Annotated in this window: 87 protein-coding genes and 1 tRNA gene (1 of these 88 only partly in view); 52 read left to right on the top strand and 36 right to left on the bottom strand. The window is 72.2% G+C overall.

Annotation, left to right across the window (positions count from 1 at the left end):
* Positions 1–213: 213 nt before the first annotated feature.
* Positions 214–819 carry a DnaJ family domain-containing protein gene (locus E9228_RS08515; protein ID WP_208385629.1) on the bottom strand — a complete coding sequence of 202 codons (606 nt, stop codon included), beginning with the start codon at positions 817–819 and terminating at the stop codon, positions 214–216.
* Between the two features lie 92 nt (positions 820–911).
* Between E9228_RS08515 and E9228_RS08510 the strand changes: the two genes are divergently transcribed.
* Positions 912–1973, top strand: coding sequence for a sodium:calcium antiporter (locus tag E9228_RS08510; RefSeq protein ID WP_166780103.1), 1062 nt, complete (start codon positions 912–914; stop codon positions 1971–1973).
* A 21-nt stretch (positions 1974–1994) separates the two neighbouring features.
* Here the strand turns inward: E9228_RS08510 and E9228_RS08505 are convergent, their stop codons facing one another.
* On the bottom strand, positions 1995–3815 hold the full coding sequence (locus E9228_RS08505) for a glycoside hydrolase family 15 protein (protein ID WP_166780102.1): 1821 nt from the start codon (positions 3813–3815) through the stop codon (positions 1995–1997).
* A 173-nt stretch (positions 3816–3988) separates the two neighbouring features.
* Here E9228_RS08505 and E9228_RS08500 point away from each other — a divergent pair, with 173 nt between their 5' ends.
* A complete protein-coding gene (locus tag E9228_RS08500; protein WP_166780101.1) occupies positions 3989–5155 on the top strand; it encodes an RtcB family protein in 1167 nt (388 codons plus the stop codon).
* A gap of 77 nt (positions 5156–5232) precedes the next feature.
* Here E9228_RS08500 and E9228_RS08495 read toward each other — a convergent pair whose 3' ends face one another.
* Together E9228_RS08495 and E9228_RS08490 are read right to left on the bottom strand one after the other, a co-directional pair.
* Positions 5233–5658 carry a hypothetical protein gene (locus E9228_RS08495; RefSeq protein WP_166780100.1) on the bottom strand — a complete coding sequence of 142 codons (426 nt, stop codon included), beginning with the start codon at positions 5656–5658 and terminating at the stop codon, positions 5233–5235.
* A gap of 43 nt (positions 5659–5701) precedes the next feature.
* A complete protein-coding gene (locus E9228_RS08490) occupies positions 5702–6181 on the bottom strand; it encodes a hypothetical protein (RefSeq protein WP_166780099.1) in 480 nt (159 codons plus the stop codon).
* 140 nt (positions 6182–6321) lie between these two features.
* Between E9228_RS08490 and E9228_RS08485 the strand changes: the two genes are divergently transcribed.
* The 5 genes from E9228_RS08485 to E9228_RS08465 all read left to right on the top strand — a co-directional run bounded on the left by E9228_RS08485 (position 6322) and on the right by E9228_RS08465 (position 13325).
* Complete coding sequence (locus E9228_RS08485; RefSeq protein ID WP_166780098.1) at positions 6322–7179, top strand: DUF1206 domain-containing protein; 858 nt, start codon at positions 6322–6324, stop codon at positions 7177–7179.
* 123 nt (positions 7180–7302) lie between these two features.
* Positions 7303–8847, top strand: coding sequence for a protein kinase domain-containing protein (locus E9228_RS08480; RefSeq protein WP_166780097.1), 1545 nt, complete (start codon positions 7303–7305; stop codon positions 8845–8847).
* 54 nt (positions 8848–8901) lie between these two features.
* Positions 8902–11250 (top strand): maltose alpha-D-glucosyltransferase, encoded by a 2349-nt coding sequence (gene treS, locus E9228_RS08475; protein WP_166780181.1) that lies wholly within the window; start codon positions 8902–8904, stop codon positions 11248–11250.
* A gap of 4 nt (positions 11251–11254) precedes the next feature.
* Positions 11255–12130 (top strand): SMP-30/gluconolactonase/LRE family protein, encoded by an 876-nt coding sequence (locus E9228_RS08470; protein ID WP_166780096.1) that lies wholly within the window; start codon positions 11255–11257, stop codon positions 12128–12130.
* An 88-nt stretch (positions 12131–12218) separates the two neighbouring features.
* Positions 12219–13325 carry an alpha/beta fold hydrolase gene (locus E9228_RS08465; RefSeq protein WP_166780095.1) on the top strand — a complete coding sequence of 369 codons (1107 nt, stop codon included), beginning with the start codon at positions 12219–12221 and terminating at the stop codon, positions 13323–13325.
* Positions 13326–13429: 104 nt separating this feature from the next.
* On the opposite strand, the gene E9228_RS08460 is transcribed toward E9228_RS08465, so the two are convergent.
* The 5 genes from E9228_RS08460 to E9228_RS08440 form a co-directional block, all read right to left on the bottom strand.
* On the bottom strand, positions 13430–14626 hold the full coding sequence (locus E9228_RS08460; protein ID WP_166780094.1) for an NAD(P)/FAD-dependent oxidoreductase: 1197 nt from the start codon (positions 14624–14626) through the stop codon (positions 13430–13432).
* Positions 14627–14636: 10 nt separating this feature from the next.
* Complete coding sequence (locus E9228_RS08455; protein WP_166780093.1) at positions 14637–15437, bottom strand: SDR family oxidoreductase; 801 nt, start codon at positions 15435–15437, stop codon at positions 14637–14639.
* Positions 15438–15450: 13 nt separating this feature from the next.
* A complete protein-coding gene (locus E9228_RS08450) occupies positions 15451–15957 on the bottom strand; it encodes a Dps family protein (RefSeq protein ID WP_166780092.1) in 507 nt (168 codons plus the stop codon).
* Between the two features lie 107 nt (positions 15958–16064).
* Entirely contained in the window at positions 16065–16580 is a 516-nt protein-coding gene (locus E9228_RS08445; protein WP_166780091.1) for a MarR family winged helix-turn-helix transcriptional regulator, read from the bottom strand.
* Between the two features lie 179 nt (positions 16581–16759).
* Entirely contained in the window at positions 16760–17320 is a 561-nt protein-coding gene (locus E9228_RS08440) for an NADPH-dependent FMN reductase (protein WP_166780090.1), read from the bottom strand.
* A 127-nt stretch (positions 17321–17447) separates the two neighbouring features.
* Between E9228_RS08440 and E9228_RS08435 the strand changes: the two genes are divergently transcribed.
* The 5 genes from E9228_RS08435 (at position 17448) to E9228_RS08415 (ending at position 23763) form a co-directional block, all read left to right on the top strand.
* Entirely contained in the window at positions 17448–19088 is a 1641-nt protein-coding gene (locus tag E9228_RS08435; protein ID WP_166780089.1) for an alpha-amylase family glycosyl hydrolase, read from the top strand.
* A gap of 102 nt (positions 19089–19190) precedes the next feature.
* Positions 19191–21263: a DUF11 domain-containing protein gene (locus E9228_RS08430; protein WP_166780088.1), complete on the top strand. Its 2073-nt coding sequence runs from the start codon at positions 19191–19193 to the stop codon at positions 21261–21263.
* Between the two features lie 127 nt (positions 21264–21390).
* Positions 21391–22032, top strand: coding sequence for a DUF308 domain-containing protein (locus E9228_RS08425; RefSeq protein ID WP_341849845.1), 642 nt, complete (start codon positions 21391–21393; stop codon positions 22030–22032).
* Positions 22029–22292 (top strand): hypothetical protein, encoded by a 264-nt coding sequence (locus E9228_RS08420; protein ID WP_166780087.1) that lies wholly within the window; start codon positions 22029–22031, stop codon positions 22290–22292. The genes E9228_RS08425 and E9228_RS08420 overlap by 4 nt, the downstream gene beginning before the upstream one ends.
* 85 nt (positions 22293–22377) lie before the next feature.
* Positions 22378–23763, top strand: coding sequence for a DHA2 family efflux MFS transporter permease subunit (locus E9228_RS08415; RefSeq protein WP_289845970.1), 1386 nt, complete (start codon positions 22378–22380; stop codon positions 23761–23763).
* 74 nt (positions 23764–23837) lie between these two features.
* Here E9228_RS08415 and E9228_RS08410 read toward each other — a convergent pair whose 3' ends face one another.
* On the bottom strand, positions 23838–24746 hold the full coding sequence (locus E9228_RS08410; protein ID WP_166780085.1) for a LysR family transcriptional regulator: 909 nt from the start codon (positions 24744–24746) through the stop codon (positions 23838–23840).
* A 48-nt stretch (positions 24747–24794) separates the two neighbouring features.
* Between E9228_RS08410 and E9228_RS08405 the strand changes: the two genes are divergently transcribed.
* The gene (locus E9228_RS08405) at positions 24795–26054 is read left to right on the top strand and encodes an MFS transporter (RefSeq protein WP_166780084.1); all 1260 of its coding nucleotides are present in this window, start codon (positions 24795–24797) and stop codon (positions 26052–26054) included.
* A gap of 240 nt (positions 26055–26294) precedes the next feature.
* Complete coding sequence (locus tag E9228_RS08400; RefSeq protein WP_166780083.1) at positions 26295–26942, top strand: hypothetical protein; 648 nt, start codon at positions 26295–26297, stop codon at positions 26940–26942.
* Positions 26943–26981: 39 nt separating this feature from the next.
* Here E9228_RS08400 and E9228_RS08395 read toward each other — a convergent pair whose 3' ends face one another.
* Positions 26982–27896, bottom strand: a complete 915-nt coding sequence (locus E9228_RS08395; RefSeq protein WP_166780082.1) for a cation diffusion facilitator family transporter — start codon at positions 27894–27896, stop codon at positions 26982–26984.
* Between the two features lie 48 nt (positions 27897–27944).
* Between E9228_RS08395 and E9228_RS08390 the strand changes: the two genes are divergently transcribed.
* Both E9228_RS08390 and E9228_RS08385 read left to right on the top strand, forming a co-directional pair.
* Positions 27945–28634, top strand: coding sequence for a DUF4166 domain-containing protein (locus E9228_RS08390; protein WP_166780081.1), 690 nt, complete (start codon positions 27945–27947; stop codon positions 28632–28634).
* Between the two features lie 19 nt (positions 28635–28653).
* Positions 28654–29637: an epimerase gene (locus E9228_RS08385; protein WP_166780080.1), complete on the top strand. Its 984-nt coding sequence runs from the start codon at positions 28654–28656 to the stop codon at positions 29635–29637.
* On the opposite strand, the gene E9228_RS08380 is transcribed toward E9228_RS08385, so the two are convergent.
* Entirely contained in the window at positions 29606–30577 is a 972-nt protein-coding gene (locus tag E9228_RS08380) for an EamA family transporter (RefSeq protein ID WP_166780079.1), read from the bottom strand. The genes E9228_RS08385 and E9228_RS08380 overlap by 32 nt on opposite strands.
* A gap of 71 nt (positions 30578–30648) precedes the next feature.
* On the opposite strand from E9228_RS08380, the gene E9228_RS08375 reads away from it, so the two are divergent.
* Together E9228_RS08375 and E9228_RS08370 are read left to right on the top strand one after the other, a co-directional pair.
* A complete protein-coding gene (locus E9228_RS08375; protein WP_166780078.1) occupies positions 30649–31563 on the top strand; it encodes a LysR family transcriptional regulator in 915 nt (304 codons plus the stop codon).
* A 34-nt stretch (positions 31564–31597) separates the two neighbouring features.
* Complete coding sequence (locus tag E9228_RS08370) at positions 31598–32761, top strand: geranylgeranyl reductase family protein (protein WP_166780077.1); 1164 nt, start codon at positions 31598–31600, stop codon at positions 32759–32761.
* A gap of 66 nt (positions 32762–32827) precedes the next feature.
* On the opposite strand, the gene E9228_RS08365 is transcribed toward E9228_RS08370, so the two are convergent.
* The 6 genes from E9228_RS08365 to E9228_RS08340 form a co-directional block, all read right to left on the bottom strand.
* Entirely contained in the window at positions 32828–33910 is a 1083-nt protein-coding gene (locus E9228_RS08365; protein ID WP_166780076.1) for a hypothetical protein, read from the bottom strand.
* A gap of 155 nt (positions 33911–34065) precedes the next feature.
* Complete coding sequence (locus E9228_RS08360; protein WP_166780075.1) at positions 34066–34875, bottom strand: L,D-transpeptidase family protein; 810 nt, start codon at positions 34873–34875, stop codon at positions 34066–34068.
* A 3-nt stretch (positions 34876–34878) separates the two neighbouring features.
* Complete coding sequence (locus E9228_RS16755; protein ID WP_208385628.1) at positions 34879–36141, bottom strand: hypothetical protein; 1263 nt, start codon at positions 36139–36141, stop codon at positions 34879–34881.
* Between the two features lie 116 nt (positions 36142–36257).
* Positions 36258–37643, bottom strand: a complete 1386-nt coding sequence (purB, locus tag E9228_RS08350; protein WP_166780074.1) for an adenylosuccinate lyase — start codon at positions 37641–37643, stop codon at positions 36258–36260.
* Positions 37640–38152, bottom strand: a complete 513-nt coding sequence (locus E9228_RS08345) for a low molecular weight protein-tyrosine-phosphatase (protein WP_166780179.1) — start codon at positions 38150–38152, stop codon at positions 37640–37642. The genes purB and E9228_RS08345 overlap by 4 nt, the downstream gene beginning before the upstream one ends.
* 109 nt (positions 38153–38261) lie before the next feature.
* Complete coding sequence (locus E9228_RS08340; protein WP_166780073.1) at positions 38262–38663, bottom strand: phage holin family protein; 402 nt, start codon at positions 38661–38663, stop codon at positions 38262–38264.
* A gap of 52 nt (positions 38664–38715) precedes the next feature.
* Here E9228_RS08340 and E9228_RS08335 point away from each other — a divergent pair, with 52 nt between their 5' ends.
* The 6 genes from E9228_RS08335 to E9228_RS08310 all read left to right on the top strand — a co-directional run bounded on the left by E9228_RS08335 (position 38716) and on the right by E9228_RS08310 (position 45154).
* Entirely contained in the window at positions 38716–39822 is a 1107-nt protein-coding gene (locus E9228_RS08335) for a histidinol-phosphate transaminase (protein WP_166780072.1), read from the top strand.
* 5 nt (positions 39823–39827) lie between these two features.
* A complete protein-coding gene (locus E9228_RS08330; RefSeq protein ID WP_166780071.1) occupies positions 39828–40964 on the top strand; it encodes a thiamine pyrophosphate-dependent dehydrogenase E1 component subunit alpha in 1137 nt (378 codons plus the stop codon).
* An 86-nt stretch (positions 40965–41050) separates the two neighbouring features.
* Positions 41051–42010 (top strand): alpha-ketoacid dehydrogenase subunit beta, encoded by a 960-nt coding sequence (locus tag E9228_RS08325; RefSeq protein ID WP_166780178.1) that lies wholly within the window; start codon positions 41051–41053, stop codon positions 42008–42010.
* Positions 42011–42052: 42 nt separating this feature from the next.
* Positions 42053–43654, top strand: a complete 1602-nt coding sequence (locus tag E9228_RS08320; protein WP_166780070.1) for a 2-oxo acid dehydrogenase subunit E2 — start codon at positions 42053–42055, stop codon at positions 43652–43654.
* A 76-nt stretch (positions 43655–43730) separates the two neighbouring features.
* Positions 43731–44306: a GNAT family N-acetyltransferase gene (locus tag E9228_RS08315; RefSeq protein WP_166780069.1), complete on the top strand. Its 576-nt coding sequence runs from the start codon at positions 43731–43733 to the stop codon at positions 44304–44306.
* 110 nt (positions 44307–44416) lie between these two features.
* A complete protein-coding gene (locus E9228_RS08310; protein ID WP_166780068.1) occupies positions 44417–45154 on the top strand; it encodes a GntR family transcriptional regulator in 738 nt (245 codons plus the stop codon).
* Between the two features lie 67 nt (positions 45155–45221).
* On the opposite strand, the gene E9228_RS08305 is transcribed toward E9228_RS08310, so the two are convergent.
* Positions 45222–45674 carry a glucose PTS transporter subunit IIA gene (locus E9228_RS08305; RefSeq protein ID WP_166780067.1) on the bottom strand — a complete coding sequence of 151 codons (453 nt, stop codon included), beginning with the start codon at positions 45672–45674 and terminating at the stop codon, positions 45222–45224.
* On the bottom strand, positions 45671–45907 hold the full coding sequence (locus E9228_RS08300; protein WP_110823137.1) for a PTS sugar transporter subunit IIB: 237 nt from the start codon (positions 45905–45907) through the stop codon (positions 45671–45673). Before E9228_RS08300 ends, E9228_RS08305 begins: the two co-directional genes overlap by 4 nt.
* Positions 45908–46085: 178 nt before the next feature.
* On the opposite strand from E9228_RS08300, the gene E9228_RS08295 reads away from it, so the two are divergent.
* The 13 genes from E9228_RS08295 to E9228_RS08235 all read left to right on the top strand — a co-directional run bounded on the left by E9228_RS08295 (position 46086) and on the right by E9228_RS08235 (position 58061).
* Complete coding sequence (locus E9228_RS08295) at positions 46086–47354, top strand: PTS transporter subunit EIIC (protein WP_166780066.1); 1269 nt, start codon at positions 46086–46088, stop codon at positions 47352–47354.
* Between the two features lie 115 nt (positions 47355–47469).
* Entirely contained in the window at positions 47470–48378 is a 909-nt protein-coding gene (locus E9228_RS08290; RefSeq protein WP_166780065.1) for a metal ABC transporter solute-binding protein, Zn/Mn family, read from the top strand.
* Between the two features lie 59 nt (positions 48379–48437).
* Positions 48438–49271, top strand: a complete 834-nt coding sequence (locus tag E9228_RS08285) for a metal ABC transporter ATP-binding protein (protein WP_341849846.1) — start codon at positions 48438–48440, stop codon at positions 49269–49271.
* A complete protein-coding gene (locus tag E9228_RS08280) occupies positions 49271–50191 on the top strand; it encodes a metal ABC transporter permease (RefSeq protein WP_166780064.1) in 921 nt (306 codons plus the stop codon). The genes E9228_RS08285 and E9228_RS08280 overlap by 1 nt, the downstream gene beginning before the upstream one ends.
* On the top strand, positions 50188–50610 hold the full coding sequence (locus E9228_RS08275) for a Fur family transcriptional regulator (RefSeq protein ID WP_166780063.1): 423 nt from the start codon (positions 50188–50190) through the stop codon (positions 50608–50610). The genes E9228_RS08280 and E9228_RS08275 overlap by 4 nt, the downstream gene beginning before the upstream one ends.
* A gap of 10 nt (positions 50611–50620) precedes the next feature.
* Positions 50621–51307: an alpha/beta fold hydrolase gene (locus tag E9228_RS08270; protein WP_166780062.1), complete on the top strand. Its 687-nt coding sequence runs from the start codon at positions 50621–50623 to the stop codon at positions 51305–51307.
* Between the two features lie 132 nt (positions 51308–51439).
* Positions 51440–52888 (top strand): lipase maturation factor family protein, encoded by a 1449-nt coding sequence (locus E9228_RS08265; RefSeq protein WP_166780061.1) that lies wholly within the window; start codon positions 51440–51442, stop codon positions 52886–52888.
* A gap of 370 nt (positions 52889–53258) precedes the next feature.
* Positions 53259–53495, top strand: a complete 237-nt coding sequence (rpmB, locus tag E9228_RS08260) for a 50S ribosomal protein L28 (RefSeq protein ID WP_110905118.1) — start codon at positions 53259–53261, stop codon at positions 53493–53495.
* A complete protein-coding gene (rpmG, locus tag E9228_RS08255) occupies positions 53495–53665 on the top strand; it encodes a 50S ribosomal protein L33 (protein WP_110905119.1) in 171 nt (56 codons plus the stop codon). Before rpmB ends, rpmG begins: the two co-directional genes overlap by 1 nt.
* Before the next feature lie 3 nt (positions 53666–53668).
* Positions 53669–53974, top strand: a complete 306-nt coding sequence (gene rpsN / locus E9228_RS08250; protein WP_110823155.1) for a 30S ribosomal protein S14 — start codon at positions 53669–53671, stop codon at positions 53972–53974.
* 307 nt (positions 53975–54281) lie between these two features.
* A complete protein-coding gene (locus E9228_RS08245; RefSeq protein WP_110823157.1) occupies positions 54282–54569 on the top strand; it encodes an HU family DNA-binding protein in 288 nt (95 codons plus the stop codon).
* A 130-nt stretch (positions 54570–54699) separates the two neighbouring features.
* The gene (locus E9228_RS08240; RefSeq protein WP_166780060.1) at positions 54700–56730 is read left to right on the top strand and encodes a cytochrome c oxidase assembly protein; all 2031 of its coding nucleotides are present in this window, start codon (positions 54700–54702) and stop codon (positions 56728–56730) included.
* Positions 56727–58061, top strand: coding sequence for an AAA family ATPase (locus tag E9228_RS08235; protein WP_166780059.1), 1335 nt, complete (start codon positions 56727–56729; stop codon positions 58059–58061). Before E9228_RS08240 ends, E9228_RS08235 begins: the two co-directional genes overlap by 4 nt.
* 137 nt (positions 58062–58198) lie before the next feature.
* On the opposite strand, the gene E9228_RS08230 is transcribed toward E9228_RS08235, so the two are convergent.
* Positions 58199–58840 (bottom strand): DUF4383 domain-containing protein, encoded by a 642-nt coding sequence (locus E9228_RS08230; RefSeq protein ID WP_166780058.1) that lies wholly within the window; start codon positions 58838–58840, stop codon positions 58199–58201.
* 88 nt (positions 58841–58928) lie between these two features.
* Here E9228_RS08230 and E9228_RS08225 point away from each other — a divergent pair, with 88 nt between their 5' ends.
* Positions 58929–59840: a phosphatase PAP2 family protein gene (locus E9228_RS08225; protein ID WP_166780057.1), complete on the top strand. Its 912-nt coding sequence runs from the start codon at positions 58929–58931 to the stop codon at positions 59838–59840.
* Between the two features lie 112 nt (positions 59841–59952).
* Positions 59953–61092 (top strand): CE1758 family FMN-dependent luciferase-like monooxygenase, encoded by a 1140-nt coding sequence (locus tag E9228_RS08220; RefSeq protein ID WP_166780056.1) that lies wholly within the window; start codon positions 59953–59955, stop codon positions 61090–61092.
* A gap of 104 nt (positions 61093–61196) precedes the next feature.
* Here the strand turns inward: E9228_RS08220 and E9228_RS08215 are convergent, their stop codons facing one another.
* Both E9228_RS08215 and E9228_RS08210 read right to left on the bottom strand, forming a co-directional pair.
* Complete coding sequence (locus E9228_RS08215; RefSeq protein WP_166780055.1) at positions 61197–61592, bottom strand: DMT family transporter; 396 nt, start codon at positions 61590–61592, stop codon at positions 61197–61199.
* Positions 61592–61906 carry a DMT family transporter gene (locus tag E9228_RS08210; RefSeq protein ID WP_111076030.1) on the bottom strand — a complete coding sequence of 105 codons (315 nt, stop codon included), beginning with the start codon at positions 61904–61906 and terminating at the stop codon, positions 61592–61594. The genes E9228_RS08215 and E9228_RS08210 overlap by 1 nt, the downstream gene beginning before the upstream one ends.
* Positions 61907–61996: 90 nt before the next feature.
* Between E9228_RS08210 and E9228_RS08205 the strand changes: the two genes are divergently transcribed.
* From E9228_RS08205 to E9228_RS08190, 4 genes are all read left to right on the top strand, one after another.
* Complete coding sequence (locus E9228_RS08205; protein WP_166780054.1) at positions 61997–62578, top strand: TetR/AcrR family transcriptional regulator; 582 nt, start codon at positions 61997–61999, stop codon at positions 62576–62578.
* A 237-nt stretch (positions 62579–62815) separates the two neighbouring features.
* Complete coding sequence (locus E9228_RS08200) at positions 62816–63835, top strand: permease (RefSeq protein WP_341849843.1); 1020 nt, start codon at positions 62816–62818, stop codon at positions 63833–63835.
* Complete coding sequence (locus E9228_RS08195) at positions 63822–64655, top strand: TIGR03943 family putative permease subunit (RefSeq protein WP_166780053.1); 834 nt, start codon at positions 63822–63824, stop codon at positions 64653–64655. Before E9228_RS08200 ends, E9228_RS08195 begins: the two co-directional genes overlap by 14 nt.
* Positions 64645–66069, top strand: a complete 1425-nt coding sequence (locus E9228_RS08190; RefSeq protein WP_166780052.1) for a hypothetical protein — start codon at positions 64645–64647, stop codon at positions 66067–66069. The genes E9228_RS08195 and E9228_RS08190 overlap by 11 nt, the downstream gene beginning before the upstream one ends.
* A 58-nt stretch (positions 66070–66127) precedes the next feature.
* Here the strand turns inward: E9228_RS08190 and E9228_RS08185 are convergent, their stop codons facing one another.
* The 3 genes from E9228_RS08185 to E9228_RS08175 all read right to left on the bottom strand — a co-directional run bounded on the left by E9228_RS08185 (position 66128) and on the right by E9228_RS08175 (position 69528).
* Positions 66128–67090: a helix-turn-helix transcriptional regulator gene (locus tag E9228_RS08185; RefSeq protein WP_166780051.1), complete on the bottom strand. Its 963-nt coding sequence runs from the start codon at positions 67088–67090 to the stop codon at positions 66128–66130.
* A 245-nt stretch (positions 67091–67335) separates the two neighbouring features.
* Complete coding sequence (locus E9228_RS08180) at positions 67336–68382, bottom strand: NAD(P)-dependent alcohol dehydrogenase (protein ID WP_166780050.1); 1047 nt, start codon at positions 68380–68382, stop codon at positions 67336–67338.
* A gap of 147 nt (positions 68383–68529) precedes the next feature.
* Positions 68530–69528: a substrate-binding domain-containing protein gene (locus E9228_RS08175; RefSeq protein WP_208385627.1), complete on the bottom strand. Its 999-nt coding sequence runs from the start codon at positions 69526–69528 to the stop codon at positions 68530–68532.
* A 135-nt stretch (positions 69529–69663) separates the two neighbouring features.
* On the opposite strand from E9228_RS08175, the gene E9228_RS08170 reads away from it, so the two are divergent.
* The gene (locus E9228_RS08170; protein ID WP_252727964.1) at positions 69664–75657 is read left to right on the top strand and encodes a GH92 family glycosyl hydrolase; all 5994 of its coding nucleotides are present in this window, start codon (positions 69664–69666) and stop codon (positions 75655–75657) included.
* A gap of 82 nt (positions 75658–75739) precedes the next feature.
* On the opposite strand, the gene E9228_RS08165 is transcribed toward E9228_RS08170, so the two are convergent.
* From E9228_RS08165 to E9228_RS08155, 3 genes are all read right to left on the bottom strand, one after another.
* Positions 75740–76432 carry a DUF6766 family protein gene (locus E9228_RS08165; protein ID WP_166780048.1) on the bottom strand — a complete coding sequence of 231 codons (693 nt, stop codon included), beginning with the start codon at positions 76430–76432 and terminating at the stop codon, positions 75740–75742.
* 90 nt (positions 76433–76522) lie between these two features.
* A complete protein-coding gene (locus E9228_RS08160; RefSeq protein WP_166780047.1) occupies positions 76523–76939 on the bottom strand; it encodes a hypothetical protein in 417 nt (138 codons plus the stop codon).
* 90 nt (positions 76940–77029) lie between these two features.
* Positions 77030–78127, bottom strand: coding sequence for a glycerate kinase (locus E9228_RS08155; protein WP_166780046.1), 1098 nt, complete (start codon positions 78125–78127; stop codon positions 77030–77032).
* 138 nt (positions 78128–78265) lie between these two features.
* On the opposite strand from E9228_RS08155, the gene E9228_RS08150 reads away from it, so the two are divergent.
* Entirely contained in the window at positions 78266–79108 is an 843-nt protein-coding gene (locus E9228_RS08150) for a formate/nitrite transporter family protein (RefSeq protein WP_166780045.1), read from the top strand.
* A 19-nt stretch (positions 79109–79127) separates the two neighbouring features.
* Here E9228_RS08150 and E9228_RS08145 read toward each other — a convergent pair whose 3' ends face one another.
* Positions 79128–80252, bottom strand: coding sequence for an FAD-dependent oxidoreductase (locus E9228_RS08145; protein WP_166780044.1), 1125 nt, complete (start codon positions 80250–80252; stop codon positions 79128–79130).
* A 118-nt stretch (positions 80253–80370) separates the two neighbouring features.
* On the opposite strand from E9228_RS08145, the gene E9228_RS08140 reads away from it, so the two are divergent.
* Both E9228_RS08140 and E9228_RS08135 read left to right on the top strand, forming a co-directional pair.
* Positions 80371–81879: an MFS transporter gene (locus E9228_RS08140; protein WP_341849841.1), complete on the top strand. Its 1509-nt coding sequence runs from the start codon at positions 80371–80373 to the stop codon at positions 81877–81879.
* The gene (locus E9228_RS08135) at positions 81872–82840 is read left to right on the top strand and encodes an alpha/beta hydrolase (protein ID WP_166780042.1); all 969 of its coding nucleotides are present in this window, start codon (positions 81872–81874) and stop codon (positions 82838–82840) included. The genes E9228_RS08140 and E9228_RS08135 overlap by 8 nt, the downstream gene beginning before the upstream one ends.
* A gap of 32 nt (positions 82841–82872) precedes the next feature.
* Here the strand turns inward: E9228_RS08135 and E9228_RS08130 are convergent.
* A tRNA-Gly gene (locus tag E9228_RS08130) sits at positions 82873–82943 on the bottom strand.
* A gap of 205 nt (positions 82944–83148) precedes the next feature.
* Between E9228_RS08130 and E9228_RS08125 the strand changes: the two genes are divergently transcribed.
* On the top strand, positions 83149–84222 hold the full coding sequence (locus E9228_RS08125; RefSeq protein ID WP_166780041.1) for a DUF6177 family protein: 1074 nt from the start codon (positions 83149–83151) through the stop codon (positions 84220–84222).
* Between the two features lies 1 nt (position 84223).
* Entirely contained in the window at positions 84224–84559 is a 336-nt protein-coding gene (locus E9228_RS08120; protein WP_166780040.1) for a hypothetical protein, read from the top strand.
* Positions 84560–84578: 19 nt separating this feature from the next.
* On the opposite strand, the gene E9228_RS08115 is transcribed toward E9228_RS08120, so the two are convergent.
* The 4 genes from E9228_RS08115 to E9228_RS08100 all read right to left on the bottom strand — a co-directional run bounded on the left by E9228_RS08115 (position 84579) and on the right by E9228_RS08100 (position 86349).
* On the bottom strand, positions 84579–84908 hold the full coding sequence (locus E9228_RS08115) for a HepT-like ribonuclease domain-containing protein (RefSeq protein WP_166780039.1): 330 nt from the start codon (positions 84906–84908) through the stop codon (positions 84579–84581).
* Positions 84905–85429: an XRE family transcriptional regulator gene (locus E9228_RS08110; protein WP_166780038.1), complete on the bottom strand. Its 525-nt coding sequence runs from the start codon at positions 85427–85429 to the stop codon at positions 84905–84907. Before E9228_RS08110 ends, E9228_RS08115 begins: the two co-directional genes overlap by 4 nt.
* 76 nt (positions 85430–85505) lie before the next feature.
* Positions 85506–86093, bottom strand: coding sequence for a dCTP deaminase (dcd, locus tag E9228_RS08105; protein ID WP_166780037.1), 588 nt, complete (start codon positions 86091–86093; stop codon positions 85506–85508).
* 31 nt (positions 86094–86124) lie between these two features.
* Positions 86125–86349 (bottom strand): hypothetical protein, encoded by a 225-nt coding sequence (locus E9228_RS08100; RefSeq protein WP_166780036.1) that lies wholly within the window; start codon positions 86347–86349, stop codon positions 86125–86127.
* 286 nt (positions 86350–86635) lie between these two features.
* Here E9228_RS08100 and E9228_RS08095 point away from each other — a divergent pair, with 286 nt between their 5' ends.
* Together E9228_RS08095 and E9228_RS08090 are read left to right on the top strand one after the other, a co-directional pair.
* Positions 86636–87397: a GAF and ANTAR domain-containing protein gene (locus E9228_RS08095; protein WP_166780035.1), complete on the top strand. Its 762-nt coding sequence runs from the start codon at positions 86636–86638 to the stop codon at positions 87395–87397.
* On the top strand, positions 87397–88107 hold the full coding sequence (locus E9228_RS08090) for a GAF and ANTAR domain-containing protein (protein WP_252727789.1): 711 nt from the start codon (positions 87397–87399) through the stop codon (positions 88105–88107). Before E9228_RS08095 ends, E9228_RS08090 begins: the two co-directional genes overlap by 1 nt.
* A gap of 38 nt (positions 88108–88145) precedes the next feature.
* Here the strand turns inward: E9228_RS08090 and E9228_RS08085 are convergent, their stop codons facing one another.
* Entirely contained in the window at positions 88146–88880 is a 735-nt protein-coding gene (locus E9228_RS08085; RefSeq protein WP_166780034.1) for a GAF domain-containing protein, read from the bottom strand.
* A gap of 332 nt (positions 88881–89212) precedes the next feature.
* On the opposite strand from E9228_RS08085, the gene E9228_RS08080 reads away from it, so the two are divergent.
* A protein-coding gene (locus E9228_RS08080; RefSeq protein ID WP_252727788.1) for a bifunctional copper resistance protein CopD/cytochrome c oxidase assembly protein crosses the window boundary here: on the top strand, positions 89213–90582 show its 5' portion. It continues 541 nt past the right edge of the window; 1370 of the gene's 1911 nt are visible here — the first part of the coding sequence; the start codon lies at positions 89213–89215; its stop codon lies off the right edge, out of view.

Here is a 90582-nt window from a genome sequence, read left to right as displayed (position 1 = left end):
CGCCGCGAAGCTGCTCGACGACACCTTCAAGACCGACGCCGTCAAGGGCGGCCTCCTGGTCGGCACCGCCACCATCACCGCCCAGATCAAGTAACACCCCCCGCGTCACCAGACGCACGCACCACCACGAGAACGCCGCCCCGGGAACACCCCGAGGCGGCGTTCTCACGTCCCCGGACGCGGCACGGCAGCGGACGGGAGGCCCGGGTCACCTCATCCGCGCCGGCGCCACCACCGGGACGGTCGGGTCTCGGCCGCGTGCGCGGCCGCAGCCGACGCGGCGGACGCGGCCCGGGCCTGGCGTCGGTCCCGCCAACGCGCGACCTCGGCGTCGACGTGACGCATCCGCGTGACCACCGGCGGTCCGCCGAGGAGCTGCCGTCGGGCCTCCTTCACACGGGCGTTGAAGTCGACGAGGACGTCCCGGACGTCGGACTCCACTGAGAGTGCGTCCAGGTGGTCGTCGAGTTCGGCGTCCTCGGTCCGCAGGGCGAGGGCCGGCGGGGCGATGCCGCGGATGTCCTCACGCTCGATCTTCGACTTGATCCACCAGTCCGGGTCGTGCTGGCCGTCGAGCCCCGGCAGCGGCTTGCCGTGGTACGGGTTGCCCTCGAACACCCCGCGGCGCTCGGCCTCCGCGATCCGTGCCCGGGCGTGGGCGGCGACGTCGGCGGCCTTCAGCAGCTGCCGTTCCTCGCGCTCTGCACGCACTTCGTCCGGGTCGAGCGATCCCCGCTCGACCTCGCTGTCCACGAGCTGCTGGTACCGGTACCGCGCGGCCTTCCGCAGGCGGTCCATCCGGGCGTCGACGTCGTTCATCGTCCGTCCATGATGCCCCGGGCACCCGACACCACCACCCAGCGTGCCCGGCCCGGAGGTGGACCCAGCCGTCGTGGTCCATCGTCACCCTCGTGGAATCCCTGCCTCTCTGGTTGCTCGTCCTCGTCTTCGTGGCCGGCGCCGCCGTGATCTGGATCGCCGGCATCCAGCTGTCCAAGACCACCGACGTCCTCGACGCCCGCCTGCACCTCGGCAGCGCCCTCGGCGGGCTCATCGTGCTGGCCGTCGCGACGAACCTGCCGGAGATCGCGATCACCGTCAGTGCGGGGATCTCCGGCTCGATCGAGGTCGCGGCCGGCAACATCCTCGGCGGCATCGCCCTGCAGACCGTCGTCATCGCCGTCCTCGACGCGTTCGGCAAGCGCGGGAAGGGCGTCAAGCCGATCACCTACCGCGCGGCGTCGCTGACCCTGGTGCTCGAGGCGGTCGTCGTCGTTGCCGTGCTCGCCGTCGTCATCGCCGGCAGTCAGCTGCCGCCGGACCTGGTCGTCGCCCGGCTGACCCCGGACGTCGTGCTCATCGCCGTGATCTGGCTCGTCGGCCTGTTCCTCGTGCAGCGCGCGAGCAAGGGCCTGCCCTGGCACGAGAGCGGCCACGCTCCGGACGCCAGCCCGCACGCCGCCGGGCACCGCACCCGCAAGCAGGACCCGAAGCCGATGAGCACGCGGAAGGCGGCGATCGTCTTCGCCGTGTCCGCCCTCGCGACCCTCGTCGCCGGTGTCGTGCTCGAACAGGCCGGCGATGCCGCGTCGGGTCAGATCGGGCTGTCCGGTGTGCTGTTCGGGGCGACCGTCCTGGCCCTCGCGACGAGCCTGCCGGAGATCTCCACGGGCCTCCAGGCCGTCAAGCAGGGCGACGACAACCTGGCGGTGTCCGACATCTTCGGCGGCAACGCCTTCCTGCCGGTGTTGTTCCTCGTCGCCACCGTGCTCTCCGGCAAGGCGGTCCTGCCGCAGGCGAACGCGAGTGACGTGTACCTGACGGCCCTTGCCGCGCTCCTGACCCTCGTCTACGCGGTGGGGCTCGTGTTCCGGCCGCAGCGCCGCATCGTCGGGATGGGCGTCGACTCGTTCGTCGTCGTCGTGATGTACCTGATCGGCGTCGCCGGCCTGGTCGCGATCACCCTGGCGTGAGCGGACGGGCCGGCGGGGGCGTCACGCGCCGTCGGCCGCCACCTCCTCGATGGTCAGCGCGGCCTGGATGAGGGCCAGGTGCGACAACCCCTGCGGGATGTTGCCCATGAACGCGCCATCCTCGCTGATCATCTCGCTGAAGATGCCGACGTCGTTCGCCTGATCGACCATCTCGTCCATGAGCGTGCGGGCGTCGTCCAACCGGCCGGTGCAGGCCATGGCAGCGGCGAGCCAGAACGAGCACGCGACGAACGGTGACTCCTCGTCCTCGATGCCGGAGTAGCGGTAGACGAGCGGGCCGCGCTGCAGCTGCTCCTCGATCGCCCGGATCGTCGACTGCATGCGCGGCCCACGGTCGAAGGCGCTCATCGCGTGCAGCAGGATCGACGTGTCGAGCGCGTCGCTGCCCGGGTACATCACGTAGTGCCCGCGTTCCTCGTCCCAACCGTTGTCGCTGACCCACTGCTCGATGAGTTCGCGGTTCTCGATCCACTTGTCGCGGGGGCCGTCGATCATGCCGGCGTCGTGCAGTTCGACGGCGGCGTCGAGTGCCTGCCAGCAGCCGATCTTGCTCGTCACGTAGTGCTGCGTGTCCTCGAGCTCCCACATGCCCGAGTCCGCCTCCTCCCAGCGGTGGCAGGCGTCGTCGGCGAGGCGTTGCAGCACCGCGGCGGTCTTCCGGTCGAGCACGTTCCCGGCCCGGACGTACTGCTGCAGGATCGCGAAGACGTCGCCCCAGACGCCGAGCTGCAGCTGGTCGCCGGCCCGGTTGCCGATGGTGACGGGACCGATGCCGTTCCAGCCGGGGACGTCGCGCTCCTCGACGCTGTCGGTCTTCGAGCCGTCGAGGCCGTAGAAGATCGGCATCCCCTCGTCGTGCTCGGCGATCGTGCGCATCACCCACGAGACCGCGGCGTGCGTCTCCTCGCGCAGGCCGAAGCGGGCGAGGGCGTGCACCGTGTACGACAGGTCGCGGACCCAGGCGAACCGGTAGTCCCAGTTCTTCCCGCCCGTGCGGTCCTCCGGGAGGCTCGTGGTCGGTGCGGCGGCGATCGCGCCGGTGGGTGCGTAGATGAGCAGCTTCAGGGCCAGGGCGCTCCGCTGCACGGCTTCGGACCACGGCCCGTCGTAGGAGAACTCCTCCGACCAGGCCTCCCAGTTCGCGATCGTCCGGTCCATCGCCGCGAGGGCGTTCTCCGGTTGCGGCATGAAGATCGGTTCGTCATGGGTGCCGACGATGGTGAGGATGTGCTTCGAGTCCTCCGCGGTGACGAACCGGCCGGAGAACCGGGGGCCGTCGTCGTGCACCGGGTCGAAGCCCTGCTCGACGATCGCGATCGTGACACCGTCGATGCCGATCACGGTTCCGTTGCCGGTGTCCAGGCGCTTCGGCTCTGCGGTGTTCAGCAGGGTCCCGGGCACCACGGCCCACTCCATCTCGACCGTGCCCTCGACGCCCTGCACGCATCGGGCGACCTCGGCCCACGGCAGGCGGCCCGCGACCCCCGTCACCATCGCGTCCGTCACGGTGACCTTCCCGGAGGGGGTCGTCCAGGTCGTGACCAGGACGTTCGTTCCGGGCATGTACGCGCGGGACACCTCGGAGTCGTCCTCGACGGGTCGCAGTGCCACGTGTCCGCCGTGTTCGGCGTCGACGATGCTCGCGAACACGGGCGGTGAGTCCATCGCGGGGATGGGGAGCCAGTCGATGCGGCCGTCGCGGGCGATGAGCGCCACGGTCCGACCGTCGCCGATCGCGCCGTAGGAGCGGAGCGGGACGTACCCGTCGGTGCGCTCCTCGTTCTCGGTGGCGTCGGGGGTGTCCCGTGTCCGTTCGGTCATGCCTCCATCGTGCCCGTAGCGGCTCGACGTGCGGCACACGGCACGTACCCCGGGCCGTGTGGCGCCGGCGCAGGCGGTGCGCGCTTGCGCCGGGTGTCGCGATCGCGCTATGGTGCTCGGTTCTGCCCGGACGGGCGGACCGTCATCACGACGTCGTCCGACAGGGACCCACCATGCAGAAGATCACCGCCCGACTCCTCTCCTGGGCGTCGATGCTCGAGGAGCAGACCGAACAGCAGGCCCGCACGACCTCGCGGATGCCCTTCGTGTTCCCACACCTCGCGCTGATGCCCGACGCACACCTCGGGCTCGGCGCCACCGTCGGCTCCGTCATCCCCACCCTCGGCGCGGTCATGCCCGCGGCCGTCGGCGTCGACATCGGCTGCGGGATGATCGCCGTCCGCACGCAGTTCTCGCGCTCGGACCTGCCGGAGGACCTGCGGCCGCTCCGCGAGGCGATCGAGCAGGCGATCCCGCTGTCCGCTGGCGCCACGAACCGGACCGTCGTCGCCACCGCGGCACCGCGAGTCGCGGAACTCGAGGCGCTGGCCGTCGACGCCGGCTTCGACCCGACGGAGGTGCTCGCCGGGTGGCGGAACCAGCTCGGCACGCTCGGGTCCGGCAACCACTTCATCGAGGTCTCCCTCGACGAGGCGGACCGCGTCTGGCTGTTCCTGCACTCCGGCTCCCGTGGTGTCGGCAACAAGATCGCGCAGCGGCACATCGCGGTCGCGAAGCAGGCCATGGAGCGGTGGTGGATCGAACTGCCGGACCCCGATCTCGCCTACCTCGTCGAGGGCACGTCGGAGTTCGACCGGTACATCGCGGAACTCGGGTGGGCGCAGCACTTCGCCCTGCTCAACCGCGAGGAGATGATGGACCGCGTCGTCCGACAGCTCGCCGAGGTGGTCGACACCGAGGTGCAGGAGCTCGAGCGCATCAACTGCCACCACAACTTCACGCAGCGTGAGACGCACTGGGGCAAGGCCGTGTGGGTGTCCCGGAAGGGCGCGATCCAGGCGAGGGCCGGACAGCCCGGGCTGATCCCGGGGTCGATGGGCACGGCGTCGTACGTCGTCGACGGGCGGGGGAACAAGCCGTCGCTCGAGTCGTCACCGCACGGTGCGGGGCGCTCGTACTCCCGGTCGGCGGCACGACGGACGTTCACGCACGAGCAGCTGCGCGAGGCGATGGCCGGCATCGAGTACCGGGACACCGACGCGTTCCTGGACGAGATCCCGGCGGCCTACAAGCCGATCGACCAGGTGATGGCGGACGCGGCCGACCTCGTCACGGTTCGGCACACGCTGCGGCAGATCGTGAACGTCAAGGGGGACTGACCCGCGTGGGCAGACGGACGGGAGGCCCGTGGCGGAGTCCGCCACGGGCCTCCCGTCCGTCAGCTGGAAGCGCGGGGTCAGGACACGGGGGTGCCGTACCAGAGCGCCTGGTACGCCTTCCCGAAGAGGGTCGGAGTGACCCGCTTGCCGAAGCGGATCTCGTACCCGCCGGAGTTCGCGACGTCCAGGCTGACGTCGAAGCGGCCGGTCTCGTCGGTCTTGCCCACGGCGACCCATCCGGCACCGGCGGCGATCTCGATGTCCTTGTCCGGGAACGCGGACTTGCCCGTGACGGTGATCACGCCGTCGTGGATGGTGCTCGAGGTGATCTCCAGCTTCCCGCCGGAGAACACGTGCGCGCCGATGCCGGTGGTGACCGCGCTGCTCGACGTGGTCGGCGACGGCTGGACGGCCGCGTTCGCCGGGATCGAGGCGACGAGCGGGGCACCGAGCGCGAGGGCGAGGCCGGCGGCGGCGATGAGGGTGGTGGACTGCTTCTCCACGTGCGTGCTTCCTTCAGTGGTGGGTCGGGGGAGGGGGTCGTGCTCAGTACTCGACGACGTAGAACGTGCGGGACCCCGAGCGGTTGCCCTGGTGGTCCGTCGCGAAGAGGCGGTACTCGACGTAGCCCTCGTCCTGCGGGACGGTCAGCTGCAGCTGACCGTGGTCGCCCTGTCCGGCGAGGTCGAACGTGGCCACCTCGCGCCATCCGCCGTCGACGCGCTGCTCGGCGTGCACGAGGCCACCGGCGCCGGGGATGAGCACCTCGGCGGTCCGCGACGCCGTGTGCCCCTCGAAGGTGAAGAGATCGGCTTCAGCGCCGTCCTCGTCGTTGGTGATCTCTCCCCACACGCCGTCGACGGACCGGACGAAGGGCGTGTAGAGGGTCTGGGTCTGGGTCTGCGAAGCGGAGGCCGACGTCTGTGCGGTCAGGGTCGCGGCGGTCGCAGGGACGGAGGCGATGAGCGGTGCGCCGAGGGCGAGAGCGAGGCCGGCCGCGGCCGCGAGGGTGGTGCGTTTCTGCATGATGCTCCTTGGAGAGGGGGCGAGTCCGTCGGGCTGACGGCGGTCCCGCAAGGATGAGCGACCCGACTGAACACATGTCGAATGTGATATCCAAAGCGGGTGCTCGGACAGGAGCGTCGGGACCGGGCAAGCTCGGAGCCGTGACCGACACCGCCCAGGACGCAGCCCGAGAGACCGGACGACAGGCGCGCCGTGTCGCCGACAGCCGCTGGTTCGAGACCACGGCCCGCGCGGGCTTCGTCGGGACGGGCATCGTGCACCTGCTCATCGGCTACCTCGCCGTGCTGCTCGGCATCGGCAACGCCTCGGCCGGCAGCGGTGCACAGGGGTCGCAGTCCGGCGACACCGACCAGTCCGGAGCGCTCGCGCAGATCGCGTCCGTCCCCGGTGGGGTGTTCCTCCTCTGGGTCGTCGCGATCGGCACCGCCGCGCTGACCATCCGCCTCGTCGTCGAGGCCGTCGTCGGCGGCCGGACCGACGACGCCCGCGCCTGGCTCGCCCGCGCGAAGAACGCCGGCAAGGCCGTCGTGTACGGCGCGATCGCGTACTCGTCCGCCAGCTACGCCCTCGGCGCCGGCAAGAGCTCCACCGGGTCGAGCCGCAGCGCCGCCGCCACCGCCCTGGCCACGCCCGGCGGTGTCGTGCTCCTGCTCCTCGTCGCGGCCGTCGCGATCGCCATCGGGGTCGGACTCGTCGTCATCGGCCTGCGCGGGTCGTGGAAGAAGAACCTCCGCCCGCAGCCGGAGTCCGTGCGCCGGACCGTGGCCGTCCTCGCCACGCTCGGGTACATCGCGAAGGGCGTCGCGGTCGTCATCGTCGGCGTGCTCATCGCCGTCGCCGGGTTCCGCAGCGACCCGGACCAGGCGACCGGCCTCGACGGGGCCTTCGACGCCGTCCGCTCGATGCCCGGCGGGTCCGTCGTGCTCGTCGTGGTCGGGCTCGGGTTCGCCGCGTTCGGGCTCTACAGCTTCGTGCGTGCCCGGTACGCGCGGATCTGATCGCGCACAGGGGATGGTGGCGATCCCCGAGGCCCCGTCGGTGCGATGATGCATCGTCGCGTCGGCGACACGCCCGATGAGTCGTCGCGCCACGCGCGTCGCCCCCACCGAAGACGAGGAAGCATGGCCCCGACGGACGAACCCAGGGAGCACCCTGAGGTCCTGGCCGGCCGCTACCGGCTGGAGAAGGTCATCGGCCGGGGTGGGATGTCCGTCGTGCACCACGCGTGGGACGAGTCCCTCGACCGACCGGTCGCCGTGAAGCTCTTCCACCCGGGCATCGTCGACATCGCCCGCCAGGAGGCCGAACAGGGTGTGCTGGCCGCGCTCGACCACCACAACCTCGTCAGCCTGCTCGACGCGGGCGTGGTCGAGGACCGGCACGGCACGCTGCAGCGCTTCATCGTGATGGCGCTCGTGCACGGCCAGGACCTCGAGGAACGGCTGGCCCTCGGCCCCCTCGCCTCGCGGCACATCGCCGAGATCGGCTACGACATGGCCGAGGCGCTCGACTACATCCACGCCCAGGGCGTCGTGCACCGCGACATCAAGCCGTCCAACATCCTGCTCGTCGACTACGGCAACGGCTCCGACCGGGCCCGCGCCCGGCTCACCGACTTCGGCATCGCCCTCGCCGCCGGCGTCGAGCGGCTGACCGCCGACGGTGTCACGACCGGCACCGCCGCCTACCTCAGCCCCGAGCAGGCCCGGGGCGCGGACGTCGGCCCGGCGAGCGACGTCTACTCGCTCGGCCTGGTGCTGCTGCAGTGCTTCACCCGGCGGCGCGAGTTCCCCGGCTCGCTGGTCGAGTCCGCGCTCGCCCGACTCTCCCGCGACCCCGTCGTGCCCGAACCGCTGCCCGACCACTGGAAGCACGCCCTCGCCGCGATGACCGCGCAGGACCCGCGCGAGCGGCCGGTGGGTGCCGAGCTGGTCGCGCTCCTCCGGCACGTCGTCATCACCGACACCGCGGAGGCCCCTGCCGCCGACGCGACGCCGGCCGGCGTCGCGCCCGGGTCCGGTGCGGTGGGCGCGACCACGTCGTCGACCGGGGGCGGTCCGGCCACCGGTGGGAGCGCCTCCCGGCCGGTGCCGGACCCGAGCACGACACGACCCGACACGTCGCGGCCCGCCACGCTCGACGTCCTCCCCGAGGAGGCACTGCAGCGGACCACGAAGATGGCCGCACGCCTGTTCGACGCCCCGATCGCCCTGATCGAGGTGCTCGACGAGGACCGCGAGTGGTCGCAGTCGTACGTCGCCGACGGTGTCGACAAGTCCGCGCGGAGCATCACCTTCCGGAACGGCTTCGCCCCCGTCCCGGTGCCGGTCGTGATCCCGGACGGTTCCACCCACCCGGAGATGCGGAACAGCCCGCTCGTCACCGGGCCGCTCGGCATCCGCTTCTACGTCAGCGTCCCCCTGGTCCGGCACGACGGCGTGACCGTCGGCACGCTGGCGGTGCTCGACTCCCGGCCGCGCACCGCCGACGAGGCCGACATGGCCAACCTGCGCGACCTGGCGGCGCTCGCCGTGACCCAGCTCGAACTGCGGCAGGAGTCGCTCCGCACCACCAGCGACTCGGTGCCGATCGTGCGCACCGGGCAGGGCGCGCACGCGGCTCCCGTCACCCACGACGCCGCTGCCCGGCCCGGACACGCCGTCTGAGCACAGACCCGGCACCGTCCCCGGGGACGCGTGACTAGCGTGTGGGGCGTGGACATGGACGACGACGCACCCCGGACCGACGAGCGCATCGCGGACGAGCAGCTGACCGGTGAACGGCTGCCCGTGGGCGGGATCCCGGAACGGGACGTCGACGTCCCGGACGGCACCGCCGGGGACGAGGACGACACGGCTCCGGTCGCGCCGGACATCACGTACGACGAGCAGCTGTACCCGGCCAGGCCCCGTCGACTGCGGCCCCGGGTGAACCTCCGCGGCGGCAGCCTGCAGCGCCGGTTCTCGGACCCCCGCGCCGCCAACGGCGAGAACCCGGCGTACATCGAGTGGCTCGTCCGGCAGTCGATGCTCAAGGACGCCGACGTCCTCAGCCGCACGCTCTCGGGCACACCCGCCATGTGGCGCAACCCGTACGCCCGACCCGACGCCCGCCGTGCGGTGTCGACCTCGGACGTGTGGTTCACGGCGTACCCGATCTCGCTCATCACCCGCGACGGCGAGTCCTTCCTGACGGCGCTCGCCGACCCGCAGCTGTGGACCGCGTTCGAGCGCATCGGCATCAACGGCGTGCACACCGGCCCGGTCAAGCGGGCCGGCGGCATCCGCGGCTGGCAGGAGACCCCGAGCGTCGACGGCCACTTCGACCGGATCGGGACCCAGATCGACCCGACGTTCGGCGACGAGGAGACCTTCCAGCGGATGACGGACGTCGCCGAGGAGCACGGCGGCAGCATCATCGACGACATCGTGCCGGGACACACCGGCAAGGGCGCCGACTTCCGCCTGGCCGAGATGGCGTTCAAGGACTACCCCGGGATCTACCACATGGTCGAGATCCCGCCGGAGGAGTGGCACCTGCTGCCCACCGTGCCCGAGCACCGTGACTCCGTGAACCTCGACGCGGCGACCGAGTCCGCGCTCGCCGAACGCGGCTACATCATCGGCGAGCTGCAGCGCGTGATCTTCCACCAGCCCGGCGTCAAGGAGACGAACTGGAGCGTCACCGCGCCGGTCGTCGGCGTCGACGGGACCACCCGCCGCTGGGTCTACCTGCACTACTTCAAGGAGGGGCAGCCGTCGGTCAACTGGCTCGACCCCACCTTCGCCGGCATGCGCCTGGTCATCGGCGACGCCCTGCACTCCCTCGGCGACCTCGGCACGAGCGCACTCCGGCTCGACGCGAACGGGTTCCTCGGTGTCGAGAAGAGCGCCGAGGGTGCTCCCGGCTGGTCCGAGGGCCACCCGCTCTCCCACGCGGCGAACCACGTCATCGCCGGCATGGTCCGGAAGGTCGGCGGCTTCACGTTCCAGGAGCTCAACCTGACGATCGAGGACATCCGCGACACCGGAGCCGTCGGTGCCGACCTGTCCTACGACTTCATCAACCGTCCGGCGTACCATCACGCCCTGGCCACCGGGGACACCGAGTTCCTCCGCCTGACGCTCCGCACCTCGCTCGAGCTCGGCGTCGAGCCGGTCAGCCTGGTGCACGGCATGCAGAACCACGACGAGCTCACCTACGAGCTCGTGCACTGGGCGACCCTGCACCAGGACGACCTCTACACGTTCCACGGCGAGGAGACCCGGGGTGGGGCACTCGCCGAACGGATCCGCGCCGACCTCACCGAGGCGCTGACCGGTGACGCCGCCGACTACAACCTGGTCTTCACCACGAACGGCATCGCCTGCACGACGGCGTCGCTCATCGCGGCCACCCAGGGGCACACCACGCTCGACGACATCGCCGACGAGCACGTGCCGCAGATCCGCGACGCCCACCTGCTGCTCGCGGCGTTCAACGCCTGGCAGCCCGGCGTCTTCGCGATGTCCGGCTGGGACCTGCTCGGGTCGCTGACCGTGCCGCAGGAACTCGTGACGGACCTCATCGCCGAGGGGGACACCCGGTGGATCGAGCGCGGCGCGCACGACCTGCTCGGCGTCGCCCCGGACACCGAGCGGTCGGCCTCCGGCATGCCGCGGGCCCGCTCGCTCTACGGTCCGCTGCCGGAACAGCTCGAGTCGCCCGACTCGTTCGCGTCGCGGCTGGGCGAACTGCTGCGTGTGCGGACCGAGTACGGCATCGCCTCAGCCCGCCAGGTCGACGTCCCCGAGGTCGCCCACCGCGGGATGCTCGTGATGGTGCACGAGCTCGAGACGACCGACGAGTCCGGGGAGCCCGTCGTGCAGATCACGGTGCTCAACATGACCGACACCGCGCTCGACGGCACCATCCGGTCGGAGTCGTTGCCACACGGTGCGACGGTCGTGGACGCCACGGACCACAGCGAGCTCGGCACCGTCGACGACCTGTGCAGCTTCCCGCTGCGCATCGACGCGTACGGCTCGCGCTTCCTGGTGCTCCGCCGGAACGTCGAGCAGGGAGCGTGACCCGGTGACCGAGGGCGCGACCGCCGGCCCGGCGCGGGTGTTCAGTGACGTCCGCGCCACCCTGGCGGAGAGCATCGTCTGGGATCCGGCGCAGGGGGTCGGCCGCTGGGTCGACATCCCGAACGGCACGCTCACCACGGCGGACGCCGACGGACGGGTGCTGCAGACCACCCAGCTCGACCCGCCGCTGCCGTCCTTCCAGCCGCGCGTGGGCGGGGGCTTCATCGCCACCCAGGACGACACGGTGGTGCTGACGGACGCCGACGGCCACGTCGAGCGTGAGCTGGCGAGTGTCGTGCACGCGAACGACGAGATGCGCTTCAACGAGGGCAAGTGCGATCCGTTCGGTCGCTTCCTGGTGGGCAGCATGGACCCGACGGACGGCCCACCGGCGGGGGCGCTGTACGCGTTCGCGGCGGACGGCTCGGTGTCGGTCCTCCGGAGTGGGTTCGGCACCACCAACGGCATGGAGTGGAACGACGACGGCTCCGAGATGTACGTGACGGACACCGACACGAACACGATCTACCGGGCCGTGTACGGTCCGGACGGGGTGCTCGGGGACCTCGAGCCGTTCATCGACGGTGCCGCGCACGACGGGCTCGTCCGCGACGACGAGGGCTGCTTCTGGGGTGCGATCTACGGCGAGAGCAAGGTCGAGCGGTACGGACCGGACGGCACGCACCTCGAGACGGTGGAGGTCCCGGCACCGAACGTGACCTCGGTGGCGTTCGGTGGGACGGACATGTCCCTGCTGCTCGTCGGGACGGCACGCGAGAACCTCACCGAGGAGCAGCTCGAGCGGTTCCCGCACTCGGGCTCGGTCTTCGCGGTCCCGACCCGCGTGCACGGTCGTCCGGCGTTCCCCTTCGCCGGCTGAGGACCGGGCCTGGCGGACGCGCGCCGTCCGCGGACGGTCGGATGCCCGCGGTAGCCTGGGCGACCGCCAGCCACCGCGAGGAGCGCCCATGCACGACGAGCACCACCCGGGTCGTCCCGTCCCGCCCGGCGCACCCGACCCGGCCGGCGAACTCGCCCGGGCCGACGACGCCGACGTCGAGGTGCAGGTCGACCGCATCGCCGTCGACCACACCTACGTCCGGGTCAGTTCCATCGGCGCACCCGGCGACCGTGCCTTCGTGCTGGTCGCGGGCCTCGGCATCGCGTCGACGTACTACGAGCGGCTGGCGCCGCACCTCAACGAGAACGGTCCGGTGCACGCACTCGACCTGCCCGGGTTCGCGGGGGTGCCGCGTTTCCGTGGCCGCGTGTCCATCGAGCGGTACGCGGACGCCGTCGAGAAGGTCATCGACGACCTGCGGCTGCAGGACCCGGTGCTCATCGGCCACTCGATGGGGACGCAGGTCGTGGTCGAGGTCGCGGCCCGGCGCCCCGACATCTCCGACCTGGTGCTGATCAGCCCGGTCCTCGACCCGGCGGCACGGTCCGTCCCGAAGGCCGCGCTCCGTTTCCTGCGGTCCGCCGTGCACGAACCCGCTGCCGTCCGCTGGCACGCGATCACCGCCTACGCACTGTGCGGGTGGCACTGGTTCGGCAAGGTCCTGCCGAAGATGATCGCGTACCCGATCGAGGACCGCGTGGCCGACGTCCGGGCGCACACCCTGGTCGTCCGTGGCGAGCACGACGCCCTCGTGCCGCGCTCCTGGGTCCGGCAGCTGGCCCGTGCCCTGCCGTACGGCGTCCTCCGCGAGGTCGTGGACGGCGCCCACTCGGTCATGCACGCCCAGGCGGACGCGGTCGCGCGACTCGCCGTCGCCCACGTCGACGGCCGGCTGTCCGGCCGCGGCGTCTCGTCGCTCCAACGCGTCCGGGACGACTCGACCGCGACCGACCTCGACCGGCTCGGTCCGACCGACCGGCTGCTCGTCGTCAAGTCACGCTTCATGGAGCTGATCGGCATGGCGAAGGGGGACGACGAGCAGCTCGAGGCCGCGAAGTCCGCGCACGCCGTGGCGATGGCCGACCACGACGGGATCCCGGTGGACCCGCGTGCGCGCGACGAGGTCGTCGAGACGGTCGCGCCGGAGCGCGGCGGTGACCGCCGCACGTTCTGACCACGCTCCACGGGTGGACCGACGGGAGGCCCGTGACCGGTTCCGGAGAACCGGGCACGGGCCTCCGGCCGTCCACGACCGCCGGATCCGGCGGACGACGTCGATCAGTCCGCGGTGATGAGGCCGGGCAGGGTGTCCGGCGTCAGCGCGTGCGCCTCGGCCAGGACCTTCCGGGCCTCGTCGGTCTTGCCGGGGACGTTCCAGAGCAGCACGCCGGCGACCAGGTCGTCGTCGTCCAAGTGGTAGACGACGCCGGTGACGTCCGGTTCGGCCCAGTCCTCGACGGTGCGGAGCGAGGACGACACGACGCCGACGGCTTCGTACCCGAGGTCGAAGACGTTCGAGTAGAACATGGGCGTGTGGTCGTACGTCTCGCCCGCACCCGCGAGGTTGCGACCCGCCTGACGCCCCTGCTGCTGGGCGTTGTCGACGTGTTCGACGCGGCGGGTGCCGAGCAGCCGGTCCGGGTAGGACGCGACGTCGCCCGCGGCGAAGACGACCGGGTCGTCGGTGGCGAGCGTCGCGGACACCGTGATGCCGTCGTCGACGGACAGGCCGGCGTCCTCGGCGAGCTGGGTCGCCGGGTCGATGCCGAGACCGGCCACGGCGGCGTCCGCCGTGACGGCGGATCCGTCGTCGAGCGTCAGCGTCACTCTGTCCACGGTCTCCTCGCCGGACTCGACGCGGCGGCCGGTCAGGACCTCCACACCGGCGTCGACGAAGCGCTGCTGGAACGCGGCGGCCAACCCGGCCGGGAACATGTGCCCGCCGAGGACGTCGTCCGGGGTGACGAGCGTGACACGCGCGCCGTTCTGGACGAGCCCGGCCGCGATCTCGGTCCCGATGTAGCTGCCGCCGACGACGACCACGTGCGCACCGGCGTCAGCGTGCCGGCGGAGCGTCCGGTAGTCGGCGGCGCTGCGGTAGCTGAGCACCCGGTCGGACGGTGCGAGGCCCGGCAGGGCACGGGGGTGCCCGCCGGTGGCCAACAGCAGCCGCTCGTACCCGACCACGGTGCCGTCGTCGGTCGTGACGGTGTGGGCGCCGCGGTCGATCGAGGTGACTCGGGTGCCGAGGACGAACGACGCCCCGGTCTCCTCGGTGTGCAGGTCGACCTTCTCGTCCCAGCTGAAGTCCGGGTCGGTCCAGAGCTTCTTCGACAGCGCCGGACGGGCGTACGGACGGTCGACGTCCTCGCTGATGACCCCGATCGAGCCGTCGGGGTCGAGCTCGCGGATGCCGCGGGCAGCGGAGTCGGCGACCATGCCGCCGCCGACGATGAGGTAGCGGTGGTCGGTCATGGTTCCTCCGTCAGATCGTGGCGACCGAGCCGGAGTCGACGCGGTAGTTCGAGCCGTTGACGAAGCTGGCGAGTTCGGAGCAGAGGAACGCGACGACGTTCGCGACCTCTTCCGGCTCCCCGCGACGCTTGAGCTCCATGTACGGGCGCTGCTCGTCGAGGAAGCTCGTGATCGCCTCGTCGAACGAGGTGCCCAGCTGCTTGGACCGCTTGTCCATCATGGCGTCGGTCATCGGCGTGTGGATGAACGCGGGGGAGACCGTGTTCACGAGCAACCCCTCCTTCGCGTAGGAGCGGGAGAGTCCCTTGGCGAACGAGAGCACCCCGGCCTTCGCGGCGCAGTAGGGCAGTTCGTCGTCGTACGGCTGCGTGGCGTCCTCGGACACCAGGTAGACGATCCGACCCCAGCCACCGTTCCGCAGGTCCGCGATGAACTCGCGGGTGATGCGGACCGGGCCCATCAGGTCGACGTCGAGCGTCTCCTGCCAGCCCGCTTCGTCGATCTCGTGGAACATGCCCTGGGCGCCGGTGACGCCGGAGGACTGCACGAGGATGTCGATCTCGCCGACGGCGTCACGGACCTTGCCGTGCAGCGCCGCGAGGCTCTCGGCGCTGCGGACGTCCGCGGCGAACGCGTGCAGTCTGCCGACGGGCGCCTCGAGCTGGTCGGCACTGGTGTCGAGCCGGCTCTGGTCGATGTCGGTGACGACCACGGTGGCACCCTCCGCCAGGAGGATGCGCGCCGTGTTCCAGCCGATGCCGGAGTCACCGCCGAAGACGAGTGCGGTCTTGCCCTGGATCCCGAGGTCCACGTGCGACCCGGACTTACTCGTGCTCGGAGGCTTCGGCCACCGCGGCGGTCGTCGCGCTCGCCAGCGGCGTCCGGGGGGCACGGTTCTCGGCGCTGACCATCCAGGCGAGCTGCTCGAGGCGCTCGATGAAGCCGTGCAGCAGGTCGGCGGTCGTCGGGTCCTCGTCGTCGACCTCGTCGTGCACGTCGCGCATGGTCGCGGTGGCCTGGTAGAGGCGCAGGGTGACCAGGTCGATGGCGTCGTGCGTGAGCACCTCGCCGTCGGGGAACGCGTCGAGGTGGGTGCCGGCAGCGACGGTCGCGGAACGGCCGTCCGGGACGGCGTAGAGCGCGCGCATGCGCTCCGCCATGTCGTCGGCGAACTCACGAGCGGCGTCGACGATCTCGTCGAGCTGCAGGTGGAGGTCACGGAAGTTCGTGCCGAGGATGTTCCAGTGGGCCTGCTTGCCCTGCAGGTGCAGGTCGATCAGGTCGACGAGGACCTTCTGGAGGTTGGCGGCGAGCTTGTCCGATGCGTGCATGTGACGACTCCTTCTTCGCGGGACTGACCCTTCTGGTCTACGCGCTCGGCGACGAGGAGTTCCCAGTGGGTGTCGAGGAACCGTCGTCCGTGCAGCCCGACCGGCCGTCAGTGCGTGACGACGGGCGGGTCGACCCGGTCGACGGCCACCCGCATCTCCTCGAGGAACATCGCGACGACCCGGGCGTCGGTCGCGGAGAGCCCCTCGGCGATCTGCATCATGCGGCGGTGCATGATGCCGAGCGTGGCGCGCACCTCGGCGTCGGTCTCGACGGTCGGCACGATGATGAGCCCACGACGGTCGGTGGGGTGCGGCTCACGACGGACGTGTCCGCTCTTCACCAGGCGGTCGACCAGGATCGTGGTCGAGGCGGACGAGATCCTGAGGTACGCGGACAGGTCCTTCGGGCTCACCGACCGGCCGGCCCGCTGCGCCTGCAGCAGGTGGCGGACGGCGAGCAGGTCGGTCTCGCCCATGCCCATCGAGTCGCGGGTCCGGCGGCGCATCGCGGTCTCGGAGGCCCGGTAGCGACGCAGGGCGTTCAGCACGGCGACACCGCGCTGGGTGGCGTCGTCGTCCGGGAACCAGTAGCCGGACGGCTCCGAGATCTCCTGCGTCGTCATCCGATGATGCTAATCCGTCTGGTGACCAGGCTGTCGAGCGATCCGGCGGACGCCCAGGGACGACGGACGGGAGGCTGCCCACCCGCTGGTGGGGCGCCTCCCGTCCGTCACCGGTGGCGCCGGTGTCGTGTCGGTTCGGGTCCGTCGCGACGGTCGGGTCGACTGCGCCGAGGGGCTGCCTACGCGGAGACGGGCTCGGCGGCGGCGGCGTCGGCGAGCGCGGTCAGCGCGCCGCGGACGAGGCCGGTGACCTCGTCGTCCTCACGCGGGTGCGTCTCGGCGAAGCGGACGACGGACTGCGGGATCGCGACCTTGACGTCCTCCAGGACCTTCGCGCCCGCGATGCCGGCGGCCTTGCGGGCGTCGTCGTGTGCCCACACGCCGCCGTACTGGCCGAAGGCCGAACCGATGACGGCGAGCGGCTTGCCGGAGATCGGCGAGGCGCCGAACGGACGCGAGGCCCAGTCGAGCGCGTTCTTCAGCACGGCCGGCATCGTGCCGTTGTACTCGGGGGTGACGAGCAGCAGGCCGTCCGCGTCCGCGATCGCCTGGCGGAACGCGACCGCTGCGGCGGGCGGGGTGTCGCCGTCGATGTCCTCGTTGTAGAAGGGCAGGTCGACGATGCCGTCGAACACCGAGAGCTCGATGCCCTCCGGAGCGTGCTGGACGGCGGCTTCGGTGAGCTGGCGGTTGATGGAGCCGGCGCGGAGGCTCCCCACGAGGGCGACGATCTGGGTCATGACGTTCCTTCTGGTCGTGATGGTCCGACCGACAACCGGTCCATCCCGCGCGGGATTCCCGTGCTGACGGGGCGGGCGTGTCCCGGGCCTCCCGGCACGCGGAGCAGCCGTCGGTAGTGTCGGCGAGGTGACCCCGAGACGCACGCCGAGCGACACGCCCCGCACCACCGACCCGAACTGGTGGCGGCAGGCCGTCGTCTACCAGGTCTACCCGCGCAGCTTCGCCGACTCGGACGCGGACGGCATCGGCGACATCGCCGGCGTGACGAGCCGCGTGCCCTACCTCTCGGAACTCGGCGTGGACGCGATCTGGTTGTCGCCGTTCTACCCGTCGCCCCTCGCCGACGGCGGGTACGACGTCGCCGACTACCGCGACGTCGACCCCAAGCTCGGCTCGCTCGAGCGGATCGACGAGCTCATCCACGCCGCACACGAGCACGACCTCCGCGTCATCGTCGACCTGGTGCCGAACCACACCTCCGACCAGCACGAGTGGTTCCGCGCCGCGCTCGCCGCGGCCCCCGGCTCGCCGGAGCGGGCGCGCTACGTGTTCCGCGAGGGCGCCGGCCCCGACGGCGAGCAGCCGCCGAGCGACTGGGTGTCGAACTTCGGCGGCAGCGCGTGGACCCGCGTGCCGGACGGCCAGTGGTACCTGCACCTGTTCGCACCCGAGCAGCCCGACCTGGACTGGACGAACCCGGAGGTCCACCAGGACTTCGAGCACACCCTGCGCTTCTGGTCGGACCGCGGCGTCGACGGTTTCCGCGTGGACGTCGCGCACGGGCTGGCGAAGGACCTGTCGGAGCCGTACCGGCCCTCGAACGAGCAGCAGCTGCCGCTCGACGGGTCGGACCCGCTGTACGACCGTGACGAGGTGCACGAGATCTTCGCCGCCTGGCGGAAGGTGCTCAACAGCTACTCGCCGCCCCGTGCCGCGATCGCCGAGGCGTGGGCACCCGCACCGCGACGGGTCCTCTACGCGCGGCCGACCGAACTCGGCCAGGCGTTCAACTTCGACCTGCTCGAGGCACCGTTCGACGCGACCGCGTTCCGCACCCTGATCGAGCAGAACCTGGACGCGGCGACGACGTCCGGCGGGTCGAGCACGTGGGTGCTCTCGAACCACGACGTCGTCCGGCACGCCACCCGGTACGGCCTGCCCGACGGCACCGACACCGACGAGTGGCTGATGTCCGACGGGCAGGTCCCGCCGCTCGACCGTGAGGGCGGACTCCGTCGCGCGCGGGCAGCGACCCTGCTCGTCCTCGCGCTGCCGGGCTCGTCGTACGTCTACCAGGGTGAGGAACTCGGACTGCACGAGGCGCCGGCCATCCCGCACGACCAGCTGCAGGACCCGAAGTGGCTCCGCACCGGACACACCGTCAAGGGCCGGGACGGCTGCCGCGTGCCGATCCCCTGGACCGAGACCGGACCGTCGTTCGGCTTCGGCGGGGCGGCGCCGCACCTGCCGCAGCCGGAGGACTTCGGCGCGTCCAGCGTCGAGGCCGAGGACCGGGTGCCCGGTTCGACGCTGTCCTTCTACCGGGAGGTGCTGTCCGCCCGCAGCCGCCTGCAGCAGGGCGAGGAACTGCAGTGGCTCGAGACCTCGTCGCCCGCGGTCGTCGCGTTCGCACGACACGACGGATGGCGGTCGTACACGAACTTCGGGCCGGAGCCGGTGCCCATGCCCGAGGGTGCGGTCGTCGTCACGTCGGCCCCGCTGACGGACGGCGACCTGCCCGGGTACACGACGGTGTGGGTGGCCTGACCCCGTCGGACTCGTCCTGCACAGTCGGGAGGCGCGGGGCTTCGTTCCACAGGTCCGCCCCGGTCCGCCGTCGCCCCGGTCCCACCCCGCGACGATCGTGGCATGACACATGACACGACGAGTTCCGGACCTCCTCCCACACCACGACGGACCTGCCGCGGTGGACCCCGCCGGTGGGCTGCGGCCGCCCTGATCGCCATCGGCATCGGGGCGGTCGTCCCGCTCGGAGCGGGTCAGACCGCGGCCGCCGACGACCTGCCGTTCCCCTGGACGACCGGCTTCGCCTCGGCTGACGGGGGCACGCTGAGCGGCGACGCGCGGATCGTCGGCGGACGACTCCGCCTGACCGATGCCGACGTCGACGCTGCCGGCGCCTGGGCGATGGACGACGCGTTCGCCTCGGACCGGGGGCTCGACATCGAGTTCGACTACGCGATGTACACGCCGTACGAGCAGGGGGCGGACGGGCTGCTGCTCTCCCTGTCCGACGGGGCCGTGGCGCCCGGTGTCGGTGCCTACGGAGCGGCGCTCGGCTACTCGTGCCGGTCCGCGACCAACCAGGGTGCCCACGAGTGCACGCTGCCGGGTCTTCCGGGGGCGTTCGCGGCCGTCGCCCTCGACCAGTACGGCAACTTCTCCCTGCCGTTCAACGAGAGCGGCCCCGGTCGGACGCCGGACACGGTGACCATCCGGGGCTCCGGGAACGGCACGACCGGGTACCGCTTCGTCCAGCACGCCCAGGTCTCGGGCGGCGTCGCGACCGGCAGCCCCACGACGCGGAGGGTGCGGGTGGTGCTCCAGCCCGACGACGGCGGCCTCACCCTCACGGTCCGGCTGACACTCCGCGGCGGTGGGACGCGAACGGTGCTCGACCACGTGCAGCTGCAGGGGCCGGGCCAGGCTCCGTTGCCGCCGACCCTCCGGCTCGGGTTCACCGCGGCGACGGGGTCGTACCGCAGCGTCCACGAGATCGACGCCCTCCGGGTGTCGCAGCCTGCCGACCTGCGGATCGAGCACGACATGCCACCGGTCGTCGCCGGGGACCGCGTGCACTACACGGTCACCGCGTCGAACGTCGGGACCAACGCGTCCGACCCGAGCGCGGTCAGCGTCGACGTCCCCGACGAACTGCACGACGTGACGTGGACGTGCAGCGTCCCGGGGCCGTCCAGCTGCCGTGATGCCGCGGGGACCGGGGACGTGGACACCGCGCTCGGCCTCGAACGGGGTGCCGCGGCGACGTTCACCGTCGAGGGGCAGCTCGACCCGGGCGCGGCCGGCCAGCTCGAGAGCCGGGCGACGGTCACCGCGGCGCCGGGCCTGTCCGACACGAACCCCGCCGACAACACGTCAGAAGCCGCCGCACCCGTGACGACCATCGCGCAGGTGTCGACGGACAAGAGCGTGGCCCCGGCGGTGGTCGCGCCGGGGGACGAGGTCGAGTACACGGTGACGGCGCGGAACGACGGCCCGTCGACCGCACGTGACGTCGGTGCCGTCGACGACCTCCCGGAGCAGCTGCTGTTCGTCGGCTCCGGGGATGCCTGCACGGCAGCGGGGCAGCGGGTCACCTGCACCGGTGCCGGCGAGCTCGCTCCCGGGCAGGAGCACGCCTTCCGGTTCCGGGCCCGGCTCGACGCCGGGTACTCCGGGGACGGCTCCGACGTCGTGAACATCGCGACGGCGACCTCACCGACCGACCCCGACGGCGGCGAGGAGTCGCCCGAGGTGCCGATCCGGGTCGTCGACCCGAACGAGCCCGGGGACCCCGACGAGCCCGGGGACCCCGACGAGCCCGGGGACCCCGACGAGCCCGGGGACCCGGACGAGCCCGGGGACACCGACGGACCGGGCGAGCCGGGCGGACCGGGCGGACCGGGCGGACCGGGCGAGCCTGACGGGCCGGACGCGACCGCGACGCCGGCACCCGGTGACCTGCCGGGTGCCGGATCCGGACCCGACGGCCCGAGTGCCGGACCGGCGGGGGACGGCGCCCCGGGGAACGGCGGCGACGCCCCGCCACGGGCCGGCGCTCTGGCCTACACCGGCGCGCAGGGCCTCGGGCTCGCAGGCCTCGCCGGCGTCCTGCTCGTCGGCACCGGGGCCACGGTGTGGGGACTGCGCCGCCGTCGCGTGCGCGACGAGGAGCCCGGCCGGTACGCCGAGCCGCGGTAGCACGACGGTGGGGTGGGCGGACCGTCCACCCCACTGTCGACCCCGCTGCTCCTGCCGCTCCCGGACGGCCCCCCACATCGACGGCGGTAGGATCGAGCGTACGAACCGACAGCCCGAGAGAGGTCCCGTGTCCCACTCCGTGGACGACGCCGCGCAGCGAGCACGGTACTGGCCGGTCCCGGTGCTCCGGGCGCTCCCGGCAGCCGTGATCGCGATGGTGATCACGTTCTCCCCGAACCACTCGGCCGGCTTCGGCCTGGTCCTCTTCGGCGTCTTCGCCGTGGTCGACGGTGCGGTCCTCGCCTGGGGCAGCGGCTCCCGACTGCCCGGGGACGACCGCTCGCGGCGCTCCGGCCTGGCCCAGGCGGCGCTCTCGATCGTCGCCGGGGTCGCCGCCCTCGCGTGCACCGGACTCGGACTGCCCGCGTTCATCACCATCGTCGTGGCGTTCGCGGTCCTGACCGGAGCACTCGAACTGTCTCAGGGTGTCCGCGCACGCCGCCGCTCGCCGTTCGCGCGCGACTGGATGACGATCGGCGGCCTCACACTGCTGCTCGCGATCGCCTTCCTGCTGACGCCGCCGGACTACTCGCAGCAGCTCGGCGGGGTGGAGCGGGTGACCGGCACCCTCGATGCGTCCATCGTCCTCGTCGGACTGCTGGGCGCCTACCTCGCCATCGCGGCGGTCTTCCACCTGATCGCCGGCCTCTCGCACAAGTGGGGAACGGCTGCTCCGGCGGCCGCCCCGGACGGAGCACCACACGCATGAGCACCCCCACCCGCCGCGACCGTCTGCGTCCGGCCGAGCTCCTCGGGATCTCCGCGGTGATCGCGGTCGTCGTCGGGCTCGTCGTGCTGATGTCGACGCGTGAACTGACGCTCTCCGTGATCTTCTTCGGCGTCAGCTTCGTCGTCGTGGTCGTCGTGATGGCGATGCTCCAGCTGACCTCCACCAGCGACCAGGACGACAACGACATGCTCGGCGGACACAACACCCCCGGACGAGGAGACGACGACGGCTTCCACTGAGTCCGCGACCCGACGAACCACGTCGGGGCCGCACCGACCCGAGCAGGGTGACCCGGGCCTCCCGGCTCGCTACCGCCACCGGTACCTGATCCTCGCCGTCTGCTGCATGAGCCTGTTCATCGTCTCGATGGACGCGACCGTGGTGAACGTCGCACTGCCGTCCATCGGCCGTGAACTCCACAGCACGATCTCCGGTCTGCAGTGGACTATCGACGCCTACACGCTCGTCCTCGCCAGCCTGCTCCTGCTCTCCGGGTCGACCGCGGACCGCATCGGCCGGCGCACGACGTTCCAGGTCGGGCTCGCGCTCTTCACGGCCGGCTCGCTGCTGTGTTCGCTCGCGCCGAGCGTCGGCTGGCTCGTCGTCTTCCGCATGGTGCAGGCGGTCGGCGGATCCATGATGAACCCGGTCGCGATGAGCATCATCACCGCCACCTTCGACGACGCGAAGGAGCGGGCCCGTGCGGTCGGCGTCTGGGGTGCCGTGGTCGGGGTGTCGATGGGCGTCGGCCCGCTGGTCGGCGGCGCGCTGACGGACACCGTGGGATGGCGTGCGATCTTCCTCATCAACGTCCCGATCGGCATCGCCGCGGTCGTCCTGACGTTCCTGTTCGTCCCGGAGTCCCGCTCCCCGAAGCCCCGGAAGCTCGACCCGCTCGGCCAGGGCATCGTGATCGTGCTGCTCGCCAGCCTGGTCGGTGGTCTCATCGAGGGGCCGCGCCTCGGCTGGACGTCTCCGGGGGCGCTCGGGCTGTTCGTCCTCGCCGTCGCTGCCCTCGTCGCCCTCGTGGTCGTCGAGGGGCGGACCGCCGAACCGCTCATCGACCTCCGGTTCTTCCGCAGCATCCCGTTCTCGTCCGCCGTCGGCACCGCTCTCGTCGCGTTCGGTGCCAACGGGGCCTTCCTGTTCCTCAGTGCGCTCTACCTGCAGGAGGTCCGGGGCATGACCCCGTTCGAGGCGGGTCTGTGGACCCTGCCGTCGGCGCTCATGACGATGCTCGTGTCGCCGATCTCCGGGCGGCTGATCGGCACCGTCGGCACACGGGTCCCACTCGTCCTCGCCGGCATCGGGATCGCCGGAGCGGGTGCCGTCCTGACGACCGTGCAGGCGTCGACGCCGATGTGGGTCCTCGTGACGGCGTTCGTCCTGTTCGGCTTCGGGTTCGGCATGGTGAACGCCCCGATCACGAACACCGCGGTCTCCGGCATGCCCCGCGCGCAGTCCGGGTCCGCGGCGGCCGTCGCCTCGACCAGCCGGCAGACCGGGGTGTCGCTCGGCGTCGCCCTCGCCGGCACGGTCACGGGCGCCAGTGCGGTCGCGACGGTCGGGTCCGGCTTCGCGGTCGCCACCCACCCGATGTGGTGGATCGTCGTCGGGATCGGAGCGGCGATCGTCCTGGTCGGTTTCCTGTCCACCACGGCGGCTGCTCGGCGGTCGGTCGAGAGCATCGCCCCGCTGCTGCGCGGCTGAGCGGTCCGCAGCGCTGGTCTCCGCTGGTCTCAACCAACGCCGATGTGCACGGCGCTGGTGTCCTCGGCTGCGCTTCAGCGCCGTGCGGCGACGATCGCGCGCGCGAGCGCCTGCGTCGCCCGGTTCGGCTCCGGGTCGCTCCGCATCGCGAGCCCGATCCGCAGTGGTTCGACCGCGTCCTCGAGCTCCAGCACGGCCCCGTCGTGCCGGACGCCCGAGTCCGGCACCACACCCACCCCGATGCCCGCCGACGCGAAACGCACGACCGCCGGCATGTCGTTCATCTCAGCGACCACCCGACGGCGGATCCCGAGCCGGTCGAGGACGCCGTCCAGGATCATCCGGTTGCCGAACCCGTGCGCCGTGTCCACGAAGGACTCGTCCGCCAGTTCCGCCAGGGACACCGAGGCCCGTCCGGCGAGCGGGTGGTCGGCGGCGACGAAGACGCGGAACGGCATCTCCCGCAGGGGTTCGACGACGACGCCGGCGGGGACCGTCGGCAGGCCGGTGTAGGCGAGGTCGAGGCGTCCGGCGACCAGGTCCTGCACGAGCCCGGTGGTGCCGCTCGGCGACGTCATCAGTTCCACGGCGACCAGGGGGTGGCGCTGCCGGAAGCCACGGAGGACCCCGGTCAGGTCGACGATGTCCATGCTCGTGAAGATCCCGAGCCGGACGCGCCCGCGGAGTTCGGCGTCGGACACCGCGGCCAGGTCACGCATCCGGTCGAGGGACTCGAGGACGGCGCGGGCGTGGGGGAGCAGGTCCTCGCCGGTGGCGGTGAGCACCAGACGGCGACCACCGCGCTCGAAGAGCCGGACCCCGAGCGTCCGTTCCAGGCTCGCGATGCCTGCCGACACCGTCGACTGAGCGGCCCAGAGCCGTTCGGCGGCACGGGTGACGCTGCCCTCCGCCGCAACGGTGACGAACTGTTCGAGCAGTCGGGTCTCCATGCGACCATCATCGACCAGATCGATGATCGCCATCAAGACGATCCGTTTGACCCGATGGTTCCGCCGGGGGACCATCGGAGCATGTCATCCGTCACCGCAACCCCCGCGACCGGCGCCCCGGCCACCGCTCCGGCCCCTCGCGGCCGTCGTGCGCACACCCGCCGGCGTCACGGCTTCGGCTTCTGGGCCGTCGCCTTCGCGTTCACCTCGGTGATGGCCTTCGCGACCGTCCCCGCGCCGCTCTACGTCATCTACCAGGCGCGTGACGGCTTCCCGACCTTCACGACGACGATCGTCTTCGCCGCCTACGGGCTCGGCGTCGTCGGGTCGCTGTGGCTCGCCGGACACCTCAGCGACGTCCACGGTCGCCGTCCGCTCATCCTCGTCTCGATCGCACTCGAGCTGGTCGCCGCCGTGCTGTTCCTCGTGTGGAACGACGTCTCCGGCCTCATCGTCGCGCGACTGGTCACCGGCCTCGGCGTCGGCACCTTGACGGCCACGGCGACCGCGCACCTCGGTGAGCTCAAGGTCCGGGCGACCGGTGACGAGTCGTCCGCGAAGGGTGCGAGTGTCGCGGCGGGCGTCGTCAACCTCGGCGGGCTGTCCCTCGGCGCCCTCGTCGGTGGGGCGCTGGCCGAGTTCGTCGGGCAGCCGCTGATGGTGCCGTACGTGGTGTTCGTGGTGGCGCTCGCGATCGCGTTCGTGGTCGTCCTCGCCGTCCCCGAGACCGTCGACCGCCCGACCGAGCCCGTGCGGTACCACCCGCAGCGGCTGCAGGCCCCGGAGGGTCACGGTGCCGCGTTCTGGGCCGCCGGCACCGGTGCCTTCGCCGCACTCGCCGTGCAGGGGCTCTTCACCTCGGTCGCGCCGACGTTCCTCGGCACCACCTTCCACGTGACCGACCGGCTGGCCGCGGGCGCGACGACCTTCGGCGTCTTCGCCGCGAGCGCGCTGTCCCAGGTGGTGTTCGCGAAGCTGCCGCAGCGCACCCAGATCCGCCTGGGCGTCGTGCTGCTCGTCGGCGGGCTCGCCGTCCTCGCGGTGTCCGCCGTGGTCCTGCAGGTCGCCGGCTTCATCGGCGGCGGTGTCGTCGCGGGCGCCGGCGTCGGGCTCCTCTTCCGCGCCTCGATCGGTAGTGCCGGTGCCCTCGTCGGGCCCGAGGAGCGCGGCGGGGTCCTCGCCGCCACCTTCCTCATCGCCTACGCCGGGCTCACCGTCCCGGTCGTCGCGGTCGGCGCGGCGCTGCTCGTGCTGCCCACCCTGCCGGTCCTCATCGGGTACGTGGTGCTCGTCGCGGCGCTCGCGGTGTTCGCCGGAGCACGGCTGGCCGCACGCGCCTGACGGCCACGCGCCTCCCGGCCGAGACGGGCCCGTCCGAGACGGGCCCGTCTGCGTGAGCCGCCGCGTTCTCCCCGCGACGCCACGGATCTCGCCGGCGTCCCGCGTGGCTGGCGGCGTCGCACCCGCTCGGCGGTGCCGCCGGTGTCCCGCGGTACCCGCCGGACCGGCAGCACCGCACGCGGCAGCCGCCCGTCACGCACCCCGCCGGGAGGCCCGCACCCCCTCCGGCATACTGGCCGCATGCCCCCGAAGCGCTCCCGCTCCACCCTGACCGGCGTCGCCGCAGCGGTCGCCGCCGTCGTCGTGATCGGCGGGTTCGCGCTGACGAACGCCCGGGAGGGTGACAACGCTGTCCTCTCCGCGGCCCCTTCCGCCACCGCGACCGACCCGGCCGACGGCACCGGCACCGGCACCGGCACCGGCACGGCTAGCGGCACGGACAGTGGCAGCAGCGTCGCGGTCATCGCCCGGAGCGGCCCGGACCTGCCCGGCTCCGCGGTCCTCGACCGGTGCGGGGCCGACGCCCGTGCCTCGGTCGCGGCGTACGACACCGCCGCGCTCGGCACGGTCGCGATGCAGTGCGGGACGTCTGCGCAGGGCTACGAACACATCCGTGTCCGGCACAGCCGCGACTGGCAGGGTGTGCTGGCGGGGCACACGACGCAGCGGGACTGGGACGACGCCATGCTCACGGCGGTGCGGACGGCGCTGACGAACCCGCAGAAGGGGCTGCCCGTCGACGCCGGGGACGGCAAGGTCTGTTACGCCGCTCCCGTGCGCTTCGACGACGGCAGCGCGCCCAGTCCGGACGGCTTCGTCAAGGTCATCGTCTCCGCGACCACCGACCGCGTGATCACGGCCTACCCGACGCGCGACTCCGACTGCTGACGAGCACCGCACCGGCACGAGCACCCGAACCGGCACCGGTCAGGCGTGCACCTCGTGCTCGTGCCGCTGGTGCGACGCGGGTTCGAGCTGGAACGTGGAGTGCTCGACCGGGACGTCGAAGTGTTCGGCGACGCACTGCTGCAGCTCGTCGAGGATCGCCGGGGCGTGTGCGGTCGTGAAGCAGTGGTCGTCCACCACGACGTGCGCCGTCAGGTTCGGGACGCCGGTCGACACCAGGGTCGCGTGCAGGTCGTGCACGGCGATGACGTGGTCGAGCTCCAGGATGTGCCCGCGGACGGCGTCCAGGTCGAGGCCACGTGGCGTCGCCTCGAGCAGGACGTCGGCGGTCTCGCGCAGGAGCTTCACGGCCCGGGGCAGGATGAGCACGCCGATCAGGAGCGCCGCCACCGAGTCCGCGCGCTGCCACCCGGTCAGGAACAGCACGACGGCCGCGGCGATGACGGCGACCGAGCCGAGGGTGTCGTTGAGGACCTCGAGCCGGGCGGCGCGTGAGGTGAAGCCCTCACCCGAGGCCCGGACCAGCACGGCGAACGCGACGAGGTTGCCGACGAGCCCGACGACGCCGAAGGCCAGGAGCGGCCCGGCGTCGATCTCCTCCGGCACGAACAGGCGCTGCACGGCGGAGATCACGACGTAGACGCCGACCGCCAGCAGGATCGCGGCCTGCGCGGTGGCGCCGAGGACCTCGGCCCGCTGGTAGCCCCAGGTCCGCCGGGCGGTCGGGATGCGGCGGGCCAGCCGGGTGGCCACCAGGCCGATGCCGAGTCCGCCGGTGTCGACGACCATGTGGCCGGCGTCGACGAGCAGTGCCAGCGATCCGGTGACGACCGCGCCGACGACCTCGGCCAGCAGGATGCCCGCCGAGATGCAGAACGCGATCAGCAGCGCGCGCTCGGACGCGCGTCCGTGCGTGTGGCCGTGGTCGTGTCCCATGCGGCCCATCGTAGGAGCCGCGTCCGACGACGTGCCAGGATCGGGAGCGTGACCCGGTCGCCGTACCAGCTGAGCGCGCCGGACGAGGTCCTCGCCGGCCTCCACCCGAGACTCCGCGCCTACTTCGGCCCGGTCCCGCCCGGACACGTCGGCCGTGGGACCGGGGTCTTCGCCGTCGTCGGCACCCCGCGGCGCTGGCTCTGGCCGCTGCTCCGCCTGTTCGCCGCCGACGCCGTCATGTTCCCGGTGTGGGAGCGCGACGTGCCGTTCTCGGTGGAGAACCGGGCGGTCCGCGTCGGACGCGGTCGGCCGGCACCGCCGGGCGGGTCCGGCACGCCGACCGGCCGGGAGGGACGCCCCGCGGTCCGCGCGCACCGCACCTTCCACTTCGCGAGCGGTGACCGGACGATGGTCGACGCGATCACCGCGGAGCCGGAGGGCCTCGTCGACCACCTCGGCCGACGCGGTCGCGTCAGCGCCCTGCTCGCCGTCACGGTCCCGACCACCGGACCCGACGCCGGAGCGCTCCGGCTGGTCTCCACGCGGGTGTCGGTGCACGCGCTGGGTCGGGAGTGGAGCCTCCCGGCCGTCCTCTCGCCCCGGGTGGTGCTCACGGAACGATTCGATGACGATGCCGACCTGCAGCGCGTGTCCCTGACGCTGTCGGCGCCGGTGATCGGCACGCTGTACCGGTACGAGGGGGCGTTCCGGTACGCCGTCGTGCCCGACGACGTCTGACCGGAGCCGAGAGGACAGCATGGACGAGCAGCAGCAGCAGCGGCGTGTGGTGGTGGCGGGGGCGAGCGGTTTCGTCGGTCGGTACCTGCAGGACGCGTTCCGCGCCGAGGGGTACCGGGTCGTCACGGTCGGTCGCACCGGGGACGCGGTGTGGGGCAACACCCTGCGGATCCGCGAGCTGGTGGACGGAGCCGACCTCGTCGTGAACATGGCGGGCAAGAGCGTCAATTGCCGGTACGGACGGCGGAACCGGGCGGAGATCGTCCGCTCGCGGGTCGACACCACGCTCGAGCTCGCCGAGGCCATCCGCACGGCCGAGCAGCCGCCGCCGCTGTGGCTCAACGCCTCGACCGCGACGATCTACCGGCACGCCGACGACCGCCCGCAGGACGAGGCGACCGGCGAACTCGGCGAGGGCTTCTCCGTCTCCGTCGCCCGCGCGTGGGAGGACGCCCTGTTCGCCGCGGACCTGCCCGGTACCCGGCGTGTGGCGCTGCGGATGGCGATCGTGTTCGGTGACGGCAGTGCGTTGCTGCCGCTCCTGCGGTTGGCGCAGGCCGGACTCGGCGGACCGCAGGTCGACGGTCCGTGGTTCCCGACCCGGGCCCGGCTGGCCGCCGGCACCTACCACCACGACCGACACACCCACGGACGGCAGCGCTTCAGCTGGGTGCACATCGACGACGTCCTCGGGGCGATCCGGTTCATCCGCGACCACGAGGACATCGACGGAGCGGTCAACGTCACCAGCCCGGAGCCCTCCGACAACCGGACCGTGATGGCGACCCTGCGCGAGGCCGTCGGACGCCGCTTCGGCCTGCCGACCTGGCGGTGGATGCTCGAACTCGGGTCCTTCGCCATCCGGACCGAGACCGAACTCGTGCTGAAGAGCCGGTGGGTCGTGCCGACCCGGCTGACCGAGGCCGGCTACGTGTTCCGGTACCCGCACCTGGGCGGGGCGCTCGCCGGCATCATCGCGGAACGGCGTCAGCGCCGGGACTGACCGCGGCGGGTGCGACGGGTGCGACGGGAGCAGGAGCAGCCGCAGCCGCAGTCGCAGCAGCCGGAGCGCCCGCACCCCGCGGTGGCCGCGACGACCACAGCACGGCCCCCACGACGACCGCGCCCGCGAGCACCTCGACCAGGTCCGGCACCTCGCCGAACGCCGCCCAGGACGCCAGCACCCCGACGACGGGCACGAGCATCGAGAACGGCGCGACGGTGCTCGACGGGTACCGGCCCATCAACCGTGACCAGATGCCGTACCCGACGACGCTCGCCGCCAGCACGATGTAGAGCACGGCCAGGTCCGCCGGGAGCGCCGCGGCGGTGAACGCGGTGCCGAGTGCCTGCCCGATGCGGTCGGGTCCCTCGACCAGGAACGACAGCACCGCCATCGGGATCGGCGGCACCACGGCCCACCACAGGGTGAGGTGCAGCGGGTTCACCGGCCCGGCCCTGCGGGTCGCGACGTTGCCGATCGCCCACCCGAGGGCGCCGCAGAGCACGAGCACGACCGGCAGCAGTGCGGCGGTCTGCGCACGGTGCAGGGCGATCACGGCGAGGGCGGCCACGGCGACGCTGACGCCGACCACCTGGCGAGCGGTGAGTCGTTCGCGGAGCAGGACCCCGGCGAGCAGGACCGTGAACGGCGCCGATGCCTGGACGACGAGCGACGCCAACCCCGAGGGCATGCCGGCCGCCATGCCCAAGTAGAGGAACGCGAACTGCAGCACGCCGAGCGTCGCACCGACCAGGACGATCCACCGGAACGGGATCGGCGGGCGCGGGACGAAGAGCAGGGTGGGGACGGCGAGCAGCGTGAACCGGAGCGCCGCCAGCAGGAACGGCGGGTAGTGCTCGAGGGCGATCGCCGTCGCGGGGAAGTTCAGTCCCCAGGCGACGGCGACGACGAGGGCCAGGATGCGGTCACGGAGCAGCACCGGATGATCGTCCCGCACCGGACGCGGTAGCACCAGCGAACGTTCCGACACCGTCGTTGTAGGGTCCCTGCATGGTCGGCTTCGACATCGCCCTGCTGCCCGTCCTCCGCGAACTCGCCGAGCGGGGGAGCGTCACGGCCGTCGCGACGGCCACCCACCGGACGCCGAGCGCCGTCTCCCAGCAGCTCCGGACCCTCCAACGGCAGGCCGGCGTGCCGCTCGTCGAGCGCGTCGGTCGCGGCGTGCGCCTCACCGAGCACGGCCGGGTCCTGGCGGGCATGGCCACCGGGGTCGCGACCGCGCTCGCGACCGTCGAGTCCGCGTGGACCGAGCACCTCGACGGCGTCACCGGCTCGGTCGACCTCGCGGTGTTCCCGTCGGCCGCCGAACTGCTGCTGCCGGGTCTGCTCACCCGGATGCGAGCGCACCCCGGCATCGTGCTCCGGCTGTCGGACGTCGACGTCAGCGAGGGCGAGTTCGCCCCGCTCACCGCCGACCACGACGTGGTAATCGGCCACCGCCCGGACGGCGCCCGCGGCGCGGACCGGCGGCGTGTGGAGACGGTCCCGTTGCTGCGGGAACCGCTGGACGTCGCCCTGCCGCTCGACCACCCCCTGGCCGACCAGCAGCGGGTGCGCATCGAGGACGTCGTCGGTGCCACCTGGATCGGGGTCCCCGAGGACTACCCGATCGACCGCGTGCTCACCGCGATGGCCGCCGCGACCGACGCCCCACCCGAGGTCGCGTTCCGGACGATCCACCTGCCGGTGATCGAGAACCTGGTGGCCGCCGGGCACGGCATCGCGCTCGTGCCGCGGTACACGTCCCGGACCAGGGCTCCCGGCCGGTTCCGTCTGGCCACCCTGGCGGACGTCCGCGCCGGACGGCGGATCGAGGCCCTCGTGCGCCCCGACCGCGCGGTCCGCCCCGCCGTCCGGACCGTCCTGGAGGCCCTGGTCGCCGAAGCGACGGCCGTCACCGCCTGAGGTGGTCGCCGGACCGCCGGTAGGCTCTGGCCCCATGCGGGACACGGACACGGACGCGGATCAGCACTGGGACGTCGTGGTCGTCGGAGCCGGTCCCGCCGGGGCGACGGCCGCCCGGTCCGCGGCACGCGGCGGCGCACGGGTCCTGCTGCTCGACAAGGCCGTCTTCCCCCGGTACAAGACCTGCGGCGGAGGCATCATCGGCCAGTCGCGGAGCCGCCTCACCGCGCAGGCCCTCGCGACGATCGAGGCGGACCTGCCCGAGGTCGGGTTCTCGCACCGGATGGGCCGCGTGACCCGGGTCCGGACCGAGTCGCCGTTCGTCGCCATGGTGGACCGGGAGCGGTTCGACCAGGCGAACGTCGACGCGGCGACGGAGGCCGGTGTCGTGTTCCGCGACGGTGCGAACGTCCGCGCGCTCGCCGACGAGGACGGTCGCACCCGTCTGACCCTGTCGGACGGCGAGGAGCTCGTCGCGCGGGTCGTCGTCGGTGCCGACGGTTCCGGCGGTCGCGTCGGTCGGTACGTCGGTGCCGTGATGGCGGCCACCGACCTCGGCCTCGAGGTCGAGGTACCCCGTCGCCCCGAGGACGCTGCCACCGGTCTGCTCCTGGACTGGGGACCGCACCCCGGCACCTACGCCTGGCTCTTCCCGAAGTCGGACACCCTGACGGTCGGCGTCATCGAGCGGAAGGGCCACGCCGACCAGACCCGCCGTTACCTGGACGACTGGATCGAGCGTCTCGGCCTGCACCCGAGCGACCAGGACCGGAGCAGCGGTCACCTGACCCAGTGGCGCACGAGCGGTTCGCCGCTGCGACGCGGCACGGTCGTCCTCGCCGGCGAGACCGCCGGGCTGCTCGAACCGTGGACGCGCGAGGGGATCTCGTTCGCCCTGCGCTCCGGCGAGTGGGCCGGGGAGGCGGCCGCCGCACACGCCGGTGGCGACCCCGCGGCGCTCGACCGCTACGCGTCGCGGGTGCAGGCCGAGCTCGTCCCCGAGATCGTCGCCGGCGAGCAGCTGCTGCGCGTGTTCACCCGGTTCCCGGGCGCCTTCCACTTCCTCATCGCGAAGACCGGGTTCGGCCGGCGGTACTTCATCCGCTTCTGTCGCGGTGAGACGACGCTCGCCCGGGCGTTCCGACGCCGCTGGGTGCGGACGGTCACCGGCCTGTTGGCGCGCACACCCGCCAGCTGAACGGACGACGCGGGGCGTCCCTCCCGGGTGGGAGGGACGCCCCGCGTCGTCGTGGGTGACGTCGGCTCAGCCGGTGAAGGCCGCCGTCCCGGCGACCGGGGTCGCGGCGGGGGCGGTGCCGGGCACGGCCGCGGGGGTCGGCGTCGCGACCGGCGGTACGACCCCGGTGGCGGGGTCCTCGGTGATGGTCAGCGCGACGCTGACGCTGACGCCGGACTCGAGCCCCTCGAAGACCAGTCGGTACTCGCTCGAGGGCGCGGACGCCTGGAAGGTGGCCTGCCCGGCGAACGCGCCGGTCCCGTCGGCCGTGAACACGTTCGAGTCGGGGACGATCTCCAGGTCCGGCAGGAGCAGGAAGACGGAGACCTGCTCACCCGGCAGGAACCCGGTGCCGTCGACGGCCAGCCCGTTCGCCCGGAGGACCGACGGCGTCAGGGGCGTCGGGACCGCCACCGTGCCGGTCGGCTCGGGGGTGAAGTACGAGTCCGTGCCGTTGCCGAGGATGCCGGCCACCGTGCCCGGGGCGGTGCGTGCGATCGCCCCGTACCCGTTGATGGTGGCGTCCGGGGTGGTGTCGGCGATCTGCGCCTGGAACTCGGCGAGCGTCGCCGCACTGCCCGCAGCGATCGTGCCGATGACGACCGAGGAGCGCCACCGGCCGTCGACGCCCTGCGTGCCGGCCTCGGCCGCGCTGAGCACGGCCGGCGTGGTGTTGTCGGTGGAGCCGGCGAGGTCGAGGAGCAGCGCGTAGCGCGTCCCACCGGTGGCCGCGCGGAGGTCGGCGGTCGGGAGGCCGAGGCCGAACTGGGTAGCGGCGGCGCGCGAGTGGACGGCGGTGAGGTCGGTCGCCGCGGAACCGGTCCGCGCGTGCCCGACGAGCGTGCCGGTCGGCAGCGCCAGTCCGTCGACGTCCGACGTGGTCGGGCCGGTGGTGAACCAGCCGCCGGGGAACGCGCCGGGCGTCACGGTGGTGAGGTCGTCCTGGGCGATCCACTCGGCGCCGGAGCGCGGTGCGCCCTGGGCGGGCGTGGTGGCCGCAGCGGCGGTGACGGACGCCGGTGCGTCCGCACTCGCGACGGCGGGCAGGCCGACGAGGGCGGCGCTGAGGACGGACACCGCGACTGCGGTGATGACGGTGGGACGGCGCATGGGCTCGCTTCCGGGGACGGGCACCCGAGCGGGGCGCGACGCAGACCACCGGTTCCCGCGGCGATGCGGCCCCCCTGAGTCCTCGCTCAGCATAGTGAGGATCGGTCGCGGACGGAAGCACTGCGGACCGCGCCGCAGGACCCGGCCGCCGCCGGTCAGCGCACCTGCAGCGGGGTGCCGAGCGGCAGCAGCTCGGCGAGTGCCGTGATGTCGTCGTTCCGCATCCGGATGCACCCGTGCGAGGCGTCCGTGCCGATGCTCGAGGCGTCGTCGGTGCCGTGCAGCCCGATCTGCCCCGGACCCCCGCCGAAGGAGTTGAGCACGTCGGAGAACGCCGTCGTGCCGTACGCGTACGGGCCGTACCCGCCGTTCGTCGGGGCGAGCAGCTCCGTCAACGCGAAGTGCCCGACGGGCGTCGGCGTCCCTCCCGTCCCGGTCGCGACCGGGTAGCTGTCGACGACCTCGCCGGCGCGGTACAGGTCGAGCGTGTTCGTCGCCTCGGTGACGACGATCGCGTACGGCGTGGTGGACAGGCGGACCGAGGACGACGGCACCCAACCGGTGCTGCCGTTCGGGCGCTGGGCGAGCTGCACCTGCACCCACCCGTCCTGTTGGTCGGTGACGCGGAGGACGAGCGGCGCGCCGGACGGCTGCGGGTTGGCGACGCTCGTCGTGGCGGCCGCCCCCGGGGACGGGCTGACCGGGACGGCGCTGCCGGTCGCCGCGGCGACCGTCGTCGTCGCAGGCGCGTCGACGGCGTTCGGGTCCTGCGGCGCGGCGGACGGTGTCGGTGTGGGTGTCCGTGTCGCCGGGGCGCTGGCGGCGACCGCGGACCGGGTCGGGGACGGGGCACCGGTGGACAGCGTGGTCGACACGGCGACGGCGACGACCCCGGCGCAGACGACGGCCACGGCGGCGGCGACGAGGGTCGCGCGCCGCCGTGGCTCGGTCGGGAGGAACGGCAAGGGTCAGCCGGTGAAGGTCGCCCGACCCGTGACCGGGGTCGCGGCCGGGGCCGTCGCGGGGCCGGCCGTCACGGTGATCGTCGCGGCCGCACGCTGGCCCGAGGAGGCGCCGAGCAGGACGAGTGACCAGTCGCCGACGGTGGCGGCGGCGGGCAGCACGACCGTGCCGGTGACGTCACCGTCGGCGTCCGCCAGGAGGGTGCCCGGCAGTTCGTCGCCGGACTCGCCCTGCACGAGACCGACCGTGATCGTCTCGCCGGGGGCGAAGCCGGAGCCGGTGACCGCGAACCCGGTCGTCGTGGCCTGGGCGAGCGTGAGCGTCGGCGCAGCGACGGACACGGCGGCGGTCGGCTCCGGCGTGAAGTACGTCGTGGTGTCACCGAGACGCAGGCTCGCGATGCCCGCGTCCGCTGCGTCCACCGTGGCGCGGAAGGCGCGTGCACCGTCGACGGACTGCGGCGGCAGGAAGCGCTGCAGTCCGGAGCTCAGCGGCGACGTCGGTGCGGTGGAGGGAGCCACGGTCGGGGCCGGCGTCGGCGCGGTGGTCGGGGCGACCGTCGGCGCAGCGGTCGGCGCGGCCGTCGGTGCAGCGGTCGGGTCGGTCGTGGGCTCCGGGGCCGGCGCCTCGGGAGCCGGGTCGGGCTCGACGGCCGTCAGCCCCTGGCCGACGAGGCCGACCATGTAGCCGAAGACCACGCGGTCGTCGTCGGCGAGGTCGGCCGCGAGGTCGGCGGTCGACTCGTCGCCGTCGTCCTCGTACGCCCACTCGGTGCCCGCCCCGTCCAGGTCGGTCACCGCGAACGCGGTGGTGACGACCGTGGTCGGGTCGTCCGCGTCGGCGACGAGCAGTGCGACGAGCGAGTTCGTCCCCGCTTCGGCGCGCGCGTCCGCGACGACCGCCGGCAGCGCGGCGGGCGTCACGGTCTCCGAGAACCCGTGCAGCAGGTAGACGGCGGCGTCGTCCTTCGCGGTGACGCCGTCGGCCCCGAAGGTGGCGACGTCGTCGATCGAGTCGGCGGGCCCGTCGCTGCTCTCGTCGAGGCCGAACCAGGACCAGCCGGCCGGGATCGCGGGCGACTCGGACTCGATGTCGAGCGCGGTGAAGTCGTCGGCGCCGTCCGCCCACGTCACGGTCGGGGTCGCGGCGACGGTGGAGTCGTCCGCGGCGTTCGAGACGGTGGGGACGAGCGCGGCGGTGACGCCGAGCACACAGACGCCGAGGGCGGCCGCGGCGGTGCGGGAACGAAACACGGTGATGGGGTCCATCCGGTCATGGTGAGCGGGATGCAGTCGACCACGACGCCCCCCGGCCTGAGCGTTGCTCAGTGCACTGAACGTAGCAGTCCCCTGTGTATCCGCAAAGGGCCGGACGTCCGCCGGGCTCAGACCTCGAGGTGGTCGACGAGTTCGTCCGCCAGCCCCGTGTAGGTCGCCGGGGTGAGGTTCGTCAGCCGGGCCTTGGCGGCGTCGGAAACGTCCAGCCCGTTCACGAACGCCACGAGCTCCTGCCGCCCGATCCGCTTGCCCCGGGTGAGCTCCTTGAGCATCGCGTACGGGTCCTCGATGTCGGACTGCCCGGCGGTGACCTCGGCGCGGATGACGGTCTGGATCGCCTCGGCCAGGACCTCCCAGTTGTGGTCGAGGTCCTCGGCCAGGCGGGTCTCGTTGACCGCGATCTCGCCCAGGCCGCGGCGCAGGTTGTCGAGCGCGAGCAGCGAGTGCCCGAACGCGACGCCGATGTTGCGCTGCGTCGTGGAGTCCGTCAGGTCGCGCTGCAGACGGCTCGTGACGAGCGTCTCGGACAGCGTGGAGAACAGCGCCGACGAGATCTCGAGGTTCGCCTCGGCGTTCTCGAACCGGATCGGGTTGATCTTGTGCGGCATCGTCGACGACCCCGTCGCACCCGCGACCGGGATCTGCGTGAAGTACCCCATCGAGATGTAGGTCCACACGTCGGTCGCCAGGTTGTGCAGGACGCGGTTCGCGTGCCGCACCCGGTCGTACAGCTCGGCCTGCCAGTCGTGCGACTCGATCTGCGTCGTCAGCGGGTTCCACGTCAGGCCGAGGCCCTCCACGAACTCCTTCGACAGCGCTGGCCAGTCGGCTTCCGGGTCGGCGGCGAGGTGTGCCGAGAACGTGCCGGTCGCGCCGGAGAACTTGCCGAGGTACTCGCCGCGCTCGACCTGCGACAGGATCCGCTCGACGCGGTAGACGACGACCGCGATCTCCTTGCCGAGGGTGGTCGGCGTCGCGGGCTGACCGTGCGTGTGCGAGAGCATCGGGACGGCCCGGAGGCTCGTGGCCATCTCCCGCAGGCGCTCCACGACCGCGCGTGCGGACGGCAACCAGACGTGCTCGACGGCGTCGCGGACGGTCAGCGCGTAGGAGAGGTTGTTGACGTCCTCGCTGGTGGCGGCGAAGTGCGTCAGCTCGGCGACGGCGTCGAGACCCAGGTCGCTGAGACGACGGCGGACGAAGTACTCGACCGCCTTGACGTCGTGGCGTGTGGTCGCCTCGATCTCGGCGAGCTCTGCGATCTGGTCCTGGCCGAAGTCGTCGACGAGGGCACGCAGCGCGGCCTTGTCGTCGACGGACAGCGGCGAGGTCGTGAACATCGCGTGGTCGGTGAGGAACACGAGCCACTCGACCTCGACCCGGATCCGGGCGCGGTTGAGCCCGGCCTCGGACAGGTGCTCGCCCACGGTGTGCACGATCGGGTAGTACCGCCCGTCGAGCGGGCTGATCGGCTGCGGGGGAAGGGGGGTCATGGGGCTCCCTGGCGGACTGCCGGCTCGAGCTGGTGGAAGAGCGCCCGGCAGGCCCGTTCGACCGTGCTGAGCACCCGGTCGAACTCGTGTCGGTCCGCGTAGTACGGGTCCGGCACGTCGGCCTGCTGAGGCCAGGCGTCGTCGTACCGCAACAGGAGCGTCACCTTCGCGGCGTCGTCCATGGTCGGGGCCCACGAGCGCAGGATGCGTTCGTGGGAGCGGTCGAGTGCGACCACCAGGTCGAGGTCCGGGAACCGGTCCGGGTCGAACTGACGGGCGCGATGCCTGCTGCCATCGTATCCGCGTGCCGCGAGCGCTGCGATCGTGCGCTCGTCGGCCGGCTCGCCGACGTGCCAGTCCCCAGTGCCCGCGGACTGCACCACGAACCGGTCCGCCATGCCGGCATCGGCGGCGACCTGCGCGAAGACGATCTCGGCCATCGGGGACCGGCAGATGTTGCCGCTGCAGACGAAGGAGACACGGAAGGGCGACGGGGCGCCGGCGTCCATGGTCATGTGCACATCATGGCCCAGCGGCGGGCCCGGCGCGATGCCGGTCCGTCAGGCGCCACGGTGCTGCCCGGCGGCCGGGCGCCCAGCCGGTCGGACGGACGTGCGGTCAGGCGCGACCGCGGCCACCGAGCACCGGACGGGCGACCAGGCCGACGAGCCAGGCGAAGACGGCCAGCACGACGGCGCCGACGATGCCCCAGCCGAACGAGTCCACCGACAGGCCGAAGCCCAGCCCGGACGAGACCCCGGCGACGATGAGCAGCAGGACCGCGTTGACGACGAACGAGATCAGCCCGAGCGTCAGGATGTAGAGGGGGAACGCCACGATCCGGATCAGCGTGCCGATCACGGCGTTCACGATGCCGAACACCAGCGCGACCAGCAGGTAGGTCAGGACGGTCTCGACGGGACCACCGTCCCCGAAGGAGTCGACGGCGACCCCGCTCACCAGGAGCGTGGTGAGCCAGAGGGCGACGGCGTTGACGACGAGTCGGACGAGGAACCGCATGGGCCCATGATGCCCGCCCGTCCCCGGAACGTCACGCCGGTACGCTGACCCGGTGACCGACCAGCCCGCGCAGACCGTGCACATCCGACCCGAGATCGCGGTCCTGCCGCCCTACAAGCAGGGACGCCAGGCCGCTCCGGACGCCCTGAAGCTCTCGAGCAACGAGAACCCCTTCCCGCCGCTCCCCGGTGTCGTCGAGGCGGTGCACGCACAGACGGCGTTCAACCGCTACCCGGACGCGACCGCGCTGGCCGTCCGTGCGGTGCTCGCGAACCGGTTCGGCACGACCGTCGACGAGGTGCACGTCGCACCCGGCAGCGTCGCGATCCTGCACGAGCTGGCCAAGGCGACCTCCGGCCCGGGCGACGAGGTCGTCTACGCCTGGCGTTCCTTCGAGGCGTACCCGGGCGTGGTCACGGTCGCCGGTGCCACGAGCGTGCAGGTCCCCAACCGTCCCGACGGTGGACACGACCTCGACGCGATGGCCGCCGCGGTCACCGAGCGGACCCGGATGGTCCTGGTCTGCACCCCGAACAACCCGACCGGCCCGATCGTCACCGGAGCCGAGTTCGCCGCCTTCATGGACCGAGTGCCGGCCACGGTGCTCGTGGTGCTCGACGAGGCCTACGCCGAGTTCGTCACCGACGTCGACGCGGTCCGGGGCCCGGCGCTGCTGGAGCGGTACCCGAACCTCGTGGTGCTCCGGACGTTCTCGAAGGCCTACGGTCTGGCGGGCCTCCGCGTCGGGTACGCGCTCGGACCGGCATACGTCCTGGACGCCGTCCGTGCCTGCGCCATCCCGCTGTCCGTCACGGCCCAGGGACAGGCGGCAGCACTCGCCAGTCTCGAGCGCGAGGGCGAGCTGCTGGAACGGGTCGCCGAACTGGCCGACCGGCGGGACCGGATCCGCGCGGGACTGCTCGCCCAGGGGTGGGACGTGCCGGAGGCGCAGGGCAACTTCGTCTGGCTGCCGACGGGTGAGCACACCGCGTTCGCCGCCGAGGCCTTCGAGCACGCCGGGCTCATCGTCCGCGCCTTCGCACCGGAGGGGATCCGGATCTCGATCGGCGAGCACGAGGCTGTCGCAAAGCTCCTCGAAACCGCGGGTGCCGTTGTGGAACGTCTCACAACGACGGCTCCTGAGCGGCCGGTACGCTGACGAACATGTTGTTCCGCGCCGCGGCTCCTGCGACGACCCCCGTCCAGCTCCTCGATCCCGAGGGCCGGTTCGTGGAGACCGACGAGAACGCCGAACTCGCCGCCGTCGCACGAGCCCTCCCCGATGAGACCCTGCTCGCCATGCACCGTCAGATGGTGCTCACCCGACGCTTCGACCACGCTGCCGGCAACCTGCAGCGCACCGGTCAGCTCGGGCTCTGGGCGCCGAGCCACGGGCAGGAGGCGGCGCAGGTCGGTTCCGCGTTCGCGCTCCGTCCCCAGGACCACCTCTTCCCCTCGTACCGCGAGCACGCCGTCGTGATGCAGCGCGGGGTCGAGCCGATGGAGATCATCTCGCTCTTCCGCGGTCAGGCGCACGGCAACTGGGACCCGGACGCTCGCGGAAACACGCACATCTACACGCTCGTCATCGGTGCGCAGACCCTGCACGCCACCGGCTACGCGATGGGCCAGGCACTCGACGGCGTCGTCGGCACCGGCGACCCGGACATCGACGCGTGCTCGATCGTCTACTTCGGCGACGGCGCCACCAGCCAGGGCGACGTGAACGAGGCGTACGTCTTCGCCGCGTCGCACCAGGCCCCGGTCGTCTTCTTCCTGCAGAACAACCACTGGGCGATCTCGGTGCCGGTGTCGGTGCAGTCCCCGACCCCGCTCGTCGACCGCCCGCGCGGCTTCGGCATCCCGAGCATCAAGGTCGACGGCAACGACGTCCTGGCCTCGTACGCGGCGAGCCTCGTCGCCACCGACCACGCCCGCAGCGGTCAGGGTCCGGCGTTCGTCGAGGCCGAGACCTACCGCATCGGCGCGCACACCAGTTCGGACGACCCGACCCGGTACCGCGGCGACGACGAGCTCGCCGGCTGGGTCGCCCGTGACCCGATCACCCGCTCCGAGACGTACCTGCGGAGCAAGGGCGCGACCGATGCCCAGTTCGCCGAGTTCGACGCCGAGGGCGAGCAGATCGCCGCCGACATCCGCACCCGGACGAGCGCCCTGCAGGACCCGCCGATGGAGGCGATGTTCGACAACGTCTACCGCGAGCCGCACCCCCGCATCGACGAGCAGCGCGCATGGCTCCGCGACTACGAGGCCGGCCAGGACGCAGGAGCCCACGCATGAGCACCACCGAGCAGCTCTTCGACTACACGCTGCGTTCGCACCCCGGTGCGGGCGAGGTGCCCGAGGACCCGACCCCGACCCTCCCGATGGCCAAGGCACTCAACGCCGGCCTGGCGAAGGCGATGGAGTCCGACGACAAGGTCCTGCTGATGGGCGAGGACATCGGCCGTCTCGGCGGCGTCTTCCGCATCACCGAGGGCCTGCAGGACCGCTTCGGCGCCGACCGCGTCCGGGACACCCCGCTCGCCGAGTCCGGCATCGTCGGCACCGCGATCGGCCTGGCGCTCCGCGGGTACCGCCCGGTCATCGAGATCCAGTTCGACGGGTTCGTGTGGCCCGCCTTCAACCAGATCACCTCGCAGCTGGCGAAGATGGCGAACCGGCTGCCGGCGCACATGTCGCTGCCGATCGTGATCCGCATCCCCTACGGCGGGCACATCGGAGCGATCGAGCACCACCAGGAGAGCCCGGAGACGTACTTCGCGCACACGCCGGGTCTCCGCGTGGTCAGTCCGAGCACCCCGAACGACGCCTACTGGATGATCCAGGAGGCCATCGCGTCGAAGGACCCGGTCGTCTTCTTCGAGCCGAAGTCGCGCTACTGGCCGAAGGGTCAGGTCGACCTGGTCGACGGGCACGTCCCGATGCACACGACCCGCGTCGCGCGCACCGGTACCGAGGTCACCCTCGTCGGGCACGGCGCGATGGTGGCGACGCTCATGCAGGCCGCCGACATCGCCGAGGCCGAGGGCACGAGCTGCGAGGTCGTCGACCTCCGCTCGATCTCGCCGATCGACTGGGAACCGCTGCTCGCCTCGGTGCGCAAGACCGGTCGCCTGGTCATCGCGCAGGAGGACTCGGGCTTCATCAGCGTCGGCAGCGAGATCGCCGCGACCGTCTCCGAGCGGGCGTTCTACACGCTGCAGGCCCCGCCGCTGCGCGTCTCCGGGTTCGACATCCCGTTCCCGCAGTCGAAGCTCGAGCACTTCCACCTGCCCGACGCCGACCGCGTCCTCGAGGCCGTCGACCGCGCCCTCGCCTACTGACCCGCACTTCCCGTACGAACGAACCCTGCTGAAGGAGCCGACGTGGCCGTCGCCGAATTCCCCCTGCCCGACGTGGGGGAGGGCCTGACCGAGGCCGAGATCGTCCAGTGGCGTGTCGCCCCCGGTGACGAGATCGCCGTGGACCAGGTGCTCGTCGAGATCGAGACCGCGAAGTCGCTCGTCGAGCTGCCGTCGCCGTTCGCCGGCACCGTCACCGGCCTGCTCGTCGCCGAGGGTGACACCGTCGAGGTGGGCAGCCCGATCATCCGCGTCGAGTCCGACGTGGCTGCCGAGCCGGTGGGAGGCACGGCCCCCGCCGCCGACACCGCTGCCGTCGCGCCGACTCCGGCTCCGGCAGCGCCGACCCCGGCCAGCGCTCCGGCCGCGCAGGCGCCCGCACCCGCTGCGGCTGCGCCCGCACCCGTCGCGCAGACCCCGGTCCCCGCCCCGGCCGCTCCGGCTCACGCAGCTCCGGCCCCGGCAGCTCCGGCTCACGCCGCCGCTGTCCCCGCTCCGGCCCAGGTCGCCGTGGACGCCGGTGTCGTCGGCTCCGACGAGGGCTCCGGCGCCGTGCTCGTCGGCTACGGGTCCGCGACCTCCGCGCCGTCCCGCCGGAAGCCGGGTGCCCGCCGGGCCGCGGCCGCCGCTGCCGAGGCGAGCCGCGCCTCCAGTCGGGAAGCCGACCTGTCCTTCGTGACCGACGACGGCGAGGCGAGCACCGCCGACGCCGTCGCCGCGCAGGGCCGACGTCCGGCGCGTCCGTCGATGCCGAGCGCCTCGGCGCTGCAGGTGATGGCGAAGCCGCCGATCCGGAAGCTCGCGAAGGACCTGGACGTCGACCTGACCACGGTCGTGCCGACCGGACTGGCGGGCGAGGTCACGCGCGACGACGTCATCCGCCACGCCCAGCAGGCGAGCGTCTTCCGCAACATCGAGACGCCCGAGTGGGGTGGTGTCCGCCAGGAGACGATCCCGGTGAAGGGCGTCCGCAAGGCCATCGCGACCGCGATGACCACCTCGGCGTTCACGGCCCCGCACGTGTCGCTGTTCGTGGACGTCGACGCGACCCGCACGATGGAGTTCGTCAAGCGGCTCAAGGACTCGCCGACGTTCGCCGGGGTGAAGGTCAGCCCGCTGCTCATCATGGCGAAGGCCGTGATCTGGGCGGTGCGCCGGAACCGCTCGGTGAACTCGTCGTGGACCGACCGCGAGATCATCGTCCACCACTTCGTGAACCTGGGCATCGCGGCGGCGACCCCGCGCGGTCTGATCGTGCCGAACATCAAGGACGCGCAGGACATGTCGCTGCTCGAGCTGGCGAAGGCCCTCGAGGAGATGACCATCACCGCCCGCGACGGCAAGACGAGCCCCGCGCAGATGGCCGACGGCACGATCACCGTCACGAACATCGGTGTCTTCGGCATGGACACCGGCACGCCGATCCTCAACCCCGGCCAGGTCGCCATCGTCGCCATGGGCACGATCAAGCCGAAGCCGTGGGTCGTCGACGGCGACGTGCGTTCGCGCATGGTGACCACGATCGGCGCGTCGTTCGACCACCGTGTCGTCGACGGGGACGTGGCCTCGCGCTTCGTGCACGACGTGGCTTCGGTCATCGAGGAGCCGGCGCTGCTGCTCGACTGAGCGTCCGCCGGTCCGGGTCGCGCGGACTTGGTGTGCCGTTCACGCCGATGTCGGCGGAGCGGGGGATGATCAGGACATGGTCCACCAGCTGCTCGTGCCGCAGCAGGAGATCCGGACGGGTCGCCTGGTGCTCACCGCCGTGACGCCCGCGGACATCGACGCGGTCCACGAGTTGTTCTCGGACGCGCGGACCTGGACCCACCTGCCGGCCGGTCGCCACACCTCCCGCGCCGAGACGCAGGACCTGGTGCAACGCAAGATCGGCGGCCGGGTGCGGCACGGGCTCGGCTCGTGGGTGGTCCGCGCGGCGGACTCCGGTGTCTTCCTCGGCATCGGCGGTGTCGACCTCACGGCCGGCGGCGTCTGGAACCTCGGGTACCGCCTGGCTCCGGAGCACCACGGACACGGCTACGCGACCGAGGTCGCCCGGGCCGCGGTGGACGCGGCACACGCTCTGCTGCCCGACGTCCCGGTGACCGCACGGGTGCTCACGAACAACCCGGCCTCCGCGCGCGTGCTGGCCCGGGTGGGGCTGGCGCAGGTCTGGCAGGGCCCGACCCGGACCGCGGCGCCCGAGGGGGTCGCGTGCCAGGCGTGGAGCGACCGGACGCTGACGCCGGCGCAACTGGACTGGCTCGCCGCCAACGCCTGACGGGCCGCCCAGGCAGGTGCCGGAGCGGTTGCATGCGCCCGCCCGGCCGGTACTGTGGGTGAACTGGTCATGTCCGCACAGGACCACCTGATCCACCACGAGGAGTCCGCTTGTCGAGCCGCATCACCGAGGGTGCTGAACCGAAGCACCAGCAGCTGCGGCGGATCCTGCTCGACCAGATCACGACCCGCCTGGCGCCGGGTGCTGCGATCCCCTCGGAGCGGCAGCTGATCGCCGAGTACGGCGTCTCCCGCATCACCGTGCGTGAGGCCCTGGGTCAGCTGGTGAACGAGGGGCACCTCGAGCGTGTCCGCGGCAAGGGCACCTTCGTCGCGAACCGACCGATGCAGTCGACCCTGCACCTGGCCTCGTTCACCGAGGAGATGCGCGCGATGGGGCACGTGCCGACGACGGTCGTGCTCATCCGGGAGGAACGCGTCCCGCCCGCCGCGACGGTCGCCGCCCTGCACCTCGGGGACGGCGAGACCGCGCACCACCTCAAGCGGCTGCGGATGGCCGACGGTGCACCGGTGTCGGTGGACGACGCCTGGCTCGTCGCGGACGTGTTCCCGGGGTTGCTCGACCACGACCTGTCGGGATCGGTGTACTCGATCGCGGCCGACGTGTACGGGCACCCGATCGACCGGGCGCAGCAGACGGTGGCCGCGAACCCGGCCACCGACGACGTCGCGACGCTGCTCGGCACGAAGACCGGGGCGCCGCTGCTCGAGTTCGACCGGGTGTCGTACTCGGGGCCGCGGGCGGTCGAGCACGCGCGCAGCTGGTACCGCTCGGACCGCTACCGGGTGCAGATGGAGGTCACGGCCTCCCGTCCGGTGGCGGTCTGACGCGGACGGGCCGGGAGCGAGCAGGTGCGCGCTCCCGGCCCGTCCGGTCGTCGGGGTGGTCGGTGGGTCAGACCTCGAAGAGCGCGTCACCCTCGGCGACGGTGGTGCCGACCGTGCCCTGGGGCACCGAGTCCGGCGTCGACCCGAGGACGACCACGGGGACGACGGGCGAGTAGCCCGCCGCGGTGATGGCCGCGGGGGTGAACCGCACGACGGGGTCGCCAGCGGCGACGGTGTCGCCCTCGGCCGCGAGGAGCGTGAAGCCCTCGCCCTTGAGCTTCACGGTGTCGATGCCGACGTGCACGAGGACGTCGGTGCCCGCGGCGCCCTGCAGCGCGAACGCGTGCGGGTGGAGCTTGACGATGGCGCCGTCGACCGGGGCGACGGCGGTGACCTCACCGGATGCGCCGGTCGGGTCGACGGCGACGCCCGCGCCGACGAGCTGTTCGGCGAACACCGGGTCCGGGACGTCGGAGAGACCGACGACCGGGCCGGCGAACGGCGTGCGGACGACCGTCACAGTTCGTCCTGGATGTCCTGCGCCAGGTTGTCGGCGATCGGCCCGACGATGACCTGCCAGCCGGTGCCGCCACCGACGACGGCCTGGGCCCCGGCGGCCTTGAGGGCGTCCTTGTCGACGAGGTCGCCGTCCTCGACCTCGACGCGGAGGCGCGTGATGCAGCCCTCGACCTCGTCGATGTTGTCGGTTCCGCCGAGTGCGGCGATGATGTCGGCAGCCTTGATGTCAGCCATCTGTTTCCTCCTCGTTACGGGTTCGCTCACAGGTTGACATGCAGTCCACGGTCATCGACACTACGAACTGGTCATGACCGGACAGGACCGGACCTGGCGACACTGCCGAGGGTACCTGCGCCGTCCACGCGACTCAACTCACCCCGAACAGCTCCACCCGATGACGAGAGGAACTCCGATGAGCACCGCTGCCACGACGGACGTGCCGGAGAAGAAGACGCCGAAGAAGCAGTCCCGCTTCTTCGCGAATGCCCAACGGCTGGGCCGGAGCCTGCTGCTCCCGATCGCGGTCATGCCGGCCGCGGGCATCCTCAACCGGATCGGGCAGCCCGACCTGCTCGGTGCGATCCCCGGATTCGAGACCGGCGCCAGCGTCATCGGTTCCGCCGGCAACGCGATCTTCACCTGGCTGCCCCTGCTCTTCGCCGTCGGCATCGCCATCGGCTGGGCCAAGAAGTCGGACGGCACCACGGCGCTCGCCGCGGTCGTCGGCTACATGGTCATGTACGAGGTCTTCAAGACCATGTCACCGATCGTCCTGGCGGGCGTGAAGGACTCGGCCGGCAACCAGGCCACGATCAACTTCGGTGTCCTCGGCGGCATCGTGATGGGCCTCGTCGCCGCCGGGCTGTGGCAGAAGTTCCACCGCACGAAGATGCCCGACTTCCTCGGGTTCTTCTCGGGTCGCCGTCTGGTCCCGATCCTCACCGCGGCCGCCGGTCTCGTCATCGCCGTGCTGATGTCCTTCGTCTACCGGTACTTCGACATCGGTCTCACCTGGGTCGGCGAGCAGGTCACCTCGCAGCCGGTCGTCGGTGGCGGGGTCTTCGGGTTCGCGAACCGCATGCTCATCCCGGTCGGTCTGCACCAGCTGCTCAACTTCTTCCCGTGGTTCCAGCTCGGCAGCTTCGCCGGCCCGAACGGCGCCGTCTCCGGCGACATCCCGCGCTTCCTGGCGGGCGACCCGACCGCCGGCATCTTCCAGACCGGCTTCTTCCCGATCATGATGTTCGCCCTGCCCGCCGGTGCCCTGGCGATCTGGCGCAACGCCCGCCCGTCGCAGCGCAAGCTCGTCGGCGGCATCATGCTCTCCGCCGCGCTGACGTCCTTCGTGACCGGCATCACCGAGCCGCTCGAGTACTCGTTCATGTTCGTCGCCTGGCCGCTCTACGTCATCCACGCGGTGCTCACCGGCACGTCGCTGGCGCTCGTGAACGCGCTCGGCATCCACGACGGGTTCTCCTTCTCGGCGGGTGCGATCGACTACGTGCTCAACTTCGGCAAGGCGCAGGGTGCGATCTGGCTCATCCCGATCGGTCTGGCGTACGCGGCGGTGTACTACTTCCTCTTCAGTTTCGTGATCAAGAAGTGGAACCTGCGGACGCCGGGTCGCGAGCCGGAGGACGAGATCGCCTCGTCCTCGGTCGACGACCTCACCAAGGCGTAGCCGCGACGCGACACACGCATCACGGGAGGCCCGGTGCCAGCTGGCACCGGGCCTCCCGTCGTCGCTCGCTCGCCGATTTTGACAATCGTTCTCATGTAGCGCTAGCGTCGTCGACATGCACACCCGACTCCTCGCCCTGCCGCTCGTCGCCGGCGCCGCCGCGCTCGCCCTGACCGGGTGCGCGACCTCGCCCGGGTCGTCCGACTCCGGCGACGGCACGGTCCGCGTGGTCGCCTCGACCAACGTCTACGGCTCGATCGTCCAGAGCATCGGCGGCGACCACGTCGACGTCACGAGCATCCTCGCCGACCCGTCGCAGGACCCGCACTCGTTCGAGTCGAGCGCCAAGACGCAGCTCGCCGTGTCCAAGGCCGACCTGCTCATCGAGAACGGCGGCGGTTACGACGACTTCATGACCACGCTGGCGAAGTCCTCGGACACCGACGCGCCGACGATCAACGTGGTCGAGCTGTCGGGGCTCGACACCGGCGGGTCGGACGAGTTCAACGAGCACGTCTTCTACAGCTACCCGACGATGGTGAAGCTCGTGGCCGAGGTCTCCGAGCGCCTGGCGAAGCTGGACAGCGAGGACGCCACGACGTTCCGGGCCAACGCGAAGACGCTGACCGGCAAGCTGCAGGAGCTCGAGTCCCAGACCGCCTCGGTCGAGAAGACCGTCGACGGCGAGAAGGTCGCCTACACCGAGCCCGTGCCCGGGTACCTCTTCGACGCCATGGGCCTCGACAACGTCACGCCGCCGGACTTCTCCGAGGCGATCGAAGAGGGCGACGATGTCCCGCCCGCCGCGCTCAACGACACCCTCAAGCTCCTCGAGAACGGCCAGGTGGAGCTGCTCGCCGTCAACGAGCAGACCTCGAGCGCCGAGACCGAACAGGTCGAGAAGGCCGCCGAGAAGGCGGGCATCCCGGTCGTCGGTGTCACGGAGACGCTCCCGAAGGGGGAGGATTACGTCTCGTGGCAGCAGGCGAACATCGACGCGGTGACGGCGGCGCTCCAGAAGTGACGACGACCCTCCAGGATCCGGACCGGACCGCCACTGCCGAGCGCAGTGGCGGTCCCGCCGTGCTCGCGCTCCGTGACGCCGGGCTCGCGTACGGCAGCCGTCGGCTCTGGGACGGGCTCGACCTCGACGTCCAGCCCGGCGAGTTCGTCGCCGTGCTCGGGCCGAACGGCGCCGGCAAGACCTCGCTGCTCCGGACGGTCCTCGGCCAGCAGCGCCTGACGAGCGGCTCGATGTCGTTCCTCGGCCGCCCGGTCCGCCGCGGTCACCGGAGGATCGGCTACATCCCGCAGCAGCGGCTGATGGACTCCGGCACCCCGCTGCGCGCCCGCGACATGATCGCGCAGGGTGTCACCGGGCACCGCTGGGGCATCCGGCCCGAACGCCGTGCCGAGCGTGAGCGCATCGACCGCATCGTCGACGAGGTCGGTGCCACCGCGTTCGCCGACGCACCCGTCGCCGAACTCTCGGGTGGCGAGCAGCAGCGCACGCGCGTCGGACAGGCCATCGCTGCCGACCCGGCCCTGCTGCTCTGCGACGAACCCCTCATCTCCCTCGACCTCCGGCACCAGCGCGGCGTCACCGAGCTCATCGACCGCCAGCGCCGACAGCAGGGCGCCGCGGTGCTGTTCGTCACCCACGACGTGAACCCGATCCTCGACGTCGTCGACCGGGTCCTCTACATCGCCGGCGGCCGCTTCCGGATCGGCGCCCCCGACGAGGTCCTGCGCGCCGACGTCCTCAGCGACCTGTACGGCACGCCCGTCGACGTCGTCCGGACCATGGGCCGCATCGTCATCGTCGGCGCGAGCGACGCCCACGACACGGCGGGCGACGGGCACCACCACTGCGAGCCCTCGCCGCACACCACCACCCCGGACGAAGGACGGATCTGATGGACCTCTGGTCGACCGTCTTCTCGTTCCAGGACTACGGCGAGCTGCTCGTCCTGGTGCGCAACTCGATCATCGCGGGCGCCGTGCTCGGCGTCGTCGGCGGGCTCATCGGTCCGTTCGTCGTCGCCCGGAACATGCCGTTCGCGGTGCACGGCATCAGCGAGCTGTCCTTCGCCGGGGCCAGCGCGTCCCTGCTCCTCGGCGTCAACGTGGTCAGCGGCTCGGTCGTCGGGTCCCTCGTCGCCGCCCTGCTCATCGGACTGCTCGGCAGCCGGGCCCGCGACCGGAACTCGATCATCGCCGTGCTGATGCCGTTCGGGCTGGGCCTCGGCATCCTCTGCCTGGCGCTGTACAAGGGGCGGGCCGCGAACAAGTTCGGGCTGCTCACCGGCCAGATCGTCTCCGTCGACACCCCGCAGCTCGGCATGCTCGTGGCGATCGCCGTCGTCGTGGTCCTCATCCTCGCGGTCATCTGGCGTCCGCTGATGTTCGCCTCGGTGGACCCCGACGTCGCCGCGGCCGCCGGCGTCCCCGTCCGCACCCTCGGCCTGGTGTTCATGCTCGCGCTCGGACTGGCGACCGCGGTGTCGGTGCAGATCGTCGGCGCGCTCCTGGTGCTCTCGCTGCTCGTCACCCCGGCCGCCGCAGCACTGCGCGTGACGGTGAACCCGGTCCTCGTGCCGCTGCTCTCCGTCGTCTTCGCCGTGACCTCCGTCGTCGGCGGGATCCTCCTGGCCCTCGGCGGCGGTCTGCCGATCAGCCCGTACGTCACCACCATCTCGTTCCTCATCTGGGTCGTCTGCCGGGTGCTCGGCGCCCGGAAGGAGCGCCGTGGACGCGACCGCGTGACGGCGCGGGAGCAGCACGTCGACGGTGGGGCGGGCCTCCCGACCGCACCGCAGCGAGGAGTCGCAACATGAACGCCGTCCAGAAGCCACGACGCAACACCTGGCAGCGCGAAGCGGTGCGCGGGGCACTCTCGGAGACCGAGGGGTTCGTCAGCGCGCAGTCGCTGCACGCCCACCTGCGGGACGGCGGCTCCACGATCGGGCTGGCGACCGTCTACCGGGCGCTGTCCGACCTGGCGACGGAGGGCGACGCCGACTCGTTGCAGCAGGACGGCGAGTCCCTGTACCGGGCGTGCACGACCGACAAGCACCACCACCACCTGATCTGCCGCGTCTGTGGACGGACCGTGGAGATCCAGGCCGACCCGGTCGAGGAGTGGGCCCGAGCCACCGCCGCCGCGAACGGGTTCTCGAACGCCAGCCACGTCGTCGACGTGTTCGGCGAGTGCGCCGAGTGCACCGCGCGTGCCGCTGTCCGAGGTGACGCGTAGTCTCCGCGACATGCACGTGATCCTGGTCCCCGGGTTCTGGCTCGACGCGAGCGCGTGGGACGACGTCGTCCCGGTCATCCGCGCGGCCGGGCACACCGTCGACGCCGTCACCCGGCACGGCACCACGCTCGACGAACAGGTCGCCGACCTGGTCGCCCGGGTCGATGCCGCCCCCGAACCCGTCGTCCTGGTCGGCCACTCCGGCGCCGGCCCGATCGCGTACATGGCAGCCGACCAGCGGCCCGACCGGGTGCTGCGCCTGGTCTACGCCGACACGTTCCCCGGGCCGGACGGCGGCTGCGTCAACGACGAACTGCCCGTCGTCGACGGACTGGTGCCACTGCCGTCGTGGGACATCTGGGAAGCCGCGACCCTGCGCGACATGACGCCGGAGATCCGCGCTGACCTCGAACTGCGGGCGGTCCCCGAACCCGAGCGGGTCACCTCGGACCGGTTCCACTACGGCGACCCGGCGCGGCACCGGATCCCCGCCACCGTCATCACGTGCGAGATCGCCCCGGACGAGTTGGCGGGCATGGTCGCGGACCACCAGGTCTGGGCCGCCGAGCTCGTGGCGACCGAGGAGCTCGAGATCGTCGGGCTGCACACCGGGCACTGGCCGATGTCCACCGCGCCGCAGGAGCTCGGCGCGCTCATCGTGCAGGCGCTCGCCCCGCGCCCGACCGACGGCGTTTGATCCGCCCTGTCGGCGGCGCCTGCCCGTCCTGCTGGCGGCGCCCGCCCGTCCTCCTGACGGCGCCCGCCCCGTCCGGCCGGACCACGCGGTCTCGGGGTGTCCCTCCGGCGCACCCCGCGTAGCGTCCGGCCCGTGGACCTGCAGGCATGGACGGGATGGGCGGGCGCCGGGGACTACGACGTCGCCCGCTTCGTCCTGCAGCGCGGCGTCGCGGCGATCGCGTGCCTGGCGTTCCTGTCCGCCATCGCGCAGTTCCCGGCGCTGCTCGGCGAGCACGGCCTCCTGCCCGTCCCGCGGTTCATGGAGCGTCGGTACGCGCAGTCGCTGCCCGTGGTGTGGCGGTGGTGGCGGTACACCGACCGGCGGCTGCGGATCCTGGCCGGCGGCGGGGCGGTGCTGTCGCTGGCGGTCGTCGTCGGGCTGCCGCAGCGGGGGCCGGCGTGGGTGCCCGTGCTCTGCTTCCTGCTGCTGTGGCTGGCGTACCTGTCGATCTCGGACGTCGGGCAGACCTTCTTCGCCTTCGGGTGGGAGTCGCTCCTGCTCGAGTCGCTGTTCATCGTCGCGTTCCTCGGGTCCGAGCAGGTCGCGCCGCCGATCGTGGTGCTCATCGCCGTCCGGTGGCTGGTGTTCCGGCTCGAGTTCGGCGCCGGCATGATCAAGATGCGCGGGGACCGGTCGTGGCGGGACCTGACCGCGCTGTACTACCACCACGAGACGCAGCCGATGCCGAACCCGATGTCGCGCACCGCCCACCTGCTGCCCCGGCCCGTGCACCGGCTCGAGACCCTCGGCAGCCACGTCGTCCAGCTCGGTGTGCCGTTCCTGCTCTTCGCGCCGCAGCCCGTCGCCTCCGCCGCGGCGGCGCTCGTGCTGCTCACCCAGCTGTGGCTCGTCGTGACGGGCAACTTCGCCTGGCTCAACTGGATCACGCTGGTGCTCACGTTCGCGGCGGTCGACGACCGGTCGATCGCGGCGGTGTTGCCGTTCCTCCGGAACCTCGTGGAGACCGGGCCGACCGCCACGCCGCTCTGGTTCGCGGCGCTGACGGTCGCCGTCGGGGTGCTCCTGCTGGTGCTGTCCTGGCCCTCCGCGAAGAACCTGGTCTCGCGCCGACAACTCATGAACGCGTCGTTCAACCGGTGGCACCTCGCCAACGCGTACGGGGCGTTCGGCAGTGTCACCCAGCAGCGCGACGAGGTGGTCGTCGAGGGAACGCTCGCCGAGGAGCCCGACGAAGCCGACTGGCTGCCCTACGAGTTCGCGGGGAAGCCGGGGGACCCGCGTCGTCGGCCGGCCCAGTTCGCGCCGTACCACCTGCGGCTCGACTGGATGATGTGGTTCCTGGCGCTCGGTGCGGACGACGGCTGGTTCCGGGTGTTCGTGCTCCGCCTGCTCGAAGCCGACCGACCGACGCTCCGGCTGCTGCAGCACGACCCGTTCGACGGGCAGCGACCGCGGTGGGTCCGGGCGCGGGTGTTCCGGTACCGGTTCGCGACCCGAGCGGAACGTCGGCAGACGGGGCTATACTGGATCCGGCAGGAGCGCGGGATCCTGCTGCCGCCCTCGGGCCTCCGGCGCTGACCCGGCATCCAGCGTCGCAGCTCGCCGCCCCTCCCGGACCGGAGGCTCGGCTTGCGACGCGCCCGGCCGTCGCGTAACGTGGGCCGCTGGTTCTCCGCGCCTGCGCGGAGCGCCCGTTGTTCTGCCCTCCGACCGTCGCGAACGCCGCGGTCGCGTGGTACCGGATCCGAGCCTCCCGGCCCGGATGTGCTGACCCTGGTCGACCTCGTCGATCCGGACCGCCGCCGGTCTGGGCGGTGCGCACACCCCCTCGCCGGGCTCCTCGATCCAGCCGTTCCGATGGCTGGATCCGATTGTCCAGCGCGTGCGCATCAGGCAAGTGACCTTGGGTGCAGCCGGATGGCTGCACGGTATTCATCAGGAGGAAACCATGGCTGCAGTGTGCCAGGTGACCGGCGCCGTTCCCGGCTTCGGTCACAACATCTCGCACTCGCACCGTCGGACGAAGCGTCGCTTCGACCCGAACGTGCAGAAGAAGACCTACTACGTGCCGTCGCTGCGTCGTAACGTGACGCTCAACGTCAGCGCCAAGGGCATCAAGGTGATCGATGCTCGCGGTATCGAGTCCGTCGTGGCGGGCATCCTCGCCCGTGGGGAGAAGATCTGATGGCGAAGCGCGGTCAGGACATCCGTCCGATCATCAAGCTCCGTTCCACCGCGGGTACCGGGTTCACGTACGTGACCAAGAAGAACCGCCGGAACAACCCCGACCGTCTCGTGCTGAAGAAGTACGACCCGGTGGTCCGCAAGCACGTCGACTTCCGTGAGGAGCGCTAGGCCATGGCGAAGAAGAGCAAGATCGCGAAGAACAACCAGCGCGCCGTCATCATCGAGCGCTACGCCGAGCGTCGCCTCGAGCTGAAGAAGGCCCTCGTCGACCCGAACGGCACCGACGAGTCCCGCGAAGCGGCCCGCGTCGGCCTGCAGAAGCTGCCCCGCGACGCGTCGCCGGTCCGCTACCGCAACCGTGACGCCATCGACGGTCGCCCCCGTGGCCACCTCGGTGAGTTCGGCATCAGCCGTGTCCGCTTCCGCGACATGGCCCACCGTGGTGAGCTCCCCGGCATCACGAAGAGCTCCTGGTAACCACCGGTTCTCCACGACGCCCCCGCGACCTCTCGAGGTCGTGGGGGCGTCGTCGTTGTCCGAGGGACGTCATCCGCCGACTCCGGGCAGCACCACGGTCGTCACATCCGCCACTCCAGCCACTCCTGTTGCTCGGGAGGCCCGGAAAACCGGGCGAGTCGACCAGAAACCCCGGAACCGGCTGGTAGGTTCATCAGCGGTTCCACGGGCCCCTGGCCCGACCGGGCCCGCAGCACGGGGCAACCGCCCCGGGCATCCGGACGTTCCGCGTCCGACCCATACGCAAGAAGTCCGAGGAGGACATCCAATGGCTGACAAGTCACTGAACCGCACCGAGCTCGTCGCTGCCGTCGCCGCCGAGTCCGGCCAGAGCCAGGCCACCGTCAACGGCGTCGTCGACGCGCTGTTCGCCGTCGTCGGCAAGTCCGTCGCGGACGACACCAAGGTCACGATCCCGGGGTGGATCGCCTTCGAGAAGACCCACCGCGCCGCCCGCACCGGCCGCAACCCGCAGACGGGTGAGGCCATCGAGATCGCCGCGAGCGACTCGGTCAAGGTCAGCGCCGGCAGCAAGCTCAAGGCGTCGGTCAAGTAAGACCGCTCAGCTCCACGGAAGGGACGGCGTCCGCGCCGTCCCTTCCGTCGTTCCCGCAAGGCCCGTCCCCTGTCCACAGGTCGGGCTGCGCCGTTGCCGTGGTGCGCCGGGCAGCGCCTAGGCTTGACGGGTGAACCGCATCGCGCGCATCGCCGGCCCCGGCGTCCTGCTGCTCGCGGCGTTCGTGTCCCTGCTCGTGGCGCTCGTCGTCGGCGGTGGTGCCGACGCCGCGCTCATCGCGGACCCCGGCGCGGTCGTCCGGTTCGGGCTCCCCCTCGCGCGGATGCTCGTCGACCTGTCCGCGGCCGCCGCCATCGGTGGGCTCGCCCTCGCGACCATCGGGCTCTCGCGCACGGCGCCGGAGTGGGACCGGGCGATCGACGTCGCTGCCGCGGCGGCCGGTGTCTGGACGGTGACCTCGGCGGTCACGACCTTCTTCACGTACCTCAGCGTCGCCGGCGGCGCGGTGAGCCTCGACGCGAAGTTCGGCCAGTCGATGGGCGTCTTCCTCACCGGTACGGACCTCGGGCTCGCCTGGCTCACCACCGTGCTCGTCGCCGCTGCGGTGACGGTCCTCTGCTTCGCGGTGCGTTCCCGCGGCATGGTCGCGCTGACGACCGGCGTCGCGCTGATCGGCCTCGTCCCGCTGACGCAGCAGGGCCACGCAGCCGGGACGGCCAGCCACGACGCCGCCGTCACCGCGCTCGGGCTGCACCTGGTCGGTGCCGCGCTCTGGGTCGGCGGGCTGGTGATGCTCGTCCTCATCCGCGACGTCGTCCCGGGGGGCCGCCTGGCTGCGGTCGTCGGCCGGTACTCCAGCGTCGCGCTGGGCTGCTTCGTGCTCGTCAGCGTCTCGGGCGTGGTGTCGGCACAGATCCGGATCGGGGCCTGGGCGGAACTCGGCAGCCCCTACGGCGTGCTCGTGCTCGTCAAGGTCGGTGCCATCGTCGCGATGGGCGTCATCGGGGCGATGCACCGTCGCCGGGTGATCTCCGCCCTGACCGCGGCGCCCGCTCGGGTCCGGCCGTTCTGGACACTCGTCGTGGTCGAGCTCGCGGTGATGGGTGTCGCCTCGGGGTTCGCCGCCGCACTCGGCCGCACCGCGACCCCCGCCGGGCAACTGGCGCTGAGCAAGACCGCCGACCCGACCCCGGCCGAGATCCTCACCGACGACTCGCTCCCCGCGGCCCCCGGATCGTGGGGCTGGCTGACGAACTGGAACACCGACCTGTTCTGGGTGATGGCCGCGGTGCTGATGGTCGTCGCCTACGCCGCCGGGGTCGTCCGTCTCCGCCGGCAGGGTCGGTCCTGGCCGGTCCGACGCTCGGTCGCCGCGGGCATCGCGATCGTGGCGCTCGTCGTCGCGACCTCGGGTTCGCTGCACACCTACGACCGCTTCCTGGTGTCGGCGAACGTCGGAGCCCACGTGGTGCTCGGGCTCGTCGTCCCCGCCCTGGTGTGGGCCGCGGCACCCGTGCAGCTCATCCGGGCCGCCGTCCACCCTCGGACGGATGACAGCGCCGGGGTCGCCGAGTGGACCACCGTCCTCGTCGACAACGCCGTGGTGCGCTACCTGGTGCAGCCGTTCCCCGCGTTCCTGTTGCTCGCCGGTGTCTGGTGGGGGTCGTACGCGACCGACGTGCTGCGCTGGTCCGTCAGCGACGCCATGGGCCGCACGGTCGTCGACTTCGTCTTCCTGCTCGTCGGACTCCTGGCACTGCCGACCCTGCTCACGCCGATCGCCCTCGGCGCCCGGCGCCCGTCGACTGCCGCGTTCCTGGTGCGTGGCGGCGGCGCGGTCGTCGTCGCCGCGGGCACGGTCTCGCTCGGCATCGCGATGCAGGGGCCGCTCGGGCTGCTGCAGGCGTCCTGGTTCGGCGCGATGGGCCGGACGTGGGGACCGGACCCGCTCGTCGACCAGGCGCACGCGGGCACGGTGCTGATCGTCGCCGGGGTCCTCGTCGTCATCGCGGTCGTCGCCGTCGGACTGGTGCGGCTGCGTCTCGGGGCCGCGGCCGGCGACGTCGCCGGTCCGCCCGTGGCACCGGCTGCTGCTCCGGCTGCGGAGGCCGCGGAAGCTGCCGAGGCCGCGGAGGCTGCGGACGTCGCGGCGTCGCCGGTCGGCGACAGCGGTGTCGCGAGCGGATCGAGCGCCCGGTGAGCGTCGAGCTCTCCGCCGAACAGCGGGCGGTCTTCGAGTACATCGAGTCGACGCGCGACCACGTCTTCATCACCGGACGCGCGGGCACCGGCAAGTCGACGCTGCTCAACCACCTGTCGTGGAACACCGAGAAGCAGGTCGTCATCTGTGCGCCGACCGGCGTGGCCGCGTTGAACGTCGGCGGCCAGACGATCCACTCGCTGTTCCGCCTGCCGATCGGTCTCATCGCGGACGCCGAACTGCGGCAGGGCCCGGACACCCGGAAGCTCCTCAACACCATCGACACCCTGGTCATCGACGAGGTCTCGATGGTCAACGCCGACCTGCTCGACGCCATGGACCGCTCGCTGCGCAAGGCCCGCGGGCGGCAGTTCGAACCGTTCGGCGGCGTGCAGGTCGTCATGTTCGGCGACCCGTACCAGCTGCCCCCGGTGCCGGGCGACGGTGACGAGCGGGCGTACTTCACCGACCACTACCGGTCCATGTGGTTCTTCGACGCCAAGGTGTGGCTCGAGGCGCAGCTGCACATCATCGAGCTCGCCACCGTGCACCGGCAGCGGGACGACGCCTTCGCCGCGATGCTCACCGCGGTCCGCCACGGGCGGGTCACCGCCGACGTGGCGCAGCAGCTCAACGAAGCGGGTGCCCGACCCGCGCCGGACGACGCGATCACCCTCGCCACCCGGAACGACACCGTCTCGCGCATCAACAAGGCCGCGCTCGAACGCCTGCCCGGCAAGCTGAAGACCGCCAAGGCCGACGTCAACGGTGACTTCGGTGGCCGGAACTACCCGGCGGACGAAGCCCTCGAGCTGAAGCCCGGCGCGCACGTCATGTTCCTGCGCAACGACCCGGACCAGCGATGGGTGAACGGCACGCTCGGCATCGTGCGGAGCATCCGGGACACCGTGTGGGTCAGCGTCGACGGCGAGGACTTCGAGGTCCAGCCGTCGGTGTGGGAGAAGTTCAAGTACTCCTACGACCCGGACAAGAAGGAACTCAAGAAGGACACCGTGGGGGAGTTCCAACAGTTCCCACTGCGCCTGGCCTGGGCGGTGACGATCCACAAGTCGCAGGGCAGCACGTACGACCGCGCCGTCGTCGACCTCGGCAACCGGGTGTTCAGTGCGGGGCAGACCTACGTGGCACTGTCGCGCCTGACGTCCCTCGACGGGCTCTACCTGACGCGTCCCCTCCGGCCCGCGGACATCATCGTGGACGTCGACGTGCGCCGCTTCATGTCCGAGTCACCCCGGGTCGTCGCGACCCAGCTCGAGGCGCCGAAGCCCGCGGCCGACAGCACGGATCCCGCGGACCCCGCCGACGCCTGACGCTCGCTCGTTCGATCTGGCGCTCGCCTGCCCGGCACAGGGCGCGTCGACCCCGGGGAGCGGCTGTCCAGCCAGCACCCCCGAACGACGACGCCCGCCTGCCGGAGCGGCAGACGGGCGTCGAGGGACGGAACCGGTCAGGCGCGAGCGCCCGCTGCCCGCAGCGCGCGGAGGTTCTCCTTGTCGGCACCCAGCGCGGTGAGGAGCAGGATGACGGCGACGATGGCGTGGAAGACGTTGTCGGTCGTGTTCAGCGCGAGGACGTTCGCCGAGGTGTTCGAGAAGACGAACCCGTAGACGGCGAGCACGAGCAGGACGACACCGATGACCAGGTTCACCGTGCGGGACCCGATCGTGTTGCCGAGGCCGACGATGAAGAACGCGGCGGCCAGGATCGTCCACAGGCCGCAGAGTGCCGGGTTCAGCCCGAACGAGTTCCAGAGGAACCCACCGGAGCGGCTGAAGAACGCGCCGCCGCCGTCCTGGGCGAAGAAGAAGCCCAGGATGCCCCAGATCGCGAACAGCGTGCCGGCGGTCATCGCCAGTGCACGGTTCGGCGAGGCGGTGATGCTCGGTTCCTTGACGGCCACTTCGGTCTCCTCTTCCTGCGCGACGATCGCGCTGTACGACTGCCCGCCGTCGCGCTGGTCACGGACGCTGCCAGGGCCACGCGCTCCGGTGGTGGTCCGACCTGTGTCACGCTGTCCGGAGACCTGCTGCAGGACGGCCGTGGCCTTGCTGCGGAGGCCTGTCTTCCCAGCTTCCGACGGGCGGTCCAACGGTATCGTGTCGGACCCCGAGCGGCCGAATCGCTTCCCGCTCAGCAGACGGACGACGAGGCCGACCACCATGACCCCGAGGAGGACGATGCCCGTGACGCGGACACCGGAGCGCACCGCCGCCGAGTCCTTCGACGAGGGGCGTGGACCGAGCGTGTCCCGGAGGCTCCGGTGGGCGCTGCTCGCGGCTCTGGGGTTCGTGATCGTGCCTTCCGTCTACGCGGTCGCCGTGTTGACACCGTTGGGGCAGCGGGTGGAGGACGCCGCGCTCGGCGGTGTCCGCGAGTCCGACCTGTTCGGGTCGGACACCGCCCTCAACGTCATCTCGGTGCCGGTGATCCTGCTGTTGGTCGTCGTGATCGCCGCCGTCGCGTTCGCACGCAAGCGGCTCGCCGTGGGCCTCGGAGCGGGCTTCGTGGTGCTCGCGTCCGCGGGAACTTCGACGTTGCTCAAGCGTATCGCCGAGCGCCCGGAGATCGCTCAGTCGGAGACGCCGAACTCGTTCCCGTCCGGGCACGCGACGATCGCCCTCGCGGCACTGTTCGCCGTGCTCATGGTGACGCCGCGTCGGTTCCGTCCGCTGGTGTTGCTCGCCGGCACCGTCTACGCGGTGTTCGTGGCCAACCAGACCGTGGTCTACGGGTGGCACCGGGTGAGCGACATCATCGGTGCCTGTGCGATCGCGCTCTTCTGGCTCGGGTTCGTCCGTGCGGTCGGTCCGCAGGTGGACCGGGGTGCCCGCGGCGACCGTGACGGCCGTCGGGGGCCGCGCCGGCTGGTGACGGTGGTGCTGCTCGTCGCCGTGGCCGCCGCGCTGCTGGTCGGGGTCGTCGCCCTCCTGATCGGGACCCTCGGCGACGACCACGGCGCGATGCTGCTGGCGGGTCGGCTGGCGTCGTCCGCCAGCGTCCTCGCCGTGATCACCGCGGTGTGGTTGGCCGACGGCATGCACCACGTGCCGCCGACGACCAGTCCGGACGCGCCTCCCGTCCGCGTCTGACCACCGCCGGTGGTGGTGGCGGGAATGCTCCCGTCTGCGCTACGTTGTACCCGTCAGTTCGATGCAAACGCATTGAACCGGAACGAGCCAGCGACAGACGAGGCGGCACATCATGCAGTTCGGGATCTTCACGGTCAGCGACGTCACGACCGACCCCACCACCGGGACCACGCCGGACGACACCCAGCGCGTCCGGGACATCCTGACGATCGCGCAGCACGCGGACCAGGCCGGCCTCGACGTCTTCGCCACCGGAGAGCACCACAACCCGCCGTTCGTCGCGTCGAGCCCGACGACGATGCTCGGCTACCTGGCCGGCGTCACGAAGGACATCACCCTCTCGACCTCGACGACCCTGGTCACCACGAACGACCCCGTGCGCATCGCCGAGGAGTACGCGATGCTCCAGGTCATCTCCGACGGCCGCATGGACCTGATGATGGGCCGCGGCAACACCGGCCCGGTCTACCCCTGGTTCGGCAAGGACATCCGTCAGGGCCTCAACCTGGCGGTCGAGAACTACGCGCTGATCCGCCAGCTCTGGGAGAACGAGGTCGTCAACTGGCAGGGGCAGTTCCGCACGCCGCTGCAGGGCTTCACCTCGACCCCGCGCCCGCTCGACGGCGTCGCGCCCTTCGTCTGGCACGGCTCGATCCGCACGCCGGAGATCGCGGAGCAGGCCGCGTACTACGGCGACGGGTTCTTCCACAACAACATCTTCTGGCCGATCCAGCACACCGAACAGATGGTCGGGCTGTACCGCCAGCGCTACGAGCACCACGGCCACGGTCGTGCCGACCAGGCGATCGTCGGGCTGGGTGGGCAGTTCTTCGCCCGGAAGAACTCGCAGGACGCCATCGATGAGTTCCGCCCGTACTTCGACAACGCCCCGGTCTACGGCCACGGCCCGTCGATGGAGGACTTCACCACCCAGACCCCGCTCACCGTCGGGTCGCCGCAGCAGGTCATCGACCGCTACGCCGCGATGAAGGACCACGTCGGGCACTACCAGCGCCAGCTGTTCCTCATCGACCACGCCGGCCTGCCGCTGAAGACGGTGCTCGAGCAGATCGACATCCTGGCCGAGGACATCGTGCCGGAGCTCCGCCGCATCAACGAGTCCGACCGGCCCGCGCACGTGCCGTCGAACCCGCCGACGCACCTGGAGCGCGTCGTCGCCGCGCAGTCGGCCGGCACGGCCGGTGCCGACCACGTGGCCGCCGTCGACGAGTGGACCGGCGCGTCGGTCTGACCGCGCGCGCCTGACGGACGGGAGGCCCAGGTGCCAGCTGGCACCGGGCCTCCCGTCCGTCTCGGCGCGCGGCGCGAGCGTAGGTGCGCGTCCCGAGCCTCGGCTCAGCGGACGGAATCCGCCTCGCGGTCGGGCGGGAGTGTCCGCCCGGCCGAGGCCCGGCCCCCGCGCGGCGCCGCCGGGCGGGCCGGGACCAGCTTCAGGCCGACGACGCAGCCGACGATGCCGGCGATGAACAGCAGGCGGAGGAGCGTGACCGGCTCCGCCCCCGTCGCCATGCCCCAGAGGACCGTGAGTGCCGCTCCGGTGCCGGTCCACACGGCGTAGGCGGTGCTGATCGGGATGTGCTTGAGGACGTACCCGAAGGCGCCGAGGCTCAGCACTATGGTGACGGCGAACACGACCGTGGGCCCCGGGCGGGTGAACCCGTCGCTGGCACCCAGCGCGGTGGCCCAGACGGTCTCGAACGCGGCGCTGACGAACAGCACGACCCAGGCCATCAGCTGACCACCTTGAGTCCGACGACGCACGCGACCAGGCCGAGGACCAGGCCGAGGCGGGCCAAGGACGCGGCCTCCTGTCGGCGCAGGACCGCGACGACGACCGTCAGCGATGCGCCGATGCCGACCCACACGGCGTAGGCGGTGCCCACCGGGATCTCCTTCATGGCGAACGCGAGCCCGACCATGCTGAGGGCCATGCCGGCGACGAAGACGATCGTCGGCACCACCCGCTTGAACCCGTTCGACGCGCCGAGTGCGGTGGCCCAGACGGCTTCGAGCACGCCCGACAGCACCAGGATGACCCATGCCATGGTGTTCCTCCGATCCGAAGTCGTACGACTGTGCGACTTCACGGGGACCAGTTCTAGCACGAAGTCGTACGATCGTGCGAGTATTGACGGATGACGCGCAGCATCGACCTCGAGGAACGACGCCGTACCGTGTCCGCGGCGGCCTGTCAGGTCCTCGCGCGGGACGGCCTCGGCGCCCTCTCCGTCCGGAACGTCGCCGCCGAGGCGGGTCTGCCCCCGAGCACCGTGCGGTACGCGTTCCCGACCCAGGCGAGCGTCCGGGAGCACGCCATCACCTCGGTGTTCGACCGCACCCGGCAGCGCATCGACGCGATCCCCGCGGGTCTGCCGCCGCGACGGTGGGTGCGGGCCGTCCTCGTCGAGCTGCTGCCCCTCGACGACGAGCGCGTGGTCGAGCTGGACGTGTACCTGGCCCTCGGGAACGCCGCACTCACGGACGTCGAACTCCGGCCGACACTCGACCGTGTCGTCGTCGAGATGCGTCAGTGGTGCGAACGGGTGCTCGGCGTGCTCGGGGTGCCGGCGGCCGACCTGGAGTACGAGGCCTGCCGCCTGCACGCGCTCCTCGACGGGCTCGCGATGCACGTCGCCCGGCTCGCGCCCGGTGAATCGGGGGACTGGGCGATCGACGTCCTCGACCGCCACGTCGACGGGCTCGCCGCCCGGGGCTGATCCAGAACCGGGCCCGCCACGTCGACGGGCTCGCCGCCCGGGACTGACCCGGAGCCGGGCCCGCCACGTCGACGGACTCGTCGCCGGCGACCGATCCGGAACCGGGCCCGTCCGCCGACCGACGGACTCGCCGCCCGGTGCCGAACCGGAGCCGCTCGCCCCGTCGGCCGGCGGCGGTCCGCCGGACCCGGCACGAGCCTCCAGGCCGGCGACGCGGGCGGCCCCTATCCTGTCCCGGTGACGAGCACCCCCGCCCGCCCCGTCACGACGCGCCCGCGCAGCCTGACCGGCCCCGGTCTGGTGCTCGCCGCCGTCGTGGCGCTCCTCGCCGTCCGCGTGCTCTCGCCGGCCGTGGGGTCCGCGGGCCTGCCCGACGTGGTGCAGGACTTCCTGACGCTCGCGATCAGCGTCGTCGTCGAGTCGCTGCCGTTCGTGGTCCTGGGCATCGTGCTGTCGATCGTCGTCGAGGTCTGGGTGCCGCACGGGGTCCTCGAACGGATCCTGCCGGAGCGGCCGATGCCCCGGCGTGCGGTCATCTCGCTCATCGGCATGCTGTTCCCGGTCTGCGAGTGCGGCAACGTCCCGCTCGCCCGCGGCCTCATGCTCCGCGGGTTCACCCCGGCCGAGGCCGTCACGTTCCTCGTCGCCGCCCCGATCCTCAACCCGCTCGTCATCATCAGCACCGCCCAGGCCTTCGGCTGGTCCGGCTGGATCCTGCCCGCGCGGATCGTCGGCGGCTTCGTCGTGGCGAACCTGGTCGGGTGGATCGTCGCCGCACACCGGCGTCCGGCGGACCTGCTCCTGCCCGCGTTCGAGGCCCGCTGCCGCGCCGCGTTCGGTGCGCCCCCGGTGCGCGACAAGTGGCGGGAGAGCGCGTCGCACTTCGGCGGCGAGACCGCGACGATGATGCCGGCCCTGTTCGTCGGCGCCGGGCTGGCCGCCGCGATCCAGGTGGCGGTGCCGCGGAGCGCCCTCGTCGCAGTCGGGTCGAACCCGGTGCTGTCGGTGCTCGCGATGATGCTCCTGGCGATGACGGTGTCGCTCTGCTCGAACGTCGACGCCTTCTTCGCGCTGTCCTTCGCGTCGACGTTCCTGCCCGGGTCGATCACCGCGTTCCTCATCATCGGGCCGATCATCGACGTGAAGATGATCGCCCTGCTCCGGACGACGTTCCGCGCCCGCTTCCTGGTGCTGCTCGCCGTCGTCTGTGTCCTGTTCGCCGCGACCGTCGGGTTGGTGCTGAATGTCCTCGTCTGAGCAGAACCCGCACGAGCACGAGCACGAGCACGCTCCCAGCCGCGCGGACCGCACCGCCGCGCGTCGGGCCCTGCTCGGCCTCGGTTCCGTCCTGGCCGTCGCCCTCGGCACGCTCTGGCTCGGGCTCGCCGACCACCTCGACCTCTACATCAACCCCCGCTACGCCGTCTTCACGCTGGTGCTCGCCGCCGTCGCGGTCCCCGCATCGGTCGCCGGACTCGTCGTGGTCGCCCGCCACGGCGGTCACGCCCACGACGGCGACCCGGAACCCCGGCCGGGAGGCGGCGGTCGCCTCGTGCACGTCGTCCTCGGCTCGGTCGCGGCGCTCGTCACGATCGGCACCGTCGTCGCGATGCTCGTCCTGCCCCCGACGACCCTGTCCGCCCGGACCGCCCAGCAGCGGAGCGTCGGGTCCGCGTCACTGTCCGACGCGACCGGTGCCGGGGCGCCGGTGTCGCTCCTCGGCAGCGAGTCGGTCGACACGTCGGGCTACGGCGTGAAGGACTGGGCAGCGCTCATCCGGCAGAGCACCGACACCACGGCGCTCGTCGGTCGGAAGCTGACCCTCACCGGGTTCGTCGTGCCCGGTCCCGACGACACGTTCACCCTGACCCGCTTCGTCGTCAGCTGCTGTGCGGTGGACGCCCAGCCGGTCGGCATCGGGGTCACGACCGACGGCACCCCGCCGCCGGAGGACCAGTGGGTCCGGGTCGAGGGTGCCCTCGCCGCGAACCCGGACACCGCCTCGGACGCCCGGCTCGTCATCCGCGCCGCGACCGTCACCCGCGTCAGCCAGCCCTCGGACCCGTATGAGTACTGACACCGGCAGCGACGCCGTCCGTCCGCGGCGTCCGGTCACCCACCGCTTCCGCCGCCGGTTCCTCGCCGTCGTGGTCGTCCTGGCGGTCGTCGCCGCGCTCGCCGCCGTGGTCGGGTCGCAGCAGGGACCACGCCTGCGCTCGGTGTCGTACGACGCGAGCGACCTGGTCACCCGGCCGGCGCAGCGCGTGATCCTCACCGCGAACCAGGCCGTGCAGCGCGTCCCGGCCTCGGCGGTGCGGGTCAGCCCGGCCGCGCCGTTCTCGGTCACCTCGAGCGGCAACACCGTCGCCGTCGAGTTCGCTGGCCCGCTCGGCTACGACCGCGACTACACGCTGACCGTCCGGGGTGTCCGTGCCCCGGGGCAGGCGGCGGCGTCGGAGCTCCGCACCACGATCCGCACCGGCAGCACCGACGTCCTCGCCGTGCTGCCGGGCAGCAACGGGGGGCCAGACCGCATCGTCCGTCGCGACCTCGGCGCCGCCGGCACCCGCACCGTGTACCGCGCGTCCGGCATCGTCGAGTACGCGGTCCTCGCCCGGTCCCTGGTCGTCCTCCGGAACGACTCGTCCGGCCACTCCGCGATCGACGTCGTGCCGCTCGCCGACGGGGTGCAGGACCCCGCGGTCCCCGTCGAACGGCTGTCGATGCCGAGCCCCGTCGGCACCGCGAAGGCCCTGCACGCAGCCGACGACGGTGCCTCGTTCGGGTTCGTCTACGCCGACACGTCCTCCGGTCGATCCGAGGACGTCGGCCTGTACGACGTCGACCTGACGGGGACGCACCAGCCGGAGCCGGTCGGACCGGACGGCACGCCGTCGATCGGCGCGACACCGCTGTCGGTCGCGCAGTGGGCCTACGTGCCGCGCACCGAGAGCGCCCTCGTCCGGACCGGCACCGACGACCTGGTGCTCGTCGACATGGGCGGCCGGAGCGAGGCCGTCCGGCTGGGGTCCGCCACCTACCTGCACGGCTTCGTCGGCTCCGGCACGACCGCGGTCGTCGAGACCGGCACCGGGATCGTGCAGCTCGACCTGACGGACGGACGTCGGACCGCGCTCCCCGCCCCGGCCGCGAGCACCGACCAGCCCTACCTCGGACGGATCGCGCCGCTGGCCGAGGGGCGGTACCTGCGGCTCGTCGGGTCGACCCGTGCGGACGGCACCCTGGCTGCCCGCATCGTGCGGGTGGACGGGGCCCGTGCCTCCCGGCTCGCCGTGACCATCCCCGACGACGCGAGCGTCACCGCGGTCTGCCCGTCGCCGAACGGGCAGTTCGTGGCACTCGCGACACGGTCGGCCGACGGCGCGCTCGTCAGCGTCGTGGACACGGCGTCGGGCGCGCTCGAGGCGTCCCTGGCGGGGACGGCGATCGACTGGTGCGCCGCCCTGCCGACCGGTGACGAGGTCGGCTGACGAGGTCGGCTGACGCGGTGCGGCTCAGCTGGACCGCCGCACCCGGGACGGGCGGTCGCTACTGCCGCAGCGTCCGCCGCGGGTACTCCCCGAAGCGCCGCAGGTACTCGCCGGAGAACCGGCCCATGTGCGAGAAGCCCCAGCGCGAGGCGATCTCCGCCACCGACGCGGTCCCCGGCTCCGCAGCGACCAGGTCGGCGTGCACCTGGCGCAGTCGGACCTCGCGGAGGTAGTTCATCGGCGTGCGGTCGAGGGTCCGCTGGAACGACTCCTGCAGGGCACGGACGCTGAGGTCCGCGGCCTGGGCGATGTCCGACACGGTCAACGGTTCGCCGGCGTGCTCGTGCAGGAACTCGACGGCCTTCCGCACGCGCGTGTTGCGGCGCTCGCCGTAGCCCTCGGGCTGCACCTCGGCCTGCAGCCGGTAGAGCCCGAACAGGGAGCGGACGACGTCGCGCTGCGCCTCGTGCCAGGCGAGCGACTGCTGGCCCTCGGTCCGGAGGGCGCGGACGGCACCGGCGACGGACCCGCGCCAGTCGTGCACCGCTGTCGTGCTCGGCGGTGTCGACCGGTCGAAGGCGAGCGTGCCGTCGACGATGTACTGCTCACGGGCGACGTCGAGGACCAGGTCGCGGTCCAGGTGCACGAGCCGCTGGTCCCAGTTCTCGTACTCCATCTCGAACCGTCGCTCGATGGGGAACAGGGTCGGGACGCCGGGCTCCATGCGCACCTCGTCACGACCGACGTCCACGCGTGCGCGGCCGGCGTCGATCCACTGGACGACGACCTCGCCCTCGACGGCGACGTCGCCGCGGAGATAGCCGTGCATCTGGGACCGGCGGATGCTCATGCGGTCGTCGCCGACGCCGACGTACTTGTACCAGTAGTCGTGGTCGACGGGCGAGGAGTACCAGGTCCGTCCGGCGTACATGCCGGCGAGGTCCTGGACCGCGCCGCCGGTGTCGGTGCCCGACACGGCGACGATGGCGCCGTTCGGTGCCGAGTTCTCCGGGTTCGTCATGACTCCACCATCCCGCTGCTCCCGGTCGGGCGCGAGCCGCCCGGCGCGGTGCCGCCGCGGGACGGCGTTCCGCGGACCTTCACCGCCGTCACACGGAGGTCTCCCCAAGGTTCGACCGCGGAACGGGGGACAGGCGGTGGACGCGACCGGTGGACGGACGGGAGGCCCGTCACCAGCTGGTGACGGGCCTCCCGTTCGCGGTGTGGACCGGCCGTCGACGTGCGGGACGACGACCGTGCCGGTCGTCAGGCCAGCGTCGCGGCGTCGATGACGAAGCGGTAGCGGACGTCCGAGGCGAGGACGCGCTCGTAGGCCTCGTTCACCTGGTCGGCGCTGATGAGCTCGGTCTCCGGCAGGATGCCGTGCTCGGCGCAGAAGTCGAGCATCTCCTGGGTCTCCTTGATGCCGCCGATGGACGAACCCGCCCAGCTCCGACGGCCCGGCAGGAGCGCGAACGCGGGGACCTGGAGCGGCTCGGACGGGGCGCCGACGTTGACCATCGTGCCGTCGACCTTGAGCAGGCTGAGGTGCGCGCCCATGTCGATCGTCGCCGAGACGGTGTTGATGATGAGGTCGAACGAGCCCTTGAGCTCCTCGAACGTCTCCGGGTCCTTCGTCGCGTAGTGGGCCTTCGCGCCGAACTTCAGCGAGTCCGCCTGCTTCGAGGTGGTCTGCGACAGGACGGTGACCTCGGCGCCGAGTGCGGCGGCGATCTTGACGCCCATGTGTCCGAGACCGCCGAGGCCGACGATCGCGACCTGCATGCCGGGGCCGGCCTTCCAGTGGTGCAGCGGCGAGTACAGCGTGATGCCGGCGCAGAGCAGCGGGGCGACCTTCTCGAGGTCGAGCGACTCGGGGACGCGGAGGACGAAGTCCTGGTCCACGACGACGGCCTGGGAGTAGCCGCCCTGCGTGATGGTGCCGTCGGCGGGGTCGACGCTGGCGTAGGTGCCGATGTTGCCCCGCAGGCAGTACTGCTCCTGGCCGGCGAGGCACTGCTCGCACTCACCGCAGGAGTTCACCATGCAGCCGACGCCGACCAGGTCGCCGACGGCGTACTTCGTGACGTCGGAGCCGACCTCGGTGACGTGGCCGACGATCTCGTGGCCGACGACCTGCGGGTACTGGATGGGGCCCCACTCGCCGCGAACGGTGTGGATGTCGGAGTGGCAGATGCCGGCGTAGGCGATGTCGATCATGACGTCGCCCGGCAGGAGGTCGCGGCGCTCGATGGTGGTCTTGACGAGCGGTTCGGTCGCGGACGGTGCCGCGTACGCGTTGACGGTGCGCAAGGGTCTCCTCGTGGGGTGGGGATGTCGGGCCGGGTGCGGCCCACGATCGATCCTGCTCCCGTTGCGCGACACGTGAGAGGTACGGCTGGAACACCCTTCGGGTTGCCGCGGCCGGTCCGACGTGCTGCTCCGTGCGGACCTGCGGGGTCAGCGCGACGTGCTGCTCGAGGCCCGGACGACCAGCCGCACGGGCAACACGTGGTGGCGTGGTGGCCCGTCGTCACCCGCGATCCGGGCGAGCAGTTCGCGTGCGCCGACGCTGCCCATCGCGTCCGGGTCGTGGGCGATCACCGTGACGCCGAGCACGTCGGCCAGGTCGAAGTCGTCGAAGCCCACCAGGGCCGGGCGCTCCGGCCGGTCCACGAACGCGCGGAGCGCTCCGGTCGTGATGCGGTTGTTCGTGGTCACGATCGCGGTCGGTGCGTCCGGACCGTCGACGAGGTCGCGTGCGGCCCGGGACGCCTCGTCGAGGTCGTGCGAGTCGCTCCGCACCCAGCGCTCCCAGTCGGGGATCCCGGCCGCTCGCATCGCCGTCCCGAACGCGTCGACCCGCTCGCGGTGCGTCGACAGCCGGCTGAGGTCGCCGATGAGACCGATGCGACGGTGTCCGCGCTCCAGCAGGTGTTCGACGGCGACCCGCACACCACCGGCGTTGTCGAGGACGACCGAGTCGGCGGCGACGTCCGCGGGGGCACGGTCGAGGAAGACCACCGGTGTCCCGAGCGTGCGTTCGCGGGCGAGCAGGGTGTGGTCGTCGTCCGCGGACACGACGAGCAGTCCGCTCACCCGACGTTCCACGAGGTGCGCCACCAGGGTCCGTTCCCGGGCGGCGTCCTCGTCGTTCGACGCGGAGAGCAGGCTGAGCCCGGGGTCGCGGAGGGCGTGTTCGGCCCCGCGGGCGATGCGTGCGTAGAAGGGGTTGGCGACGTCGCCGGTGACGAGTCCGACGGTCGCCGAACTGCCGCCGGCACGGAACTCGCGGGCGAGCGTGTTCGGGCGGAAGCCGAGCTCCGCGGCGACGCTGAGGACCCGCGCGGCGGTGTCGGCGGCGACGTACCGCTCGCCGTTCACCACCCGCGAGACCGTCTTCATGCTGACGCCGGACCGCTCGGCCACGGCACGCAGCGTCGGTCGCTCGGAGTGCACCCGGTCATCGTACGGTCGTGCGCTTTCCTGAGCAGTCCTTGACACGACTCCCATGGAACGGATAGAAACTCCCGGTGTGACAACGCTGTCATGGTCGACGCGGCGTCACCTTCTCTCCAACCACGAAAGGTGACGATGTCGTCATTCGGTTCCCGGCGCGGCCGGACCATGCAGGAGATCCGCGGAGCAGTGGGCGGGTTCGGGACCCGGGTCACGGCCGTGGTCGTCGGGGCGGCGATCGTCTCGTCCGGCGCGCTCCTCGGGGCGGTGCCCGCGCACGCGGCCGCCGGCCCCTTCACCACCTCGTTCGAGGGCGGTGACGCGCAGCCCCTCCAGAACACGCCGCTGACCCCGTCGACGACCGTCACCGGGTCGACGCTCCCGGTCGGCAGCCTCCTCGGCCACGTGACGGCCGTCACGGCCGACGCCGAGAACCCGCCGAACGAGGTCGCCGCCAGCCTGGCCGACGGGAACCCCGGGTCGAAGTGGCTCGCGTTCCAGGACACGGGCGTCATCACGTACCGGCTCGACCAGGCCGAGACGCTCCGGCAGTACTCGCTCACGAGTGCGAACGACGCACCCGGTCGCGACCCGCAGGCGTGGACCCTCGAGGGCTCGACCGACGGCAGCACGTGGACCACCGTGGACACGCAGTCCGCACAGTCCTTCAGCGGTCGCGGGAAGACGAACCAGTACACCGCGGCGACGCCCGGCTCGTACGCGCAGTACCGCCTCCGCATCACCCGGAACAGCGGCGACGGGATCACCCAGCTCGCCGACTGGAGCATCTCCGACGGGTCCACCACCCCGCCGCCGCCCAGCCCGATGGTGACCCAGGTCGGCAACGGCCCCGTCTCCGGGCTGAACACCCGCTCCACCGTCGGCTTCAGCGGCACCAAGGCGCTCCGCTACTCCGGTGCCCACGTCGCGGCCGGTGCGGCGAGTGCGACGAACGTCCTCTACGACGACGTCTCGCTGCCGATCACGACGGACAGCGAGCTCAGCTACAAGCTCTTCCCGGAGCTCGGTGGTGACACGACCTACCCGGCGACCTACGCCGCGGTCGACCTGCAGCTCTCCGACGGCTCGCTCGTCTCCGCGTCCCCGCAGGTCACCGACGAGAACGGCAACCGAGTCTCGGCGGAGGCACTCGGCCACGGCAAGGTCTTCTTCGTCGACCAGTGGAACTCGATCCGGATCCCGCTCGGTGCCCTCGCCGGCAAGACGGTCGACAAGGTGCTGTTCACGTACGACGACGACGCCGCGGGCACCAGCGCCTCCACGACGTTCCAGGGCTGGGTCGACGACATCCGCATCGACCCGGCGGCCGAGCGCATCGACGGCTCGAGCCTGACGGACTACGTCGACACCCGTCGCGGGACGAACTCGTCCGGCGGCTTCTCGCGGGGCAACAACGTCCCCGCCGCGGCGGTCCCGAACGGCTTCAACTTCTGGACCCCGATGACGAACGCGTCGAGCCAGTCGTGGGAGTACTCGTGGCAGTCCGACAACGACTCGGCGAACCTGCCGCGCCTGCAGGGCATCGGCATCTCCCATGAGCCGAGCCCGTGGATGGGTGACCGCGACCAGCTCGCGATCATGCCGTCGACCTCGGGCACGACCCCCGACGCCTCGCTCGGAGCCCGAGCGCTGGCGTTCGACCACAACGACGAGGTCGCCCGACCGGACCTGTACTCGGTGCGGACGAAGTCGGGTGTCGTGGCCGAGGTGACGCCGTCCGACCACGGCGCCGTCCTCCGCTTCGCCTTCCCCGCGTCGAGCGGCAGCGTCGTGTTCGACAACGTCGGCTCGGACGAGCAGACCTCGGTGACGATGGACCCGAACGGGACGGTCAGCGGCTGGACGCAGGGCGGCTCCGGCCTGTCTGTCGGCGCCACCCGGATGTTCTTCGCCGGCACGTTCGACCAGGACCCGTCGGGCACCGGCACCGCGGCGGGCGACCGCTCGAGCGCCCGGTACGCGTCGTTCTCCGGCCTCACCGGGGACCACGTGGTCGAGCTCCGCCTCGCCACCTCGTTCATCTCGCTCGACCAGGCACGGCACAACGCCGACCTCGAGCTGGCCGGCAAGTCGTTCGCCCGGGTCCAGCAGGCCGCCGCATCCGCGTGGAACGACCGCCTCGGCGTGGTCACCGTCCCGGAGTCCGCGGCGAGCGACACCCAGCTGCAGGCCCTGTACGGCTCGCTCTACCGGATGAACCTCTACCCGAACTCGCAGCACGAGAACACCGGCACCGCCGGCGCACCGGTCTGGGAGCACGCCAGCCCGAACGTCGCTCCGAAGGGCGCGGCGACCGCCACCACGACGAACGCCGTCGTGAAGGCCGGCAAGGTGTACGTCAACAACGGGTTCTGGGACACCTACCGCACGGTGTGGCCGCTGTACTCGATGCTCTACCCCGACGTCGCCCAGGAACTCGTCGACGGGTTCGTGCAGCAGTACCGGGACGGGGGATGGACACCGCGCTGGTCCTCGCCGGGATACGCCGACCTGATGACCGGCACGAGCTCCGACGTCGCCTTCGCGACCGCGTACCTCGACGGGGCCGTGGACACGACGACCGCGCTCGAGGCGTTCGACGCCGGCTTCAAGAACGCCACGACCGTCTCCACCGACGTCTCCGGTGCCGGTCGGAAGGCACTCGACCAGTCCGCCTTCCTCGGCTACGTCCCCGACTCGCTGGGCGAGAGCGTCTCGTGGGGCCTCGAGGGCACCATCAACGACCACGGTCTGGCGAAGATGGCCGAGGCGCTTGCGAAGGACCCGGCGACCCCGGCAGACCGTGTCGCCGAGTTGACGGCCGACGCCGCCTACCTGGACGACCGGGCGAAGGACTACGTCAACCTGTTCGACCAGGATGCCGGGTTCTTCCAGGGCCGCGACGCCGACGGGTCGTTCCAGGTCCCGGCCGACGACTTCGACCCCGCCGAGTGGGGCGGCGCCTTCACCGAGACCGACGGCTGGAACTTCGCGTTCCACGCCCCGTTCGACGTGCAGGGCCTCGCCGGGCTGTACGGCGGTGACGACCAGCTCATCGCGAAGCTCGAGCAGTTCTACGACACCCCGGAGACCGCCGAGAACGTGGGCTCCTACGGCGGGCAGATCCACGAGATGCTCGAGGCCCGCTCGGTCCGCATGGGTCAGCTCGGCATGAGCAACCAGGTCTCCCACCACATCCCGTACATCGCCGCCGCTGCCGGCGACCCCTCGCTCACGCAGAAGATCGTCCGCGAGAGCATGCGACGTCTGTTCGTCGGCAGCGACATCGGGCAGGGCTACACCGGTGACGAGGACAACGGCGAGATGTCGTCGTGGTTCGTGTTCTCCGCGCTCGGCCTCTACCCGTTGGCGCAGGGCTCCGGGCAGTACACGATCGGTTCGCCGCTGTTCTCGCAGGCCACCGTGCACCTGCCCGGAGGCGACCTGCGCGTGAACGCGGCGGGCAACAGCGCGAGCAACGTGTACGTGCAGTCGGCCTCGTTCAACGGGAAGGCCCTCGACCGAGCGGTCATCTCGCAGGCCGACGTCGCGAAGGGCGGCACGCTCGACTTCCGCATGGGGTCGACCGCGTCGAACTGGGGCGCCGGCAAGACCCAGGGTGCTGAGGGGCCAGACGCCCCGGCCGTCGCACCGAAGCCGCTCGTCGACGCCACGACCTCCGGGTTCGGCGCCACGACGAGCGATGACGACACCGCACTCGGAGCACTGACCGACGACGAGTCCCTGACCGCGACGACCTTCCGGAGCGCCACCGCGGCGATCACCTGGAAGTCGGCGCAGGGCCCCGTCACCGTCGACCAGTACACGCTCACCACCGCGGCCACCGGTGCCCAGCCGACGTCGTGGAAGCTCGAGGGCTCGAGCGACGGCACCACCTGGGTGCCGCTGTCGACCGTCGCGAAGGACGACTTCGACGCACCGCTCCAGACCCGTCCGGAGACGATCGCCCACCCCGCCGCACTGACCTGGTACCGCCTGTCGGTCACCGGGACCAGCACCGGGGCGGCGCCGTCCATCGGCGAGTTCGAACTCCTGGCGGACAGCACCGCCACGACCAGCGCCTTCGCCGTCGAACCGACACCGGGATTGACCGCGGAGGTCGGCGAGACCTTCTCCGGCGACCTCGCCGCGATCACCGGGCCCGGCACCACGGCCGGCGACTACGCGGTGACGGTCGACTGGCAGGACGGTTCGGACCCGCAGCGGGTGACCCCGACGAAGTCGGCCCTCGGCGCGTGGGAGGTGCCCGGCGAGCACGTCTTCGACACCACCGGCGAGCACACCGTGCACGTCGTCGTGCGGTCCGGCACGGAGATGGCGAGCACCGACGTCCCGGTGACGGTCTCGCGGACCGCACCGAGCCTCCGGGGTTCGTACGACGACGTCTGCCTCGGTGACCCGGGTCAGGCCGCGAACTGCGACTTCGGGGGCCGCGGGTTCTCCCGTTCGGCGCTCGCGGCCGACGGGTTCACGCAGGGGGCGACGAACCAGGTCCCCGGCACCGACCTGACCTTCGACCTGCCCGCCGTGGAGCCCGGCCAGCCGGACAACGCGACCGGGAACGGTCAGACCATCCCCGTCCCGACCGGGACCGACATCACGGAGCTCGCGGTGATCGGCACCGCGAACGAGCGCGCGCAGCAGACCGTCGGCACGATCCGGTACTCGGACGGCACCACCGCCGAACTGCCGATCGAGTTCGGCGACTGGACCGCCTCGCTCGCCGCACCCCGGTTCGGTGACACCCTCGTCGCGACGAGTGACCACCGGACCGTCGGGGTGAACGGCACCGACCGCGTCCCGGCGGGTGTCTTCGCGACGCCGGTCACCACGGTGCCCGCCGGCAAGCAGGCGGTCGCGATCACCCTGCCGGTCCAGACGGGTGCACCGTCGAACGCCGGGAGGATCCACGTCTTCGCGATCGCGACGAACGGCACCCGGATCCCCACGACGGCTCTCGACGCGACCGCGGGCGACACCCTCACCGGCACCGCCGGCGAGGAGGTCTCCGGGCTCCTCGCGACCGCGACCGGCGGCACCGTCGGCACGGGGACGACCACCGCGACCGTGAACTGGGGCGACGGCTCACCGCTCGAGCCCGCGACCGTCAGCGTCGCCGACGGCACGGCGACGGTCACCGGGACCCACACCTACGCGGACGCTGGGGAGCGGACGGCCCTCGTGACCGTGGACGACGGCACGGGGAGCGCGACCGTGCGCACGCCGGTGACGATCGAGGCGGCTCCCGTCTGGACCCCGACGCTCACCACCTCGGCGGGCGACGGCGTCCGACCGCGTGCGACGGTCCACATCACCGGTGCCGGGTTCGCCGCGGGTGAGTCGGTCACGGTCGGCGTCGACGGGGCCACGGTCCGGGTCACGGCGACCGCGGGGAGCGACGGAGCGGTCGGGTTCGACGTGACCGCTCCGGGGCGCCCGGGCAGCCACGTGGTCTCGGCCACGGGTGACCGGTCGCAGACCCCGGCCAGCGCGACCTTCCAGGTCGTCGTCCCCGGCAGCGGGGGCGGGAACGGCGGCGGACCGGGCGGCGGCGGGAACGGCGGCGGCAACGGCGGCGGACACGGCGGCGGCAACGGCAACGGCAGCGGCGGACACGGCGGCGGCAACGGTGGTGGCGGACACGGATCGTGGGCGCCGGAGTTCCGGCTCCTCGCCGAGGCCGGAACCGAGGGCACCGTCGTCGGCTACTCCGGCAGCGGGTTCGCGCCGAACGAGCGGGTCGCCCTGACCCTGCACAGCGCCCCCGTCGCCCTGGGCACCGAGACCGCGAACGCCGACGGTGTGCTCGACGGCACCTTCACGGTCCCGTCCGCAGCGCACCCCGGCGCCCACCGGGTGGAAGCCCTCGGTGCCACGTCCGACGTCACGGTGAGCGTCGCGTTCCGGGTCCTCGCCCGCCCCGCGGCCGACGCCGGCCGAGCCCCGGCTGAGCCGGGCGACTGGGACGGTCTGGCCTGGACCGGTTCCGACGTCGACCCTGCGCGCTGGGGACTCGTCGCCGGTGCGTTGATCGCCCTCGGCGCAGCCATCACCGGCGCGGTCGCCGTGGTGCGCCGTCGGCGGAACCGGGTCGGTCTGCCGTCGTAGTGAGGAGCAGCCAGGGGGACGCCTGACGGACGGGAGGTCCGGTGCCGGTCGGCGCCGGACGTCCCGTCCGTCGTCGTGGCGGTCAGCCCTCGGCGCCGGTGTCGTCGTGCGGCGCCCCGACCGGCTTCGACTCGGGCGACCCACGCTCGCGGAGGAACACCGAGAGCACCGCCATGCTCCCGACGGCCAGGAACTCCGACTGCCAGTTCTGCAGGGTCCGGTTCCAGAAGTCCGCGCTGCCGACGTACTGCGCCCACGTGACCGGCGCCTCGAGGTCCAGGAGCTGCTGCTCGTCGTACGACACCACCCCGGCGGCCGACTGTGCCGCCCAGCTCGCCAGGAAGACGCCGCCCATCACGAGCAGCAGCGAGTGCGAGAAGACCACCTGCCGGACGCCCCCGACCGCGGCCCAGCGGGGTGAGCGGGGACCGGCGTGCGTGCCGACCTCCTGGTCCTCGTCGGACTCGAGCCCGGTCTGGTCCTGCTCCTTCGACTCTGGCGAGCCGCGTTGCACGAACCACACCGTCGCCCAGATGTACAGCAGGAACTGCAGGTACTCGGACTGCCAGTTCTCGGCGACGTCGGCGGCGAAGCTCGACGAGGTGACGTACTCCACCCAGCCGATCGGGTCGAGGCCCTGGGCCGCCTGGGTATCGTCGAACACCGCCCAGCCGGCGAACGACTGCCCGACGAGCGCCGCGAGGAAGACCCCGCCGAAGAACAGCCCGAGCGCGTTCTGGCGGACGGCCCGGCGGACCGAGCGCTCGGTGTGCACCCCGCTCACCGCCCGAGCGCCGCGATGACGAAGCAGGACGCCAGCCCGACGACGATGACCACCAGGTACGCGGTGAAGAGCTTCCGCACGTCAGCTCCCGTCCAGGACGCAGTCGAACGGGGCGTCGGGAACCGGTGTGCACCCGGCAGCGCGGACCAGCCACGTCGACCCGGAGCGCGCGAGGAACAGGGCGTCGCCGTCGCCGCGCACGAAGGCCGCACGGCCGTACACCTCGGTCGATGCGGTCCGGACGGTGGTCGGCAGGTCGAGGTCGAGCACGCCGTCAGCGCAGTCCCGGTGGGTCTCGTCGGTCACGGCCTGCCGGGCGTCCGGCACCAGGAGGGCGCAGGCCTCGGCGCCGCCATGGTCCGCGATCGCCGCGGCGAAGTCGGACGCCGCGTCGACGGCCGCCGTCCGGGTGCTGCCACCGGCGCTGCACCCGGCGAGCGAGGCCACGAGTGCGACCGCCAGCAGGGCCGTTCGGGTGCGGGTCGGTCGGTGGTGCATGGCACCTGGGTACCGCGGTGCGGCAGGAGACGTTCCGGACCTGTCCGGCTCACGCGGGGCGCGCCTCCCGTCGGTGTCCGTCCCCGGCGCTCAGGCGTCCTGCGCCCGCGCGAACCGCGCCCCCGCGATCCGGGCGAAGCGCAGCGGGTCACGGAGTGCGTCGTCGGGCTCACCCGTGATCTGCGTCGCGATGACGGTGAGCGAGGCCGCCAGCGTGAACCCGTCGAGTGGTGCGGCCAGCGCACCGGCGACCACAGCCACCGGTGTACCGAGGCCGGCGGCGAGCGCCCGGACCACGGCCGGCGCCTTGCCCTCGGCGCTCTGGGCGTCGAATCGTCCCTCGCCGGTGACCACCAGGTCGGCGCCGGCGACGGCGGCCGACAGCCCGATCGCGTCGGCGATCGTCGCGGCACCACTGGCGATCCGGGCGCCCCAGGCGAGCAGTCCGAAGCCGGTCCCGCCGGCCGCACCTGCTCCGGCAGCGGTCGGGTCGACGTCGGGGAAGCACGCGGCCCAGCGCCGGAGCCGGTCCTCGTGTACGGCGGTCCGGTCGGGCGTCACGCCCTTCTGCGGCCCGAACACGGCGGCCGCCCCGTGCTCGCCGAGGAGCGGCGAGGTGACGTCGCTGAGCACCACGGCCCCGAGCGGCGGCAGCGGGCGGAGCGCGGTCGCATCGACGGGAGGCACGTGGTCGAGCACCTCGCCACCGGTGACGCCGGTCGGTACCGCCGTCCCGAGCGCGAGCCCCAGCGCCTGCAGTGCGCCGACCCCGCCGTCGGTCGAGGCACTGCCGCCGATGCCGAGGAGCAGCCCGGTGGCCCCGGCGTCGAGGGCCGCGGCGATCGCCTGCCCGAACCCGGTCGTGTGCGCGGTGTCGGGGCGGAGGTCGTCGAGGAGCGTCAGCCCGCTCGTGGCCGCGAGCTCGACCAGGGCGCGGCCGTCCGGCAGCCGGAGCCAGGCTGTCTCGACGGGCCGGTCGTCCGGCCCGGTCACCGTGACCGGTACCCGCTCGCTGCCGGGTACCGCTCGAGCCACGGCGTCGAGGGTGCCCTCGCCGCCGTCGGCCATCGGCAGGAGGACGAGGTCGTCGTCCGGCCGCTCACTCCGCCAGCCGTCGGCGACGGCCTCGGCGACGTCGGCCGCCGACGCGGTGCCCTTGAACGAGTCCGGTGCCATGACGACGCGCATCCCGTCACGCTACCGCTCCCGCAAAACGCAACCCCGGCGTCGTCACACCACGGAGTACCGCTGCGCGATGACGCCCACGTTGCGTTTCGCGGACGCACCGGCCGGGCAGCCCGGGGAGCGCTGAGTACCGTCCGGACGATGACCGACGACCGCCGCCGTGAACTGGGCTCCACCGACGCCCCCGTGGAGGACGAACTCGCCGAGTCCTTCGACGCCACCATCGAGGAGGGCGCCGAACGCCTGCACCGCACGACCCGCGCCATCGTCATCACGGGGTTCTTCGGCGGCCTCGAGGTGAGCCTCGGAGTGATGGCGTACCTCGCCGTGCTCACCGAGACCGACAGCCACCTGCTCGCCGGCCTGGCCTTCGGCATCGGCTTCATCGCCCTGCACCTGGCCCACAGCGAGCTGTTCACCGAGAACTTCCTCATGCCGGTCGCCGCGGTCGTCGCCCGCGAGGGGACGGTCCTGCAGCTGGTGAAGCTCTGGGGTGGCACCCTGCTCGCGAACCTCGCCGGGGGCTGGGTCTTCATGTGGCTGGTGGTGCACGCGTTCCCGCAGTGGCACGCCACCCTCACCGAGTCCGCCGCGCACTTCATCGACGCGCCGTTCGGTCTGCAGAGCATCGTCCTGGCCGTCCTCGGCGGCAGCACCATCACCCTGATGACCCGGATGCAGCAGGGCACCGACTCGGACCCGGCGAAGCTCGTCGCCGCCGTCGCGGGCGGGTTCCTGCTCGCGGGCCTGCAGCTGTTCCACTCGATCCTCGACTCGCTGCTCGTCTTCGGTGCGATCCAGGCCGGTGCGCCGATCACCTACGGCCAGTGGCTCGGGTGGTTCGGGTACACACTGCTGTGCAACGTGCTGGGCGGCCTGGTGCTCGTGACGGCGCTGCGGCTGCTCCGCACGAAGGAGCTGGTGCAGGACCGGCGCCGGGACGCGGAGGACGACCCCGAGCGCGCCAGCACCGAGCAGGACTGAGGCGCGGTCGGCGGTCGGCTCAGAGTGCGAAGCGCGGGTGCGGTTCGCCGCCGGTGGCGAGGTCCGCCAGCATCTCCCCGACGAGCGGCGCGAACTTGAACCCGTGCCCGGACGACCCGGTCGCGACCGTCACCGGTCCGCGGCGGTCGAGCACGAAGTCCTCGTCGGGGGAGTTGTCGTAGAGGCAGCTGATCAGCGTCGGCTGCGACGCGTCCACGCCCGGCACGAACCGTTCGACGTACGCCTGCAGTCGCGCCACCTCGGCGGGGTCGGGCGTCCGGTCGCGGTCGTCCGGGTCGACGACGGGCCCGGTGCCGTGGAAGCCGACCTTGACGCCCTCGCCCGGCGTGAGCAGCCCGTAGACACCGCCGCCGTCCGCCGGATGGTGGACGAACGACGGCCACGCCTCGTCCGGCAGCTGGCTGGGGAAGTGCGCGGGCTGCTCCTGGGTGACGCGGATGGCCGGGAGGCTCGCCCCACGCCCGGCGAGCAGCGCACCCACCAGCGTGGGCGCCCAGGCACCGACGGCCGCGACGACACTGCCCGTGCGGACCGTGGTGCCGTCGCCGAGCGTCAGCGTCACGGTGTCACCGTCGTCCCGGACTTCGACCACACGCACCCCGAAGCGGAGGTCGGCACCGTCCGCGGCTGCGAGGTCGAGCAGCGCCTCGAGGGCGTCGGCGGCACGGATCCGGCCGGCGGTCGCGTGCGCCAGGACGTGCCCCTCGAAGGCGATGCCGGGCCAGCGGGCGGCGGCCTCGGCCGCGGTCAGTCGTTCCGTGGCGATGCCCGCGGTGTCGAGTGCGGCGGCGATCGCGTCGACGACCTCGGCGCGTCCGTGGTCCACGGCACCCGTGTGCTCGAGCAGGGTCCGGCCGGACGCGGACTCGAGCGCCGCCCACGCGTCCCAGGCCCGCAGCGTCAGCTCGACGTAGTCCGCGTCCGGGTACCCCATGCGGAAGATCCGGCTGCCCCCGTGCGAAGAACCGTGCACGTGTCCGCGGTCGTGCTGCTCGAGGAGCAGGACGCGCTCGCCGCGGGCCGCCAACGCCCGGGCGGTGGCGGCGCCGACGATCCCGGCGCCGATGACGACGTGGTCGAACGCGGGCGTGGTCGGTCCGTCGGTCGAGGGAGCAGAGGCCATGACGACACCGTATGGGCTACAGTCGGACGCAGAGGGAAAAAACCCGCTCTGCTCCGGCAGTCGGAACCGCGTACGCGTCTCACAGGAGTCGCCACTTCTTCATCGAAGGAGTGCGCCCGTGCACGTACGAACCTCATCAGCACGAACCTCGTCGTCGACGACGACCGACTCGCCACCCGCTGGTCTCCGCGACGCCTGGCTGCCCCTCGCCGGCCTGTCCGCGGTGTTCCTGTTCGAGATGCTCGACAACTCGGTCCTCACCGTCGCCCTCCCCACCATCGCCCGCGACCTCGCCGCCTCGACGACCGCGCTGCAGTGGGTGTCCGGCGCCTACTCGGTGGCCTTCGGCGGCCTGATGCTGCTCTTCGGTGCCGTCGCCGACCGGGTCGGCCGTCGTCGCACGATGCTCGTCGGCCTGGTGCTCCTGGCCGTGGCGAGCCTGGCGACCGTGTTCGTCACCTCGGTGGAGCAGCTCATCGTCGTCCGGGCGCTCATGGGGATCGCCGCCGCGATGACGACCCCCGGCTCGATGGCGCTGGCGTTCCGGCTCTTCACCAGCCAGGACCTGCGCGTCCGCGCGTTGACGGTGATCTCCACCGCCGGGCTCGTCGGCCTCGCCGTCGGACCCACCATCGGCGGGTTCGTCCTGGCCGTGGCGCCGTGGCAGGTGCTGCTCGTCGCGAACGTGCCGATCGCCCTCGTCGCCTTCGTCGGCATCCGGGCCGGCATCGCCGTCGATCGCCCGGACGACCTGCACCGCGACCCCATCGACCTCGTCGGGGCGGCGCTGGGGACCGCGAGCATCGTCGGCGTCCTCGTCACCCCGACGCTCGTCGTCAGCGGCGCTGCCGGCTGGACCGGGTGGGCGGCCGGAACGGCGACCGTCCTGGTGGCCGTCGGCTTCGTCGTGCGGGAGCGCACCGCACGCCACCCCCTGCTCGACCTGCACCTGATCGCCCGACCGCTGGTCGCGAGCGGTCTCGCGTACAAGGCCGCCGCAGGGCTCGCGATGGCCGCACTGTCGTACCTCGTCACCCTGCAGCTGCAGATCGCCTGGGGCTGGCCTCCGGCGCTCGCCGCCGTCGGGACGCTGCCGCAGGTGGTCGTCCTGCTGGCCAGCGGCCGCTTCGTCGGCCCGTTCGTCCGACGCGTCGGGCTCGACCGGGCCGCGCGACTCAGTGCCGCCGCGGTCGTCGTCGGTCTCGCCGTGTTCGCCCTGACCGCACGGCTCGGCTACCCCGGTGTCCTGGTCGCCCTCGTGCTCGTCGCCGCCGGCATGCGCGTCGTCGGCGCCGTCGCAGGCAACAACGTCCTGCACGGGCTGCCCGCCGACCGCACGTCCATCGGCGCGGCGCTCGTCGACACCGCGAGCGAGATCGCGACCGCGGTCGGCATCGCCGCCACCGGCACGGTCCTCGCCGCCCTCGTGCCGGGCAGCCTCGGCACGACGCCCTGGACACCGGGTCGCACCGCCGCGTTCGACGGCGCCGTCTCGATCGCGGGCGTCGTCGTCACCATCGTCGCCGCCGTCCTGGTCCTCGTCGGCGTGCTCCGCGCCCGCACCGCCCCCGCAAGCCCTTCCACCACCACCACCACCACCACCACCCAGGAGGAATCCGATGTCTGACGTCATCGCCCGCCCCCCGTTCGACGCCGAGCTCCTGCCGTTCCTCGACGCGCTCGCCGCCCGCGGACCGTTCCGCGTCACGCCGGAGATGCTGCCCCGGATGCGTCAGCTCGACGTCCCGCTCGAGACGCTCGACGACCGACTGCGCGAGCGCGGCCTCGAACGCCGGAGCACCACCGTGCCCGGGTACCTCGGTGACCCGATCGAGCTGGCGGTCATCCAGCGCATCGGCCGCACCGGTCCGACCACCGGGGTCTACACGATCCACGGCGGCGGGATGATGTTCGGCCACCACCTCGGCAACCTGGAGTCCTACGACGGCTGGCTGCTCGACCACGACGTCGTCCTCGTCAGCGTCGACTACCGGCTCGCCCCGGAGCACCCGGACCCCTACCCCGTCGAGGACTGCGCCGCCGGCCTGGTCTGGGTCGCCGAGCACGCCGACGAACTCGGCATCGACCCGGACCGGATCGTCATCGCCGGGCAGAGCGCCGGCGCCGGTCTCGCGGCCGGGACCACGCTCCTGATGCGCGACCGGGGCGGTCCTGCCCTCCTCGGCCAGATCCTGGTCTCACCGATGCTCGACGACCGCGACCGCACCGTGTCGACGCAGCAGATCGACGGTGTCGGGGTCGCCGACCGGCAGATGACCCGGTTCGGCTGGGACGCCTACCTCGGCGAGCGCCGGGGCACCGACGACGTGTCCGGGTACGCTGCCCCGGCACGCGCGACGGCCCTGGCCGACCTGCCGCCGACGTACATCGACTGCGGCAGCGCCGAGGTGTTCCGCGACGAGACGGTGGCCTACGCCAGCGGGCTCTGGGCCGCGGGCGTCGACGCCGAGTTGCACGTGTGGCCGGGTGCCTTCCACGGCTTCACGAGCATGGTGCCCGACGCCACGGTGTCGCGGCGGGCGACCACGGCGCTGGCCGAGTGGACACGGCGGCTGCTCGCTGGATGACGACCAGCGGGTCGCGGCGTGACAGGGAACGGAGCGAGTGACGGGAATCGAACCCGCGCTACCAGCTTGGGAAGCTGGAGTTCTACCATTGAACTACACTCGCGCATCCCGTCGAGCGGGACCGCACCAGCCTAGCGGAACTTCCGCTGGATGCCAGCCGGACGCCCGGGGCGGACGCGCACCGGGCCTCCCGTCCGCCCCTGTCTCTCCGCTGTGAGCCGCGCTCTCCGACGGACACCGCCAGGAGCCCGTGTGTACCGTCCGAGGGGATCAACGAGCTCGTACGACCGACCCGAGGAGGAACCGGAATGGTCCGACATCCCCTCATCGACGACGTGGTCGGCCCAGCCATCGTGGTGGACTCCAGCGCCGCGGTGGTGTGGCTCACCGACTCCTTCGACGCACTGCTGCGCCGTGCCGAGGCCGCCGGACGGACAGTCGTCCTGCGGACCGGCCCGGAGGCTGCGCTCACCCCCGCCCTGCGGCACGCGCTGGGTGCACACGGGGCCGCGTGGGCGGTCCGCGGGTCCGACGGCTCCCTCCGCGACGGACGGACCGGCGCGCCGGCGGCCGGCATCGAGGACTTCGTCGCGCGAGGACCGGAGCTCCTCGGGGAGCCCTCCCCGGAGCACCGCGACGCCGTCGGCTCGGTCCGGCAGATCAGCATCGACCTGACGCTCCGCCACCACGACGAGCGGACCGTCGACATCGGCTCCGCGATCGAGGCGCTGTGCGAGACGGTGGGCACCTGCCCGAAGCGGTGGGGGACCTCGGAACCGCTGACGTCGGCGTGGGACCGCTGGGTCGTCACGCAGTACGCGATGCACGAGTCGCCGGGCATCAGCACGTCCTACGCGATCGGTGACGGTTTCGCGGCGACGATGACCGCGCACCTGACCGACGGGGTCGTCGTCGAGACGATGTCCGCGGTCCTCACCGTGCCCGAGGGTGGGTCGGACCCGGAGCTCGCCTCACGCCTGCTCGACGCCGTGCACCGTGTCGCCAGCGACGTGGAGCCGGTCTTCGGCGTCGTCATGCAGCGCCGCGGGGACGCCGACCACCTGGTCCGCGCGGTCGGCTACGGCGAACCCGAACCGCTCGCGGTCATCGTCGGACCCGAGGCCACCCGTTTCCTGGACCGCCGCGGCGAGTGGCCGCCCGTCCGCACCACGACCGACACCTTCGCGGGTGAGGTCGGTGAGGGGCTGGTCGTCCGGTTCGAGGACGGTTGGACCGCGCTCGAGTCGTTCCTCGACCGCATCGACGAGGACCGCTTCCTGCAGCTCGTCGGCGGCGCACCCCTGGAGCCCGCCCACGACGACGGTGCACTCGGCCCGCACGCCATGCAGCACGGCGGTCAGGGGTCCCAGGGTGCCGCGTGACGTGACCCTCCTCTGCCGCGGCGAGGTGCAGGTCCGCGACGTCGCCGAGGCGCTGTTGCTCCACGACGACGCCTGGGGTGTCCGGGCGCTGGACGACGGCCCGATGATGCAGGTCTGCCGCGACGCCACCCACCCGGTCATCACCGTGCTCGGCGTGCGACGGGTCGACGAACTCGACGAGGTCACGCGCCTGCTGCCGGATGCGCCGGCGCTGCCGGTGCCGCTGTGGTGGGTCGACACGGTGACACCGTTCGACGCCGACGGTGAACGCGGGGTGACGGCGGCGCTGGAGGCATCGCTGGACCTCGACGCCGTGTGCATCGTGCACGGCGACTGACGTTCGACCCGACTGGGTCTCAGCGGCCGCGGCCCCGCATCCGCCGGACGGCCGCGCAGAGGACCGGGACGTCGGTCCGCGCCGTGCCGAGCAACACCGACGGCGGGGTCTCGGTCGGACGCCGCGTCAGGCGTTCGGCGAGCGCGGACACCTGCGACCAGGGCACCGTGGGCTCGTGGGCGGTCACGGTCGGCGGCAGGCGCTGCACCGCGGCGGCGATGTCGACGAGCCGCATCCGGACGGCGTCGTGCACGAGTTCCTCTGGCAGTGCCGGGTCGGAGACGTAGGAGCGGATGCGGTCGCAGCACACGACGACGTCGTCGAGGGCCTGCTCGACGGGTGACGTCACAGTGGTACCGCCCGGCCGAGCACGTCGTCCGGCAGCGCATCCGCGGCCAGCACGTCGACCCGGACCCCGAGCAGCTCCTCGGCGTCGTCCTGCATGCGCATCAACGAGAACACGCCGCTCGGGGGTGCCAGGTCGACCACGAGTTCGACGTCGGCAGGCCAGTCGTCGGCGCGGTGTGGTCCGGAGGGATCGAGGAGTTGTCGGACGGCGACGGCGCCGTGCCGCTCCAGGGCTGCTCGGAGTTCATCCCGGTGTCGTGTGACGAGATCCCGCAGGGGGAGGGGCTCGGCGACGGGCTGCAGGTCGATGGCGGTACGGAAGCCGGCGGCGAGCAACAGCCGCTGCAGTGCCGCGAGCGAGGGCTCGCGTCGCCCGTTCTCGTACGTGCTGATCACGCTCTGTGTGACGCCTGCCCGGGTGGCGAGCTGCACCTGTGTCAGGTCGGCGCGGAGCCGGGCTTCACGGATGATCGCGGCGGCGGAGAGCGTCGTCGTCGACGCGCGAGCGGAGGCTGGCGGCATGTGGGCAACGATACACAGAATCCCGTATTCCGGTTCGGCAGGTGCGTCTGTATCCCGCCGGCTGGGAGGCGCTCGGTCAGCGCGGCTGCGACACGTCCGCCCGGTGGAAGTTCAGCGCCGACCGCGACGCCGTCGGACCACGCTGGCCCTGGTAGCGCGACTGGTAGTCGGCGGATCCGTAGGGCTTCTCGGCCGGGCTCGACAGCTGGAAGAAGCAGAGCTGGCCGATCTTCATGCCGGGCCAGAGCTTGATCGGCAGCGTCGCCACGTTCGAGAGTTCGAGGGTCACGTGGCCGGAGAAGCCCGGGTCGATGAAGCCTGCGGTCGAGTGCGTCAACAGCCCGAGACGACCGAGTGAGCTCTTGCCCTCGAGTCGTGCCGCGATGTCGTCCGGCAGCGTGACGACCTCGAACGTCGACCCGAGCACGAACTCGCCCGGGTGCAACACGAAGGCCTCGTCCGGGTCGGTCTCGACCAGGCGCGTCAGGTCGGGCTGGTCCACCGCGGGGTCGATGTGCGGGTACTTGTGGTTGTCGAAGAGCCGGAAGTACTTGTCCAGCCGGACGTCGATGCTCGACGGCTGCACGAGTGCGGCGTCGTACGGGTCGAGGCCGATCCGGCCCTGGTCGAGCTGGGCGGTGATGTCGCGGTCGGAGAGCAGCACGGGGGAAGCCTACTGGCCGACCCGGCGGACTTCACGGCTCGAACGCGTCGAGCAGCCAGTCGTCGCTCGGCACCGCGCCGTCCCGCCACCGCAGTCGCACGCGGCCGGCCTCGACCACGTGGACCCCGGCGTGACCGTCCCGCCGCTGACACCGGTGGTCGTGCAGGGACTCGGCGCACCGGCCGACCGTCCGGCCGGCGCCGACGAGCGCGACGAGTGTCCGGACCGCGCGGGCTCCGGCGACGCGGAGCGGCACGGAGCGAGAAGCCCGGACAGGGCTGGTCCGCCGAGCGAGTGGGCCGGCTGGGCGGACGGGAGGACGGGGTGCGCGCACGGGAACTCCAGCTGTTCACGGGGAACGTGGTGATCGAGGGCCGGGGTCTGGGGCTGCCGAGGACCACGGTAGTCACGGGGAACTCCGAACGGGTGGAGTCCGCGTGACTAGGCTGGAACCCACCGCTTCAGCACCCAGCCCCCGCGCTGCAGCCCCTTCCAGCAGGAGCGCCGATGAGCACGAGCACGAGCACGATCCACGGCACACGATGCCTGACACACCGACGGCGATGAGCGCGTTCGGTGACGCTGCCCGTCGGCTCCAGAGCGGCGACGACGGCGCGCTCGCCAGTGCCTTCGTGGACGTCCTGCCGGTGTTCGGAGCAGCGCTCTCCACCCTGGGCGAGCCCTTCGGCAGCGCTGTGATCGCCGCCTCCGACCCGCGCTCCGCCGCCTCCGACGAGCAGCAGGTCGTGCTCGGTGAAGGGCCGGGATGGTCCGCCCTCCGAAGCCGCTCGCCGGTGCTGGCGTACGACCTCAGTGCGGCCTCCGGTTCCGGTGGGGCCGCCGACGACTGGCCCTCCGCCCGAGTGGTGCTCCGGGAATCCGGCTGGGCCGGGCTCGTCTCCCTGCCGCTGTCGGTCGGGACGTTCGACATCGGCGCGGTCACGCTCTACCGGTTCGACACCGACCCGCTCGCCCCGGCCGAGCTCGACGAGGCGAAGCTCCTCGCCGGCCTGGCGGCGCTCCGCGTGCTCTCCTCCACGACCCGCGCACTGCAGGACGGCAGGCTCTCCTCGAGTGTCTCCGTCACGCAGCCCGCCGGCCGACACGTGCACCAGGCGACCGGCATGGTCGTGGCACAGCTCGGGCTCTCCGCCGACGACGCGCTCATGGTCCTGCGGGCACGGGCCTTCGCCGACGGCCAACCCCTCCGCACCATCGCCGAGGGCGTCATCGAGCGCCGCATCGACTTCCGGGACCCCGGCGCCGCCGACCCCACCGACTCAGTACGGAAAGAGGACCGCTGATGACGCAGAGCAGAGAGCACCGCCTCGTCGACACGTTCGTCACCCTCGCCGACACCCTCGTCGACGACTACGACGTCATCGAACTGCTCCAGCTACTGGTCGGCAAGGCGGCCGACCTGTTCGACGTCAGCGCCGCCGGCATCATGCTCGCGACGCCGTCCGATGAACTCGAACTGGTCGCCTCCACCAGCGAGCGCAGTGCCCTGGTCGGCATCATGCAGCTGGACGCCGGTGAGGGACCGTGCATCGAGGCGTACCGCACCGGCCAGGTCGTCACGGTCGGCAGCCTCGACGAACTGCACCGCCGCTGGCCGGACTTCGCCGCGGCGTCGAAGCTCTTCGGCTACGCGTCCGTGCACGCGATCCCGCTCCGGCTGCGCAACGAGACCCTCGGCTCGATGAACCTCTACCGCGAGCACCCGGGTCCCCTCAACGACGAGGACATCGTCGCCGCCCAGGCCCTCACGGACGTCGCCACGATCAGCATCCTGCAGCAGCGGGGCCTCGAGCAGGCGTCGATCGCACGGACGCAGCTGCAGCGGGCACTCGACAGCCGGGTCGTCATCGAGCAGGCGAAGGGGTTCCTCGCACAGACGCACGACGTCGACATGGACCAGGCGTTCGAGCTGCTCCGCAGCTACGCCAGGTCGCACCAGATGCCGCTCGCGGAGACCGCCCGGCAGGTCGTCGGACGCACCATCACGATCTAGGGGCAGCGCGCAGCACCTGCTCGCCCGGCGACGAGCCGTCAGGCGACCTCGCGGAGGTCCGCACCGCGTTCGACGACCTCCGTCGCGACCGCGCGGAGCCCGCGGCCGGTCCGCGCGGCGGCCTCCTGCAGGATCCGGAAGGCAGCGTCGATCGGGACGTCCCGGCGGTAGGACAACGCACCCTTCGCCTGCTCCAACGCGACCCGTGCCTCCAGGCCGTCCGCGACCTGCTCGTCGAGCGTGCGCGGCCCGCCCTCCTCACGCTGCCGGACCAGGGCGGCCGAGGCTGCGTCCGCGAGCAGCTGGATCACCACGACGTCGTGGTCGTCGTGCCCACGCTCGTGGTCGGCGAAGACGCAGAGGGACCCGATCGTCGCGGTGCGGAGGCGGACCGGCTCGGCGAACGTCCCGACCAGTCCCCGGTCGTGCATGGTGCGGACGAAGGCCGGCCAGTCCGCGGCCTTCGTGCTGACGTCCGGCACGTCGATCGTGCGCCCGGTCCGGAAGCAGTCCATGCAGGAGCCCTCGTCGGTGCCGAGCTGCGCCTCTTCCGCGTCGATGGTGCGTTCGCTCGACGAGGCGATCACGTGCAGCACGCCGGACCGGTCGGCGAGGACGATGCCGGCCTCGGTCGCGCCGGTCCACCGGACGCAGGCGTCCACCGCGCGGGTCATCGCGTCGAGCACGTCGAGACTCGGCTCGAGGACCGCACCGACCGCCTCGAGCAGGTGGTCGAACCGGTCCTGGTCGTGGTGCGCATCCGTCCTGGTCACGTCGTCCACCGTACGGCGGCGTGCCGGAGCCGCCGTCCAGCCTCCCGATCCACATCGCGGGTCCAGAGGGGCGCGCCTACGATGGAGGGTCCGCGGACCGCGGACGGAACCGACCCGAGACAGGTATGGCCGTCACGTCATCTCAGCCCCAGCCGGACAGCGCCCGGCGTCCGGACAGCGCCATCCGGACAGACAGTCCGTCCCGGACGGGAACCGCTCATCGGACGGGAGGGCCGGCACCGGAACACGCGCCCGTCACCACGCGCACGTCCACCGTCGCGACCGTCCTGGTCATCGCCCTGCCCCTCGTGGTCGCATGCGCGGTCCTCGGGATGACCATCACCGGTGCCTTCACCGCGAACCAGCAGCTGGAGTCCGCCGGGGACGTGGTGCAGTTCGGCCTGGTCGCCGCACGGGGCGTGCACGACGGTGTCGCGGCGTTGACGATCGGCCTGCTCATCGTCGCCGCGTTCGCCCTGCCGGCGCAGAAGGCCGACCACGGTGCGATGTCGTCGGTGCAGCACCGTGCCGCTCGCTGGGCGGCGATCGCCGGCTCGATCTGGTTCCTGGCGGCTGTCCTCGGCATCGTGCTCACTGGCGCGAACACCCTCGGCGTCCCGTTGACCAGCCCCGTGTTCGCCCGCAACTTCCTGCTCTTCGCGTTCCAGGTCGAGATCGGCCAGTCCCTCGTCGTCTCCGCGGCGGCGGTCCTCATCGCGACGGTGCTCGCCGCGCTGGCCACCCGCGCCACGACCCTGGCCTTCGCGACCGTCGCCGCGCTCTTCGCGCTGCTGCCCCTCGCCCTGTCCGGCCACGCCGCCGGGTCGCTCGAGCACGCCAACGCCGTGAACTCGCTCGCCGTGCACCTGGTCGGGGTGTGCGTCTGGGCCGGCGGCCTCGTCGCCGTCGTGCTGCTCCGCACCCGGATGAAGGGCGCCACCGGACGCGTCGTCGCCCGGTACTCGACGCTCGCCGGCTGGGCGTTCGGCGCGGTGGCGTTCTCCGGCATCGTGAACGCGCAGCTCCGCCTGACCGGCCCGCTCGACCTGTTCACGACCCCGTACGGGTGGCTCATCACGACCAAGGCCACGATCCTGGTGCTGCTCGGCGTCGCCGGCGTCGTGCAGCGACGGAAGCTCGTGCCGGGGCTGCTGCGTGCCCCGACCGACCGCCGCCTGTTCGTCCGGTTCGCACTCGCCGAGATCGTCTTCATGGCCGTCGCGATCGGTGTCTCGGTCGCGGTGTCCCGCAGCCAGCCGCCGATCCCGCAGACGCCGGAGACCGGGGCCGACACCCGCTCGGGCCTCATCGGCTACCCCTACCCGCCCGAGCAGACGATGCAGACGTACCTGTCGCAGTGGCACATCGACTGGATGTGGCTCGCGCTCGCCCTGGTCGGCGCCGGCTGGTACCTGTGGAGCGTCCGGAAGCTCCGGCAGCGCGGGGACTCCTGGCCGGTCGGTCGGACGATCGCCTGGCTGGTCGGCTGTGCGGTGTTCATCTGGACGACCTCCGGCGGCCCGGCGGTCTACGGCATGATCCACTTCTCGTCGCACATGGTCCAGCACATGCTGCTCATGATGTTCGTGCCGCTGCCGCTGGTCCTCGGCGGCCCGGTGCTGCTCGCGCTCCGTACCCTGCCGGTCCGGAACGACGGCTCCCGTGGTGCCCGCGAGTGGCTGATGCTGTTCGTGCACTCGCG

Source organism: Curtobacterium salicis (assembly GCF_011759505.1).
GTDB classification, from domain to species: Bacteria; Actinomycetota; Actinomycetes; order Actinomycetales; family Microbacteriaceae; genus Curtobacterium; species Curtobacterium salicis.
This window is presented reverse-complemented; position numbering and strand designations above follow the sequence as displayed.

Coding starts and splice junctions, on each gene's coding strand:
- E9228_RS08515 (WP_208385629.1), bottom strand. CDS start 819: ATGAACGACGTCGACGCCCGGATGGACCGCCTGCGGAAGGCCGCGCGG.
- E9228_RS08505 (WP_166780102.1), bottom strand. CDS start 3,815: ATGACCGAACGGACACGGGACACCCCCGACGCCACCGAGAACGAGGAG.
- E9228_RS08500 (WP_166780101.1), top strand. CDS start 3,989: ATGCAGAAGATCACCGCCCGACTCCTCTCCTGGGCGTCGATGCTCGAG.
- E9228_RS08490 (WP_166780099.1), bottom strand. CDS start 6,181: ATGCAGAAACGCACCACCCTCGCGGCCGCGGCCGGCCTCGCTCTCGCC.
- E9228_RS08480 (WP_166780097.1), top strand. CDS start 7,303: ATGGCCCCGACGGACGAACCCAGGGAGCACCCTGAGGTCCTGGCCGGC.
- treS (WP_166780181.1), top strand. CDS start 8,902: ATGGACGACGACGCACCCCGGACCGACGAGCGCATCGCGGACGAGCAG.
- E9228_RS08465 (WP_166780095.1), top strand. CDS start 12,219: ATGCACGACGAGCACCACCCGGGTCGTCCCGTCCCGCCCGGCGCACCC.
- E9228_RS08460 (WP_166780094.1), bottom strand. CDS start 14,626: ATGACCGACCACCGCTACCTCATCGTCGGCGGCGGCATGGTCGCCGAC.
- E9228_RS08450 (WP_166780092.1), bottom strand. CDS start 15,957: ATGCACGCATCGGACAAGCTCGCCGCCAACCTCCAGAAGGTCCTCGTC.
- E9228_RS08445 (WP_166780091.1), bottom strand. CDS start 16,580: ATGACGACGCAGGAGATCTCGGAGCCGTCCGGCTACTGGTTCCCGGAC.
- E9228_RS08440 (WP_166780090.1), bottom strand. CDS start 17,320: ATGACCCAGATCGTCGCCCTCGTGGGGAGCCTCCGCGCCGGCTCCATC.
- E9228_RS08430 (WP_166780088.1), top strand. CDS start 19,191: ATGACACATGACACGACGAGTTCCGGACCTCCTCCCACACCACGACGG.
- E9228_RS08420 (WP_166780087.1), top strand. CDS start 22,029: ATGAGCACCCCCACCCGCCGCGACCGTCTGCGTCCGGCCGAGCTCCTC.
- E9228_RS08410 (WP_166780085.1), bottom strand. CDS start 24,746: ATGGCGATCATCGATCTGGTCGATGATGGTCGCATGGAGACCCGACTG.
- E9228_RS08405 (WP_166780084.1), top strand. CDS start 24,795: ATGTCATCCGTCACCGCAACCCCCGCGACCGGCGCCCCGGCCACCGCT.
- E9228_RS08400 (WP_166780083.1), top strand. CDS start 26,295: ATGCCCCCGAAGCGCTCCCGCTCCACCCTGACCGGCGTCGCCGCAGCG.
- E9228_RS08395 (WP_166780082.1), bottom strand. CDS start 27,896: ATGGGACACGACCACGGCCACACGCACGGACGCGCGTCCGAGCGCGCG.
- E9228_RS08385 (WP_166780080.1), top strand. CDS start 28,654: ATGGACGAGCAGCAGCAGCAGCGGCGTGTGGTGGTGGCGGGGGCGAGC.
- E9228_RS08375 (WP_166780078.1), top strand. CDS start 30,649: ATGGTCGGCTTCGACATCGCCCTGCTGCCCGTCCTCCGCGAACTCGCC.
- E9228_RS08370 (WP_166780077.1), top strand. CDS start 31,598: ATGCGGGACACGGACACGGACGCGGATCAGCACTGGGACGTCGTGGTC.
- E9228_RS08365 (WP_166780076.1), bottom strand. CDS start 33,910: ATGCGCCGTCCCACCGTCATCACCGCAGTCGCGGTGTCCGTCCTCAGC.
- E9228_RS16755 (WP_208385628.1), bottom strand. CDS start 36,141: ATGGACCCCATCACCGTGTTTCGTTCCCGCACCGCCGCGGCCGCCCTC.
- purB (WP_166780074.1), bottom strand. CDS start 37,643: ATGACCCCCCTTCCCCCGCAGCCGATCAGCCCGCTCGACGGGCGGTAC.
- E9228_RS08345 (WP_166780179.1), bottom strand. CDS start 38,152: ATGGACGCCGGCGCCCCGTCGCCCTTCCGTGTCTCCTTCGTCTGCAGC.
- E9228_RS08340 (WP_166780073.1), bottom strand. CDS start 38,663: ATGCGGTTCCTCGTCCGACTCGTCGTCAACGCCGTCGCCCTCTGGCTC.
- E9228_RS08330 (WP_166780071.1), top strand. CDS start 39,828: ATGTTGTTCCGCGCCGCGGCTCCTGCGACGACCCCCGTCCAGCTCCTC.
- E9228_RS08325 (WP_166780178.1), top strand. CDS start 41,051: ATGGCCAAGGCACTCAACGCCGGCCTGGCGAAGGCGATGGAGTCCGAC.
- E9228_RS08315 (WP_166780069.1), top strand. CDS start 43,731: ATGGTCCACCAGCTGCTCGTGCCGCAGCAGGAGATCCGGACGGGTCGC.
- E9228_RS08300 (WP_110823137.1), bottom strand. CDS start 45,907: ATGGCTGACATCAAGGCTGCCGACATCATCGCCGCACTCGGCGGAACC.
- E9228_RS08295 (WP_166780066.1), top strand. CDS start 46,086: ATGAGCACCGCTGCCACGACGGACGTGCCGGAGAAGAAGACGCCGAAG.
- E9228_RS08290 (WP_166780065.1), top strand. CDS start 47,470: ATGCACACCCGACTCCTCGCCCTGCCGCTCGTCGCCGGCGCCGCCGCG.
- E9228_RS08280 (WP_166780064.1), top strand. CDS start 49,271: ATGGACCTCTGGTCGACCGTCTTCTCGTTCCAGGACTACGGCGAGCTG.
- E9228_RS08275 (WP_166780063.1), top strand. CDS start 50,188: ATGAACGCCGTCCAGAAGCCACGACGCAACACCTGGCAGCGCGAAGCG.
- E9228_RS08270 (WP_166780062.1), top strand. CDS start 50,621: ATGCACGTGATCCTGGTCCCCGGGTTCTGGCTCGACGCGAGCGCGTGG.
- rpmB (WP_110905118.1), top strand. CDS start 53,259: ATGGCTGCAGTGTGCCAGGTGACCGGCGCCGTTCCCGGCTTCGGTCAC.
- rpmG (WP_110905119.1), top strand. CDS start 53,495: ATGGCGAAGCGCGGTCAGGACATCCGTCCGATCATCAAGCTCCGTTCC.
- rpsN (WP_110823155.1), top strand. CDS start 53,669: ATGGCGAAGAAGAGCAAGATCGCGAAGAACAACCAGCGCGCCGTCATC.
- E9228_RS08245 (WP_110823157.1), top strand. CDS start 54,282: ATGGCTGACAAGTCACTGAACCGCACCGAGCTCGTCGCTGCCGTCGCC.
- E9228_RS08225 (WP_166780057.1), top strand. CDS start 58,929: ATGCCCGTGACGCGGACACCGGAGCGCACCGCCGCCGAGTCCTTCGAC.
- E9228_RS08220 (WP_166780056.1), top strand. CDS start 59,953: ATGCAGTTCGGGATCTTCACGGTCAGCGACGTCACGACCGACCCCACC.
- E9228_RS08215 (WP_166780055.1), bottom strand. CDS start 61,592: ATGGCCTGGGTCGTGCTGTTCGTCAGCGCCGCGTTCGAGACCGTCTGG.
- E9228_RS08210 (WP_111076030.1), bottom strand. CDS start 61,906: ATGGCATGGGTCATCCTGGTGCTGTCGGGCGTGCTCGAAGCCGTCTGG.
- E9228_RS08205 (WP_166780054.1), top strand. CDS start 61,997: ATGACGCGCAGCATCGACCTCGAGGAACGACGCCGTACCGTGTCCGCG.
- E9228_RS08195 (WP_166780053.1), top strand. CDS start 63,822: ATGTCCTCGTCTGAGCAGAACCCGCACGAGCACGAGCACGAGCACGCT.
- E9228_RS08190 (WP_166780052.1), top strand. CDS start 64,645: ATGAGTACTGACACCGGCAGCGACGCCGTCCGTCCGCGGCGTCCGGTC.
- E9228_RS08185 (WP_166780051.1), bottom strand. CDS start 67,090: ATGACGAACCCGGAGAACTCGGCACCGAACGGCGCCATCGTCGCCGTG.
- E9228_RS08170 (WP_252727964.1), top strand. CDS start 69,664: ATGTCGTCATTCGGTTCCCGGCGCGGCCGGACCATGCAGGAGATCCGC.
- E9228_RS08160 (WP_166780047.1), bottom strand. CDS start 76,939: ATGCACCACCGACCGACCCGCACCCGAACGGCCCTGCTGGCGGTCGCA.
- E9228_RS08155 (WP_166780046.1), bottom strand. CDS start 78,127: ATGCGCGTCGTCATGGCACCGGACTCGTTCAAGGGCACCGCGTCGGCG.
- E9228_RS08150 (WP_166780045.1), top strand. CDS start 78,266: ATGACCGACGACCGCCGCCGTGAACTGGGCTCCACCGACGCCCCCGTG.
- E9228_RS08145 (WP_166780044.1), bottom strand. CDS start 80,252: ATGGCCTCTGCTCCCTCGACCGACGGACCGACCACGCCCGCGTTCGAC.
- E9228_RS08135 (WP_166780042.1), top strand. CDS start 81,872: ATGTCTGACGTCATCGCCCGCCCCCCGTTCGACGCCGAGCTCCTGCCG.
- E9228_RS08125 (WP_166780041.1), top strand. CDS start 83,149: ATGGTCCGACATCCCCTCATCGACGACGTGGTCGGCCCAGCCATCGTG.
- E9228_RS08110 (WP_166780038.1), bottom strand. CDS start 85,429: ATGCCGCCAGCCTCCGCTCGCGCGTCGACGACGACGCTCTCCGCCGCC.
- E9228_RS08095 (WP_166780035.1), top strand. CDS start 86,636: ATGCCTGACACACCGACGGCGATGAGCGCGTTCGGTGACGCTGCCCGT.
- E9228_RS08090 (WP_252727789.1), top strand. CDS start 87,397: ATGACGCAGAGCAGAGAGCACCGCCTCGTCGACACGTTCGTCACCCTC.